This is a genomic window from Myroides fluvii (assembly GCF_009792295.1).
Lineage (GTDB): Bacteria > Bacteroidota > Bacteroidia > Flavobacteriales > Flavobacteriaceae > Flavobacterium > Flavobacterium fluvii_A.
This window is the reverse complement of the sequence record NZ_CP039934.1, coordinates 2,237,990-2,353,332: the sequence shown is the minus strand read 5'-3', so window position 1 is coordinate 2,353,332 and position 115,343 is coordinate 2,237,990. Positions and strand designations below refer to the sequence as shown.

Below are 115,343 nucleotides of genomic sequence, written 5' to 3'. Positions count from 1 at the left end.
ATACAACATCAACCAAAGTTTTTTTACTTTTTCTTTTTTATGCCTTTTTGCTTTTATGTCTTTTTGTTTTTGTGCTTCTTCGCTTTTTTGTTTCAATGTGCTAAAAGAACAATTTTCACATACAAAAGCCTACACTGTCCTTCTTTTAATTAATTAAACAAAAAAACACCTTGCAAAAAAACAAAAAAGCATCCAACTGCTTATTCTCTCTCTACTTTTTTTCCCAATAACTGCTCAGCATAATCGTACATCTCATCGATCGATAATACTAAAAGTTCTGGATGCTGTTTCAACCAATTCGCATTCAAATCAATTAAGTCCTCTTCAATATTGAAAAAAGTATCGTCATTTAAAAGATCACGGGTTGGATTGGTTCCAAAATAGTCGCTCTCAATAAAAGCTTCTAAAACCACCTCATCCATATTTTCTAACACCTCCAAGCGCTTTTTCAATAAAGCCAAATGTTCTACAGATTCTATTTTCTCTAATCCTTCAATAATCCAATCGATCAATTCTAAATCAGCACCTATATTGTACACAAATTGAGAGAAGTTTCCGTTTTCATATTGAGATAAATAATAATCAACATAATAACTTAAAAAAGCATCCTGTGGAATCATTTCATCTACGCGGTCTTCTTCTGGATCCTCTTCCTCTGCTTCTTCGCGGATTAGATTAATAAAGGTGATGTTAGAATAGATGATATCGTAATTATCTTGACTTTGCGCAGCCTCTTGTGATACGACAATTTTCGGTTGACTCATTTTCTTTTAAATTTAGTTCCTTTTTATAAAAACAAAAGTACGATTTAATGCAGGGTGATGAACAAGATTTAGACTTATTTCACAATTCCCTTCTTTTTCTGTTGTATTTTTTAGTACATTTCACCACTATTCACCTTATAACTAACAACATGAGGCAACACATTTGGTTCCGTTTTATGCTTTTAGGCGTTCTCTTTTTTCTTGCTGGTTTGAGCAGTCATGCACAACGACCTTTTATTACTACTTGGAACACCCATAAACTTAGTCTTCATTTGGAAGGAGAATACACCTATACTTGGGAAAGCATTCAATATCCAACGATAAAAGGAGAAGGAAGGGGAAAAGATAGGCTCGAATTAAATTTTCCTAAACGCGGACCTTATCGCCTTAGTTTAACTCCCGTTGGCGACAAACCGTTGCATCGGTTTTACAATCCCGATATCACCGTTTCTCTTTATGAACGTGAACGAGAAGAATATCCCAATCCCTTTGATGAACTTTTATCTGTTGTTCAATGGGGTGATGTACCGTGGAGCAGCATGCAAAATGCTTTTGCGGGTGCAAGCAGAATGGTTATTGTTGCTCAAGATGTCCCTGACCTCAGTAGAGTCACCAATATGTCGGGCATGTTTTTATGTGCACATTACTTAGATTTCCCCATTAATCATTGGGATGTAAGCCAGGTAACAGATATGAGTTATCTCTTTTTTCAGGCTAGAAAATTCAACCACCCCTTAGATCAATGGGAGGTTAGTCAAGTGACTAAAATGGAATCCATGTTTGATCAAGCAGAAAGCTTTAACCAACCGTTAAACAACTGGAATGTCAGTAATGTAAAGGACATGAGCTATCTATTTAGAGGAGCTTCTGCATTCAACCAACCGCTAAAAAAATGGAAGGTTCATCAAGTAACCAAAATGGAATCCATGTTTGATCAAGCAGAAAGCTTTAACCAACCGTTAAACAATTGGAATGTCAGTAATGTAAAGGACATGAGTTATCTATTTAGAGGGGCTTCTGCATTCAACCAACCCTTAAACAAATGGAACGTTCATCAAGTAACCAACATGGCTGGCATGTTTCATGGCGCTCATCAATTTAATCAACGCTTGGATCAATGGGAAGTTTCTTCTATTGTTTTCTTTGCTCACCTATTCGACAACACCAAATTGAATCTCCAACAAATGCAACAAACAATTGCAGCATGGGAGAAACAAAAACAACCCAATTACAAAAAACCTTTTGTAACACTTTGGGATTTGCCAACCCCTTACGGTAACAGAAACAATTTTGAACTCAGCCTGCAAGGTAAATATTTCTATAGGTTAGAAAACACAACAGATTCCTCTTTAATTTATTATGGTATCGGACAAAACGATCTTAGTCTGCTTGTACCAGAAGGTCAATATCGCTTAACCTTAACCCCTACCGAACGAAACCCTTTACATGCAATAGAGTATATGTATGGAGCTTCAAAAAATATTTATTTAAGAGAAAAACACTTAATCGAAATACAACAATGGGGAGATATTGAATGGAGCACAATGGAAAATGCGTTTAGTGGAGCGGAAGAAGTGATAGTAACCGCTTCAGACCTTCCCAATCTACAACAAGTAAAAAGTATGAGTTTTATGTTTGCCCATGCGAAAAAATTAAATCAACCCCTTAATCAGTGGGATGTGAGTCAGGTCACTAATTTCTCTGGCATGTTTTACCAAGCAGAAACATTCAACCAACCATTAGATCAATGGAACATGAGTCAAGCAACGAATCTTTCCCAAATGTTTGATCACGCATCCACATTCAACCAATCTTTACAAACTTGGAATGTCAGTCAAGTAACGAATATGTGGTGTATGTTTAATCATGCATTAGCTTTCAATCAACCTTTGGATACCTGGGATGTGAGTCAAGTTACGAACATGGGAGGGCTATTTTCAAATACTTCATTTAACCAACCTTTATTCAACTGGGATGTTAGTCAAGTTACTACCATGGGAAGTATGTTTTCAAATACCCCATTCAATCAGCCTTTACATACTTGGAATATTAGTCAAGTTTGGAGCATGGCATATATGTTTGCTGAAACTCCATTCAATCAACCTTTAGAACAATGGGATATGAGTCAGGTTAAATCCCTAGAAGGAATGTTTATAGGTACTCAGCAATTTAATCAACCTTTAAACAATTGGGATGTGAGTCAAGTTACCAATATGAGTAAAATGTTTGCAGGAGCACAAGTCTTCAATCAACCTTTAAATGAATGGAACGTGAGTCGAGTCACTAATATGAATCGAATGTTTACGTTAGCCATCTCTTTTAACCAACCGTTAAACCGATGGGATGTGAGTCAAGTCCTTTCTATGGTAGAAATGTTTGCAGAATCACAAGCCTTTAATCAACCTTTAGATCAATGGGACGTGAGTCAAGTTATTTTCATGCAAGAAATGTTTGCAAGAACCCAAACCTTTAATCAACCTATTAATCATTGGACTATTACTCCTAATACAGTAATTACGAAAATTATCGATCAAGCCCAATCATTTAAACAGCCCTTGAACCCTGAAAAATGGAAAGGAATGCACCTGGTATACTATGACCCGATTTTCATTAACCCTAACCCCTAATATAATCAATAAAAATCAACATTAGCCACTACGTGAACCGAACGATACGCTCCAATAGACTCAAAACTCTTTAAGATGCGTCTTACTTGTCCTTTGGTTTGGTTCAACATCACTTGCTGTGGAATCTTGATTAAAATCACGCGAATATACTGATTTCGAATGCGGTTAATCCCAGGTTCTTCTGGTCCTAACACTGGAATACCCAATTGTCCTTTGAGGTTGTTGTACAACCAAAAAGACGATTCCTTGAGCTTTTCAAAGTCGCGGTGCTTTAAGGTTAATCGAATCAAGCGGTAAAAAGGCGGATACTGAAAGTTGTGACGTTCATACATCTGCTCTTTGTACATGGATTTATAATCGTAATTGGTTACTTGTTGAATGATATTGTGATAGGGATTAAATGTCTGAATGATTACCTTTCCCTTTTTGTCAAATCGACCCGAACGTCCTGCAATTTGCGTCATCATTTGAAAGGCGCGTTCATGGGCTCTAAAATCAGGATGATACAAACTATTATCGGCATTCATAATCCCCACTAAGTTTACATTGTCAAAATCAAACCCCTTGGCTAGCATTTGCGTTCCCACCAAGATATCGATTTGTTTGTTTTCAAAGGCTTCGATGAGCTTTTCATAGGCGTACTTTCCCCTTGTGGTATCTTGATCCATTCGGGCAATGCGCTTATTGGGAAATAATTCTCTTAACTCTTCTTCTACTTGTTCGGTTCCGAAACCTTTCGTATTCAAATCTACACTGTGACAACGCCCACATTGTTTGGGCATCGGCAAGGTATAGCCACAATAATGGCAACGCAATTCATTTCTGTATTTGTGATACGTCAAACTCACATCACAATGCGGACATTCAGGAACCGCACCACACGTCATACACTCCACCACAGGAGAGAATCCCCTTCTATTTTGAAAGAGAATCACTTGTTCTTCTAAAGACAACGCTTGATTGATCTCGTCAATCAATTGATCTGAGAAATGCCCTGTCATCTGTTTGCGTTTGTATTTATCTTTACTATCGACCAAGACAATCTCGGGTAGTAATACATTCGTATAACGCTTGGTTAGTTCAACTAATCCATATTTTTTTTGTTCTGCATTGTAATAGCTTTCCAAACTCGGTGTAGCTGATCCCATTAACACCTTCGCTTTGTGCTGCATCGCCAATACCACAGCGGCATCCCGCCCGTGATAACGAGGGGCTGGATCATGTTGTTTGTAATTGGCATCGTGTTCTTCATCAATCACTACGAGGCGCAAATCTTGAAACGGCAAGAAAACAGATAAACGCGTTCCGATTACTACTTTGGCCTTTTCTGATTGCAAAAAGACTTGATTCCAAACTTCCAATCGCTCATTATGAGAGTAACGCGAGTGATACACCGCCACTTGATTGCCAAAATAGGCCGTTAAGCGCTGTACTAATTGCGCACTTATTCCCACTTCAGGCAAGAGAAATAACACCTGTCCTTCTTGGGCTAAGAATTTCTCAATGAGTTTAATATAAACTTCTGTCTTTCCTGAGGCCGTAACCCCGTGTAACAAGACGACTTCTTTTTCTTTGAATTGTTGTTCAATTTCCCAAAGGGCTTTACTTTGCTCATCTGTCAATTGAATCCCCTCTGAAGTTGCATCGTTAAACACCACGCGATCGTGATTGAGGTAATAAGATTCGAAAATGCCCTTTTCTAGTAAGGCATTGACTATGGCTTGACTACTTTCTCCTTCTTCAATCAGTTGCTTAATGCTGATTCCTTTCTTTTGTGTGGCTTGTAACTGGAAATACTTTAGGATTAATTCGCGCTGTTTTGTTGCTCGATTGACTAATTCCATCAACTTGGTCAAGCCGTCTTCTTGTACATACTCTTCAGCTAAACGCACATAGCGAATTTGCTTGGGCTTGTACTTTTCGACCATTTCCTCTTGCAGAAAAATAGCACCTTTGGTCAATAAACTATTGATCACTGGGAAAACTTTCTTGCGATTGAGAATCGCAATCACCTCGTCGAGTTTTAAAATCGATTGAATTTGCATGGCTTCATACAATAAGTATTCTGCATCGTCTAGCTCTTCCGATTTTATATCTGTCTTGTCATTCCATTGAATAATGGTCTCGCTCTCCAATAGCAATTGTGATGGCATCGCTCCTTTGTAAACATCGCCAAGGGTACACATATAGTATTCTGCTAACCACGTCCAAAACTTAATTTGTTCGGTTGTAACGACAGGTTCTATATCGATAATTTCATGAATATCTTTCGCCTCGTATGTCGCAGGTTGTCGGTGGTGTTTTTCCACCACTAAAGCCGTGTACACTTTATTGCGTCCAAAAGGCACAGCTACCCGCATGCCAACTTGAATAAAATCAAATTCGACTTCGTTGATTCGGTACGTAAATGTGGGATCTAAAGCTAAAGGCACAATGACCTCAACAAAATAATGCATGTCAAAAGAGGTTAATCACTTCAAAGGTAGTATCCTTTGAATCAAAATAAAGAATGGAAATCTAATTTTTTGTTTTTTCAGAAACGATGTTCCCTTTTTGATCTATATAAAACCAAGATGGGCTGTCCCAATAGTGATACTCTCCTCGAGATCCTTTTACTTCTCTACTAATTCCTTCAAATGTAGCTTTAGCTACACCATTTTTAAAAGGAAAAACAAAGGCAAATTGAGGTTTAATCACCACTTGTCCTTTGACATTGGCAAATCCCATTTTCCCCTCTTCATCGATAATGCGATACATTCCTTCTACAACAAAATCAGGCCCACTGTCATACATATAAGGCTGATGTGTTGATTTTGACGTCATACACCCCATGGTTGTTACAACGAGTAGAAAACATACCAATACTCTATTCATTTGATTTCAAAATTATAATTAGCTAAATAATAGCCTTTGATTTTTTCAATTCCAAAAATACGGATTTATACCCTATTTCCATAAGGTTTTCTCTACATAGAGAATTCATCCACTATACTTGTTATTCATTTATTTAGCTACAGCAGGAAAAAGATTACAACTAAAGCTTACTTCGTCTAAAAACGCAAAAGAATACTTCCTCTTCTACTGTTTGCAATAAAATAAACCTAACGATCTAACGACCAACACATAGACCCTTCAAAGGTAACTGACCTTTCTCTAATTTCATCTAAATTGACGAGTAAAAATATGTTAAATGAAATGGAAAGGCGAACTTCCTTCTTTTTGCATTCTAATAGAAACAAAAAAGGCTACCGATTCGGATAGCCTTTCTATATTTACATTTTAGTCCAGGTTTGCGTTCGTCCAATTAATGAAATCCCAACGTAGCCACGAACTTCTAATTTTGTTTTTCCGTTCATTTTGATGGAGCATTTATATTCTTTTCCAGATTGAGGGTCGATAATTGTTCCCCCAGTATATTCTTCTCCTTTTTTCGTCAGATTTTTGATAATGACTAAACCTTCAATTGGTTTTCCTTTATCTTCACCCGGACATTTTTCACATTTTGAATCCTTTTTGGCTGGATTTAAAATCTCGATAACTTTTCCTTGGTATTTCCCTCCTTTTTCTGAGATCTCTATAATAGACTTAGCATCACCTGTTTGATCGTCAAACGTTTTCCACTTTCCAAGGATAGATTGAGCCTGAGTGGTAAGCAATCCCCCCATAAAAAACAAAAGTATAAGTATTGAGTTTTTCATAACATTTTTCGGTTTTTAAATTAAACATCACAATCAAATATACTTATTTTTTCAATTTAATTTTACGAATCGCTAAATTTAATTCAAATCCCAACAATAAAATCATGCAGTTAATCCACAAATAAAACATGACCACTAAAAGTGTTCCTATTGACCCATATAATTCGTTATATCGCGCAAATCGAAGCACGTAAACACCGAAGCCATACGAGGTTAAAACATACAGAATAGTAGTAAAAACCGAACCGATGGAAATAAAGGAAACGCCTTTGGTTTCTTTCGCTCCAAACTTATATAGAATAGATGTAGTCAGTAATACGACCATCAACAAATACAAATTACGCAGCCAAACAAACCAATTAGCATCAATAGCTAAACGGTAAATTAACACTTCTAATACCACATAAAAAGCGACTGAAAAAATCAGAACAAAAGACAAAATAAGCGAAAGTGCTAATGCCACGAGATACTGTCTGATAATATTACGTGAAATTGTAATATGATAAGAAGATTCAAATCCGCCAATAATAGCAAAAACCCCATTCGTCATTAAAAAAATGGAGAGTAAAAATCCGGAAGACAACAACGACTTATAACTATTATTCATAATATCGAGAATAATAGATTGAATAGCTTCGTAGGTATTAGGTGGCACAGAATTTTCAATAAACTGCAAAAAGTCAGCCTGAAAATTATCAATGGGGATATAGGGAATTAAATTCAGAATGAACAGTGCAAAGGGAAACAAGGCCATAAAGAAACTAAAGGCGATGGATCCTGCTCGATAGGAAAAGGCCCCTTTTATGATTCCAACCAAATACAATTCGATTAGATCATACAAGGAGTATCCCTCAAGAAAGGAAAACCTTATCCGCTGTAGTCCCCGAACTATTTTATTAATAATAGGTATACGGGCTAACTTATCCTCTACTTCTCTAGACATGCATATTTTTTATACGCTATAAAACTGCTTTCAAACTTAAATCCATATTGTAAACCGAATGCGTTAATGCCCCAGACGAAACGAAGTCAACACCGCAAAGTGCATATTCTCGTACTGTATCTTCATTGATATTTCCTGAAGATTCGGTTTGACATTGATTGCCGATTCGCACAACTGCTTTCTTTGTTGTTTCAAAATCAAAATTATCCAACAAGATGCGATACACATTCTCGCAAGCTAAAATCTGTTCTACCTCGTCTAAATCTCGGGCTTCAACAATGATTTTCAAATCTTTCTTGTTGTTTTTCAAATAATCATTCGTTTTGTCAATGGCTTCTTTTATTCCACCTGCAAAGTCAATGTGATTGTCTTTCAACATAATCATATCATACAAAGCAAAACGGTGATTTTCACCACCAGCAATTTTCACCGCCCATTTTTCAATAGCGCGAATTCCCGGTGTTGTTTTTCTCGTATCCAATATTTTGGTTTTTGTTCCTTCGAGTAAGTCAACAAAAACGCGTGTTTTTGTTGCGATAGCACTCATGCGTTGCATCGCATTCAACATAAAGCGTTCTGCTTTTAAGATCGATTGGGATGATCCTGCCACAGTAAGTACAATATCCCCTATTTTTACAGCTGTTCCATCTGGAATAAAAACTTCAACTTCCAATCTAGGATCAACGTACTGTAAAATCATTTGAGCAAATTCTACTCCGGCAATAACACCCGCCTCTTTCACTAAAACTTGTGCTTTTCCTCGAGCTTCTAAAGGGATACACGCCAATGAACTATGATCGCCATCTCCCACATCTTCGCGTATGGCGTTAACGATAATTTGATTTAATTCAGCCTGAAATTGTTGTTCTGAAATCATATATAAAAAATTTGCGCTGCTAAAATAAGAAATGTTTTACATGTGTTCTTCTTTTAACCTCGCAAACTATCACACCGCTTTTCTCTTCTTAGCCAATTTTGATTCCCAAGAGCTTATAAAATTCACTCAAAATAGCAGGATGTCCTGGCCATGCTGGTGAAGTTGTTAAATTGCCCTCTGTTATTGCTTTATCTGCATCAATTTCCTTGTAAATGCCTCCAGCTACAACAACATCTGGCCCCACTGCTGGATAAGCGGTAAGGGTTCTCCCTTTTAATACATTAGCAGGGGTTAAGACTTGGATACCGTGACAAATCGCCGCAACAGGTAAGTTTTTTTCAAAGAAATACTGCACGATTTTAATCACATTTTTATTTAAGCGAATATACTCTGGTGCGCGACCTCCACATACGTACAAACCAGCATAATCTTCCACTTTTACCTCATCAAAACTCTTGTTGATTACAAAATTATGTCCTCTACTTTCTGCATAAGTTTGAAACCCTACAAAATCGTGAATGGCCGTTGCGATGATATCATTCTTTTTCTTTCCTGGGCAAACTACATCCACCGCTACTCCAACAGACAATAATGCTTGATACGGAACCATTACTTCATAATCTTCTACGAAGTCACCTGCTAACATTAATACTTTTTTTGCCATAATTTTTTACTTTTAGTTTTATTCCTTCTAATGTACAAAATTCTATTTAATTCCCCTTAATTGAATCTTAAATTAAAAGTTAGCTTCCGTATAACAACCCAGCTAAAATATTTTAGATATAAATAGCAATAGGTATCACTATTTTGAGTTAACTTTAAATATTCTTTATTATTAAAACTGTTTTTAAATGAAAAAACTATTCTTTATTCTTTGCGCAACACTAGGATTGGCTAGTTGTAATCAAAAAGTGGCACCTCCTCAAACGGTAACGGTTAAGGATCAATTTACTATGGAAATGCCTTCGACACTAGCGGTTATGACAGATCTTTATCCGAATGCGGATATTCAGTATGGGAATACGTACAAACAAGTGTACATTATTGCAAAAGAATCTCCAAAAACAACAGAAGAAGATTTCAAAGCATTCACTCAAAAAGCACTAGCAGCTTATGCTAGCAGACCTGATTATGAAATTGTAAAAGAAGATGAAGTTCGCATTAATGGTTTACCTGGGAAAATCTACAAACTATCCATGTCACAAGAAGGAAACTTTATGTACATGATTCAAGTGCTGATTGAAGGTAAAAAAGGAAATTACGAAATTATCGGTTGGACAATTGGACAAAACAAAGACTATCAAGGTGATGAATTGATAAATATTATTTCGACTTTCAAAGAGTTATAGCATGTAGTTGCAAATCAGAAATAGGAGGATAACGCTTTCGTTATCCTCCTATTTCTCTTTATTTCCTTTAGACAACGGCTAAAAACTTCATCCTTTTATTGATTTCTTATGTACTTGTTTCCCCGAAATCATTAACAGAAGTTTTCAACAAAAAACCTTTTTTTTGGCCTAAAAGACATCTATTTAAAAACATATTCAACGAAATAAGCGTCATTATTTCACAAAAAACGTTTATTTATAACTTTTTAACACTCAGTAGTTTATTAAACTATTGTATATTCATTTTTGTATTGTACATTTGAGGAAACAAAATAGCGAATTAAGATGAAAAAAATTTTATTATCAGTAGCAGTAGTAGCTGCTCTTTCATTAGCCTCATGTGGAAATAAGAATGCTGATAAAGCAACAACTACAGCAGAGCAAGAAGTTGCAGTAGAACAAGGAGACAAATACACTGTTAACTTAACAGAGAGTAATGTAACTTGGAAAGTAGGACATAAAGGTGGATTAAACCCACGTTTTGGTACCTTAACTTTAACAGCTGGAGATATTGCTATTGATGCAAATGGACTAAACGCTGGTTCATATACTGTGGATATGGCTTCTATCAAAGCTGACCGTGCTTCTGTTGATGCTGATGAGGATTTAGCAAAATTAGAAGGACACTTAAAAAGTCCTGATTTCTTCGACGTAGAGAAAAACCCAACAGTTGATTTCAAAATCACAAAAGTTGAAGATTTCGATGCTGCAAAACACACTAGTACAATTGAAGGTGCAAACAAAATCGTAAGTGGAAACTTAACTATCTTAGGAAAAACTGTAAACATTACTTTCCCAGCTAAAGTAACTGTTGAGAACGGAAAAGCTGTTATGGATGCTGCATTCATGGCTGATCGTACAGAATGGGGATTAGTTTTCGGTACTACAGATAAAGATTCTGGTGCTGCACTTAACCCAGCTGATTGGGCAATTAGCAAAGACATGGAAATTGGAATTCACTTAGTTGCTGACAAAGTAAACGAATAATCCATTCTAAATCATAGTAAAAGGGGATGTCTGTATAGGCATCCCCTTTTTTATACTCCATTGTAAACTTGTGCTTTTCCTTCTCTTAACCAAAATAATTCAATAATTTTGTATACCCCAAAGGCTAATAGCAAACCACGGGTTTATTTACAAGAGAATGAAACATATAGATGTACTAATTATCGGTGGTGGTCCAATCGGAATTGCCTGTGGGATTGAAGCTAAAAAAGCGGGATTATCTTATCTTATTATTGAAAAAGGTTGTTTGGTAAATTCACTCTATCACTATCCCATCAATATGCAGTTCTTCTCCTCTTCTGAGCGATTAGAACTCGATGATATTCCGTTTATTAGTGCAGAAAACAAGCCTAGACGCAAAGAAGCGTTGGAATACTACAGACGTGTAACTCATCTTCACCAATTATCAATTCATTTATTTGAAACCGTACTAGGTGTTCACAAACAAGCGGAAGGCCATTTCGAAATAGAAACCTCAAAAGACAGATATAACGCTACACACGTTATTGTTGCTACAGGTTTTTACGACTTCCCAAACCTCTTGAATATTCCTGGAGAAAACCTACCTAAGGTTTCTCATTATTACAATGATCCTCATTATTATGCCCATATGGAAGTTGTGGTAGTTGGAGCAAGTAACTCGTCCGTGGATGCAGCTTTAGAGTGCTATCGAAAAGGAGCTAAAGTAACGATGATTGTACGAGATAGTGCTATTAGTTCACACGTGAAATATTGGGTAAAACCCGACATTGAAAATCGAATCGCAGAAGGTGCGATTCAAGTTTACTACAACAGTCAACTGACAGCTATCAATCCCGCCACTGTTACCTTAGAGCAGCAAGGTAAATTCATTACGCTATCTAACGATTTTGTTTTAGCCTTGACGGGTTATCGTCCCGATTTTAATTTTTTACGTCAACTGGGAATTACCAATCAAAACGAGGTGGATTTACTACCTACATTCAATGCAGAAACGATGGAAACTAATATTTCGAACTTGTACTTAGCGGGTGTAGTTTGCGGTGGTTTAAATACACATACGTGGTTTATTGAAAATTCAAGAGTTCACGCCCAACTCATCATACGACATATAACACAACGTTAGTCGAGGCAATTACGCCTGACAATGTTCACACACGCCTTTGACAGTCACTTCTATTTCGCTGAGCTGAAATCCCTCCGGTATTTCAATAGGGGGAATAGCGACTTGTGTCAAGCAAATTGTCTTTTTACATTGATTGCAAACAAAGTGTAAATGAGTATCTCTGTGATTGTCTTCAGAACACTTAGCAGAACACAAGGCATATTGCGTTACATTATTCGCCGTAATACTGTGTAACAATCCTTTGCTTTCAAAAGTTTTTACCGTGCGATAAATTGTCACTCGATCCGATTGGTCAAAACTATTTTCTATATCGGCTAAAGACACGGCTCCTAGTTGCTGCTTTAAAAATTTAAGCACTAAAATCCGCATTGCAGTAGGTTTAATGTTTTTGGCTAGTAACTCTTCCTCAATATTCTTCATTTTTCATGCCTTTTGATTGACTCAAAGATAAACATTGTTCTTCAATTCCCTTAGGCTCAAAACGAGGAATTAATTGTTATTCTTATTCATACTAAGTTATTTACTTCTCATGCTAAACTGAGAATCAATCCTTTCTATTTTTTTCACTTGTACTATTCTACAAAAAAAATCTTTTTTTCGATTAAAAACACAATGAACATCTCCTACATTTCCTTTACCATTAGTTTTTACTAATTTTTATCGCAAAAAATATAAATAAAACATATATTTATTTTTTTTAGAATCTTTTCTAATAAAAAAGAAAAAGAACCAATCAGAGGTACGATTCTTGTGTAAATAGTATCCTTGTTCGCTCTCTTTTTTTATAGGTGAATGAAAAAATAACGCAAAAAGTAAAACAAAAATTTTAAACAAAATGCAAAAATTAATCGGAAGTATTCTTATTGTAGCAGGAACTACAATCGGCGCAGGAATGTTAGCAATGCCCATTATATCGGCCAAGGTAGGTTTCTTATTTATGTCATTCACCCTATTCTGTATTTGGTTTGCTATGTTTTATACTTCCGTTCTACTAGTAAATGTCTATCGATACAATCCCACTTCTGCAGGTTTTAATACGCTAACTTTAAAATATTTAGGAAAACCCGGAGCTATTATCACCGGATTGAGTATGTTAACCTTGATGTACGCACTTGTAAGTGCCTATATAGCAGGAGGTGGGGATATTTTGAGATCCAATCTCGAACAATTATTACATTTTGAGGTCTCTCCTCAACTAAGTGCGATTCTCTTTACCCTTATTTTTGGAGGAATCATTGCCTTCGGAACCAGGGCAGTAGATTATAGTACCAAAGTTATATTTACTATAAAAATACTGTGTCTTTGTTTAGTTTTAGGACTCCTACTGCCTCATATTGAGATGGCATATTTGAGTTATGTACCACAAAGTCCTTTTCCTGTGTTAGCAACGATTCCCATTATTTTTACCTCTTTCGGATTTAGCGTGGTTATTCCAAGTTTAGTTAAGTACTTGGATGGAAACTTACGTCAACTCAAATGGGTGTTTTTTATCGGTAGTATTATCCCTTTGCTTCTATATCTAATCTGGGAACTTACCATCTTAGGAAATATTGAAAGCAGTGTATTTAGCGCGATTTTACAAAACAATGCCGGATTAGAAGGTCTACTCCTATCAATCAGAGAAATCAATAGTTCGCCGTTTATCAAAGTGGCATTTACCATTTTTGCAGCGGCCGCAATTCTAACTTCTTTTTGGGGTGTTGCACTTGCTCTAAACGATTACATCAAGGATTTGGCTAAAGATCGTCCCAAAATCAAACACAATGCTAGTGCTTTTATTTTGACGTTTCTTCCTCCAATTCTGTTTGCGTTATTCTATCCTGATGGTTTTGTTATTGCCTTGGGATATGCCTCTATTTCGCTGGTAGTTTTGGCGTTGATTATCCCGATGTTGATGCTCCAAAAAGCAAAGAAAATAGCAGGAGAAAAAACCAGCCTCTTTCAATATATCATTTATGGTTTTTTGTGGATCTTATCTATACTAATTGTGGTATTGCAGATTTTACTAGCACTCGATGCATTACCCTCTTAAATGACATACAAAAAAGGAACTCTACAACGGAGTTCCTTTTTTTGTATGTTATTTAGATAATAAGTAACGTATCACGTTTTCGGCTGCATGCAATCCAAACAAAGCGGGCATCCAACTATTTGTTCCAAAAAACGATTTTTTGAAGTTCGAACCATCCGTCATTTTCAAACTACTTTCGTCTGGTTTCTCTGTTGAGAAAATAGCTTTTACTCCAGATGAGATTCCCTCTTTTTTCAAGCGTTTTCGAATTTGTTTTGCCAACGGGCACACATCTGTTTTACTGATGTCTTTGACCACAATTTTAGAGGCTAACATCTTTCCTCCCGCTCCCATAGCGCTAATAATTTTCACGCGTTTGCGCTTCGCTGCTAAAATTAAATTAATCTTAGGCGTAATACTGTCAATACAATCTAAAACATAGTCATATTCTTCTGTTACTACCTCGTGGGTGCGTTCTGGTGATAAAAACTCTTCCATACGCGTTAAGTTTAATTCGGGATTAATATCCATCAAACGGTCTCCAACGACGTGTACTTTCGGTTTGTCTATGGTCGAATGTAATGCAGGTAATTGTCTATTGATGTTGGTGATATCCACAGTATCTCCATCAACAATCGTCATGTTCCCTACACCTGCACGTGCTAAAAATTCAGCAGCAAATGATCCAACTCCTCCTAATCCAACAACTAATACGTTGGCGTTTTTTAATTTTTCTAGTCCTTCTTCTTTAAAAAGTAAGGCTGCTCTTTCTTGCCAAATAGCCATCTATCTCTTATTATTAATCCCCCTAAAGGTTCCAATTAGTATTCTTTACTCCATATCCGTTTAAAATTCGCTTCTACAAGCTGCGCAATATCAGGACGCAATTCCGTTGCCTTAGCATATACTGCCGCAATCGCAGTGGTGGCATCATCGTCTGTTTCTAAAAACAAAAACGCATTAGGCACCGTACAGAAAGTTTCTTGCAATCGTTCATTGTGCAATAAAGCACTGCCAAACGATAAATAGAATCCATTTTTCCACAAACTTGCTGCCACTTGTTGATGCTTATTAAACCCGTGAACAATAAGTGGAACAGTAATCTTCCATTTCTTCTTTAGCGCTATAACCTCTTGATAAGCGGAAACGACGTGCAAAATTACAGCTTTTTTATTTTTTTCTGCAAGAAGTAATTGTTTTACAAAAACTTCTTCTTGCAGAGCCCACGGAATTTCAATCTTTTTATCTAAGCCACATTCACCTAGCGCCAAACAATTTGGATGATGGAGATTGTCTTCAATAAAAGTTAGTTGTTTATCGATCTCATTTTCATCAATATACCAAGGGTGAATTCCCAAAGAAAACTGAGGAATACTTAAATCCACTTTAGATACGTCTTGATTGACTATTTCTACGGTATCTGCGCTATGCGTTGGATGATGGGTATGGATGTTGTATTTCATGAAAACGAAGATAAAAAAAGGTCTTTGATTAGCATATACTAACCAAAGACCTTTATGATCAATTTGCTAATTTATTATTTTAAACCAGCTAAACTTTGTTCAATTGTAGCAATTTTTGCTAAAGCATCTGCTTCTTTTTTCTTTTCGCTGGCTACGACTTGTTCGGGTGCACCACTTACGAATTTTTCGTTCGATAGTTTACCTTGTACGGATTTCAAGAACCCTTTTAAGTAGTTCAACTCTTCTTCTAATTTGGCAATTTCTTCCTCTACATTGACATTTCCTTCCATTGGAATAAAATACTCATTCGATTTTACTCGGTATGAAAGAGCTCCGCTTACTTGATCTGTCACGTACTCCATACTAGTTACATTCCCAAGCTTTGAAATAACACAGTCAAAATAAGTGGATACTTTTTCCTTATTGATTATTTTCAAATCAATTGTATCCTTGAAAGAAATATTTTTATCTTTTCTAATTGTACGAATACCAGCGATTACTTCCATTGTAAATTCAAACTCTTTGATTACATTTTCATCAAATGCTTTCATTTCTGGCCATGTAGAAATAACCAAGGCTTGTTCTGCTGTACGTTCATTAATAAGTTGCCAAATTTCTTCGGTCAAGAATGGCATAAATGGATGCAACAACTTCAAGTTTTCTTCCAATAGTTCAATTACTTTATTGTAAGTAATTGCATCAATTGGCTGTTGGTAACCGGGTTTAATCATTTCCAAGAACCAAGAACAAAAATCGTCCCATACCAATTTATAGATCGCCATTAACGCATCTGAAATTCTGTATTTAGAGAAGTGATCTTCGATTTCCACTAGTGTTTTTTGAAGTTTCGCTTCATACCAAGCTAAAGAAACTTTTGCTGTTTCTGGTTGTGCTAAAGTTTCTGAAACTTCCCATCCTTTAATTAAACGGAAGGCATTCCAAACCTTATTGGTAAACGCTTTTCCTTGTGCACATAATTCTTCATCAAATAAGATGTCGTTTCCTGCAGAAGCAGACAACAATAACCCTACGCGTACTCCATCAGCCCCAAACTTTTCAATCAATCCTAAAGCATCAGGAGAGTTTCCTAAGGATTTAGACATTTTACGACGTTGTTTATCACGTACAATTCCGGTGAAGTAAACATTCGTAAAGGGTTGTACCCCTGTATATTCATATCCAGCCATAATCATACGCGCTACCCAGAAGAAAATAATATCCGGACCAGTAACAAGGTCATTTGTAGGATAATAGTATTTAAATTCTTCGTTTTCTGGGTCGATTAATCCGTTGAAAACAGCCATCGGCCATAACCAAGAAGAAAACCAGGTATCTAATGCATCTTCATCTTGTCTTAGATCAGTCACTGTCAAATCTGCTTTTCCTGATTTAGCTTTTGCCAATTCAAGAGCCGCATCTTTTGTCTCAGCCACCACAAAATCCTCTTTCCCATCTCCATAGTAGAAAGCGGGGATTTGGTGTCCCCACCACAATTGACGAGAAATATTCCAATCGCGAATATTTTCCAACCAACTTCTATAGGTACTGTTATAACGACTTGGATATAATTTTACATCTTCAGTTGTCATTACCGCATCTAAAGCAGGTTTTGCTAACTCTTCCATTTTCAAGAACCATTGATCCGATAAACGCGGTTCAATTACAGCTTTTGTACGCTCAGACGTTCCTACATTATTCAGGTAGTTTTCTACTTTATCTAACGCACCAATGGCTGCTAATTCCGTTTCAATTTCCTTGCGAACCACAAAGCGATCTTTTCCTTTGTAGTGCAAGCCTAAATCATTTAACGTAGCATCTGCATTGAAAATATCTATAATTTCCAAGTTGTGACGTTCCCCTAACTCTTTATCATTTACATCGTGAGCAGGCGTTACTTTCAAGCATCCTGTTCCGAATTCCATATCTACATACTCATCGAAAATAATAGGCACCACGCGATTACAAATCGGCACGATTGCATTTTTACCTTTTAAATGTTGGTAACGCTCGTCATTTGGATGAATACAAATGGCAGAATCTCCCAAAATTGTTTCTGGACGCGTTGTTGCAATCGTTAAATAATCCGAAGTTCCTTCGATTTGATATTTTACGTGATACAGTTTTCCTTGGCGTTCTTCGTAAATAACCTCTTCATCCGATAAGGTTGTTTTCGCTTCAGGATCCCAGTTCACCATACGGTACCCACGGTAAATCAGTCCTTTATTATACAAATCAACAAACAACTTGATTACTTGTTGTGACATTTCTGGGTCCATTGTAAACTTTGTACGTTCCCAATCACAAGAAGCTCCTAGTTTTTTCAACTGGTCTAAAATCACACCGCCATATTCCTCTTTCCATTCCCATGCGTGTGTTAAGAATTCTTCTCTAGTTAAGTCGTTTTTATTGATTCCCTGCTCTCTCAATTTAGCGACGACTTTGGCTTCAGTTGCAATAGATGCGTGATCCGTTCCAGGGACCCAACATGCGTTTAGCCCTTTTAAACGTGCGCGACGTATTAATACATCTTGAATTGTAACATTCAACATATGCCCCATGTGCAATACTCCCGTTACGTTTGGAGGAGGTATTACAATGGTGTACGGCTGTCTTTCATCTGGTACAGATCGGAAAAAATTATTTTCCATCCAATACTGATACCATTTTTGCTCTACTTGCTTTGCGTCAAATTGTGCAGGAATTACCATTATTCTATAATTTAATTATTAAAAAAAAGAAAAAACATCAGGCCCTTGGACAGAAAAACCACTTTTTCCGTTTTTGTAACCTTAGTTTTATTTATCTTTGTGTTGTACAAAAGTAATTATTACTCGTCAATTATAAAAGTATATCTAAAATCGAATATGCGAAAAAAATTTGCGAGTTTTAGAAAAGTTTCTAATTTTACAAAACAACAAAAATTATAGTAATGAAAAAATTAATAGCAGTATTCGCATTAGTCTTATCTAGTGCCTTATCATTCGCTCAAAGTGGTCCAAAAATTCAGTTCGCTGCTGAGAACAACACCATCGATTACGGAACAGTGATTAGAGGGAATGACGATGGATTACGTACATTCGAATTCACAAACACAGGTGATCAACCGTTGATCATTACAAACGTGCGTTCTACATGTGGATGTACCGTTCCTTCAAAACCAACAGAGCCTATCATGCCAGGTAAAAAAGGAAACATCGATGTAAAATACAACATGAGCATCGGAAGAATCAGCCGTACAATTACTGTTGAATCTAATGCCGTAAACTATGAAAACGGTACAGTGCCTTTGAGAATTAAAGGTGAAGTTGTAGATAAATAATCTTTATCCAAACATAAAAAAAGCCACTCAATGAGTGGCTTTTTTTATGTCGAATTTATTGTATAATCAGCATCTCCTTTATTATCTCCCTTTATAGAATCAATATTTTCATATTCAACCCCTTCATGAAACATCTTGAGGATTTTATCCAACTGTTCTAAATCCATCTGCTCATATGCTGCTCTAAATGCCTTACTATTGCGATTGACATTAGAATCAGGTGTCCATCCATACTGATCAAAGACCTTAGTTGCCTCCTTTATTTTTAAATCTAATAAGGCCTCTTTTACTGTTTGTTCTTCTTTTTCTTTTGTACTATCCTTACTACATCCTGTACTAAAAACAGCTCCAAAAACAAGTAGAATTAATGCTTGTTTCATTGTCTAAAAATTTAAATTACTACTTCTACTAAAGTAAACTTCATCTATAATTCAGACAATAATGCATTCAAGTATTTTTAGTAAAAAACACTACAAATCAAATAGTTACAAAAAAAGGTTATCCTACTTTCTAAACTCTTGATTATTATTAATTGCTTGCGTAAAAAACTCAATGGCTTTTACCTCCACTTTAGCATCAAATCCCTTGATGTGTTTTTCGTGGTGAATATCGGATCCTACAAAATCAATCAATCCGTGTTGCAATAAATAATTTGCGGCTTCTAATACATGTTTGCCATAATATCCAGTTACGGAGAGTAAATTCATTTGAAAAAGACAACCTGCTTTCTTCAATTTTTTGTACATGGCTGTATTTTGGTGATAAAAATTATAGCGTTCTGGGTGAGCTAATACAATATCATATCCGTTGGATTTCAACTGAAACAAGATATCCATGAGTTGAATAGGTGGATTCATATAGGACATTTCAACCAAAACGTAATTGTCCTTTAGCGTTAAAAGTTCTTTGTTTTCGATATAGGGCAATAGACTTTCATCCATCAAATATTCTGAAGCAACACTCAACCCAATTGCTTTGGATTCTTGAGGCAATTGTTCTTGTACTTTTTGATGTTGTACTAAAATACCTTCACGCGTATTTTCCCAAACTAAAGGTGTGGTATGGGGTGTGGCGATTGCTTGTTCAAAGCCGAGGTTTTGCATCGAAGAGATAATGTATTTTGTATCATCAATTGTCTTGGCTCCATCGTCAATACCATAAATTAAATGGGAATGAATATCCACATAACCTTCGGGAATTAAGTTTTTTAAAATCGGTTTAGATTTAAAAAATGAAAACATAGTTTGTTATTTTTCTCTATTCTTTTCTACACTACTTCTAAACTCTAAAAATAAAGTTGTCAGAGTTAAGAGGTACAAAGGTAGCGTTATTATTAATTTTTCTGAGAATAAATTCAAAAAAACATACAGCATTAACATTAATAAAACAATTAATCTTAATATTCTTTTAATTTTACCTTTATTATTAACAAATGGAATAAAAAGTAAGATGGGATTACATAGCAAAATCACATTATTTACTAATACTTCACTATGAAAGGAATAAAATCCTATTAATAGAAAAAATAGTCCAAAAAGCCCCATGGCGATAAAGTAAATGGAGCGAACTACGCGATTGATAGACAAAACCAACACTAAAGCACAAAGTAGAGAGGCAAACCAGTAGGTATTCCACCATACATAAGCATCAATCGGTTTAGCTTGAAAAACGGTAACTTCTTCTTTCACCAAAGGTTGATCTCCATTCATGGTGTGAGCCAATCCTGCTTGAAATTTATCAGGTAAAAACAACGAGGTAGACGGGTAATCTACTTTATTTCCAAAAATCAGATTAATTCCCAATTTTTCGAAATAACGATCTTTTAAATACGTATTTAAGATTGTACGATAATTTGCTGTATTTCCTTCAATCGCAACGTTAATTGGTTCAGTTAACACTTCATTTAAGACATCAACGACTTTAGTCGTGCAATTTTGATCAATAAATTTATACGTATAAAAGCGATTTTCCTCCTTCAACGATTCGTTTAAAAGACTCCAAACGCGTTGTTTCTGTACTTGAGAAAGATTGAGTTCTTGTTCAACCACAGAACGATTATCATAAGCATAGTTAACGACAAAACTTTCATAACTATCGTAATCCACAAAGTAAAGCAAATCGCCTTTCACAAATTTAGGATAGAAGTTCGGTATTCTAAAATCAAACAATCCATAATTGTACACACGATCAATCCCTTCTGTTGGGTCATACACTCGAATGGCTGTATGTCCAAAAAGCGCATAAAGTTGTTCGCCCGTTCCACAGGTTAAAACACTGATTCTTGCTTTCTCTGACAATTGTCTATCTGCTGTTTTTCCAAAGCTTCCTTGCATCATAAACACAGCAAAGAACAGCGCGATTAATTTTTTCATTTTTTATTTTCTAAAAATTCCTAAATCTAATTTCAATGAGAATACGTTGGAGTAAATAGCTGCACTTTGATCCCCTATATCAGTTAAAGCATAATCGACTTGAATTCCTTTGTAGTGGAATCCCACACCAATATTGGGTTGAAATTCCATCTTCTGGCTATTGTCCATTTGTCTGTTATTTTGGAAATTTCCAACTCCACCACGAACGAACACTAAATTAGCATAACCAAACTCAACACCAAGTGAAGGGGTCATACTCATCGATCCACTTGAAATCACGGCATTGGTTTCAGCAAATTCAACGTGAAGCGCAAATGCAGCTAGCAAATTCAAATCACGAGAGAGTTTCACGTTTTTCGATACGCCCATTTGTAATTTAGGCAGGGTGATTTCTGTTGTTTCTGGCAATTCCTGATTCATTCCTTCCACAGCATTTTGCACTTTGCTGTATTCTTTTTTATTGATATTCCACATATTGTACGTGGTTGTAATATCGCGGGCCATCACACCAAACATCCAATCTGAATTGGTTTTATACTGTACACCAGCATCAAATCCAAATCCCCAAGAATTGGCAAACTTTCCGATAACGCGTCGCACTACTTTAGCATTGACACCGTAAGTCAACCCTGGAATGGGCGTATTGCGCGCATAAGAAAGGACAAAGGCATAATCAGCGGCAGAGAACAAACTAATGCGATTGTAATCAATATTTCCGTGTTGATCAATTAATTCGGTTGTATTCATAATATCGTCAACACCAAAACGGATAACTGAAATTCCCAAAGCGCTTCGCTCATCTAACGGCATAGCGAATGCGGCATAATCATATTGAGCAATATTAGCGAAATAACTAGCATGCATCAAAGCGACCTGTTGATCTTCCAATTGCATCAGTCCCGCAGGATTCCAATAGACGGAATTCACATCTCCACTTGAAGAAACTACGCTATTAGCCATTCCCATCGCAACGGCATCTACTCCAATATTCAAAAACTCATTGGAATATTTTCGCGCTTTTTGCGCATGAGCTGCAATTCCTATGCAAAATAATAACGTACACACTGTTAGCTTTTTCACAAACCTTTATTTATTATTCATACTAAGTTGTAAAAATAGTAAAAAACTAAAAGGCTAGGAAGATATTATTATTACTAAGTTTATGATACCTTTGTATAGAAAACAAAGTGCCTTGTTTGAATTATACGAAGACTAAAATTAAGATATACATGAAAAAACACCTTCCAAATTTCATCACTTTATTAAACCTTTCTTCAGGATTAATAGCTTGTATCTATGCATTTGACGACAATATCCACATGGCCTTTTTATGGGTGTGTATTGGTATTTTCTTCGACTATTGGGATGGATTTGTAGCGCGAATTCTCGACGTTAAGAGCGAATTAGGACTTCAATTGGATTCCTTAGCCGATATGGTAACCAGTGGTGTTGTACCTGGGTTAATTATTTACAAACAGTTAGCGAATATTCAAGAAACGCAAGGTTTGTACAATCTTACCCCGGAAACATATTATATGGCTATCGTTCCCTATTTGGGTTTCCTTATAACTTTAGGAGCGGCATATCGCTTAGCGAAATTCAATATTGATACCAGACAAACGGATTCATTTATCGGATTACCTACGCCAGGAAATGCCCTTTTTATTTTGAGCTTACCCTTAATTGTAAGTACAACTGATTCTGAGACGATTATTTCATTCTTGAGTAATCCGTATGTATTGGTTATCATTAGCGTATTGAGTGCCTATATCATGAATGCGGAATTACCGTTGTTTTCATTGAAAATTAATCCTAAAAATTTGGGAGCCTATAAATTGCAATTGGGCTTTGTTCTTGTTTCGGTTATTTTATTAATCGCTTTACATTACTTAGCTATTCCAATAATCATCTTGCTTTACATTTTGCTTTCAGTCGTTAAAAATATGCCAGCAAAAAAAGAAATAGTTTAAATAATAAGGCTCGCAAAATACCAAAGTGGTCAAAAGATATTTTGATCACTTTTTTTATACATTTACGGTAAATGTATTCAATAAAATAAAAAATAAATTTCTTTATTTTAACATTTATTACAGTTTTAATAGCCTTATTGCAAATAAAAAACAACTAATTTTAATTAATTAACCACAATAACTATTTTATGAAAAGATTATTTTTTTTAAGTTTAACACTAGTTTTGCTATCTTGTTCTAATGAAGAACCTACAGCTTCATCTACACTAGTTGGCAAAGATATTCAACAAAGTCATCCTGATATAAATGTAGACACTCCATATAAGTATGATTCAATCAATGGTGGTGGTATGGTAAATAATTATCTTTTTATTATCAGAAATGACACTGATTTTACCTTCAAATTTGCCGCTTATTCTGGACTTGCCGTATACGATGGAGCAGATGACTTAAAATATTGGGGACATAATTTAACTACTACAAATAGTCCCAATCTTACTGCTAATGGACATGAATATGGTAACTATATCAACTATGATTATGTATCCATTAACGCTAGAACAATAGAATCCCATACTTCTCAATATACTAACCCTATATACTACACTCAACCCATATGGAATGCCAACGGAACTTTAGCCAACAATTCTATACTAATTTCGCAAAATGCCACACAAAAAGAATACAATTCCCTCGCTAAATTAGGTAAAATTTACTTCATAAAATTTGAAGTGTATGATGGCAAAACTCCAATTACAGGATCCATTGTAAAATCTAGTTTTGCCCCCAATTATGATGCAAATAATCTCCCTCCAAGCGGAAATTGGGAAAGAATGAATGTTTTAGATAATTATTTCCAAGAAGAATTAATATACAATAAAAACACCAAAGAGATCTTTTTACCAATAGCTAACAGTCCTTTTAAAGACAAAAGTACGTTCAGCTACCAAGGAACAACTTACGAAGTTGGATTTAAAACGACCTCGACTAACGTCGAAATTTATATCGAAGCTATTTAATTTATAATCTGATTATTAACTCATTAATATTAGTTATAAATAATGAAATAAAAAAGGTCAGCAATTGTGCTGACCTTTTTTATTTATTTTTTAAATACAATATCTACAATTATTCCAATCACTGTTACAATGACTTGGAAAGACGCTACTCCGAGCAGGTAACTAAGTAATGCTTTAAAGTAATTGCCTTTGGTTCCTCCATAAAACTTACCAATAGCCCAACCCACGTAAAAAAATAGAACAACGGCTGTAATCAATTCGTTAAGCAGAATAACTTTTGGAAATACAAAATTCAACAACACTTGGAGCGTGTACAGCAGCATTCCTTCAGCCATAATTAAACTCGTCACGACAAAAGTTTCATACGTATTGTATTGGTATTTGTCAAACAAAAGCTTAGTCCAAAAAGTAATAGGCACTAACATCAACAAGTTGGCATATCCATAATGTTGTTGTACCCAAACAGACAGTTCAAAAATATAGGAATCTCCATACATCGATTTCATCATTCCCGTATGAATGAGATCAGACTTGAAATAATGGCTAACAAGGGTATAGATCAACGATGTCAGGATAAGAAAAGTAATGGGTTTTGTAATTCGCTGTCGATCTTCCATCAAATATTGACGAATCACATGACCAGGGCGAATGGCTAATTCTTTAACCGTGTAAATAAAACCTTTTTCATACCCTGTGAGTTTCATCAATTCTTGCAAGGCATATTTACGATCAATCCGCTCAACAACCAGAGATTGCCCACAATTAGAGCAAAAATTACCAGATTCTTTCAAATTACAACTTGAACAATGAGTCATATTATCTTGGGTTTCGTTCTTTAAGTTCCCTTTCAATAACTTTATACTCTTGTCCACTTTTCAATAAGATAAAAACAAAAAACAAGGGAAAGACGGTAAAAAATCCCATGCCCTTTTTATACGTACTGAAAATTGCCACTCCAACAAAAACGCCAATCATAACGGCATTTATTATAGCATAGGTTTTCGCTTTTTTTCCTTTTTCAATTAACGCTTCATCCGTTAATGTTTTTAGTTCTTGTTCTGTCATACGGTTGAGTTATTATTGCACGTTTTCTTTCTTATTCGTCTTAATCCAAACAAAAAAGAAGAATAATATAAAAAAACACATTTGCTTTGCCCAAATGTATAAAAAAACATAAACAGATTAATAATTGAATGAAAAAGGTTTTTAATCAAATTAGCTATCAAAAAAAAAGTAACCTTTCGGTTACTTCTTTTTTACTAAAGGATGATTTAATCCTTTTACATTATTATTAATGACTTCGTAGGTTTTTAGATGTTTAAACATTTCGGTTAAATTTCTAAAACCATAATCACGCGAGTCAAAACTTGGATCTAGTTTTCGCAGGTTATTCCCTACCGTAGAAATATAAGCTTCTACTTCTTCATCCACGGACATATCAAAAGCTTTATCAATGAGTCGCATTTCTTTTTTAGTGATAGTCAAAGTATCATTGTCTTCTTCTTCACCTACGACTGCTTTTTTCTCCTGATTAACATTCTTCTCAGCTTTTACTACTTTGGGCATCAACGTTTCACAATAAGTAAAAATCTCACAGGATTGCACAAAGGCAGTCGGTGTTTTCTTCTCTCCTATTCCCATTACAAAGATTCCTTCTTCTCGAATTCGCTTGGCTAATCCTGTATAATCACTATCACTAGAGACAATACAAAACCCATCGACCATTTTGGCGTGTAAGATATCCATGGCATCAATGATCAAGGAGCTATCAGTCGAGTTTTTCCCCGAAGTATAATTAAATTTTTGAATAGGTGAGAAAGACAAATCATTTAATAAATCCTTCCAACTATTCATTTGAGGAGTAGTCCAATCGCCATAAATACGTCGAATTGTAACTTTTCCATATTTTGAAACCTCTGCTAATATATTTTCTAATAATTTGGCTTGTGCGTTATCTCCATCAACGAGTATCGCTATATTATTATTGTTTTTTTCCATTTTTTTGTCGTATTCAAACTCAAGTAGGGAAAATACGAAAAAAAAAGGCACAAACTTGGTTTTTAAACTTTTTTTAGCATGTTATCCGTTTTCCTTTTTAACTCCCCATTTTCCTACTTTAGGTGCTTCATAGACAACTCCAATTTACTGTTAGGCTAATGCTTTTCCTAAAGCTGTAGCTTGTTGCACATATTCTTCATTATTCCCCGTACTTCAACCGTAAAAAAAAGGTATCTCCTATATTTATATTTTTTCTAAATAAGACCTAACTTATTAAAAATAAGAATATTGCAAAATATAATATTTAATTATTTAATTATTTTCATTTTTCTCTTGTAACAAAAACAAGCTTTCTCAGTCTATTAGAGTAGACAAAAACATAATTCAACTAATCAAATGAATTCAAAACTATCTTTATTGTTCTTCCTATTGTCCTGCTGTGGTGTTTTCGCCCAAGGTTCAGTAAAAATAACAGGGCGTGTACTTGATAAAAACCTCAAGGAGGCGATCCCTTATGCGACAATTACTTTGAAAAAAGGAGATACGGTTATCACTGGTGGAATGACCACAGATAATGGTACCTTCTCTATTACTGCTGCTGCTCATACGTATAACCTGGATATTCAATTTATCGGTTATACCCCTTATCACAAAGAAATAGCCTTGAAAAATGCTACTGATTTAGGTACAATTTATTTAGAGGCTGAATCAACAACTTTAGCAGATGTCAATATTGTGGCTGAACGCTCTACTATCGAACAAAAAATTGACCGAAAAGTAATTACAGTAGGTAAAGATTTAACAACGGTAGGAGCTACAGCATCGGATATCATGAACAATATCCCTTCTGTAAACGTAGACAAGGACGGTAAAATATCTTTGAGAGGAAACGAAAACGTAAGAATCTTATTAGATGGAAGACCAACAAATATGTCTGCCGAGCAATTGTTGAAACAAATTCCATCGACTTCGATTAAAAGTATTGAATTAATTACGAATCCAAGTGCAAAATACAACCCAGAAGGGATGTCAGGAATTATCAACATTGTCTTACACAAGAATACAGCAAATGGATTCAATGGTTCTATAGATAGCGGTGTGACGATTGCAAAAAATATTCAATCGACAACTTCTTTAAACTTAAACTACAGACAAGGAAAATTAAACTTCTTTGGAAATGCGAGTTATTCGGATGGTAAGTCTAAAAATGACGGAGACATGTTCCGTCAAGATATCCTATCTCCCACAACGATTAATATGTTAAGTAAGAATAAGAATATCTTATACAAAGTAGGGGTTGATTACTATATCAATGACAATAATACGTTGTCTTTTTATACGAATCAAAGTACAAACAAAAGTAATTTGAATCTAAAAACAACGACAATCTACCCTGATCAATCGTTTGACGATATTTTTCAAAAGACAAAATACGACAACAAAAACACATTCAGCACGTACAACTTAGCGTATAAGCATTTATTTGAGAAAAAAGGACATACGCTAGATGTTGAAGTAAACCACAACATCAACAAAGCGGATATGGACGGGGATTACTTAACAAAATTAGGTATCGCTAGTGATTTATTGTATCAAGATGGAAACAACGACAAAAACACCTTGTCTACGGTGAATATTGATTACGTAAACCCATTGAACGACCATACAAAATTAGAGTTAGGAGCAGAAGGTAGAATTTCAAGAGCTGATAATAATTTCAGTTCAAATAATCCTTTGATTCCATCGAACCAGGCAGCTATTGCTAATAAATACGATCAAGATATCTTTTCAGCTTATGCTACATTTGGTCAGACTTTAGGAAAATTCAACTACCAAGTTGGAACCAGAGTAGAAAGTTATAAAGTAGATTCTAAGTTAGATGGAACAGCTGCGTTTAAAGATGACTATATCACTCTTTATCCTTCTGTTTATGTAGGATATAACTTAACACAAAACGACATGTTTAACTTGAGCTATAGTCGTCGTGTAGATCGTCCAGGTGTAAGACAAACGAATCCTGTACGTCAATTTTCAACACCATTGATGACAATGGTTGGAAATCCAGAATTAAAACCGCAGTTTACCAATTCAGTAGAGCTAAATTACACGCGATTATTTGCTAAGAGAAGTAGCGTTACTGCTGGGGTTTACTACAGACGTATTAATCACGAAATCAATCACGTAATTTACGATGATCCTGAAAATGACAATCCCAATGCATTATTAATGACTTTTGACAACTACAAATCAAATGACGCTTATGGATTTGAGGTTTCTGCTAATATTATCGTTACTCCTTGGTGGGATATGCAGCCTGCGGTTGATTTCTCAAGCATCAAACAAACGGGATTTGTCTCGCAATTAGATGCAACAGGAACAATGCAAACCGTATTGCGTGATATCACAGCCAATGCATTCAATGCTCGTTTAAACAGTAACTTCAAAGCAACGAAAAACTTGCGTTTCAATTTATTTGGTTTTTACAGAGGAGCAGTGGATGGTATTACTTCAGACGCACAAGAAATGTACAAAATTGATGCAGGAGCCCGTTATGCATTAATGAACAATAAATTAGGCATCAGCGTGAGATTTAATGACATTTTCAATACCATGTCTTACAAGTTCAAAACAAAATATCCGTACCCATCAACAGGCGAATTTAAATGGGAAAGTCAATCGGTATATATCGGTGTAAACTATACCTTCGGGGGTGGAAAAGGACGTTCATTACAAAGAAAACATAGAGATAGCAACACCAAACAAAGTGGAGGATCAGGAGGACTGTTCTAAATTGCTATAATAAAGCTTCAATTATTATTTCTAAAGAGGATACCTGAGAGGGTATCCTTTTTTTTGTGCGCGTTGCGATGTTGTGTAATTGTCATTTAAAGCACTGTGAACGATAAGCGATTTACAGTAAAGGTGATAACAAGCGTAAAAAATTATTTTTCAAACGGTGCCACTTCGAACGCTTATTCCATCGCTCCAATTCCAATTTAATTGAATTTTTACAATCCTCTTCAAACATAACACGCATTTGATTAGCAAGATCCATATCGTATAACACAACATTAACCTCGAAATTCAGATCAAAACTTCGATGATCCAGATTACAAGTTCCAACAGAGCTAATTCCCGTATCTGTCACCCACGTCTTGGCGTGAATAAATCCTTTTTTATACAAATAGATTTCAACACCCGATTCCAATAATTCTTGAAAATAGGACTCTGAAGCTAATTTAACCGTAAGAGAATCTGTAATTCCCGGCAACAATAACTTTACCTTTTTCCCACTGAGCACCGCCATTTTAATCGCTACCTGAAGAGATTCATCCGGTATATAATAAGGCGTTGTAATACAAATTTCGCTATCTGCTGCTTGAATAGCTTGCAAAACGCTAAACAAAATTGAAGGTACGTCAGAATCCGGTCCAGAAGCAATCACTTGTAAAGGCAGTACTTGTTTTTTCCCCATGTGAATTTTCGGAAAATAATCAGCAGAGAAATTAATATTTTCTTTACTACAGAAGTTCCAATCGGTCAAAAAGACGTGTTGGAGCCCATAGGCCCCACTTCCTTCGATTCGAATATGCGTATCCCTCCAAAAATAATCATTCTCAGCCTTTCTGCTGTTATCATAGCGATCTGATATATTAATTCCCCCTGTATAGGCAATTTGTCCATCTATGATCACAATTTTACGGTGATTGCGGTAATTTAAACGATTCGCAAGTGCCAAGAGAATAATTTTATTGAAAGCAAATGCTTGTACTCCATGTAATCGCAAATCTTTCACGATATTTTTTCGAATGCTACGGCTGCCAAAATCATCGTAAATAAAGCGAATCTCTACTCCTTCACTAGCTTTTTCTTTGAGAATTTCAGCAATTTCCTTTCCGATTTCATTATTTTCATAAATATAATACTCAAGGTGAATGTGATGTTTTGCCGCTCGAAGGTCTTCCAATAAACGCGGAAAAAAAGTTTCGCCGTTTTGCAAAAGTTCAACATCATTGTCTACCAATAATGGACCTTCCCCCACAATTGCATTAGACAGCAGTTTTACGAAAGAACGATGCTGATCAATGATAGGATGTCCTTGTTCTTTTAAATCGAGGTGTATTTCGCCCATTCGCTTATAAAAGCGCTCAGCATAGTTGTCATTGGCGATTAATTTCTTAGAATACATCTTTCTTCTTCGATAGTTAATTCCAAAAGAAAAATAGAAGATGATTCCGAATACGGGCACAAAGAACACCAATAAAAGATAGGCCAATGTTTTTGAGATAGAATCTGTATCATAGATAATTCGCAAAGCAACGAGCGTGGCGATAAGGAAGTAAGCAACTTCAATATAGATAACCCATTCTGACTCGAAAAATAATGATACCATGATTTGAATGCTTTAATAGTCGAAGTAGATACTTATTCAACACCTAAATTTACGCATTCTTTTTAAATTCATAAACATTAAATATCAGATGCAACTTCGTGTATTTTATAAAATGTGTTTATTGCGGTTACAACACCTCTTTTTTCCACCTTCACAAGAGGTTTGGAGCTAATCTCTACAACAAAGAAACAGTAGAAAACACCTAGAACGGCATTTTTTATTTACGGTAATTTCTCAAGCTTAAGTATTACCCTTCCTCCAGCTATAAAAGTTTGACTAAAAACAGTACAGGTGATTCTGTACGTTTCGCTTGAACTCAATACCGTTACATGACTTACTAGCATTTGAGTTTTATTTACGTCCAAATTAGGTACTACAGAAACTCTACCCTCCGCATATACATATTCCCAAGTATTTGCTTTTGCTTTTTTAAAATCATTATAATCCCTTTGTGTTATCGCGTTGGGTGATGCCACAATAGTATGAGAAACAATGTACGTATCATCAAGTTGATGTAGCATACACTGAAGATGTATCTTATCCTGTCCAACGGTATTGGGTTTTCTCTCAATTCGAGCACTAAAATTCCCCAACCGTACAACAGAAGTATCCGATAGATAATCGTCTATTTTCGTCGTCTTTTTTCCATAAGTATCTGTATAGTGATACACATCCCAATACAACTCTTTCGTTGCTGTTAAATATAAGTACTGCCCTGGTTGAATAGTAAACTCATTCACATTATTTGGATAATCCCCACCGAATCGAAGAGACTGATTGGATAGTGTCTTTAACGTTAACAATTTTGTACTTGACGCATTTTTAATGTTGTATATTCTACCAAAAGCTCCTCCATCTTTTCTTATATCAGGTAGATTAAATACTCCATCATTAACATTACTGTGATAACTTACATTATAATCATCCTGTTGGATGTTGTAATTACTCTTGTTTATTTCCCGATAATTAGCGGATACAGATCCTTGTACTGTTAAGGTACTCGTTATATCCATTGTGTTAACTCCCACTTGTGCATAGCTGAAACTACAAGTACTCCAAATAGCAATCCATAATTTTTTTTTCATTTCTAATTCATTTAAAGCGCAAATAAATTAACTAAACAAAAAGAAACAGGTTTAAACTGTAAAAAAACAAAAACACTTTTACTTGTACGTTTTTTATCTATGTAAAACGTTTTTTATCCCTGACATTTTGGATTACCTTATAAAGTAATGCTACTGGATTCTATATTTGACCTGAGGTTATGAGAAACAAAATCGAAAAAAACGGGTCAAGTACATTTATTTTTTTACGATTGGATAGAAATAAAAAAAGCTTCCTAAAATTAGGAAGCTTTTGAGCCGATGGAGGGACTCGAACCCACGACCTGCTGATTACAAATCAGCTGCTCTAGCCAACTGAGCTACACCGGCAAAATTGCCTTGCAATATAATTTTCAAAAATTGGAGCCGATGGAGGGACTCGAACCCACGACCTGCTGATTACAAATCAGCTGCTCTAGCCAACTGAGCTACACCGGCAAAATTGCCTTGCAATATAATTTTCAAAAATTGGAGCCGATGGAGGGACTCGAACCCACGACCTGCTGATTACAAATCAGCTGCTCTAGCCAACTGAGCTACACCGGCAAAAATTGCACTGCAATATAATTTTCAAAATTTGAGCCGATAGAGGGACTCGAACCCACGACCTGCTGATTACAAATCAGCTGCTCTAGCCAGCTGAGCTACATCGGCGACTCAAATTGCATTGCAAAATTTAATCTTCAAAAAATTGAGCCGATGGAGGGACTCGAACCCACGACCTGCTGATTACAAATCAGCTGCTCTAGCCAACTGAGCTACACCGGCGACTCATTTTTCGAGTGCAAATATAACACGCTTTTTCAATCTTCCAACTGATTTCGCGTGTTTTTTTTCGCTTTATTTCAATTACAAGTTGTTGATTTTTCCAACTAATTGACCTGCAATGTTCTCCAATTTTACAAAAACGCCTTTAAAGTGAGCTTTTTTATTTTCAACCCCCTTTGCATTGATGTCTACAATCAATTCGTCGAAGCCAGTTAATGCTTCCTCGATTAATGCAGCAGTCTCTTCTGTAGGACCTCCTACTGTCAATTCATGAATATAAATTGCTTCAATGATATCTCCTAATACTTGGTGAACATCTTTTTTAAGTTCTCTTACACTTGCCATAATAATTTATTTAAAATTTAAACAAAAGTACATATTATCTTTGCTATATCGCCGGTCTAATCGATATATATTTCTAACAACGTTGCATGACCAGTTGCAACCAAATTCTTTACTGATGCTGGTATTAACACGGTTTGTCCTTTTTTAATTCCGCACGTTAACGCATTAATTTGAAGCTCACACGCTCCTTCTGTACAAACGTAAAGGTAAAAACGATCTAAGGGCTTCTTTATTTCATATCGCTCCTCCAAAGGGATCAAATTAACCGTAAAAAACGGGCATGATACTAATGGATTCGCTTGATTGATTTTTTTATCATACGAAAGTACTACTTGTTTTTTTTCGTAATTGATTGCTTCTAATGCCAAATCTACGTGCAATTCTCGAGTCTGTCCTTCGCTATCCATTCTATCCCAATCATAGACTCGATACGTAATATCAGATGTTTGTTGAATTTCAGCTAGTAAAACCCCACCACCTATAGCATGAACTGTCCCTGTTTGTATAAAAAAAGCATCTCCTTTTTTTACGGGAATTTCATTTAAAATAGAAGGAAGTGTTTTACGGTGTAGATGTTGTAAGTAATCTTCTTGGGTAACACCTTCTTTAAAGTCAACAACCACTCGTGCTCCAGGGTCTGCTTGCATAACATACCACATTTCTGTTTTTCCCAAAGAGTTATGTCTTTCTCGAGCTAATTTGTCATTGGGATGCAACTGAATGGACAAATCTTCTTTGGCATCTAAAAACTTAAACAACAAAGGAAATTGATACCCAAAAGTGGTTACAATATACGAACCTAAGACATCTTCTGGATACGTCTTAATCAACTCTTCTAAGCTTTGTCCCTTATAACCTCCATTAGAAACGAGGCTGACATTTTCTGGAACATTCGAAATCTCCCAGCTTTCTCCAATTGCATCAAAAATTTGCTGCTTACCTAAAACAGTATGTAATTTCTCACCTCCCCAAATTCTATCTTTCAGGATGGGTTCAAACATCATTGGATATTGAATAAAACTCATAGGCTTAACTTCTTCCTCATTTTGCAATAGCCCACAGAGCGGACACCGCATAAAACAAGACGCAAATGTACAACTTTTAATGAATACTAAGTGTGTTAAATCCCTTCACCTTTAAAACTTACAAAGTTTCTAGAAGTTTCATACAAAACCACTTCTAAATCTTTATCTTTCTCAATAAAAGGCCTTAATTTTTGCCAAATCACTACTGCAATATACTCTGCAGTTGGGATTAAGTTTTTGAATTCTATAACATCTAGGTTTAGGTTTTTGTGATCAAAGACCTCTTCAATCTCTGCTTTTATCAAATCTGACAAGATTTTCAAATCCATCACAAATCCCGTTTCTGGATCAACTTCTCCCGTTACATTGACGATTAATTCGTAATTGTGCCCATGAAAATTAGGGTTATTACACTTACCAAAGACAGCTTGATTTTGCTCATCGGACCAATCGGGGCGATGTAGGCGATGTGCTGCATTAAAATGTGCTTTACGGCTAACTGTTAATCTCATGTTGTCTTAGATTTTATGTGCTTCAATATGGGGATAAAATTTAGCAAAAATAATCTTGAACCAAGCGGTATACCATTGAGGATTTACTTCCATATCTTTTTTCACCTCTTCGATTCCCATCCATTTCCAAGCTTCTACTTCTTCTGGATTGATTGCAGGTTCTCCATTGTAATACCCTACCATCACATGATCAAATTCATGTTCCGTTAGACCATTGTCAAAAGGCGCTTTATAAATGAAGTGAAAAACATCTTTCAACGCTACCTCAAACCCCATTTCTTCTCTCAATCGACGCTTTCCTGCTTCGATATTGGTCTCGCCAACTCTTTGGTGACTACAACAAGTGTTTGCCCATAACAAAGGTGAATGATACTTCTCTGCCGCACGTTGCTGTAACATAATCTCGTTTTTATCATTAAAAATGAACACAGAAAATGCTCTATGCAACAAAGCTTTTTCATGGGCTTCTTGTTTTCCCATGGTACCTACTTGCTCATCTTGCTCATTAACTAAAATCACTTGCTCTTCAATCATACCTAGTTTCAAATTTATTTTACTCCCAAAAGTACAAAAAACAAAAGAGGAAACCAACGACCACTAGGAGTTTAAAAACAACGTTTCTTCTTTTGACACTTTCTCACGATCTTGAAAAATGCTTCCTTACATCCAACACATTTTATCTATCTTTGACTTTTTAGATGTACCATGGAGAGATTAATTAAACTTATTTGGGATTTTCGCGGTCCTGATGCTTTGAAAATAGCCGAACATCACGTCATTCACTTGCGTGAATACGTCGCTTTAGAAAAACTTCCTTTCACACTTATGGATAAAGAAATCATCAATGACTTTCACGCCATTGCTTATTTAGTGGTCAATGACGAACAGATGAAAACCGTGAGAGATGCCTTAAAACCACACCGAGGGGAACTATATGAACAATAAAAAATCCAGAGAAGTAATTTTCTCTGGATTTTTTTATTCTTGCCTTTATTTTTAAAAAAATAAAATTCTATTAATTCGCTTCCTTTGTAATAAACTGAATGCGCATCAATCGCAATTCTTCCGTATCATATTCTCCATCAAACTCCGCCATAGCTGTTTTGATATTATCTGATTCAGAATCCATGAAGTAATCGTAAATTTCTTCTTGTTGATCCTCGTCTAACACTTCATCTAGCCAATAATCGATGTTTAATTTTGTTCCAGAATAGACAATTTGCTCCATTTCTTTCAAAAGTGCATCCATATCTAATCCTTTTGCTTTTGCGATATCATCTAGGGACAATTTGCGATCCACACTTTGGATAATGTACAATTTTAAAGCCGAATTTGCTCCTGTTGATTTCACCACCAAATCATCTGGTCGGATAATATCATTTTCTTCGACATAACTTTGAATAAGGTCCACAAAATCCTTTCCGAATTTTTTAGCCTTCCCATCGCTTACACCGATAATATTAGCCATTTCCTCTAATGTGATTGGATATTTCAAACACATTTCCTCTAATGAGGGATCTTGAAACACAACAAATGGAGGCACCCCTGCTTTCTTTGCTACTTTTTTACGCAAATCTTTAAGCAAACTGATCAAGACCTGATCAATAATCACTTCAGCTCTAGGCAAATCACTTTCAACTACAGCATCTCCTTCTGCATATTCGTGATCTTCTGTCATCATAAACGAAACAGGATTCACAATAAAATGCTCCCCGAGTTCAGTCAACTTCAACACGCCATAAGATTCAATATCTTTCTTTAAATATCCCGCTACATTTGCCTGTCGAATCAAAGCCAACCAAAAGCGTTCATCTTGGTTTTTTCCCGATCCGAAAAAAGGTTGCTGATCTGTTTTATTTACTTTGAGTAACGCATTTAACTTCCCTAACAGTACAAATACTATTTCTTTTGTTTTGTATACTTGTTTTGTTTCCCCAATAATCTTCAACACCTTTTGGAGTTCGTCTTGCGCTTCGCTTTTCTTTTTCGGATTGCGAATATTGTCATCCATATCCGCACCATCACCATGCACTTCGTCAAATTCTTCTCCAAAATAATGCAATAAGAATTTGCGTCTTGACATGGACGTTTCAGCATAAGCGACTACTTCTTGTAACAACGCTATTCCGATTTCCTGTTCAGCAATCGGCTTTCCCGCCATAAATTTTTCAAGCTTCTCAATATCTTTATACGAATAGTAAGCCAAACAATACCCTTCTCCTCCATCTCTTCCTGCTCTACCTGTTTCTTGATAATAACTTTCTAGTGATTTTGGAATATCGTGATGAATAACATAACGTACATCGGGTTTGTCAATACCCATACCAAAAGCGATGGTTGCCACGACAACATCTACATCCTCCATGAGAAACATATCTTGGTGTTTGGCTCTTGTTTTGGCATCTAATCCTGCGTGATATGGAACGGCACTAATTCCATTCACTTGCAACACATTGGCAATTTCTTCTACTTTCTTTCTACTTAAACAATAAATCACACCTGACTTCCCTTTGCGTTGTTTGATAAAGCGAATAATATCACTTTCAATGTTTTTCGTTTTGGGTTTTACTTCATAATATAGATTGGGTCTATTAAATGAAGCTTTAAAAACATTGGCATTGGGGATTTCTAGGTTTTTCAAGATATCTTCTTGTACCTTTGGTGTGGCAGTAGCAGTTAGACCGATAATGGGAATATCTCCTAATTGTCGAATAATGTTTCTCAAATTTCGATATTCTGGTCTAAAATCATGTCCCCATTCAGAGATACAGTGTGCTTCATCAATGGCGACAAAAGACAACTCTACCTCTTGTAAAAAGCTCACATATTCTTCTTTAGTTAATGATTCTGGGGCTACATACAACAATTTTGTTACTCCTTGTTTAATATCTTCTTTTACCTGATTTACTTCCGTTTTGGTCAAAGAGGAATTTAAAACATGGGCAATTCCATGCTCTGTGGACAAACTGCGAATAGCGTCAACTTGATTCTTCATCAGAGCAATCAACGGAGAGACAACAATAGCTGTCCCGTCTAAAACCAATGCAGGTAATTGATAGCAAAGTGATTTACCACCACCTGTAGGCATAATCACAAATGTATTGTGCCCGGAGATAATACTTTTCACCACATCCTCTTGGAGACCTTTAAACTGGGAAAAGCCGAAAAATCTCTTTAACTCTTTGTGCAAGTCAATTTCAATTGATTTCATTATTTTTGTATGGTATTTTACATAAATTTGCAGTACCTAAAGATACAAATTTTCTTTGGTGCAATCCTAATATTTAACATTCTCGTCATTTTGAATACAGCTATAACTATATTAGACCGAGCAAAAAAAACTTTACTATCTGAAAGTGAAAGCATTAAAAAGCTCATTGATTACCTAACAGAAGACTTCTCGGAGGCCGTACAAGCCATTTTAAATTGCCAGGGACGTGTCGTAGTCACGGGGATTGGAAAGAGCGCTTTAATCGGAAGTAAAATTGTCGCTACATTCAACTCTACTGGAACTCCATCTCTATTTATGCATGCTGCAGAAGCAGTACACGGAGATTTGGGTTTACTTCAGCCTAACGACTGTGTCATTTGCATTTCAAACAGTGGAAATAGCCCTGAAATAAAAGTACTTACCCCTTTATTGAAGCGCTTTGGTAACACGCTTATTGCAATAACAGCAAATGAAACTTCCTTTTTGGGTAAAAATGCAGATTTTGTACTCTTATCCAAAGTGGATCGAGAAGCTGATCCAAACAATCTAGCTCCGATGGATAGTACTACAGCGCAGTTGGCTTTAGGGGATGCCTTAGCTGCCTGTTTGATTGAATGTCGAAATTTCACTGCGAATGACTTTGCTCTTTATCACCCTGGAGGAGCATTAGGAAAAAAACTACTTCTATTAGTTAAAGACATTTTAAATGGGCAAAACAAACCCATGGTATCTCCTACTTCTTCAATTAACGATGTAATCGTAGAAATCTCACAAAAAAGACTAGGTGTAACCGCCGTAATTGATAATAATACGTTAATTGGCATTATTACAGACGGAGATTTACGTAGAATGTTGCAAAATAATACTAGTTTTGAAAACATACTAGCGCAGGATATCATGAGTACAAACCCCAAAACAATAGAATCAGATCAATTGGTTTCACGTGCATTATCCGTGCTAGAAGACAATTCAATCACCCAATTAATTGTAACACAAGCAGGAGAATATCAAGGTATTATCCACTTACACGATATTTTAAAAGAAGGAATAGTATAACAAAATGGCAAAACAAAAAAACTCAGAAAAGGCAATGTCCTTTTTAGACCATTTAGAAGAACTAAGATGGCTGTTAATCCGCACCTCCGTATTTATTTTGGGAGGAGGAATTATTGCTTTCTTTTTCAGAGATTTTATATTCAATAAGATCATTTTCGGACCAAAAAACAGCGATTTCGTCACGTATCAATTCTTTTGTAAAATTGCGCAATACTTTGATTTTGACGATAGTTTTTGCCAACAAGAACTTCCCTTTGAAATACAAAACAGAACCATGGATGGACAATTTTCTGTGATGATGTGGACGTGTATTACAGCGGGCTTCATCATTTCAGTACCGTTTATCTTATGGGAAATCTGGAAATTTATTAGTCCAGCGCTCTATTCAAAAGAAAAAAAATACGCTAAGTTATTTATCGTTGTTTCCTCTTTCTTATTCTTCTTAGGGGTACTGTTCGGCTACTATGTAATTACACCTCTATCGGTTAACTTCTTAGTAAATCTACAAGTAAGTGACATTGTAAAAAACGACATTGACATTAATTCGTATATCGGGTTGGTTAAAACCACTTCTCTTGCTTGTGGACTAATTTTCGAACTGCCTATTATCATGTATTTCTTATCGGTTTTAGGGTTAGTAACCCCTCAATTTTTAAGAGAATACAGAAAATATGCGATTGTTTTAATTCTAATTTTAGCAGCGATTATCACTCCTCCGGACGTCATCAGTCAAATTATAGTATCGATTCCTTTATTGATTCTATATGAAATTAGTATTTATATCTCTAAATTTGTTCAAAAGAAACCTAAGACGGAAGTTTTGGCACCAAACAACAAGGACTAATTATGAAATTAAGAGCAGATAATATTGTCAAGATGTACAAGAAAAGAAAGGTTGTAAAAGGCGTTTCTGTCGAAGTAAATCAAGGAGAAATTGTGGGACTATTAGGTCCAAATGGGGCAGGAAAAACAACCTCATTTTACATGATTGTTGGCTTGGTAAAACCCAACTTTGGGCATATTTATTTGGATAATATGGACATCACCAATTTTCCAATGTACAAAAGAGGGCAACACGGAATTGGCTACTTAGCCCAAGAACCTTCCGTCTTTCGAAAATTGAGTATTGAAGACAATATCTTAAGTGTACTTCAACTAACCAAGCTTTCTAAACAAGAGCAAGTGGCTAAAATGGAGTCCCTAATTGCCGAATTCAACCTAGAACACATTCGCACAAACCGCGGGGATTTGTTATCAGGAGGGGAACGCAGAAGAACGGAAATAGCACGTGCATTGGCTACAGATCCAAAATTCATCTTACTAGATGAACCCTTTGCGGGTGTTGACCCCGTTGCAGTGGAGGACATTCAACGTATTGTTGCAAAATTGAAAAATAAAAACATTGGAATCTTAATAACGGATCACAACGTACAAGAAACCTTAGCAATTACAGACAAGACCTATTTGATGTTTGAAGGAGGGATCCTCAAAGCTGGAGTTCCGGAAGAACTCGCAGAAGACGAAATGGTTAGAAAGGTATATTTAGGTCAAAACTTCGAATTACGTAAAAAGAAATTAGACTTCGATTAACCCTAAAACACAAGTATTAATTTCAACTCGCTTTTACAGTAATTTGTAAAATATTGCTATTTTTACTTTTATTCAACTCAACAAAGTTCTACTTTTGCAAAAAAATTAACAATGAAATTAAGAAGCTCATTTGCTGTATTGCTCCTCTTAGCAGCTGTATTTTTCACGTCTTGTGCGTCCAGAAAGACAGTGATATACTATCAAAATGTGGATGATGTATTAGCGAAAAACAATACAGTCACCAACTTTGAAACTCATCTACAACCAGATGATTTACTGATGATTATAGTATCTGCTCAAGATCGAGAAGCCGCTGCTCCGTTCAATTTGGTCAACACCATGACTGCAAATCCCAACAATGCTGCGGGGACGGGTCAAATGCAACAACAATTATATTTAGTTGACAATAAAGGAAATATTGAATTTCCAGTTCTTGGGACAATTAAAATCAGTGGATTAACAAAAAAAGAAGCCATTGATTACCTAACAACTGAAATTAGCAAATATATCATTCGTCCGATCGTCAACATGAGAATTATGAATTTCAAAGTTACGGTTCAAGGAGAAGTTAATCGCCCAGGGATTCACACGGTTGTGAGTGAGCGTTTAACGCTGACAGATGCTATTGCACTTTCAGGAGATATGACCGTTTACGGAAAAAGAAACAATGTATTAGTCATTCGCGAAGTAGAGGGAAAACGCATTCCTTATCGCGTGGATATGACTAAGGCTGATTTTATTACGTCACCCTACTATTACTTAAACCAAAACGATATCGTATATGTCGAGCCAAACAAAACAAGAGTAAACTCTTCTGCTGTTGGTCCAAACCTAACGCTAGGTCTTTCGGCATTATCCTTATTAGTAACTATAATTGCGCTGTCAACTAAATAAAAGAAATGGAAGGAAAATTCGACAATAGTGAAAATACAAATATTAATATCCGAGAAGAATTAGAAAAATACATCATACACTGGAGATGGTTTGTGGTCAGTATTTTTTTAACTCTAGTTTTGGCTTTTATCTACCTTCGCTATACAGAAAAAACGTATAAGGTTAATACAACCATTATCGTAAAAGATGAAAAAAGAGGAGGTGGTATTTCTACAGAACTTTCAGCTTTTGCTGACTTAGGTATGTTATCTGGAGGGAAGAGTAATCTGGAAAACGAAACCCAAATTTTATCTTCTCGCACTTTAGCAGAGCGAACTGTACGTCGTTTACAGTTGAACATTTCTTATATTAATGAAGGTCGCGTCATCAACAGTGAGCTGTACAACAACAGTCCTATTGACTTCAACTTTATCGAACGCGTATTTGACTTTGACCAAATACGTTATACGTTTTATGTAAAGAACATCACAGACACTTCCTTTGTACTTTTAGACAAGCAGAAAAGTAGTTTGGGTACTTTTGAATACAATACGCCAATAGAAACCATTCTAGGGAAGTTAATTGTTACGAGAAACCAACCTAAACCTGTTTCTACCTTGAAAAAAGGAACAGAAAGTGAAACAGATACTAGCGAAGACATCGAAGATGTTAGCGATATTACAGTTGAGATTCAACCTATTGAAAAAGTAACAGATTACTTTGTCAAAAGTGTTCAAATCGCGCCTACGGATAAATTTTCTAGTATTCTAGATTTATCCTTATTAAGCCCTACTCCTGCAAAAGCTGTAGACTATTTAGACAATCTAATTACCTTATACAATGATGCTGCTATTGCGGACAAACGTTACATTTCAGAAAAGACCTCTGAATTTATTGACAGTCGCTTAAAGCTTATCACAGATGAATTAAGTGATGTTGAGAAAACTGTAGAAGGGTATAAATCAAAAAACAGCATTACGGATATTCCTACTGAATTAGGGTTATATCTTCAGAATGCCAATGTGTATGAAAAACAAATCATAGAAAATGAAACGGAATTTAAAGTCGTTTCTTCTGTGATTGAATTCTTAAAACGCAGCAAAGTCAATGAATTATTACCAGGAAATATCATTTCTTCGGATATAGGCTCAAATGCGTTAATTAATCAATACAACACTTTAGTTCTAGAACGCAATAAAATCAGTTCAAGTACAACAGATTTAAACCCTGCAGTAATCAAACTAGATGATCAAATTGCTTCCATGAAAGCATCTGTTTTAGAAAGTCTAATGCGTTTAGAAAGTTCTTTAAAAATCACTCAAAAAGAGCTAAACAATAAAGAAAATGAGTTACGCACTAAACTTGCTCAAGTTCCAAGACAAGAGCGAGAGTTTAGAATTATAGATAGACAACAGAAAGTAAAAGAAGCGATTTACTTGTATCTATTCCAAAAAAGAGAAGAAACAGCGATTACGTTAGCTGCAACAGATCTCAATGCAAAAGTAATCGATACAGCAAAAAGTTCCGATAAACCGGTATCTCCTAAAAAGGCGATTATCTTATTGGCTGCTTTAATTTTAGGGGGACTAATTCCGTTTGCTGTGATCTACTTGCGTTTACTTTTAGATACAAAAGTCAAGAATCGCTTGGATATTGAAAACAACACGGATGTTCCGTTTTTGGGTGATATTCCACATTCGGATGATCACGAAAATATTATCGACTTATCGAGTCGATCAAGTTCAGCTGAGGCTTTGCGTATTATTCGCACAAACTTAGAGTTCATGTTGGGCAACGTAAAAGAAGGAATGGCTAAAACGATTTTCCTTACTTCTACGTTTCCAAAAGAAGGGAAGACCTTTACCTCTGTAAACCTAGCTGCGACGATTGCACTTTCTGGAAAGCGTACGCTTTTGATTGGAATGGATTTGCGTAATCCTCGATTAGAAGATTACTTAACACTCCCTTCTAAAGGAGTTTCGGATTACCTTTTAAGAAAGAATATCGACATTGATCAATTCATCGTTAAGATTGATGGATACGAAAACTTCTTTGCACTACCAGCAGGAACAATTCCTCCAAATCCAGCAGAATTATTAATGGGTAATGCTATCCAGTCGATGTTTGCAAAATTAAAAACAGAATACGATTATATCATCGTAGATACAGCACCTGTAAGCTTAGTAACCGATACATTACTAGTGAGCAAATTTGCTGATACTTTCATCTATGTAACGCGTGCTAATTACTTAGATAAACGCATGTTAAAACTACCGACAGATTTACATCGAGAAGGCAAATTAAAAAACATGTCAATTGTATTAAATGACACAACTACCATGAAAGGGTATGGAGGCTATGGCTATGGCTATGGCTATGGTTACGGCTATGGAAATGATGTTTTAGAAGATAAGCGTCCTTGGTGGAAAAAACTTTTAAATTTAAAATAAGCAAATAAAAACGAAAGGCTGGCATAGAAATATGTCAGCCTTTTTTAGCAATATCTCGTTTTAAAACCGTCAAAAATAACAATAAAGCAATTTTACTTATACATATTATAAACTTAACAATTCTACTGTTATATCGCTGAAATAGCGCGTTTTTTTCAATGCTTATGCTTATATTTGCTTTATAATTTTACTTTTTAGATACAACACGTACAACAATTATATTGTTATCATTTAAATTGAACAAAAATGACACAAAATTCTAAAATCCTTTACACGTTTACAGACGAAGCTCCGATGTTAGCTACGTATTCATTCTTACCGATTGTTCAGGCTTTTGCTCAAACTGCAGGTATTGATGTAGAAACAAGAGATATTTCTTTAGCTGGACGTATTTTAGCAAATTTCCCGGAGTACTTAAAAGAAGAACAACGAATTGGCGATGCTTTAGCTGAATTGGGTGAATTAGCAAAAAGCCCAGAAGCTAATATTATTAAATTGCCTAATATTTCTGCTTCTATTCCTCAATTAAATGCTGCAATAAAAGAACTTCAAGCCAACGGATTTGCTGTTCCTAACTATCCTGCAGAACCAAAAAATGACGAAGAGAAAGAGATCAAGGCTAAATATGCTAAAATTTTAGGATCTGCTGTAAACCCGGTATTACGTGAAGGTAACTCTGACCGTAGAGCACCGAAAGCAGTAAAGAATTACGCTAAAAAGCATCCACATTCAATGGGAGCTTGGGCTGCAGACTCACAAACAAGCGTTGCATCAATGAACGATGGTGATTTTTACGGTTCTGAAAAATCAGTAACAGTTGGACAAAACGGTAAATTCAAAATTGAATTTGTTGGTACAGATGGTACTACAAAATTGTTGAAAGACTACGCTTCTTTGTTACAAGGAGAAGTAATTGACTCGACGGTATTAAACCTAAATAAATTAAAAGCCTTTGTTTCTGAATGTAAAGAAGAGGCAAAAGCGAAAAATATTTTATTCTCTACTCACTTAAAAGCTACGATGATGAAGGTTTCAGACCCTATCATTTTTGGAGCTGTAGTAGAAGGATACTTTACTGATGTTTATGCTAAATACGCAACAGTATTTGCTGAACTAGGTATTAGTCCAAACAATGGTTTAGGTGATTTATACGCTAAGATTGCAGGACATGCTTTAGAAGCTGAAATCAAAGCTGCCATTGATACTGCAATTGCACAAGGACCTGCAATTGCTATGGTAAACTCTGACAAAGGGATTACAAACTTACACGTTCCATCTGATGTGATCGTTGATGCTTCTATGCCAGCAATGATCCGTACTTCAGGTCAAATGTGGAACAAAGAAGGCAAACAACAAGATACCTTAGCTATTATTCCAGATCGTTGCTATGCGGGTGTATACGAAACTGTAATTGACGATTGTAAAGCGAATGGAGCATATAACCCTACAACAATGGGTTCTGTACCCAACGTTGGTTTAATGGCTCAAAAAGCAGAAGAGTACGGTTCTCACGATAAAACATTCCAAGCTGACGCTAAAGGAAGCATTCGCGTTTCTGACGAAAACAATACTGTGTTCTTTGAACAAGCAGTAGAGGCTGGCGATATCTTCAGAATGTGTCAAACGAAAGACGCTCCAATCCAAGACTGGGTTAAATTAGCAGTAAACCGCGCGCGTTTATCTGAAACACCTGCTATTTTTTGGTTGGATGAAAACAGAGCTCACGATAGAGAGTTAATCAAAAAAGTAAACGAATATTTAAAACAATACGATACAACTGGTTTAGATATCCGCATTTTAAGTCCAATAGAAGCAACTAAAGTTACGGTTGAGCGCATCCGTCAAGGATTAGATACAATTTCTGTAACAGGAAACGTATTGCGTGATTACTTAACTGATTTATTTCCTATCCTAGAAGTAGGTACATCAGCAAAAATGCTTTCTATCGTTCCGTTGATGAATGGTGGAGGATTATTCGAAACAGGTGCAGGAGGTTCTGCTCCAAAACACATCGAACAATTCATTGAAGAAGGATATTTACGTTGGGATTCACTAGGAGAATTCTTAGCTCTTGGTGCTTCTTTTGAGCACTTAAGCCAAACACAAAACAACGCTAAAGCATTAGTATTAGCTGAAACACTAGATGAAGCTACTGCTAAATTTTTAGACAACGATAAATCACCTGCTCGTAAAGTAGGTTCAATTGACAACCGTGGATCACATTTCTACTTAGCCATGTATTGGGCAGAAGCATTAGCTGCTCAATCGAAGGATGCAGCATTAAAAGCAAAATTCGCTCCTATTGCTAAAACGATGGCTGAAAACGAAGCTAAAATTAACGAAGAATTAATTGGTGCTCAAGGTAAGGCTCAAGAAATTGGTGGATATTACCAAACAAATGCAGCTGCTACTTCAAAAGCCATGCGTCCAAGTGTTACGTTAAACGCTATTGTTGATGCAATCTAATCAATAGCTTACCTATAAAAAAAAGACTGTCCAAAAAGACAGTCTTTTTTTATGCATACAAACAAAAAGGATCGTTTTTAGAACGATCCTTTTTGTTTATTTTACTCCTAAATAATTACTTGGTGTAATTTGTTTTAGTTCCATTTTTATTTCTTCGCCTACATTCAGCGTTTCAATAAAATTGTGAATTGATTCTTTATTAATCACCGTATTTGTACGCGTTAAATCTTTTAAAGCCTCGTACGGATTTGGGTAACCTTCTCTTCTCAAAATGGTTTGGATTGCTTCAGCTACTACAGCCCAATTGCGATCTAGGTCTTCAGCGAATTTATCCGCATTGAGTAAGAGCTTATTTAACCCTTTCAAGGTCGACTCAAAAGCAATGAGGGTATGTCCCATCGGAACGCCAATATTTCTCAATACCGTACTATCCGTTAAATCGCGTTGCAATCTCGACAAAGGCAATTTCGCAGCCAAATGCTCAAAAATTGCATTGGCAATTCCCAAATTTCCTTCAGAGTTTTCAAAATCGATTGGATTTACTTTATGGGGCATGGCAGAAGATCCAATCTCACCAGCCTTTATTTTTTGTTTGAAATAATCCATGGAAACATACGTCCAAATATCACGGTCTAAATCAATCAAAATCGTATTAATGCGTTTCAACGCGTCAAAGAAAGCTGCGAAATGGTCGTAATGTTCAATCTGCGTGGTTGGAAATGAATATTTCAGTCCTAAACTCAACTCAACAAAATCTTCTCCAAATTGCTTCCAATCATTAGTTGGATAAGCAACATGATGTGCATTAAAGTTTCCCGTTGCACCACCAAATTTTGCTGCGAATGGCACATTGTTCAACAAGCGCAATTGCTCTTCTAAACGTTGTACAAATACACCTATTTCTTTTCCTAAACGCGTCGGAGAAGCTGGTTGTCCGTGGGTTCTTGCCAACATAGGAACATCACTCCACTCTTGACTTAGTTCTTTCAATTTATTAACTACTGAAAGGAATAAAGGCATGTATACTTCGTGAAAAGCTTCTTTTGTCAACAGGGGAATAGAAGTATTATTGATATCTTGAGAAGTTAATCCAAAGTGAATAAATTCTTTATATGCTTCTAATCCCAAACGATCAAAAGCATCTTTGATAAAATACTCAACGGCTTTTACATCGTGATTGGTTACCTTTTCTTTTTCCTTAATCCAAAGCGCATTTTCAGCAGTAAAATCTTTGTATAATTTTCGTAACTCTGGAAATAAATTCGGAGATATTCCACTCAATTGCGGAAGATTATATTCACATAGCGCAATAAAATATTCTACCTCAACTAAAACTCTATATTTGATTAGAGCTTCTTCTGAGAAGTATTGGGCTAGTGATTGGGTTTTACTTCTATAACGCCCATCGATAGGCGATATAGCATTCAATTCTGTCAGCATCATTTAGATTGTGTTGTTAAGAGACAAAGATACTATTTTTTATGCGGTTTGCTTTTTCGCGTTTTTGTTTTTTTTGCATTTCGAAATCAGCTTTAAAGCCCCCTAGTCCTTTGTTTATTCAAGTTATACCTTATATTTCGCCATCCATTAGAAAACTAAATAGTTTTAGACCATTCTTTAATAGCGTCTTTATTCATTTTTACATAATCTAGATTATTTGCTTTTTCGGCTAAATCTAGCGCCATTTTTGCTGTGGCTACGGCTCCAACTTTATCTCCTGCTTTAGCTTGAATTTGAGATTTTAATCGCACAAAATAGTAGGGTACTTTCTCCCCTGATTTATCAATTGCGCTATTAATCCACAATAAAGCCTTGGACAAATCTTTTCCTGTTAAGTAGAAGTATTCCGCAGCAGCATAATAATCTACGATTTTAGGCCCATCAAATGTATCCGTAATGCTTTCCATTGCCAAATGATCCGTTGGCACTTTAAAGCGCACAGGAATTAAAGTACGCTCCCACATAATTTCCAAATCCGCATAGTCAATGTTTACGTTGTTAATTGCCATCGTAAACGTTTCAAATTTTCGATCGAGGTTTTGTACTTTTACTTTCGTAGACAAGGCGATTTTAGATTCTTCCCACTTATCTGGCAATCCCCAGTTATTGGTATCTTTGTAGAAGATTACCTCCCACTCTTCTACTTTGGGAATAGTAAAAATAGCATACGATCCTTTTTTCAGTATTTTTCCATCAATTTCAACATCATTGGCAAAAGTTACAACCGTATTCATATTGGCTCCCGTACGCCATAAACGTCCATAAGGCACTAAATCTCCGAAAACTAGACGTCCACGCATGTTAGGTCTAGAATAATCAATGTTAATATCAGTCAATCCCACCACTTGATGTACTTCTGATTTTGTGCTGGTTGGCGGTGTTTGTACTTGTGCATAGGTAGCGGATACAGCTAATGCAACCAAACTAGTAATAACAAACTTTTTCATCATATCTACTTGTATTAAAGGGGTTTGTTTTTTTGAGTTTTAAAGCTTACAATTTATCAATTAATCCGCGGATTTAGTCTTAAAATAAACAAAAAAAAAGCGACCGAAAATTCGGTCGCTTTTTTACTTATACTTTTTTATTTTCCTTTTTGAATCCCCTCTTCTAACCACGTTTTGTATTCCTCTACATCTGGTGTATAACCTACAGGTTCAGACAATCGCTGTCCCGCTGCATCTAATACGATATAGTATGGTTGTGCGTTAGCATGATAGTGTTTCATCTGGAAATCACTCCATTTATTTCCGATAGTCTTGATTTTTTTTCCTGTTGTTTCTGAAATATATTGCTCATTTTCAGGCAATTCTTTTTTATCATCCACATAAAGTGAGATCAATACAACTTCATTCTTTAACAACGACAAAATAGCAGGATCAGACCAAACATAATCTTCCATTTTACGACAATTCACACAAGCGAATCCGGTAAAATCAAGAAGAACTGGTTTATTGACTGATTTTGCGTAAGCCATTCCTTGTTCATAATCGGTAAAAGCGACGATGTCATGGGCGCCATATTTTGCTCCTTCAGGTAAAACGTCTGTTGTAGAAGTTCCTCCTGCTCCACCTTTACCTCCAACCCCGTACGGGCTTTCTGAATAGGTCATTGGAGGAGGGAATCCTGAGATAATTTTCAAAGGTGCTCCCCACAATCCTGGCACTAAATAAATAGTAAATGTCGTTACAAATAGGGCCATAAACAAACGTCCAACTGAGATACTGTCCATTGGACTATCGTGTGGCAATCGAATCTTACCAAACAAATACAAGGCCCAAGCTCCGAAAATGGTAATCCAAATTGCTAAAAAGACTTCTCTTTCTAACCAATGCGCTTGTAACACAAGATCTGCATTAGACAAGAACTTAAAGGCTAAGGCTAATTCCAAGAATCCTAAAGACACTTTTACGGTATTTAACCATCCACCCGAACGCGGCATTGAGTTTAGCCATCCTGGAAACATCGCAAACAACATAAATGGAAGCGCTAAGGCTAAAGAAAATCCTAGCATTCCTACAATTGGTGCAATTCCTCCTTTAGAAGCTGCTTCTACTAATAGAGTTCCCACGATAGGTCCCGTACAAGAGAATGATACAATAGCTAAGGCCAAAGCCATGAATAAGATTCCAATAATACCTCCTCTATCCGCTTGTGAATCTACTTTATTGGCCCATGAATTTGGCAACATAATTTCAAATGCCCCTAAGAAAGATGTTGCAAAAACAACTAATAATAGGAAGAAAATGATGTTAAAATACACATTAGTAGACAACGCATTTAATGAATCTGCTCCGAAAATTGCGGTTACAATCGTACCTAAAACTACGTAGATCAAGATAATAGACAAACCATAGATAATGGCATTTTTAATTCCTTTTGCGCGTGTTTTACTTTGCTTTGTAAAGAAACTCACTGTCATCGGAATCATCGGGAATACGCAAGGAGTCAACAAAGCGGCAAATCCAGAAAAGAATGCCAAGATAAAAATGGTAAACAACCCTCTTTTTTCTTCCGTCTTAGGTGTCGCTACAGCAGTATCAGCAGGCGTTTTTTCTTCTTTTACGGCTGCTTTACTTTCATAAGCTTCAAAGTTTTCAACTTCTGTTACTTGAAGTGTTTTTAGGTCGTACACAAACAAATTACTTTGACTGATACACACATCTAAACACACCTGATAACCTAACTCTACTTGAATATTTGGTGTAGCTGCATTTGTTAATTTTATTTCTTGCACCAATTGAACTGGACCTACAAAGTAAGTTTCATCCACCTCAAAAACATCATTATAAACGGTTTTGGTTTCACTCTCTTTGGCTGCACCAACGAGTTCGTAGTTTCCGTCTATATTGTTGTAAATAAATTCAGTTGGCAGTGGTCCTCCATCAGCAGTATACTGAGAGTACATATGCCATCCATCTTGAATAATACCATTCCATGTAATGGTGTATTCTGTATCGGATTTCTTTTCAATTTTCGTTGTCCATTTCGCAGGATTTTCCATCATCTGCGCTTGAACTGTGAAAATAGATATAAAGAAAAATAGCAAATAAGCTAATTTTTTCATACGGTTAATTTAATTTTTAAAACATTAGTAGTTGTATTTCTTACCTTAAATCGTTCATCCATTCGATTTCCAATAATCCACACAATGGTATCTCCTGAGCACAATAACCAAATATTTTCTTTTTCTATTTGCGTCATTTTCTCATCTTTCACATATTTGGAAATTCGCTTTGTTCCTTTCATACCAAAAGGCACAAAATAATCTCCTTTTTTGGGTTTTCGAATCAGCAGCGGAAACTGCAATTTATCTCGATCGAGATAGGCGCATAGCGGATCCGTGGTCAATTCAATTTTATTTCTGTCATAATTTGTTGTAGTTAAGTGTATTGGTTGTGTAATAGTTTGGTTCTCTTGTAAATAAACAGTATCCTCTGACTCCTCTACTATTTTGCTTTTCAATCGCAATAAAAGGTATCCCCTATCTTTGATTAAACAGTAGTGTTCTGCCAAGATTTTCTTTCCTGTTTCAGCCTTTTCTAATTCTGCTATATCATTCCATGCTTTAAACCCATACGGTTCTAACCATTTGTACAAATAAGCTTTAGGCAAAGACAATTCGCTTAATTCTTTTAAAGGAAACAACAAATCATCACCTTGCTTAAGAACAACTTTCTCAAACATCATTCGACTAGCATCTTCCCTCATTTGATGGGCTTCTTTCAAAAAACCAATGGTTTGTTGAAAAGTTTGATCAATTTGAGGATTTATTTCTTTAAAAACAGGCAAGATATTTTTTCTAATCTTATTTCGCAAATATTTTGTTTGCGCATTTGTATAATCTTCCCGCCAAACGATTTGATTAGCTTGTGCGTACTGTTCGATTTCCTCACGCGTAAACACTAACAATGGCCGCCGAATATAAGTTGTTTTTTCCGGGATTCCCAACAATCCTTCGAGGCCAGTTCCTCTTGAAAAATTGATAAAAAAAGTTTCCATCGAATCATCGAGGTGATGTGCAGTCAATAAATACGAATACGATTCTAGCTTTAAGATTTCCTCAAACCATTGGTAGCGCTGTTCTCTAGCAGCCACTTGGATGGAGACTTTATTTTCTACAGCATATCGCTGGGTATCAAATTCTTTGACAAAGAAAGGCAGTTTCAATTTCGCACTTAGTTCCGTAACGAATTGTTGATCCAGATTACTATCCTCCGCTCTCAAGTTAAAATTACAATGAGCTACAGCTACATGCAACCCTATTCGATGACATAAATGCAATAGAACAACGCTATCTACTCCTCCACTTACGGCTATCAAAAGAGGATATTGTGTTAATTCAGTAAAATTCGACTCAATGTGCTTTTTAAACTTATTTTCCATGGATTCCTTCAACCTATCTAGTACAATTGATTTGCAAATGTTAATCTTTATTAACAATTGTCTAGCAAACTTCAAAAATACCTTTTTTTTCGCTAAAAACCCTTACTTCCTCTTCATTTCTGCACATAAAAAAACCACAAATTTTACTTTGTGGTTCTATTTTATTCTAGTTCAAGAGAGGAATTTTGCGAATAAATTCTCCATTTTTCAATACAAGCGACCAGGTCCTGAGGTACTTCTGAATCAAAGCGCATGTACTCTTTGGTTACTGGATGTTCAAATCCCAAGGTTTTGGCGTGTAGGGCTTGTCTTGGAAGAAGTTGAAAACAATTTTCAATAAATTGTTTATACTTAGTAAATGTAGTTCCTTTAAGAATAAGGTTTCCTCCGTAGCGCTCATCATTAAACAAGGTATGGCCTATGTATTTCATATGCACTCGAATTTGATGAGTACGTCCTGTTTCTAAACGACAAGACACCAGAGTAACATACCCAAAGCGCTCCAGCACTTTATAATGCGTAACGGCCCATTTCCCTTTTTCTTCGTCATCAAAAGCGGCCATTTGCATGCGATCTTTCACGTGTCTTCCGATATAACTCTCTATCGTTCCTTGATCTTCCACTACATTTCCCCATACCAAAGCGACATACTCTCTTTCTGTTGTCTTCTCAGCAAACTGACGTTGTAATTCAGTCATAGCCCATTCTGTTTTAGCTACGACTAATAACCCACTCGTATCCTTATCAATACGATGTACTAATCCTGGGCGCTCACTGCTATTTAACGGTAAGTTGTCAAAGTGATAAGCCAGCGCATTGACCAAAGTTCCCGTATAATTACCATGTCCTGGATGAACAACCAAGCCGGGTTTTTTGTTGACAATTAATAAAGCATCGTCTTCGTAGACGATATTTAATGGAATATTCTCTGGAATTATGATATTCTCAAAGGGGGGCTGTTTCATTAAAACGCGAACAACGTCTGATGCTTTGACCTTGTGGTTGGATTTTACCGCCACATCATTGACAAAAATATTCCCGTTTGATGCCGCTTGTTGAATTTTATTGCGCGTTGCATTTTCAACCAAGTTCATCAAAAATTTATCTACACGTAAAGGCGCTTGTCCTTTACCTGCTTCGAATCTAAAATGCTCATATAATTCATCTTCTAAATCATCGAACACTTCATTTACATTTTCTTGCATAAATTACTTTTCTTATTCAATATCGGGTGCTACATCCAATTGTTCCGCTGAGAGTCCCGCTTTTCCATCTCCTAAAACGAAATCGATTTTAGAGTTTTTCACTACTAAATCTCCTTTTTTTAATTTTTTGCCATTTTGATAAACTTCCAAAACGACGTCTTTACCAATAAAAGTAGCATACGATTTCGTACCTTCTTTCAACCCCATTGAGGCAATTGTAGCACTTGCTTGTCTAAAAGTTAATTGCTCCAATTCTGGTAAAATAACCTTGCCATATCCAGCGGCATTAATCTTAACGTAGATTTTTCTATTTTCTTTCACGCTAGAACCTGGCATAGGATCTTGTTCTAACACCGTTAATGGAGGAAAATTCTTATTGTAATCTAGTGTATCCAAGACAATCATGCGCAATTCTTTTTGCTCTAATGTTTGCTCTGCTTGAAAGGTATCTAGCTTCAATAAATTTGGCACTTCGATGTGTTGCCCGTGATTTGTCGTTACTTTCAACCATTTCAATAGGCCTAATACACCAACGATAGAAATAACGACGGCTCCTGCTAGAGAAATTAAAAAGCTCTTACTTTTCAAAAATTGAACTAATTTCATAGGGTTAGATTTTTGACAAAGATATAAAATCGAAAAGATTTTTTGTTTCTGTGTTTTATTATAAATTTGTTTGAAACAATTCTTTTATAATTCTAACCTCAACATCCTAGGTATATGAAGCACGTAGCAATAATTATGGGGGGCTATTCTAGTGAATTTGAAATTTCACTAAAAAGTGGTCAAGTCGTATTTGAAACTTTAGATCGCACAAAGTACACGCCGTATAAAATTCATATTTTTCGCGATAAATGGGTATATGTAGACGAGAACAACGATGAATTTCCCGTAGATAAAAACGATTTTTCAGTTGTTTACAAGGGTCATAAACTACTATTTGACGTTGTTTTCAATGCCATTCACGGTACACCTGGAGAAGATGGTTTATTACAAGCTTATTTTGAATTAATCAACATGCCTCATACGTCTTGTCATTCCTATCAAGCGGCGTTGACAATGAATAAAAGAGATATGCTTTCTGTTTTAAAACCCTATGGCATTAAAACGGCTATTTCGTATTATTTGAATGAAGGAGATGACATCAATACAGAAGAAATTATCCAACGTGTTGGTTTACCTTGTTTTGTCAAGCCCAATCGTTCAGGATCGAGCTTTGGTATTTCAAAAGCCCATACAACAGAAGAATTAGTACGAGCCATTGACGTTGCTTACAAAGAGGACCATGAGATATTAATCGAGAGTTTCTTAAAAGGAACTGAAGTTTCTGTGGGGGTTATTAATTACAAAGGAGAAATTATCGTCTTGCCGATTACGGAAATTGTCAGCGAAAACGACTTTTTTGATTATGAAGCTAAATATTTAGGTAAATCGCAAGAAATAACTCCAGCGCGAATTGACGAGGCCATGAAAGCTAAAGTAGAAGACGTTGCAATTAAGATCTATCGCATTTTACAAATGGATGGATTTTCACGCAGTGAATTTATTCTTGTTGGAGATACGCCCTTTTTACTCGAGATGAATACTGTTCCTGGGTTAACCAGAGAAAGTATTTTACCTCAACAAGCGGCAGAGGCTAAAATTTCCTTGCCTGATTTGTTTGACAATGCAATAGTTTTAGCTTTGCAAAAATAAAGACTCCCAAACTATGAGAAGAGCTGTTTTTCCAGGGTCATTTGACCCGATTACAAATGGACATTATGATATCATCAAACGAGCCTTACCTCTTTTTGATGAGATTATCATTGCTATTGGTGTTAATGCTGATAAAAAATACATGTTCACCTTAGAAGAACGCAAAGTTTTTATTGAGAAAACCTTTGCCAACGAACCAAAAATAAAAGTAGAAACCTATCAAGGATTAACCACTGATTTTTGTCACCTAAGAGAAGCACAGTTTATTTTAAGAGGATTGAGAAATCCAGCAGATTTTGAATTTGAGAAGGCTATTGCACATACCAATCGATTCTTAACTAAAATTGAAACTGTATTTTTATTGACTGCTGCCAGCACTTCCTTTATCAGTTCGAGCATTGTTCGAGATGTCATTCGCAATAATGGAGATTACACCAAATTGGTACCTACACCAGTACGGATATAAATATAAAAAAGTCGCTCATGAGCGACTTTTTTATTTATTCATTAAGCAAACCTGCTTCTTCTACTAAAAGCTTAATATTCTCATAGGAATTCGACATCGCTTCTTTGATTTGTCGCTTGTCAAACCACACTACTTCTTCAATTCCTTCCTCGGTCTGTCCCATTAATTCGCCATCATAAGAGGTTGTCATTTCAAACCAACTCGTAATTTTCAATCGATACTTGCCATTTCGTTTAAACACGTGGTAAGTTTTCGGCAATTTTTTAACCACCTTTAATTGGCGTACTCCAGTTTCTTCCTCCACTTCTCTCACTGCAGTTTCCTCAATTTCTTCGTGTTTTTCAATTCCACCTTTAGGTAAATCCCATTTGCCATTGCGCTTTATAAAAAGTACCTTTCCTTCAGCATTATACACTACTCCACCCCCAGCTTTTTGCACTGGAATTTTTTCTTTTAGCCTTTTCATCATGGCTTTTTCGTCTGGATGATATAAAAATGCCTTATCAATTTTATTTTGAAAATATTTAATGATAATTTTGTCAATATCAACACTGTCTAACAAGAACAACTGAAAATCGGTTTCTTTCTCAATTTTATCAGTTAGAAACAACGGTTTATCGTTTACAAAAACTTTATACATTTGTATTATGATTTTTACTAAAGAAACAGCTCAACAAACTGCCGAATTACTTCTGCAAATTAACGCAATTAAATTAAATCCAAAAAATCCTTTTACATGGGCATCAGGATGGAAATCTCCAATTTATTGTGATAATCGTATTACGCTGTCTTATCCGGAGATAAGAAAGTACTTAAAAGAGGAATTCGCCAAACACATTGTGGAGAAATATGGCAAGCCTGAAGTAATTGCTGGTGTAGCAACAGGAGCAATTGGAATTGGTTTATTGGTGGCTGAGGCCTTGGAGTTGCCTTTCGTTTATGTTCGTCCTGAACCAAAAAAACACGGAAGACAAAATCAAATTGAAGGACAACTAGAGCCAGGAAAAAAGGTTGTTGTCATTGAAGATTTGATTAGTACAGGAAAAAGTAGCTTACAAGCTGTAGAAGCTTTAAAGGAGAATGGCGCGACTATTTTGGGTATGGCTGCTATTTTCACCTATGAATTTCAGGTATCAAAAGATAATTTTGCTCAAGCAGGCGTTGAATTGACAACCTTGAGTAATTATACTTCTTTATTGGAAAACGCAGTAAAACAAAACTACATTTCTGCTTCTGATTTAGAAACACTACAAGAATGGAGAGTTAATCCATCAGAATGGAATCAATAATTAAAGAAATAAAAGTATGCAATTAGAAAGTCCAAAAGTAAAAGTAGCGCAATCCGCTGAATATATATTTAACGCATTATCCGACGTAAAAAACTTCGAGAAATTAATGCCTGAATCAATCGCTAAATTTGAAGTAACAGGAGATGACTCTTTCATCTTTGCTTTAAAAGGGATGCCAGAGATTAAATTAAAGAAAAAAGAGGAAGTACCGCATTCTAAAATTGTTTTAGGTGCAGCTAGTGATAAGTTGCCGTTTACCTTAACGGGAAATATCGCAGCAATTGACGCCAACAATACGGAAATTCAACTTCACTTTGAAGGAAATTTCAACCCCATGATGGCGATGATGGTGAAAGGACCCATCGGAAAATTCATCGAAGCTTTAGCTGCAAATATGAATAAATTATAAAAAAAATGCTTGTCTTTCGACAAGCATTTTTTTATTTCAATTCTACTTTATATTCCAATATTTTTGGGTCGTTCATAACATCTGACATCTTGAATTCTTTGATAAAAGACTTTCCATCTTGCGAAATCGTAGCATCTTGATACGAAACAGTTTTTATAGGTTGTTCAAAATTTACTTTAATTCTATACGTAAACATTCCTGCCATTTGCCCAAGTTCACCCAAGCCTTTTTGCAAATCTTCTGATTTAACTGAAATGGTTCGGTGTAGCGTTTTCTTCTTAAAATCAAATTTAGAATTTTTCACAAATTCAGGAGTATCTAATTTCTTTGTTCCCGCTTCTCCTAATGCACTTAATTCCACTAGATTAATCAAAGACGCATTCAAGTCTGATGCATTTTTCGCTCTAATTTTTAATCCTACATTTCCGATAGAATCGTTCATCATTACACGTACGCGAAGGTTTTCCGTTTTCTTTAATAAATCGGGATTTGCCTTCAGGATACTATCTCTTTTTTGTTCTGGATTTTTACTTTCTAACAAACTGATATCCAACAGTTGTTCTACAGACAATTCTTCACCGTTAATCAAATCCAATGCCTTTTTTACGTCTTTAGACATACTATTTGAGTTGGGCATGGCTTGTAGCAATTCCGAAAAATCCATATCCATTGCATAAGTGATTGCTCCTTCTTTTTTTACCGTTACCTCTTCTGTTGTCACACACGATTGAAATAGAAAACCGAAGGCCATCACTAAACCAATTACTTTTTTCATAATCTATATTTTATTTACAAAAATAGACAAATCTATACAATCGCAATGATTTAACTCATCAATTCTCCCTTTGACACCATTCGACCTATTTCTCCTTATTTTTCTTCTAAAAAATAAAAATTCAATTTTCATTGTTTATATCAGAAAGTTTTTGCAAAATTTGCATTCAAATAAGTTTAACACATTAAAACGAAGAAAAAATGTTTGTACAAAATTCTACATCAGCATTGTTCACACCAGCACAGGTTGCTTGGGTGTATCTTCGTGGTACTTCACTCTAATAAAAAAACACTTTTATATATGAAAAGCCCGAAGATGTAAATTCGGGCTTTTTTTGTTTACTCCGGACCCTTTACAAAAACCCGAATTGACGTGTTGGCCAAACACCAACGATTTTTTAAGCCATGGCCTTTACAGCATGGCCATTATTGTCAATTAAACAACAGATCATGGGAAGGAAACTTTCAGGGAAAGACTTAATTCAATTGGGTTTTCCTCAAAACAATACCATCAATATTGCTTTAGGCACCATCAGTCGTTATAAGAAAAAAGAAAACAAAGACGCGGTGCTAAAAGAAGCAAAACAAGTGTTACAAAACCCCGAGGCCTATTTAGGCGATGGCATTTGGGGAAAAGTAGCCGAAAGTATGATTAAACAAGTAGAGGTCAAACGACATGCGTTGACCCATACAAGAGCGCCTTTCTCTATTTTTGGAGAAGATGCGATAGACGAACAAACCAAATATCAATTGTATACCGCTCTAAAATTACCCGTTGCAGTGGCAGGAGCTTTAATGCCCGATGCACATTATGGATATGGATTGCCTATAGGTGGGGTTTTAGCCACACACAATGCGGTAATTCCCTACGGAGTTGGAGTGGATATCGGATGTAGGATGAGTTTATCCGTCTTCAATTTACCCGCTAACTTCCTCAAGGGAAAAGACCATCAATTGTTGAATATTTTATCGAATCACACCAAATTTGGGATGTATGAAACCCATCAAAACAAGGCAGATCACGAAGTATTCTATCGCGATGAGTTTAAAAACATTCCCTTTGTAAAAGGGTTGTTAGACAAGGCGTATAAACAATTGGGAACTTCGGGAAGTGGAAATCACTTCGTCGAAATTGGCGTTGTACGTTTAACGGAAACCAAGCCCGAGTGGAAATTAATTCCCGGTGATTATCTTGCTGTCTTATCACACAGTGGATCCAGGGGGTTAGGAGCGAATATAGCCAAGCACTATACGTATTTAGCGACCAAGCAATGTCCCCTGCCGAGTAATGCGCAGCATTTAGCTTGGTTGGATCTCGATACACACGATGGACAAGAATATTGGTTGGCTATGAATTTAGCAGGGGATTATGCCAAGGCTTGTCACGATGACATTCACCGTCGAATTGCCAAGGCCTTGGGTAAACAGATTGCCTTTACCATTGAGAATCATCACAATTTTGCGTGGAAAGAGACTATCAATGGGGAAGATCTCGTTGTACACCGCAAAGGAGCAACCCCTGCTGCAGTAGGTCAATTGGGTATCATTCCTGGTTCGATGACCACCAATGGATTCATTGTGGAAGGTTTGGGAAATGAGGCAAGTTTAAATTCAGCCTCTCACGGAGCAGGTCGCTTGCATTCGAGAAATGTTTGCAAGAGTAAATTCACGAAGAGCGACATCAAAACGGCACTCAAAACGACAGGTGTTCAACTGATTGGCGGAAGCGTAGACGAAGCACCAATGGCGTATAAAGACATTAACGCCGTGATGCAAGCCCAAGAGGATCTCGTAAAAGTGTTAGGAACCTTTACGCCTAAATTTGTTCGAATGGATAAGTAAGAAGAGCGTGTATACATTACATCTTGAAAAAAAAACAACATTTAAATAAAAAAGGGAGCTATTTGCTCCCTTTTTTACTGTATTTCTGCACTTAACCCTGCGTCTAATAATTGCAGGCATTGTGGTTTTAGTTTTTTAAACTCACCCGTCTTCACCGTACACTTTCCTGTGTAATGCACTAAAACAGCACATTGTTCCGCTTGTTCTGCGGTATGATCGCATACTTTCACTAAGGTATCAATAACGTGATCAAAGGTATTTACATCATCATTGTACAAGATAATTTCACTTTGTCCGTTTAATAACTCTGATACATCAATTTTTTCTTCAACTATTTCCTTTGTACTCATACCAGTAAGATTTTAATATGACTAACGTTTTTTAAATTTCAAAGATACCCAATTATTTTTTTCTAATTGATTTTCAAAGGTTAAACCTTTTTCTTCTGCTGCTTTTTTAATACTTGACACATCTTCTGTATAGAATCCACTGAAGTAAATTTCCGCATTTTCTTTCATTGTTTTGATATAGTGGTCCATATCATTCAACAAGATATTTCGATTAATATTTGCTAAAACAACATCGTATTTAGGTTCCTTTGTCAAAATGGATGCATCCCCTTCAAAAACTGCAACATTCGCACAAGCATTGCGTTCTGCATTTTCGATAGAATTAAGGTAACACCAATTGTCAATATCGATGGCATCTACGTGTTTGGCACCACGCATGGCTGCTAAAATGGCTAAAATTGCCGTTCCACATCCCATATCTAAAACCACCTTATCTTGCATTTCGTTCGTCAAGATTTGGCGCACCATCATATAGGTTGTTTCGTGATGTCCTGTTCCAAAACTCATTTTAGGTTCAATTACGATATCGTACTGCGCTTGTGTTTTTTCGTGAAAAGGCGCTCGAATATAGCACATACCGTCTACATCAATGGGATTGAAATTCTTTTCCCATTCCTCATTCCAATTCACCTGCTCTATTTCCTCTTTTCTATACGTAATAGTAAATTGATCGGATTGAAGAATAAAAATATCTTCTAAAATATCTTCTGTCCATAGGTTTTCTTGCACATAAGCGCTAACCCCTATAGCTGTTTCTTCAAAACTCTCAAATGCTTTTTCACCTAATTCTGCGATAAGAATCTCTACACCAGGCACCAAAGGCTCTACTGTAAAATGATATCCAATATATGACATGCTGTTTTTTCTTTACTATCTTTAGTTAACCATTTAATAACATTGTCCTTACATTTCAATAACAACAATCTAAATGTGGAAACAAAACTAATCTTATTTTTGCAATCTCAACACACGAACACATGAAAAAAATCTATTTATTAATATTGTCGTTACTATCACTTAACGCAATAGCACAAAAGATTGAGACAGCTAATAACGATATTAAGTTAGCTCAACTTCCTTACTACAACTTTGGAAAAGGAGTAGGTATTACTTCATCAGACAGTATTTTTCAGTTAAACTTGCGTTTCCGCATGCAAAACCGTCTGACTTTCATGGAGAATGAAGGAGAAAAAACAAAGTACGAAGGAGAAATTCGACGCTTGCGTTTGCGCTTCGATGGTTATGTTGGAAATCCCAAATTCTTGTATGTTATCCAATTGTCCTTTGCGCCAAAAGACATGGGAAAAACGGTTGAAGGCGAACCGATTAACATCATCCGCGATGCGGCAATGACCTACCGTCCGAATGAAAATTGGAGCTTCATTTTTGGACAGACCAAACTTCCAGGAAATAGACAACGCATTAACTCATCAGGAGCACTTCAATTGACAGACCGTTCAATTAACAACTCTAAATTTAATATCGATCGCGATTTTGGATTACAGGCTTACTATCACCAAGAGCGAAAAGAAAAATTTGGATATGTAATTAAAACGGCCGTTTCAACAGGACGCGGAAGAAACTACCAAGGTTCTGAAAGTGATAGTTATGCTTTAACAGGACGTGTAGAATTATTCCCAATGGGAAGTTTTAAAAACAACGGCGCTTACTTTGAAGGAGATATTGCTAGAGAAACCACTCCTAAGTTAATGTTAGCAGGAACTTTTTCACATAATAACAATGCAGAAAATTCGCAAGGACAAACTGGAAGTAAGTTGTATGAAACAAGAAATCTAAACTCGTTTATGGCAGATGCCATCCTAAAATATAACGGATGGTCGGGAATGGTTTCTTTTATGAATCGAAATGTAGACGATGCCATTACTTACGGCATAGATCCAGATGGCACTAAACGCAGTAGTTATGTCTATGCAGGACACGGTATGGACTATCAATTGAGCTATTTATTTCCAAGCAATTACGAATTAATCGGACGTGTTTCCAATCAAAAAATGAAAACTCAATTGCACGAACAATTAAATTTACCCAATACAACTGAATTTACTTTAGGTGTAACCAAGTATTTATGGGAACATGCCTTTAAACTTCAAGCGGAATTGACCTATGATAAACTAGATTTTTACCAAGGATCAAATCAAAACAACTGGTATTTTAGAATGCAGTTCGAAATTGGCATTTAATTTGTCTTTTTATCACCCGTTTACAAGTTAAGCTTTACTGAATTTAACATTAATGTAAAAAATAATTACAATGCTCTGTTTTTTTTCTCTATATTTATAAGACAACAATCTTAACTAATTAGCTATGAATAGATTATTTTATTATTTGAGTATTGTACTTGTTGGGGTAAGTGTGATAGGCTGTAAAGACAAAGCAACAGCTACAACTCCTTCTGAAGTAGAGACAAGCACGCCAATCGATCAAGCGACAATCAATTCAGCTATTGAAGAGTATGAATTGATTTCGCAAGAAACAGTAGATAAACTGAACGAGGCTATTCAACAGAAAAAAAGTACTTCAGTAGAAGAAATCATGCAATTTTACGCACCTGAAGATAAAGCGGCAGAAGGAAAGTATACCTATAACATCTCCGTTTTACAAATGTCTAACTCTGCACTAACCTTAGTTACTTTGGTTGAAGATGGAATAAATGATGATTCAATACGAGCTAAAAAAGTTGTAATGACTATAAAAGAAAAAGACGGGACAAAACAAGTAACGCAAATCAAACAAAGTTATCAATGCTGGGAAGGACGAGGACATACAAATTGGAATTCTTCCTATTGTAGTTAATATCATAAAAAAAGTCGTGATTTTCATCACGACTTTTTTTATTTCTTATTCCGCTTGAGGCTGTTGTTCATCGTCTCTTTTAGCGATATTCATATTTGGAAATTTCTTTTGAATAGATTGCAAAGCAAATTCATTAATTTCACTCATTGCTTCGGGTGAAGGCAATTTTAATGTTTCTGCATTGTGTTTTAAAACTTCTTCTAATAAGATTTGTGTTCTTAATAATTGAAAGTTTAAATCGATTAATTCTCCTGCTACGTCGATATCTCCTAATTTCATTGTACTGGTGTTAAATTAAAGTTTTGTTTTTATCTCAACCAAATTTAACAAAGTATTTCTAATATCTACTACAAAAGCTGTTATTCTTCAAAATAAAATTGCAGGGGTTTACGCAGGTTGTAACGAGAAGACATCACCTCTCCATAGGCACCCGCAGAGCGAATTGCAATCAAATCTCCTCGAACTAAAACAGGAAGGGATACCTTTTTTCCAAAACAATCACTACTTTCACAAATAGGTCCCACCACATCGTAAATTTCTTTCGCATCACCTTTTGTTTCAGCAGGTGCTATACATTGAATTTTATGATACGCTTGATAAAGTGCTGGTCGTAATAACTCAGTCATTCCCGCATCGAGTATTGCAAAATTTTTAGTTATTCCCTTTTTAATATACAGTACACGACTAATTAAACTACCGCAATTAGCAACCAAGGATCTTCCCAATTCGAAATGCACTTGTTGTTCGCGTTTAGGTTCCAAAAAACGATGAAACAACGCAAAGAAATCGGAAAAATTGACCATAGGTTCTCCATCTGGGTTTTGATAATTAATCCCTACTCCCCCACCAACGTTGAGAATAGGCACCACAATTCCCCTTTCAATAAACCAAGTATTCCATTCATTTACTTTTAGACATAATCGCTTAAACACACTCCAATCTGTAATTTGAGAGCCTATATGAAAATGCAAACCGACCAAAATCAAAGCGCTCTCCCCTGCACAAATTAGAGCTAAACAATCCTCTAATTCATGCATCATAATCCCAAATTTATTTTCATCCAATCCTGTCGTAATATAATGATGGGTATTGGCATCAATATTGGGGTTAATACGCAAAGCAACTGACGCTTGGACGTTCATCATCTTGGCTATTTCATTAATAATCTGCAGTTCTTCTAAAGACTCTACATTAAAAGCCAATATACCTCGATTCAATGCCAATCGAATTTCCTCTTCTGTTTTCCCCACACCCGCAAAGACAATAGAATCTGCTTGAAATCCCTGTGCAATTGCCCTTTCAATTTCCAAACCACTCACACAGTCTGCTCCTAATCCCAGGGCACTAATTTCCTGGAGTATTCTGGGATTATTATTTGCCTTTACAGCGTAGTGAATATGATACCCCCATTGATCAGCTGCCTTCTTTGCAGTAGAGATTGTAGCTCTGAGTAAAGGTAAGTTATAGTAATACAAAGGTGTCTCCACCTGGTGTAATTGTTCTAATATAGTAGTTGAAATCATAGTTTTCAGTATTAAAATAGGCGATGATGTAAAGCACGTAGGGCTTCAATTTTGTATTTAGACGGCAGCAAAAGCGAAATGTTATGTTCACTTCCACCATAGGAAATCATGCGAATTGGCATGTGCTTCACTGCCTCAGAAACGAGAGTCGCATAACCGTTCTTGTTGCGTTTAAAATCGCCAACAATACAAATAATACTCTGTTGATCATCTACTTCAACTTCTCCAAAATGATTTAATTCGGCTATAATCTCACTTAAATAGGTACAATCATCTAAAGTTAACGATACCGCTACTTCAGAAGTAGTAATCATGTCAATAGGAGTTTTATAACGCTCAAAAACTTCGAAAACTCGTCTTAAGAAACCATAAGCCAGCAACATACGAGAAGATTGAATTCGGATAGCAGTAATATTGTCTTTTGCTGCTACTGCGACAATTTCATCTGTATGATCAAACGCAGAAGAGATTAGCGTTCCTGCAGCATCCATGTCTAAAGTGTCTAATAATCGTACTGGGATATTTGCTTTTTGCGCGGGAAATACACTTTGGGGGTGCATTATTTTCGCACCAAAATAGGCTAACTCAGCTGCTTCATTAAAACTGAGTTGTGCAATAGGCTTGGTGTTAGACACATAACGAGGATCATTGTTGTGAAAACCATCAATATCTGTCCAAATTTGAATTTCTTCTACTGCTAATGCAGCACCAAGCAACGAAGCTGTATAGTCAGAACCTCCTCGTCTAAGATTATCTATTTGGCCGTAAGAATTTCGACAAATATACCCTTGTGTAATAAACAAAGTAGTCGTAGGAAATTGGTCGATCATCGCCTGAAGTTGTCGCTGAATATAAGGCATATCAGGTTCTTGATCCGCATTGATTCGCATAAATTCCAAGGCGGGTAGCAGAACAGAATCAATTCCCTTTTCTGCGAGATACAGGTGAAAAATCCCTGTAGACAATAACTCTCCTTGTGCTAAGACCAAACGTTCTTCTGCAGGGGTGAATAAATCGTTGCCTAATTCGTCTAACAGCGTAAAATGACGTGTAATCCAATTTTTCCCCTTTTCTTTTCCTTCTGTAGTTACAAAAAGGTCATCTACAAACACCTGATATGCTTGTTGTAATTCTTGAACAAGTTGTCTTGCCAAAGCAATTTCTCCTTTTGTATATTGTGTAGCAATTGCTACTAAGGCATTTGTTGTTCCTGCTACGGCAGACAAAACCACGAAATGACAATCGCTTTTTTGCGATTGAATAATAGGCCATAACTTTTCAAATCGCTCTGGACTTCCTACAGAAGTTCCTCCAAATTTTAATACTTTCATCTCTTTCTTTTACAAAAAAAGGGTTTGTCGCGATGACAAACCCTTTGTTATTTTACTTCATTATAAAAAATAAGGAGATTGCTCACGATACTTGACGTAAGTTTATCTTCTTCCCCTTTTTTATAACGATTAAATACATTTTTCTATTTTTTATAACACAGCAAATATATTTACTTTTAGGTTACCTTTTGTTTTATTAAATATTTTTTAACTTTCAATTAATTTATTTTTAACAATTAAAAAAGTCTTTTTTATTCGAATTGACGGCATCAAAAAACTTGTGTTGACGGTATATTTTATGTGAAATGCAAGGCTAGCGTGATTAGAAAAAAGAATAATAGTTTATATTTGCATCTCACTTTCTAAAATTTGGAAAAAACGGTTTTATCTCGGTCATTTTCCTTATTTTGCAAGATTAGACAAACAAACTATGCGTGCTCTACAGTCCTTAAATAAATATTTTTTCAACTATAAATATCACTTCCTCACGGGGATCATAATTACGATAGTCGCTCAGATTTTCACGCTTTATACCCCGAAATTGGTTGGTGATTCCATCCGTATTTTAGAACAACTATCGGCCTTTGACAAAGAAAAGGTAACTGAATTATTGTTATCAAACATCTTTTGGATTTTAGTTACCACCTTAATTGCGGGGTTCTTAACGTTTTTAATGCGTCAGACCTTAATTGTAATGTCACGTCATATTGAATTTGACCTTAAAAATGACATTTTTAAGCATTATGAAATTCTCACGCAAAGTTTTTATAAGCAGAATCGAACCGGAGATCTAATGAATCGCATTAGTGAAGATGTAGGAAAAGTAAGGCAATATGTAGGACCTGCTGTCATGTACTCTATTAATACCCTTATCCGATTTGCGGTGGTATTAACTCAGATGTATATTATTTCTCCTCAACTGACTTTTTATTCACTTCTTCCTTTGCCTTTATTGGGTTATTTTATTTTCAAACTCAGTAAACAGATCAATGAGCGCAGTTTAATTTTTCAACAAAACCTATCCCTTTTATCGACGTTTACGCAAGAGATATTTTCAGGTATGCGAGTAATTAAAGCGTATGCCATTGAGAATAAAAAGGTTGCTGAATTTGAAGATTTAACACAGAGCAGCAAAGAGAAATCATTAAAACTTGCAAAAACGGGTGCTTTAATTGGACCGTTGATGATTTTATTAATTGGCCTGAGCAATTTACTAGTTATAACTATTGGGTCGCTGCTTTATTTTAATGGCAAATTGCCAGATATTGGAGTTATTGCACAATTTATCCTCTATATCAACATGTTAACATGGCCAGTCGCTTCTTTAGGATGGATTTCGTCCATGATTCAAGAGGCAGAAGCGTCGCAGAAGCGCATCAATGAATTTCTAGATGTGCAACCTGAGATTTACAATACTAATCCAAATCCAACGGAAATTAAGGGCAATATCACGTTTGAAAATGTTTCATTTACTTATTCGGACACAGGAATACAGGCCTTACGCGGGGTAAGTTTCCACTTAAACCAAGGCGACACGTTGGCGATATTAGGAAAAACGGGATCAGGAAAAAGTACCTTACTCTCGTTGATTAGCAGAATGTACACCATCGATTCGGGTCGTATTTTATTTGATGGTCAACCTATTGAGGATTGTAACTTAACAGATCTCCGAAAAAGTGTTGCTGTAGTTCCTCAGGATTCCTTTTTATTTTCGGACACTATCAGCAACAACATCCGCTTTGGGAAAGAAGACGCTACAATAGACGAAATTGAAGATGCCGCTAAAAAAGCAGTTGTACACCACAATATAGAACAATTTGAAAAGGGCTATGACACCGTATTAGGAGAGCGTGGACTAACCCTGTCCGGCGGGCAAAAACAGCGTGTTTCAATAGCCAGAGCCTTAATCAAAGACGCGCCTATCCTTTTGTTAGACGACGCATTATCTGCAGTAGATACCGAAACAGAAGAACGCATCCTGAAGCACCTAGAACAACACAGCAAACACATAACCACGTTGATTGTGACGCATCGCGTGTCTTCAGCAAAAAACGCAGATCAAATTATTGTATTGGATCAGGGGGCGATTATTCAGGCAGGAACACATGAGACTTTGATCGCTCAACACGGATACTATGCAGAGTTACACGAAAAACAATTGAAAGAAAAAGAAATAGTGTAAAAAGTTGGTTTATTAGGATTTTTTTTAGACTTTTGAAAGCTATATATACAAATCAATTAATTGATAGAAGGATTATGAGAGATAACGAAATGTTAGAAAAAGAAGAGATTTTCTCGAAAGTATTGAGAGCGGGTAGAAGAACTTATTTCTTTGATGTAAGAGCTACAAAAGCTGATGATTACTACATAACCGTAACTGAAAGTAAAAAATTCACCGAAGACGATGGTTCATTCCACTTTAAAAAACACAAAATCTATTTATATAAAGAAGATTTTGCTGCATTTAAAGAGATCTTAGATGAGATGACAGAATACGTAGTAAATCATAAAGGTGAAGAAGTTATTTCTGAAAGACACCAAAAAGATTTCAAAAAAGAATATCAAAAAGAAGAAGGTGATTCATTAAACAATTTTACAGACGTAGAATTTGATGATATTTAATCACTTATCATACAAAAAATTAAAAAGTTCAACTCATTGGGTTGAACTTTTTTTTTATCTTTGTATTATCATAATAGGCAATGATGTCTGCCTCGAACCGCCTTGGAGCTGATGACGTCTAGTATATATAGTTTTTATAATCTATACAATGCCGTTATGAATGCAATTAAAAAAACAAAAGATTTTCTTTTCTATTCTTTTAGCACAACTTTTCGTTGGATACTGATCAGTTTACTACTCGGTGGGCTTATAGGTACTGCCTCTGCCCTATTCTTGTTTGTTCTCGACTATGTTACATCCCTTCGGTCAGCTAACCCCGTCTTGTTAGTTGGATTACCCTTAGGCGGATTTCTTATCGGTTGTTTATATTATTATTGTGGTGGTTCTGTAAACAAGGGGAATAACTTGTTAATCCAAGAATATCATCATCCCACGGCTAAAATCCCCTTTAAAATGGTGCCCTTTGTATTAGTAGGTACTTGGATTACACATCTCTTTGGAGGATCAGCGGGTAGAGAGGGAACAGCCGTTCAACTTGGTGGAGCACTAGCGGATCAATGTAGCAAACTGTTCAAAGGCTCTCCTTTAGATAGACAAGCGCTCTTGCTAATGGGAATTGCGGGGGGCTTCGCTTCTGTTTTTGGAACACCTTTGGCTGGAACTTTGTTTGCGATAGAACTCATGGTTGTTGGTAGAAACAAATACAATCACATCCTCCCTTTACTTCTTACAGCTATCGTTTCACATTACATTTGTCTTCTGTGGGGAATTTCACACACTACTTATCCAGCAGCTGTAATTCCGCCTTTAGATGTCAATACTGTATTAAAAATAAGTGTCGCTGGTATCGCGTTTGGCTTAACGGCTATTCTATTTGTCAAATCAACGGATACAGTCTCTCAGTTGGCCTCAAAATACATCAGTTATCCACCTTTACGCCCCTTTTTTGGAGGCCTTATTATTATTCTACTTTACTATTGCATCCAAGATGCACAATTTTTGGGCTTGGGTATAGAAACTATAGTAGATTCATTTGCTGTATCGCAGCCCTCGACCGTTTTTTTACTCAAAATACTATTCACGGCTATTACATTGGGAATGGGTTTTAAAGGAGGAGAAGTAACCCCTTTATTTTTTATAGGAGCAACTTTGGGTAGTTTTCTAGCTGTCTCTTTACAGTTACCTATTGGCTTTGTAGCAAGCCTCGGTTTTGTGGCCGTTTTCGCAGGTGCAACCAAAACACCTTTAGCTTGTATCTTTATGTCTGTTGAATTATTTGGTAGTGAAACACTTATCTATACCGCTCTTTGCTGTATAATCGCTTATTTAGTTAGTGGTAAACACAGTATTTATAAATTTCAATTATACCTATAAAACACTGCTTCCAAACGATTTTATACCAAAAAAAAAGAACAAAGATTACATTTTAATCACGCTTCAACAAAAAAACATAAAAAATACTTATTCATTCCATATAAAATTATCATATTAGCATTTTTACAGCCGAATCTTGGCAAAATAATAATTATAAAAATCTTTTAAATTCAAAATCTTTACTACCTTTGCTTTCGATAGAAGTGATTTTATTTTCTGTTTATTTTGAAATAGAAAAATGCCAAAATCCGCCCTATTCACCCTATTTTTTAAACTATTAACATTACAAACTAGACAACAAAAAGATTGCACTAAATTTTAGATTTATGTTTCACAAAAAGTTTTTTAATCGATTCACATTTGGACAATTGACCATTGCTTCAGTTTTGATATACGTATTGTACTCTATTACTACTGTTGTTCTTTACCAATCAGCAGCTAGCATTGTTAATCTTGTACTCTCCGGAATTCTAACATACTTAACAATCTATGATTTACTTCAAAACAGACATACGATTCGAAGAAACTACCCGTTATTCGCTCGTTTTAGATATATGTTTGAATCTATTCGTCCAGAGATGCGTCAGTATTTTTGGGAGGGAGAACTAGATGGGAAACCGTTTAACCGTCGTGAGCGTTCGATTGTTTACCAAAGGGCTAAAAACGAAAAACAAACTGTTTCTTTTGGTATGCAAGATGATCCGAACCGCATTGGTTATGAATGGGCGGCTCACTCTGTATATCCGAAACACGTTACGGACACTAATTTCAGAACGTTAATTGGTGGAGAGGAATGTAAACAACCTTATAGTGCAAGTATTTACAATATTAGTGCAATGAGTTATGGTGCATTGAGCAAAAAGGCAATTACGGCTTTAAATGAAGGAGCTAAAATTGGTGGTTTTGCACACAACACTGGTGAAGGGGGTATTAGTCAATACCACCGTTCAGGAGGAGATTTAATTTGGCAAATTGGTACAGGATACTTTGGATGTCGCGATGAAAAAGGATTCTTTAGTGAGCCTTTATTTGAGGAGCGCTCAAACTACCCTGAGGTAAAAATGATTGAGTTAAAACTTTCTCAAGGAGCTAAACCTGGACACGGGGGATTGTTACCTGCAGAAAAAAACACAGTAGAAATTGCTGCAATTAGAAGTATTACTCCACATACAACCGTTCACTCACCATCTGGACACACTGCATTCAGCAATCCAGTTGAATTAATACACTTTATAGCTAAACTTAGAAAGTTATCTAATGGAAAACCTGTTGGGTTTAAGATTTGTATTGGTCGTAAAGATGAGTTCTTGGCTATTATAGATGCAATGAAACAAACGGGGATCACACCAGATTTCATCACGATTGATGGTGCTGAAGGAGGAACAGGAGCTGCTCCATTAGAATTTATTGACTATATGGGAATGGCATTGAACGATGCTTTAGTATTCGCTAACAAAACATTAATTGAAAACGGCTTAAGAGGAAAAATTAGACTTTTAGCTTCAGGAAGAATCATTTCTGCCTTTGATATTGCTAAAACGATCGCACTTGGTGCTGATGCATGTTATAGTGCCAGAGGTATGATGTTTGCCTTAGGTTGTATCCAGGCTTTACAATGTGATAGCGGACATTGTCCTGTAGGTATTGCTACACAAGATGAAACGTTGTACAAAGCACTAGATATTACAGATAAGAGAATGCGCGTAGCCAATTTCCACAAAAATACAATGAAAGCTTTAGGAGAATTCATTAGCGCAGTAGGTTATGAAAAACCAAGCGAAATTGATCCTAGAACGTTCCATAAACGCGTGGATCACGGTGTAAACAAAAGTTTCCAAGAAATGTATTTTGGAGAATTAGACACCCGTAAAAAAGCATAGTTTATCCAACGATAAATCAAAAGGCCGTCTCTAAGAGACGGCCTTTTTTTATGCATTAAATGCATGTACTAGTATTAATAATGCAAGCTAATATAAAGGAGAACGTTCCCCTTATTAAAAAACAATGCTTGACTCAACATCTACAATAAGAAAGGGCGACTTTCTCAAGTCGCCCTTATCTTTCCCTAAAAAAGCACTCAATTTTTATCATTGAGTGCTAAACAATTAAAACAAAAAATCAATTATAGACCAAAACCATATTTTACTTTAATTCCGATAGCATACGTTTTTAATTTATACGTTGCATTATCATAGGCTGCATTGTAATCCAATTTAGCTTCTTTCTCCCCTTTAATTGGTTGATAACCAAGAAGAGAAGAAGTAGCAGTATCGCTATTCGATTTCTTTATATCATTTAATCCTAAATCAAAATACAAGCCAAAATACAAATTCTGTCTTTCGGCTAATTCATACTTATATCCTACTTCTCCTACCCAAGCAATTCTCGTATTAACGTCCACATCTTTCGTATGCTTCTGAGTTCCGAAAGAGCCAAATCCATTCGGTATCGGAAAAGGCAAAGTCAAGTTATACTGCGGAAAATAACCTTCTGTTTCTAAATGATTAAACGTAGTTTCCACTTCACTTGTCATACTCAATCCTATTTGAACTCCTGTTCTGAAGTACAAATTATTGTCCATGGTATAGGCAACCGTAATTGGAATATTCAATTGATTTAGTGTCATCTTCTCATTCACAGCACTTGTTTTGTACTTAAAGATAAAATTAGCACCTTCTGAATCTACTGTAGGCATACTTCCCTCATAGCGATTCGCTTCGTATTTGGCATTACTCATAGTATAAACTCCGCCAATTCCCACGCTAAATTTGCGAGACAAATGGTAATCATAGTGAAGTCCAGCCCCAAAAGACATCCCCCCATCCGATTTAAAACCATAAGGCATGCTGTTTTGTAATCCCAAATATCCTCCTTGTACACTTACTCCAACTTCGTGTTTATTGTAATAGTAAGGATTGAATTGAGCTGCTGCCGTTTGAGAAATCAAACACAAGCCAAACAGACTTAATACATATATAACTTTTCTCATAAAATTCGTTTTAAAAAATCAGGCGGTCGCGGTGCTCCCGCCTGACAACTATTTAAAATTAATAAATCTACGTTATCTTTTATTCTTTTACGATGAACTGAACAGATTGGTGTTTACCTCCTGATTTCAACACTAAGAAATAAGATCCAGTAGTTATTGTACTTGGTAAATTCAACTCTTTTCTATTTCCGTTGAATACACCTTTTGCCACTGCTTGTCCTAATACATTATAAATAATGTATGAGTTTTCATAATCTGATTTAGAATCTAATACAACATTCAATGCCTCTGTTTTTCGAACAGGGTTTGGATAAACTTGTAACTCATCTGCTGCTTCAAATTCTAATACAATTGGACAAGTTGTAAACGTCGTTCCGTTTTTCAACTTAAGAACAGCGTAATAAACTGCAGTTGGATCTAACTTATCTCCATATTTATCACCTGCAGAATAAGCTTGTTGTGTACCCACTAACTCGTCGTTTTTATACCACTCAAATTTCACAAAGTTATAGCCTCCATTTGTTGCTGGATCATTGTTTACTAACAATACGTTTTCGTATTTCTCGTAAACTACATTCGCTGTAGCTAAACGCTTATCGATAATTACAGTGTACTTTTTACTCTTCGTACCATCTTCTGAAAGTACTTCGATTTCTTGTTTGTGTAATCCTACTGATTTAACATCTACTACAATGTGATTGCTTGGCTTCACTGTTGTTCCAAAAGGAACAATAACATCCAATGTAACTGTATCTTTATTTGTTTCACAGTCTAACAACACATAAGTTTCATCTTGAATTTTACCATAAGAAACACCATCTACTATTAAGTCAGTAATTTCTGTTCCATTGCTCTTAATGATTAAAGTTCTAGAAACTGGCTTAGCAGGTAAATAATTTTCGTTGCCATCTTGGTACGCTGTAATCGTTGCTGTACCCACTTGTAACGGCGTTACTAATCCTGATGGTGTCAATGTTAATATTGGTTGATCTTCAAACGTCACTTCATAGCGAATTGGCAATCTAGAGCTTGCTCTAGCTTGTAATTGGAATGATGGTGTCTCATCTAAAATCACGGTACCTAATTCATCAAACGTAATCACTTGTTCTGCTTTGACAATTCTCAATATCGCATCAAGCTCTTTTATTTCGAAATTCGGTCCATAATCAATAATTGCTTTCACATTATAAACACCAACTTCCGTTTGATTATTATTGACATAAGTCACCACTGCATTAGGAGCTAAATCTCCTGTTACCGCAAGACTTTTCACAGTACCATCGTACGTAAATGTTTTTGAAGGTAGCGTTACATTTCCTACTTCGTTCTGTACGATTTCGAACGTTGAAGGGATGAATGAATCAATATAGTAATTTGCTCTCGCTACAAGTGTCCCTTGATTGATTGCATAAACACCCACTGCTTCTCCTACTACTCTTCCTAAATTTCCAATAATTGCATTTACATTTCGGTCATTAAACTGTAATCCTTGAAGTCTATATGTAAAGACTGGATCCGCTGAACCAAATGTCTTGCGTTGATTTGCATCAACAACAATAGTAAGAGGTGCTGGTTTAATCTCAAATGTATTTGTCTGATCAAGAACAATGCTATAATTATTGTGAAGTGTAGTTAAACTACCTATCTCATAACGATAAACACGTACTATTTCACCAACTGCTCTTGTTAGTAAACCGCTAATTACAGCTGTTGTATCGGTGAATTTGAATCCAATTGCTGTATAGTTCAATACAGAATCATCTTGTCCGTATATTTTCGATTGTCCTGCGATTGGTACAATCATTAAGTCTGCTGGCGTAATTGTCAAATTACCTAATTCAAACTGCAAGCGGTAGTTAGATGTAGTTGCAATTGTTCCTTGTTGGTATGCATATGTTCCTACATTTTCTCCCGGTTGACGTGTTAACGTTCCAGTAATAACAGCATTGGTATCCCCATTTGCTAGCCCTTGTACACGGTAATTTAAAGCAGGATCAGCATCTCCATATACTTTTGTTTGATTTCCGAAGATGATTTTCAATTCTGCTGCCACAATTGTAAACGTATTCCCTGTAAAAGAAATCGTATAGTTTGGCGATGTTAGCGTACCTTGTGTAATTGCGTAAGTTCCTATATTCTCTCCCGCTTCTCTATCTAATGCTCCTAATAAAGAACTATTGCCATCGTTGAATTTATACCCTGTACCGAAAAACGTTAAAGCAGGTTCTACTTGGCCATAAGCTTTAGTCATCGCATTAGCATTCACGCGTAATGGAGCTGGTGTAATTGTAAAGGTTGCTGCTGTAAAATCAAACGTATAATTCGCAGCACTTAAACTACCAATACCAATTGCATAATCTCCAACATTTTCTCCAACTACTCTAGCTAGTCTACCTGTTACTACACTTTCATTATCTGTTAATTTAAATCCTGTTATAGTATAGGTCAATGTTGGATCTGTTGGACCGTATACTTTGGTTAAATCATTAGCTACAACAGTTAACACCGCTGGAGCTACATGTACTTTAACTTCTGTACGCGCACTTTCACATCCATTGATAATGCGTTGGCTCACCCAATATGTTGTTGTTCCAACTGCAGCTGTTGAAGGCGTTGGTGCAGTTGTACTTCCCGTTGTTGCATCACCTACATACCACACTAATTCATCTCCACTTGTAAGCGAAGCATCCAGAACTACTGGTGAATCACCATAGGTATAATAAACATCTGTTGCAGAAACTATTGGTGCAGGTAAAATATCCTCAACTAAAGTACGTACGGCTGTTCTAACATCACTCTCACAATTGTTTAACTTTTGTGAAGCATAGTATGTGTTTCCGTCTTGTAATGCTGTTGCATTGGTTAACAATGTTCCTCCTACTGGAGCGTCATACCATTTTACTGCCGTTCCTTCTACCTCTAAATCGGCGATAGTTGGTGCATTAACTAAACAGAATTTTTGCTCATTTGGAGCCACTGGAGCTGGAGTACGTGATAAATGAACCGTTACCGCAACTCTTTCAGATTCACATCCAACTTGAGGGAAATAACTAGCTACATAATACGTTGTTCCATCCGTTAAAACTGTTGTATCAGGTAAAACTTCAGTTGCTGTTTCAGAAGCATACCATTTACTTTCATATCGATTAGCCAGTGTAACCACTAAATCAGCTAATGTTGTATCCTCACATAAAGATTGATCTGCAGCTGCAACTGGAAGAATAGGTCTAACAATTTCTATTTCCACAGCTTCGCGTACACCATGACAGGTACCAAGTACTAATTCAACATAATACGTTCCTGTTTGTGTAATTGAAGTCAATGCTTCTGTACTCGTCATTGAACCGTACCATTTCGCCGTTGCTGTTCCTGTGATCGTCAATGGAATATCAGCTGTATTAACCGTTTGACAGAATACTGTTTGATCAAGTTCAAAACTTCCAACGTCTATAATATTTACTGAAACTTCTTTTGTTATTTCGCATGAAGATTCAGTATCTTTTGCTGTTAAAGTATAAATCTGTGGAGTTGTAGTTTTTACATATACTACTCTACGTGAATCCCCTGTATAAGGCGTAGTTCCCTCTGGATTTGTATATAGTCCAGTTAATGGAGCCCATGCATACTGATGTGTAGAAGAGAATCCTAATTTAATGTTTGGTCTGTTTTTTGAAACCCCATTTGAAGTAAATGAGGTACGAGCATCCATTCCACCTATTCCTCCAGCAACACTATCAGATGCTCCATAAGCAACACTATCAAATGTAGTAGTAGTATAACGATGTGTTGTTCCGGAGCCATTTCCACCATTTCCGGCATTGTGTACCGTTTCAATAATTAAATTACTCGTACCATCCCAAGTAAATGGAGTATTTAATGTAAATGTTACGAAACCTGAAGCTGATGGAGTAAAAGATTGGCTATACACTGAAGTCAATGTTGACGATGTAGCTAAATCTGCCAAGGTCATCACTGTATTCGTTGTATGCCCCATGCGAATGGTAAAATCTTTACATTGATTAGCTGCAAAAGCATTTAATTCAAAAGCCAATGTCTGAATCACACTTCCGGCACTTAATCCTTTCGCTAATAATTCATCTTTGGTATACAACATTTGCGTTTTCACTCCACCATAATAAGCAGACAATGGATTCGGATAAGATGTTGTTCCTGTCGCTGAGGTTCCTGTTCCAAAAATTGCAGTAGTACTTCTACCGGCACCTGCATTCATTTCACTTACCGCTCCAGGACATAACTCTATTGCTGTTAGCATACCGTTTACTTCTGGTGTTGGTTTTACAACAACCTGTACAGTTTTTTTAACTTTACAAACACCCTCCGATTGAGATACAGTTAACACATACTCCGTCGTTTCTGTTGGTGAGAAAACCCATCCTATTGTAGCATTACCCGTTACACCAGTAGCAGGTAGCCACTCATAGGTATCATAATTCGCAGCACCAGCTGTAATCGTTACTGCATTGCTGTCTTGTTCTCTACAAATTTCTAACTCTGCTGTTGATAATGTAAAGGTTGGTGCTGGAGTTACCGTAGCCACTACTTCTGTACGAGGAGACATACACCCCACTTCATATCCAATATTATAAAAATAATAATACGTAGAACTTGCTCCTGAGAGATAACCACCTGTAAGTGTAACTGTATTATCTTCACCTACATAAGGAAACGAAGCACTATATTCTCTAATCAAGCTCACTCCTGAATAGGCTTTAATCAACATACGATACCCCGTACCTGGTTGTACCTCGAAATTCATAGGTACTCTAGTAGGCGTAGTTAAACCGTTTGCCTGAATAGTTACATTACCTGTTGAATACAATTCTACCCCAGCACTATTCGTGATTTTAACATTAATAGTTCCTCCTCGTGTAGCATAAATATCGGCACCTGTTATTTTTATTGTTTCAGCAACTGTAAATACAATTCCTGTATCTGTGCCTTCATAAGTAGAATTTTCAATTGGTGCAACTTTTCCAACATTTTTCAATACAACATCAGCTGATGCACTTACCCAGAATGAAGTTGTTTGTGAAAGTTCTGGAGTAGTAAATGTATTCCCCGTACCTAGAAGAGTGGTACTTGTAGCAGTTTCATACCATCGAACTAAACTATTTGGATTATTATAAGTCGCTTGTAGATCTGTTTCCCCTACTCCACAAATTGTTCCACCTACCGTTGATACTAGCAAAGGAGGTAAACATTTTGTTTTAAAATTTTGAGCCAGAGACCATACACTTCTGTCTGTTCCTGCACATACGGATCTAATGTAAATTTTATAGTCTGTCAAAGGTAATAAACCATTGGCTGTAGCCGTTAATACACCCGCGGCGGTCGTTCCTGTCGCTACACGTCCCGTTGCTTCTCCAGGATTACCCGAAGTGCGAATTTCATATTCGTATCCATTAGCAGGTGCTTGTTCAGGCACTGCCCAGGTAAAGGTAACCGTATCATACGTCAATGTTGCATCATTCACCGTAATCACTTCTGGAACAAAACAGGTAGGTGTTTTATCTAACTCAACATCTCCTACGTATAGCGTAAGTTTATTCTGATCAGAAAAAGACTGAAAACCAATATAGTACACTCCGCTTGTTGCTGGTGTAAAGTCAATCACTTTCTCAACGGTAGTACTACTTGAACCAGTAGTTACCGTGAATAATTCAGTCGTCATTCCTGTATTCACAGCAGTAGTGCCATAGCTTACGCGTAATTTCTCGACCCAATTACCATGTGAATATTTAAATTTCAATCGATAACTTTGCCCTGCTACTAAATTAATCGCATTCGTAAAAAACCAATCGTTTGCTGCATTACTTGTATGATGTGGGCATCCCATTACTTTTGTAGCCCTAAACTGAGACCCAGATGGTTTATCATGTGAGGTCCATGTTTTATTATCAGCATTTACATCTTGAACAGTCAAACAGAACGGAACATTGGGTGTAGTTACATAATTGATATCCATTACATACGGTACATTTTCAACTGTACATAACGTTCTAAAATCGAGTACTGCTGACCAAACACTGCTCTCTGTCGCGGAACACACTGCTTTTACATAAAATTTATAAGCCGTATTAGCCGTCAATCCATTTACTGTTGCTGTAACTACGCCTGCTGCTGTAGTTCCAGATGCTACACGTCCAGTAGCATCACCTGGGTTACCTTCCGTACGAACTTCATATGCATATCCATTGGCTGGTGTACTTCCAGACGCTAGCCAGCTAAAAATAGCTGTATTCGCTGTCACATTCGTTAAACTTGCTCCTGCAGGTTCTATACAACTCGGTGACAGTTCAACTTTAACATCTCCTAAAAACCAAGACCCCTTATTGGCGTCTGAATACGATTGAAAGCCAATATAAAACACGCCGCTTGTTGCTGGTACAAAATCAATAAATTTAGCAACCGTAGCATTTGTTGTTCCTGTATCTGTGATAAACAACTCCTGTGTCATGGCAGTATTTACTGCTCCTGTTCCATAACTTACGCGCAAGCGATCTACTTGCCCCGCATCTCTATACTTAAATAGAACTCGGTAACTTTGTCCAGCTACTAAATTCAGCCCTTGAGTATAAAACCAATCATTGGCAGCATTCGTAGTATGCATATTGTATTTCATAACATTTGCATCTACAAATCCTGATCCCGAAGGTTTACTCGAAGCCGTCCAGGTTTTACTGTCATTATTTACATCTTGCACCGTAATACAACTTGGTAGTACAGAAGATGAAGAAAGCGTCATGACATAAGGAATATTAGTCGCTCCACATAGGGTTTTGAAACTAATCATTGCCCAAGACGACGAAACATCATCCTCACAGTTGGTTCTGATATAAAAATAGTAGAGCGTGTCCGGCGTCAACGTAGTCAAATCCACTTGTTCTTCCGCATTGGAAACAGACCCAGTACTCACCCTGCCTGTTGCTGTTCCAACAGCCGTATTGGTACGCACCTCATACTCTTGCGTCAAAGCACCAGCAGAGTTATTGACCCAATTCACAGTAGCTGTAGTCGATGTAAGTCCTGAAATCCTTAAATTTTCTGGCTTTTGACAGGGATTTAATGCCCCTACAATTTGTATTTGAGCCACTGTACTCGTTCTAGTTTTATTTGCACTAGAATTTAAATTTGCTACATTAATAGGTCCTGAATCCTGAGAAGCATACAAACCTCTATTTGTTGCTGAATAACTTCTAAAAAAAGGTCGACCCTCAAAAGATGAAAATCCCGCCTGTTTCTCAATTACAGTAACTAATATATTATCTACTCCGTTATAATCAAAAGGTGTAGTTAAGGTCAATTCCATCCATTCTCCTGCTACAGGATTAATAGTCCCACTAAATAAAGGGGTCAAACCCGTCAAAGGCACAAAATCCGAACTTCCTGTAAAAGAGGTTTTAGTTGTATGACTGATATACACATCCCATAAATTCCACTCCGCACTATTCGGGGAAAAGGAATCTACAAACCACTTTATTTTAGAGATATTCCCTGCCATCCCATCCTGATCTGAATATTCCGTATTCAAAACGATTTGTTGACTAACATTATAGCCATCCCTTCCATAAATCGGCATACGATCAGTAGTTGATGTACCGGAGCCAATTTGGATCTGGGAGAACATCGATAACGAAAAGCTGAGTAAGAACAGCCACGTTAAGAGTAATTTCTGCTTCATAAAATTAATAGAGTAAATAATGATTAATAATTGTTTTAATTGTTTCTTGTTTTTGAAGCCTAAAGGTGTCTATACAAAAACTTAAGCAAAATATAACATTTTGTTAAAAAAAACAGTATATTTGGGGTGGACATCGAGGTGGACAAAGGGGGAGACATTGTAAAATTTAACTTTTCAGTCCCCTTCACTTTATTAAATTAGGTATTTATGAAAAAAATAATGTGCTTTATTATTTTATTGTGTTTTTACAGTTGTAGTAATACAAAAGAAAATACCGCTTTACATATTAATCAATTACTCACAGCGTTACACAAAGTAGAGGATATCACTAAACTGGAAGAACTTATTCAAGCGCAATCAACAAACCAACATTCAATTAACAAGGACGTCCTGAACATCATCTTCAAGGTAAAAAAAGCACAAATTAAAGCCGAAGAATTAGGTGCTTTTAATGAGCAGACGACCTTGTTATTAAAAGAAGTTGAGACACAAATAGAAAACTTAAATTTCCCAAACCTCACCCATTGGTTTAACACGCAGATTGGCTTCTATTACTATACGTATAATCATTATATAGAAGCTGCTAATTACTATAGTGAAGTTGCCTATGTTTTAGATTATCATCCGGAGGAAATTACGATACAACCTACTGACATTTATCGAAAAATTGGTTATTTCTATGGCACTATAGGTAAATACAAACAGGGAATCACTTATCTAACCAAAGCGCTTCAGTTTACCTCCAAAGACAATATCAATTACACCAGCCTATTAAATGCGATTGGCAATTTTGCCATTAAAGACAAACAAGAGGCCTTGGCTTATCCTTACTTAATACAAGCCAAAAACCTTGCGGAAAGTCAGGGAGATCTTTTGCGCTATGCTAAAATTCTAGGTGATCTGGCTATTATCGAAAACAATAAACAAAATTGGGAGAAAGCGATTGCTTATTTGGAAGAGGATGTTGCCCTTTCTAAAAAAGTGGATGATAAAAAAAATACGATGTTTGCCTTGTTATCCCTAGCACAGGTTTATTGGGATAAGAATGATGTTGCAAACACAAAGAAAACAGCTTTAGAGGCTTTTTCTTATACCCAAAATTTAAATTACGTCAAAGGGTTTGAATACGACATCATGAAGTTGCTTTTAGAGGTATCTATAGCTGAAAAAGATGAAAAACGCGAATTGCTCTATAGAAGAAATCTAACAACCCTCAATGAATACATCAGCGAAACAGAAGGACAAAAAGCCATCGACCAGATTAATTGGGATGCAGAAATAGAGCTCATCAATTTACATCTACAATCAGAGCGCTATCACTATGAAAAAATAAATTATCAACGTTTACTCTTCTTGTCACTTTCATTTTCACTGGTTTGTGTATTGATTTTTGTGTATAAAATATACCGAAAACAATTGACTAAACAAGCATCGATGTACGAATCGAATATTCAAAAGATTGAGCAAGAAATGGCTGAATCCGAAAAGAGATGGCAAGATACTAATCACTCCTTAGACTCCTACAAAGAGTATTTGGCAGAAAAGACAAAACAGATTAATATTTTAGAGGTTGAATTAAATAAAATTAAAGATTCAACCAGTGTCAAGTCACAAACGGAACGCATGAAGTTAGAGCAAACTATTTCTTCTCACTTGATGACTGATGAGAGTTGGTTGGTATTCAAAAAGACCTTTCAAACGGAACAACCGGAATACTATGCGAATTTAATCGAGACATTTCCGGACTTAACGGACTCTAATTTACGTGTAATCTTACTACAGCGATTAAATCTCACCAATCAGGAAACTGCTAATATTTTGGGAATTACCATTGACGCAGTTAAAAAGACCAAACAGCGTTTGAGAAAGAAATACAGCAACACCTACCAACAATTATTTAATTAATGGCACAAAAAAGGGTTTAGTCCTAAAACTAAACCGCTTTAAAACGGTAAATTATCTAAATCTACATTTCCGCCAGATAAAATAATACCCACTTTTTTACCTTCAAACAGTGGTCGTTCTTTTATCAACACAGCTAAAGCCACGGCACTACTGGGTTCTACAATAATTTTCATGCGTTGCCATATTAATCGCATCGCACTGACAATTTCATTCTCGCGAACGCGAATAATTCCTTTGACTCCCTTTTGAATAATAGGAAAATTGACATCCCCCAACTGAGTGCGCAAACCATCTGCAATGGTATCAACCGATAAATTAGATTCTATCGTACCACTTGCTAACGAGCGAAAAGCGTCGTCAACTTCATACGGTTCACCAGCATAGACTTCGATTCCTTCTTTTCCAAAAGCTTGCGCAGCCAAAATTGTTCCTGCTAAGAGTCCACCACCTCCAACGGGTACAATTACGACATCTAAATCAGGTTCATTTTCTAACAATTCTTTGGTGGCCGTACTATTTCCAATGATAACATGCATTTCATTTGAAGGGTGAATAAAAGTAGCACCTGTTTCATCGATCACTTGATTACACACGCGTTCTCTTGACTCCATCGTAGGGGCGCATTCTACAATTTCGCCTCCATACATGACTACAGCATCCTTTTTTACATTAGGTGCATTAAAAGGCATGACAATATAGCATTTAACATCAAAAATACGAGCGGCTAAAGCCAAGGCTTGTGCAAAATTCCCAGAAGAGTGAGTCACCACTCCTTTTTCTTTTTGCTCTGTTGTTAAATGCAAAATAGCATGCGTGGCCCCTCTCATCTTGAAGGCTCCTGCTCGTTGAAAGTTTTCACATTTAAAATACAAATCGCTTCCCAAAAAATTTTCAATATGTCCCGATTCCATAATGGGAGTGTAGTGCACATAGGGTTTTATCTTCTCGTAACACGTATTAATTTCCTCTTTCATAAAAAAATTAGCGTTTGATAAAAAACTCCCAAACTTAAAAAAAGATTGGGAGTCTGTTGTTGTATTATTTTACGTCCATTAATTCTACATCGAAAACTAGGATTGCATTTGGAGGAATAACTCCACCTGCACCTCTTTCTCCATATCCTAAATAAGGCGGAATAACGAAACGAGCTTTATCCCCTACTTTTAACAGGGCAATTCCCTCATCCCATCCTTCGATTACATGTCCCATCCCCAAAGGAAATTCGATTGGTTTTTTGCGTTTGTATGAATTGTCAAACTCTGTACCATTATCCAAAGCTCCTTTATAGTGAACTGCTACTGTTTTTCCTTTTTCAGCTTGTTTACCTGATCCGTTCACAATCATTTGGTAACGCAATCCACTTTCAGTGCGTTCAAAACCAGCAGCTACTTTTTCTAAAGCTTCTTCTGCTGCATTCTTTTGATCAGCTACTCGTTTCTCTCTTGCTCCTTCAAATGTACGGAAAGCCTCAACTGCATTCCATTTTTGAGCTGCTTCACCTTCTCTTACAATTTCGATTGACTCAAGTACGTCATCTTGTGCAATTGCATCAACGATATCTTGTCCTTTAACAACATGACCAAAAACAGTATGTTTACCATCTAACCAAGGAGTAGCTACATGTGTAATAAAGAATTGCGATCCATTTGTGCCAGGACCTGCATTTGCCATAGACAATACACCTGGTTTGTCATGTTTTAAACTTGCGTCAAATTCATCATCAAATGTATAACCTGGTCCACCTGATCCAATTCCTTGTGGACAACCTCCTTGAATCATAAAATCAGGTATAACTCTATGAAACTTTAATCCATCATAATACGGTTTTCCTTGCTGACGTGCTGAATTTTCTAATTTACCTTCTGCTAAAGCAACAAAGTTCCCTACAGTTCCAGGTGTTTTATCTTCAGTCAATTTCACGACTATCTCGCCTTTTGACGTATTAAATTTTGCGTAAATACCGTTTTCCATTCTTCTTATGTTATTAATTTTACTTATTTTTTTTCTTTGTGCGCAAGTAAATGACAAATGACAAAAAGGCTAAAACCATGCCACCTATACATACACCTACCCATCCAAAATACTTCCACAAATATAAACCAAAAGCCGAGCCAAAAGCTGTTCCCAAGAAACTAAATGACATATAGACAGTATTCAGTCGATTACGCGCTTCGGGCAATAAAGCGTAAATCCGCGTTTGATTCGATACGTGAATCGTTTGTAATCCTAAATCTATTAGGATTATTCCAATAATAATTCCCACAATAGATGTGGCAGATAGGGCAAAAACGACAAAGCTCAAAAATGTCATGCTTATGCCATATAGAATCAATTTTCTAGCTCCTCCTGCCCCTCCTATTTTCCCAACCAGAGGTGCTGCAAAAGCTCCACAGGCCCCAATTAATCCAAAAGAACCAATCAAGGCACTGTCATAACCAAAAGGCTGATTATGCAACAACAAAACCATCGTTGTCCAGAAAGCGCCAAATTGAGCAAATGCCAAGCTCGTGATCCATGTAGCTTCTCGAAGTATAGGTTGTTCCTTAATTAATACAAAAAGAGAGCGATATAAACTCGACAGCGACCCTTGATACGTTGGTTTATTAATAGGAAGGCGAAATTGAATGAGTATGACAAGCAAAACACAAATTGCTGTGGCAATCCAAAACATGCCTCGCCAACCGAGCCAAATTCCAACGAATCCACTCAAAGTACGCGAAAACAAAATACCAATCAACAGGCCACTTACTACGGTGCCGATTACTTTTCCCCTTTGCTCTTCCGAAGCTAAACTCGCCGCCATAGGCAATACCAATTGAGGAACAATAGAAGTTGCCCCTAACACAAAACTAATTACCTGAAGCCAAAAGAAATTTGTTACAGTAGCAGTTAACCCTAATGCTGCGATTGCAAAGATTGTTGTCACTGTAATTTGCTTTTTTCGTTCTAGCCGATCACCCAACGGAATCATGAGAAACATCCCAATAGCGTATCCTGCTTGTGTTAAATAAGTTAGTGTGCCCGCAGATGCCTCTGACACACCAAATTCGTCCGCAATCAGAGGAATTAAAGGTTGACAATAATATAAATTAGCAACAATTAACCCCGTAACTGCTGCCATAAACAATACATTTGCTTTTGATAAACTCATACGTACAAAGGTAACTTATCCACTATTTTAAACGAAATAAAGGGATAATTTCTACAAGAAATAAATAATACACACCCAAACTTATCAGATAAAATGTAACATTTAACTTGGTATGGATACAACATAAGCATTGGATTGTACAAAATAGCATTGTACCTTTGTATAAATTTATACCCCATGCGCATAGATATCATTTCTGTTGTTCCTGAATTAATTGAAAGCCCTTTTCAAGCTTCTATTTTAAAACGAGCGATAGCTAAAGGACTCGTAGAAGTACACTTCCATAACTTACGCGATTATAGCACCAACAAACACAAAAATGTTGATGACTATCAATTCGGAGGTGGAGCGGGAATGGTCATGAGTATTGAGCCTATTGACCGTTGCATTACTAAATTAAAGGAAGAACGCGAATACGATGAGATTATTTATATGTCTCCTGATGGAGAAACTTTGAATCAATCCATGGCGAATTCGATGTCGCTTTTAAAGAACATCATTATTTTATGTGGCCATTATAAAGGAGTAGATCAACGCGTGCGCGATCACTTCATTACCAAAGAAATATCCATTGGCGATTATGTGCTATCTGGTGGTGAATTAGGAGCAGTAATTCTCTGTGATGCTTTAATTCGCCTAATTCCAGGTGTATTAAACGACGAAACTTCTGCTTTGACAGATAGTTTTCAAGACAACTTACTTGCCCCACCTATTTACACAAGACCTGCTGAATACAAAGGTTGGAAAGTACCAGATGTGTTATTAAGTGGCAATTTTGCTGTTATTGATAAATGGAGAGAGGATATGGCTTATGAACATACCAAAAACAGAAGACCCGATCTTTTAGAAGATAAAAAATAAAAAAGAGTCAACACATAATCTAAAAAGATTACGGTGTTGACTCTTACTATAAACAACAATCTATTTCTTCTTAATACACACCAATATAATATTGATCTACACCAGAAGTAATAATTGCTCCTTTTACTCCTTTTGAAGATGTAGAGGTTATATCATAAATATAGATATTTCCTTTTCCTGAAACAGGTGCTAAAGCAATATAGAATTTCCCATCGCGTACTGCTGCTGTTTGGTATTGTGTCAACCATAAATTAGCAGGTACCTCTAAGTCTATTGCTGTATTATTGTTCAAATCAATGCGCGCCAATCCCCATGCATGAGTAGTTGTAGGTTTTCCATCTTTATCTACCCCCATTTCAATTTCTGTCTCATCCATTTTTTCATACGGTACATAACCTATTCCATTTCCTACATAAAACCAGCCATTACTTGATACTTTTTTACCACCTAAGGCTTGCCCTAAATCAAAAGTATTCGTTTTATTATATTGACCATTTGCAATTCTTGCGATATAAGTTTTGTCATTTCCATTGACTAATTGCAACACCTCGTTTTGTTCATTAGCATAAGCAGCTGGTGTGCGATAGCCATTCGTTGACCCTATAACATGCTCTGTCGTAATCACTTCTGCTTTACTTAAATCATTTCTATCCACTACTAAGGTAAATGTTTGATCTACTGGTTTTGTTTTTCCTGTTGATGCATCAAACAACGCGATTCTAGTTCCGTAATACAATTTATTATTAACTAACACTGGCGCATCAATTCGATTGATAAAATACCCCTTTCTAGTTAATTCGGCATCTAACTGTACGTTTATTTCCTTTTTAGCTCCTGGTAAAAAAGACCACTGTTCTAAATCAATTAATGCAATACTAGCCGTAATTTTATGGCCTAGATATGCTCCTGACCCATCAGCACCTTCATATTGAGGCTTTGCTTCAGCATGGTGGATAGATCCTAACTTCTCATTGACTTTTGTAAATCTACCTCTGGATGTCCCAATTACTGGTGAAGAATCAATATTGCCAATTTCTTTATAATCTTGTCCTCCTAAGTGCTCGTACTTACGCAAATCACCAACAGTATAATTCAAATTATACACGTATTTTCCATCTTCCGAAACAAAGATACGCGAAGTTCTCGATGAGGGCATTTGGTATCCTGAATTGGCGAAACTCACTTCTCCTTCATTTAAACTAGCTACTCCTTGTAAGTAAGTAGCAGACTGAGAACCAGAACCACTAGCATAAGCCAATTGGAATTGTTTATTTACCTCATTTCCTCCACCAGGAGGATTTGAATCAGGAGCTGCATTGTCATCTGAAGAACAACCTATAGACAATAAGGCTAAAGAAGCTACTAAAACTGACGTTTTAAAAAATTGAATTTTCATTTTACTTTATAAATTAAAAAATTGAATATGTTACTTTTCCATAAAAAGCGCGTCCTGGCTTTTGTAGCCCGAAATTGTCATAAATACGCTGATTAAAAATATTTTTTGCGTTTAAACTCAAACTCATCTTACCCCCTGAGAATTCATATGATAATCCAATATCATGGGGAGATTGAGTTGGGATTTCATCTAAATTTTTCCCTCCAACATTAGACCAGTTACGCAAAAATTTCTCAACGTAATACACATTGTAATTTACACCTAGCCTATCCCCTTTATCTATCACATTTTTAAACACATAGCTCAAATTTGCATTATACTTAAAAGAAGGTTCATTGCGTATTTGAGTTTTATAATAATTATAGACTGCTCCATCCTTATTATATTTCTTATTAAACAATACATCAAACTTAGACACTGATAAGCTTACGTTTAATCGTTCCTTATAAGAGTAGTTGAATTCAACATCAACTCCTTTACTCAGCACGTCATCTAAATTTTCATATTGTGTAAATACACCTCTGGAATCAAGAGCTTCTCGAATCATTCCTTTTACATCGCGCTGAAAGAAAGTAGCATTTAAACTAATCCCATGGTCACGGAAGTAAAAAACACCGGAATTAAATCCAATATTGAAATTTGTACTTTCCTCAGGGTTCAGTCCAAATGAAGGCAAAAGATTATCCGCATTACTTCCGAATAATTCTGTTTCATCTGGCAGGCGAATTGCTTTTTCTACCGATCCTAAAAAATAAAACTGATCAAACAAACGATATGACATGCTGATACCATATCCATTAAAACTTGTTCTCTTTGTAATTCGATTCACTTTATACAAATCGCCTACCAAGGGCTTCTGTTCATCTTTATACGGTTCATTAGAAATTGCCTTTTGATGATACATTTTATAGAACAAAGTGGTACGCAATTTTTGATTCAATGCCCTATTCTCATAACTAAAAGACACAATATCTTTTTCTAAATCACGAGTATTAACCAGTTTTTGTAGGGATACAGGTTGTAATTCATCGCTAATATCTCGTTTAAACTTATTGAAAAAATAATTGACACTTAGCACGTTATTTTCTACAAATTCATAAGCTATATTGGCACGTAAGGCAGCTATTTTATCTCTATTTTTTTCCAGTGTCTTTTGAGCCGCTACTTCTGCGCCTGTATTATATTTGGCTATATTGCCTTCTGAATCTCTAATTGGTTTTCCGCTCCAATCATACATTGTGGCAACTGTATCAATTACTTGGCGAGTTAAATCGCTATAAGAAGCATCTATATTAACCGCTAAACCACTAATTCCAACATTCTTTTTTGCATACGTAAGCGTTGAAATATAAGAATCTCTTTTCGCAAGGCGATTTCCATATACTTTTTCCATTGTACTGCCATGTTGAATTTCTTTCGTATATCCAGAGATTACTCCACCAATTAAAAATTTATCGGCCCATTTGACATCTGTGAAGCCAAAATCCACTTTACCTCCATAGGATTTATAAGCATCGTGAAAGCGTCTCGCTCCATTCTTCGGATTGGTTACTTTTGCATTCTCATCAACCATTCGTATATGTTTACCATATACGCGATAATCATTATCACTGTAGTTAAAGAAACCATTGGCATTTACTGTAAAACCATTATCTTCTCGAAAACTACCATTTACATTATACTGATGTGTATTAAAAGAACCATACGAGCCACTTAGGTTTAGTGAATTTTTTATTTTCTGTTTTAAAACTACATTAATTGCACCACCAAGTGCATCTTGAGATAGATAAATAGGCACTACGCCTTTGTATACTTCAATGCGTTCAATTAAAGCAGGAGGAATGCTATTTAAAGAAAAAGAACTACCATAATTTTCTGCAGGAATGCCATCAATAAATATTTTAATAGAACGCCCTGACAGTCCATTGATGTTGTAATTAACGCGCGAACCTAACCCTCCGTCTTGCCTAATTTTTACACCAGCAGTACGATCTAACAATTCATTGGTTTGTATGGATTGCATTGCTAGATGCTGGGGTTCAATTACCTGCACAGCATAACCACCAGTCTCTATCTTGCGCTTTTCATTTTGAACCCGAATAATCATTTCGTCTAAATGAGTTGCTGCTGAAGATTCCGCAGTTAACACAAAGAAATCTCGACCAGATTTATAATCCACAAAAACCCCAAAACTCTTAATTTCCATTGAATTAACTTCCAATTGATAGCGTCCGTACGCGACTTCTTGAAATTGAAATTCTCCTTGCTCATTCGTTAAAACTTGCTTGTTCAATGCTGTCAACTTGACTATAGCATAGGAGATAGGGTGTTTTTTATCGTTTCGAATTACCCCTGATAGAGTTCGTTCATTTGCTTGTAGCGCATTTGTCCCCAAAAGAAGAAAAGCAAGCATAAAATAAAAAAAGAAGGATTTTTGTTTCATTGTATTCAGATTACTACGCATCAACACAAAGTATTTTTTTTTGAATCTCATGCCTTTTATTAAAGAAAACTTACAAATAAGTAAATCACGAGCCTCTGTTACTAAATTTTTCACAAAAATACTGGTCTCCTCTTGTACATTATCTTTCAGATTGGGATTAACATGTTCAAAAAAAGTATTATTTTTACTTTGTCTAAATAGAAATTAGCTTACTTCTTATATTATGCGACTAACTACTACCATCAAAAAGGTCAATTTTAAATTAGCTGATCATGCGTTCTTTTCTTCCTCGACACCCCTCACGGTTTCTGAAGAACAAACTCAGGTATTCACAGATGATCAGTATGGAACCATCCAAAATACGTATTCAATTGTAGACCCCTTTTGCATCAACACATATACTACCCGCACAAAACAAGTCCTCGACATTGAGTTTGTTACCAATCAAGAGGGCGTACAAATGTTGTTTATTATGGATGATGCCTTTACTTACAATCACCATCTCTTGCGACTAGTACCTCAAGGAACGAGACACTTTCAACTTCCTCCTTCTGACTTTACGATGTATTATATCTCCATTTTTATTCCCTTAGATCCTTATATGGCTCTCTTACAAAAATTAAATATCCAATACACTTCCCCCCCACTACAAGATTTAGATACACTAGAGAATTTACTCCACAAGAGTCAATTCATTAAACCTGAGATGCTGGATATTATACACATCATCACGCAATGCAAGCGAAAGGGGATTTTTAGAAAATTTTACCTGCAAAATAAAATAGAAGAACTATTGTTCTTGCAACTCGAACAATGTACCTATCCAGTACCGATCGACATTAAGATTTCTAAAGAAGACAGGGAGAAAATGCACTTAGCTAAGCAACTAATTACAAAAAAATTATGTACCCCCTATACTTTAAAAGAATTAGCTAAACAAATTGGCACCAATGAGTTCAAGCTTAAAACGTATTTTAAGCTTTTATTTGGCACAACAGTCTATGGTTATGTAACGCAATTCAAGATGATACAAGCCAAACAACTACTCCTTGAAACGGATCTATCCATTGCTGCTATTGCAGATAAGCTAGGTTATAAAACGCAGAACCACTTTAGCACGGCCTTTAAAAAGCACTTCAGTTACTCTCCTAGTGAAGTAAAAAACCAGCAAGTCACCAGGAAAAAAGGCGGGTTAATTCCTTTGGTTTCAGTACTTTTATCAAATTTTAATCTAGTAAAAGACTGCGTTTTCTTTAGCCTAATACTGAAGGTATTTCTATAACTAAAGTACATTGCACCAATAATTTAGCAAAAAAAATTAGGATTATTTTATTGAATTTACCTATATTTGCACTCGCTTTTAAACTAACCTCTGGCGAGGTCCGTGTATGTTGGTTTAAATTAATTAATTATTTTTTTCAGAAATGGCAGATTTAATGAAATTCGTTCAAGACGAATTAGTTGCAAAAAAAGACTTCCCAGCATTTAAAGCTGGAGACACAATTACTGTGTACTACGAAATTAAAGAGGGTGACAAAAAAAGAACTCAGTTCTTTAAAGGAGTAGTAATCCAAAGAAGAGGTACAGGTGCTACTGAGACTTTTACTATCCGTAAAATGTCTGGTAACGTTGGTGTAGAGCGTATCTTCCCAATCAACATGCCTGCTTTAGAAAAAATCGAATTAAATCAAAGAGGTAAAGTTCGTAGAGCTCGTATTTTCTACTTCAGAGAACTTACTGGTAAAAAAGCAAGAATCAAAGAAAGAAGAGGATAATCTTATTTCTGAGACAAATAAAAAAGGGAAAGCACGTGTGCTTTCCCTTTTTTATTTCCTCTATGTGATGCATCACGTTTTTATAAAACCCAAAAAAGGATCCTTTCGGATCCTTTTTTTATATCGCTTTTCTATTGTCAAACGAACGCGTATCAATCAACTTGTAATAAGGATCAATTCCTACCTCAACCGGTTGTTCATCTACAATAATCGTAAATTCATTTTCGATAGCGGTTACTTTTACTTTTTGTAAATACAATACTTTATCTTTGTTTTTAGCTGTTTTATCTTTCATAAAAATTCCCACCTCAACATAATCAGCTAAAGGAAGTGATTCTATTTTCAAATTCTTATCCCCTGTAAAAACAAGTGGAGTTTCTCCCTTATCCGCATATAGTTTCTCTCCCTTATCTCCTGCCCTATATTTACTTACATAAGCTTTAATTTTCACTTCGTACTTTCCATTATCTAGTTTTTTCACTTCTACTTTATCTACATAATTGTCATAGAGTGTAATGGTTTCAAACATATCTTTCACCATATAGCGCAGCGAATCAGGAGTGGCTTGTTTAATGTCATTCACTAATTCAGTAGAAATCGTATAAGGAGCTTCTTGGAAGGCTACTTTTTTCACATATTCCTTTAATACTCCGTTTAAAACCGCATCCCCTAAATAATCACTCATCGTATAAAATACCAAAGACCCTTTGTTGTAATGAATATACTGCTGGTTCTCATTATACATCAACGGTTTTTCTTTTTTATCTTCATATGATCGACCGCCTAAATAGCCATCTAATGCATCTTTTAGAAAACGCTGCATTTGTCCTTTTCCATACTCTTTTTCCAATACTTTTAAAGAACTGTATTCGGATAGACTTTCAGAAAGCATCGTCGCTCCTTGTACGTTTGCACCAATCACCTGATGTGCCCACCATTGATGTGCTACTTCATGCGCCGTTACTGAGAAAGGATAATCCACAGCATTTTCATCCGCATCATCTACCTGAGCTACAAATCCAATTGTTTCTGAAAAGGGGATGGTGTTGGCAAAAGATTGTGCGAATGTTCCCATCGTTAAAGGAAATTCAACAATGCGCACTTGTTTATGTTGGTATGGACTAAATGCCGTCGAATAATAATCTAAGGATTTTCTCACTCCTGATAGCATGCGATCTAAGTTGTACTCATGCCCTTTGTGATAATAAATCTCAATATTAATATCGTTCCATTTATCGCGTTTTACTTCATAGCGTGCGGAGTTATAAGCATAGAAATTCAACATCTTTTGATCCATCTTGTAATGGAAATAACGGCGGTTGCCTTCTGTCCATTCTTTTTGTAAATACCCCGGAGCAATAGCGATTTGATCTATAGACGTACTAACCGTCGTCTCAAAGTGAATCCAATCTGCATCGTTACTAATATAGGTATTCTGCAAAGCCCGTTTATCCGTTTGTTCTGCCATGCGTTCTTTAGGCGCTAATCCATACTTTTTGCGGATTTCATCATCTGTCAACTCACTTCGATCACTATACCCCAAAGAAGGAAAATAACTATTATTCAAAAATGTTCCGTTATTTAAAACCGGTGATTCCGAACGAATAAATGTATTAGGATTATTCTCTACCACAAACTCCATCGTTCTAGTTTCACCTGCTTGCATCGGTCGATCAAAACGATAAAAACTAAAACCTTGAACTGTATCTGTTGATAGCAAGCTTGCTCCTTCTACCACAATCTTATTGTTTAAATCTTGATAAAAAGCAACCAATAGCGTATCGATGACTTGATTCGATTTATTTTCAATTACATAAGTTCCTCTGGCTTGGAAATCATTTCTTTCTGGATATAAATCAAGGTCAACCTTTACATCTACAATGCGAGGTTGTGCCATCCATTCATACTTTTTGTATTTTTTTTCATATTCTACTTGTAACAGCTCTGTTTCTTTAGACGAGCGAAACACGTGTAAAACTGTATTTTCGTAATATAAATAAGCTCCTAAACTCACAAAAGCAACGAAGAAAAGCACAGTTGGTACGACAACCACCGCCTTTGCTCGTTTCTTAGCATAGTAAAAACGTTCTTTCAATCCACTAAATACCCCTCTTCTCCAAAACAATAAGGTTAAGCCACTCAATCCTGCCACAAACAAACTCCAATATAGGGCATAAGTAATAAACTTCCCAAAATCTGCACTTGAACCGAAGCCGTTCATATCTGAATACGAAGGTGTTGGTATAGAGTTAAAAAAGAAAATCGGTTGTTCAATTCCAATTTTACTAATAGCGGGCCACCCCATTTGAAGCACAAGTAAAACGAAGAATCCAACGATATAATTTTTAAAGAACGTTTGAACAGCAATCGCCATTAGTGCCCAAATAATAAATTCAATCCAATCAAATCCAATTAAACTTTGTAAATACAAATCTATTTCGAACTGATAAAATCCATTATACGCTTGAATTCCCATACTCGTTACCATAATAACCATTAACAACAGCAGTTGCAATCCAATCAACGCAAAAAACTTAGAAAGGAACAAGACCCAATTGGGAACTGCAGTTGAATCTACCAGTAAATTCATGCGCGTATTTTCTCCTCGATGCACCAATAACCCAGCGCCTAAGAATGTAATCATCAAGATAAAGAAATGGAAGGTAGCCCCCGGAATCATCAGCATTTGTCGAGTTAATGGATAGGTCGCAGTACCATACATCGTCATGGCGAAACTGGCTACTAAAATCATAAACAACAAGCCAACGCCTATTAGGATTAAGAATACGCGATTGCGTGCTAAGAACTTAAAATCAACCTTTGCAAAGGCAAATACATTATTCCAGTTCGCCTTTAACGAATAATCGTAACGAACTTTAGGTAATTCTATTTTAAAAATTCCACCAAAATTATTCTTCACTACACGATCTCCTTTTACCTTTCTCTTCCAAGAGAATGTAGCCGGCTGTTGGGAGAACTTGAATACCTTACCTAGAATCACCAAAGACAACAAACTAACTCCCAACCAAATTAATCGATTTAAAAGATAGTATTTCTCTAGCGGTAAATCATTAATATTCAATTCATCTACACTCCAATAACGGGTATAATAGCTTAGTGCCTGTCCTCCATAAGGATCCAACAAAGCCCCTAATTCTCTATAATTCACATCTGCGGCAATACTATTAATCATTCCCTGCAAAATCATAATGATGATAATGGTTATGAATCCACTGTAAATACTACGCGTTAACGTTACTACAGCAAAAACAATCACTCCAATAAACAGCATATTGGGAATTAAATTAATGAGATACACTTGCACATAGTTCCACAGTACATTGGGTCCTAATAATTCAGGCGAAGCCCAAGGAATAAGGGTTGCAAGAAATGCACCTATTCCCATCATGATACTAATTAAAAGCGTAATTATAAAAGAGCTACTAAATTTACCCAGTAGATATTCCCATTTAGAAAAGGGATATGAATACAAAATATGATGTACATTGTATTTGTAATCCCTATAGATTGCCATTCCAATAATAGAAGGGAATAAAAAGTACAGCAACATATTGAATGAATCCAACATTACATTTAATAAATAGGCGGAATTCATGTGTAATAAAGAGGCTGATGTATTTTTCACAGCATCAAAAACACCAATAGTTGACATCATCGACAAGAAACTTATCGCAAAAAAAATAGCTAGGTATAAGTAAAACACCCAGCTCTTAAACCAACGTTTAAGTTCAAAAGAAAAAACTGTTTTAAACATCCCTTACTCGTTTTTTAATGCCACAAAATAAACATCTTCTAAGGTTGGCTTTACCAACTCAAAACCTTCACCAGCAAGCGAATCCTCTGCGTACACGCGAATTTTCAAGCGGTTTTCTTGATTGTATTTTCCCGAAAGTATATTGAATTGACTGTATTGATCAATCTCTTCTCTATTGATTTCTTTTAACCAAATACGTCCAGTTAATTTTTGTTCTGCCTCTTTGGGCGTACTTCTCTCTAACAAATGTCCTCCATTTAGAATAGCCATTTCATGACACAATTCATTTACATCATCTACGATGTGTGTAGAGAAAATCACGATATTGTTGGTTCCAATTTCGCGTAAAACATTTAAGAAGCGATGGCGTTCTGCAGGATCTAGCCCAGCTGTTGGCTCATCAACAATGATTAACTTTGGATCGTTTAGCAACAATTGAGCGATACCAAAACGCTGTTTCATTCCTCCCGAATACCCGCTTACACTTTTGCGTCTTACTTCGTATAAATTGGTTACTTCTAAAACGCGATTCACAATTTCACGTCGTTCTACTGCATTTGAAATTCCTTTCAATCGCGCAAAATAATCCAACAAATCAACCGCAGACATATTCGGATAAACACCGAAATCCTGAGGCAGATACCCCAATACTTTGCGAAATTCATTTTGTTGTTCCAAAACATTAATATCGCCAAAGCGAATACTACCTGTATCTGGTTTTTGTAATGTAGCTATTGTTCGCATCAAAGAAGATTTTCCAGCTCCATTTGGTCCTAATAAACCAAACATACCTGGTCCAATCTCAATCGACAAGTCATCTAATGCTTTTACCCCGTTTTTATAGGTCTTACTTAAATTTTCAATAACTAATTTCATATTACTAATTTTTGGTTTATCTTATAAGTATCATCCTTTACTCTTTTGTTACACAACTCAATAAGATATTCTCCTTTTATAGGATACAACTGTTGTATCTCCTTGTAATCCACTGCTGTTTTTTGTGATTTAGTTGGATTAAAATTTTAATTTTGCTCCCATATTCAAATACTCTATGACGAATCCATTCTTGTCTGTTCCTGCTCTAAAGAACATCAATATCAAAAATGAAATTCTTGCTGGCTTAACCGTAGCGATGACCATGATTCCCGAATCCTTGTCTTTCGCTATCCTTGCTGGTTTAACTCCATTAACTGGATTGTATGCCGCTTTTTTAATGGGAATTATTACAGCCATTTTCGGAGGAAGGCCAGGAATGGTTTCGGGTGGAGCTGGAGCAACAGTGGTTGTCTTAATTGCCTTAGCTTCGCTTCATGGGGTAGCGTATTTATTCGCCGCCGTTGTACTGGCAGGCATTTTGCAATTCGTCGTTGGTGCATGCAAACTCGGTCGATTTATTCGACTCATCCCTCAACCGGTCATGTATGGATTTTTAAATGGGTTAGCCGTTATTATTTTCATGGCTCAGGTGGCACAATTTAAAACCTCAACAGCTGATGATGCTCCTTGGTTAACAGGAAATGTTCTTTATCTTATGTTGGGATTGACAATCTTAACTATTGGAATTGTTTGGCTACTTCCCAAGTTCACTAAAAAAATCCCCGCTTCTTTAGTTGCTATTGTAACCCTTACATTACTTGTATTCTTTTTCCAAATTGATACAAAAAAAGTAATCGATATTGCAACGGTCAGTGGTTCCTTACCTAGTTTTCACTTTCCTTTAGTTCCTCTTACTTGGAAAACAGTAGAAATTATACTGCCTTTCTCTGTGGTTATGGCTGGTGTTGGATTGATTGAGTCGCTTTTAACCCTCAATATTGTTGACGAAATAACCAATACCAAAGGCAATAGCAATAGAGAAGCTATGGCCCAAGGTGGCGCAAATATCGTCAATGGATTTTTTGGTGGTATGGGTGGTTGTGCCATGATTGCACAAACCTTGGTGAATATAGGAGCGGGTGCGAGAACGAGAATTGCTGCAATTATCGGTGCTTTAACCATTCTTTTTATTATTCTTATCGGCGGTCCTATCATTGAACAAATTCCCATGGCTGCCTTGGTTGGCGTAATGATGGTTGTGGCCATCACTACCTTTGAATGGGTTTCCTTTCGCCTGATTACCCAAATGCCTAAAGCTGATATCTTCACCCTTTTTCTCGTAACCGCCATCATTATATTTTCTCACAATTTAGCCTTAGCTGTATTTGTTGGCGTTATTATTTCCGCCTTAATCTTTGCTTGGGACAATGCCAAACGCATTCGCGCTAGAAAATCATTTGATGCAGAAGGAAACAAAATCTACGAAATTTACGGTCCTCTATTTTTTGGAAGTACCACCTCCTTTGCAGAAAAGTTTACTCCTCAAGTAGATCCAACTAAAATTATTATCGATTTCAAAGAATCCCATATCGCCGATATGTCCGCTATTGAAATTCTTAAAAAAACAACTACTAAATACCAGGATGTAAACAAACAAGTAGTGTTGCGCAACCTGCGCGCAGATAGCATTCGCTTACTTAAAAACAGTAAATCTTTTGAAGAGATTACAATTGAACAAGAAGAAAATCAAAAAGACACACTTTAATCCTTCGCATAGAAAAAGTTCTTTATTTTAGTTAAATACAACTAAATACAATTCCCTAATTAAGGAATAAAAAATAATAACCAAATTATTTAACAAAAATATTTACAATAAGATCATTTATTATCATTTTTTTATATACATTTGTTCAGCATTGTTTCATTAACAACTAAAAATCAAGTGTATATCTGTATTTTTTCGATATCACACAGAAAATAAAAAGTCCAACTAGATATAGACTACTAAGGCTTCTTTCTGATAACCCCTTAATCCGAAAGTAAAAAAGGCTGTTTTGATTTAAAACAGCCTTTTCATTTATTACTTGATGTAGTTAATTTCATTTTTAGGTTCACTTTCATCGAGAAACCCTTGCTGACGCATCCAATCATCGCTATAAATTTTGCTCATATAACGAGATCCATGATCAGGGAATAGCATAACAACTACACTATTTTCGTCGAACATTCCTTGTTCAGCATATAAGCGAGTAGCTTGTAATACAGCTCCAGAAGTATACCCTAAGAATAGACCTTCTGTACGCGCTAATGCTCTCGCTACTAAAGCTGCGTCTTTATCCGTTACTTTGACAAAGTGGTCAATCACGGAGAAATCTGTAGCTGATGGAATCAAGTTTTTTCCTAATCCTTCAATTTTATACGGGGCAATTTCATTGGGATCCAATTCGCCTGTTTCATGATATTTCTTTAGTACAGATCCATAAGCATCAACACCTAGAATTTGAATGGCTGGATTTTTTTCTTTCAGATAACGAGCTGTTCCAGAAATCGTTCCTCCAGTTCCAGAACAACAAACGAAATGCGTAATTTTTCCTTTTGTTTGTTCCCAAATTTCCGGTCCTGTAGATAAATAATGAGCTTCTGTATTTAGTTCATTAAAATATTGATTAATATAGATGGATCCAGGTGTTTCCTCATGCACTCTTTTCGCTACTTCATAATATGATCTTGGATCATCAGCAGCCACGTTAGCTGGGCAAACATATACTTTTGCCCCCATAGCACGTAGCATATCGATCTTATCTGGAGATGATTTATCACTGACAGAAAGGATACATTTATACCCTTTAATTGCACTAATCATCGCAATACTAAATCCTGTATTTCCAGAAGTAGTTTCTACAATTGTTCCTCCTGGCTTTAAGATTCCCTGTTTTTCTGCTGTTTCAATAATGTGTAATGCAATTCTATCTTTTGCTGATTGTCCTGCATTAAAGGCTTCAACTTTTCCGTAAAAATGTCCTTTTAATGAAGCGGTAACGTTGTCCAATTTCACTAAAGGCGTATCTCCTACTAAGGAAATCACATTATCAAAAGCTTGGATTTCTTCTTTCATCTTTTCATTTATTTATATTGCATTCACACTTAGGATAAGCATGAATAACAATACTAAGTTAATTCTTTTTTACTGTTTAATTCCCACTAAATCGAACATAAACGCAAATTCCTTGGCTACTTCTTTTAATGATTCGAATCGACCGGAAGCACCTCCATGTCCTGTATCCATATTGATATCAAAATACAATTGCTTGTCGTTTGTTTTAATATCTCTTAATTTGGCCACCCATTTCGCAGGCTCCCAATACTGTACTTGAGAATCGTGTAATCCTGTTGAGATATACATATTCGGATACGCTTGTGCTTTGACATTGTCATAAGGAGAATAAGACAACATATAGTCATAGTATTCTTCTTCATTGGGATTTCCCCATTCGTCGTATTCTCCTGTGGTTAGTGGAATACTATCATCTAACATCGTTGTTACTACATCGACAAAGGGAACTTGAGCGATTACTCCTTGGTATAAATCAGGACGCTCATTCGCAATTACCCCCATCAACATTCCTCCAGCAGAACCTCCTTCGGCAAATAAATAATCCGAAGAAGTATATCCTTGTTCCATTACATATTCAGAACAAGCGATAAAGTCTGTAAAGGTATTTTTCTTCACTAATAACTTTCCATCTTCATACCAATCGCGTCCCATATCTTCTCCGCCACGCACATGTGCAATCGCATATACAAAACCGCGATCCAACAAACTCAAACGCGTTGTTGAAAAATAAGGTTCCATCGTAATTCCATAGGATCCATAGGCATATAATAAAAATGGATTTTTACCGTTTCGCTCAATTCCCTTTCTATAAATCATAGAAATAGGCACTTTTACACCGTCTTTTGCTGTAGCCCAAATGCGTTCTTCAGCATAATCATTCTTGTCAAAATCACCTAATACTTCCTGCTCTTTCAAGATTTCTTTTTCTTGAGTACGCATATTAAAATCAATGACAGAAGAAGGGGTATTCAACGATTGATAGACAAAACGGAATTTCTCCGTTTCAAAATCAGCATTAATCTGAGCTTGTGCATTATAAGTCTCACTTTCAAAAGGCAAGTAATACGCTTTTTCTCCTTCTCTCCAGGGTTGAATCTTAATATGAGCTAATCCATTAGATCGCTCTGAAATCACCAAATAATCTTTAAAAATATCAACTCCTTCCAAAAGCACATCCTCGCGATGTGGAATAAGTTCTTCCCAATCTGCGCTTGTTGTACGTGTTTCCGAACAAGACATTAACTTAAAGTTATCCGCCTCATCTTTATTCGTCAAAATATAAAAGCGATTGTCATAATGAGAAATTCCATATTCTACCCCTCTTTCTCTTTTTTGAAAGATTCGAAACTCACCTTGTGGGTTATTTGCTTCTAAAATACGGTACTCACTAGTTAAAGTACTCTCGCTTCCAATTACCAAGAACTTTCTCGATTTCTCTTTGTAGATAAACGTATCGAAGGTGTCATCTGTTTCGTGATAAACTAAAGCATCCTCTTCCAAAGGAGTGCCAATCACGTGTTTGTAGATTTTATCTGAACGCAAGGTTACTGCATCTTTACGAGAATAAAATAGTGTTTTATTATCGCTTGCCCAAGTAGAAGCTCCTGTTGTATTGCTAATAGCAAAATCCAAAATTTCTCCGGTGGCTAAGTTCTTCACATAAAGCGTATATTCTCTTCGAGAAACGGTATCTACACCATAGGCTACCCATTGGTTATCCTCAGAAACCGTAATTCCTCTCAGGTGAAAATAAGCATAAGGTTCCGCCATTTCATTACAGTCAAACAAAACTTCCTCTATCGCCTCTAGACTTCCTTTTTTACGCGAGTGAATCGGGTAATCTTTCCCTTGCTCAAAACGAGTAATATAATAGTAGCCATTGTAAAAATAAGGTACTGATGAATCGTCTTCTTTGATTCTATTTTTCATTTCAGTAAACAAAGACTCTTGCAGTACTTTAGTATGCGCTGTTGACGCTTGATAGTATGCTTTTTCAGCTTCTAAATAGGCCAATACTTCTTTGTCTTCTCTGTCATTCAACCAAAAGTAATTATCGATACGCATCTGGTTATGCGCTTTTAGTTCATGTGGTATTTTTTTAGCTATAGGAGCTAGAATAGATTCGTTCATTTCTTTTATTTAAAATACAAAAATACGGGTTTTTCATGGGGAAGACCAAGATTTAGCCCTTTAGTTTGAGGAGTTTAATCTAGGGAATGGATTACAGTTTTGCCTGTAGTCTTTCTTTAGCAGAAATGAGCCATTCCTCTCGCAATAGACCAAAAACTGCACTATCTCGACGTGTGCCATCTGTTCTAATTTTATTTTTTCGCAAAACACCTTCTTGCTTGCAACCTAAACTGAGAATAGCCGCTATACTGCGGTGATTTTCACTGTCTGCTTCAAATTCTACACGCTCAAAGCCAAGCTTCTCAAATAAAAACTCAAACAACAAGTATTTACAATTCTTATTCACTCCTGTTCCTTGAGCCGATTTACTATACCATGTATACCCAATTGTACTTACCTTATTGCGAACATCTACGCGATAGTAACGCGTAGACCCAACAAATTTCTGTTGTTGCTTATCCCATATCACAAAAGCATACCCTTGCTTTTCCATGCGCATCGCTAAAGCGGCCTTCACATACTTAATCATATTTTCATTGTCCGTTGGCTTATCAGAAGAAAAAAACCAAATATCAGATTCATTTAATGCGTAATACAGTAAATCAGCGAGGTGCTTTTCGCTTAGGGGAATGAGTTTTACACGGTCATTTTCTAAGACATACTCTTTAGTAAAGTCAAAGATAACAGGAATTTCAGGGGTTTGAGACATAGATTATAACGTTGAATTTTACATGTATTTCACTCAAAGATATTCATACTTTTTGGGCTATGTATGAACTTTTAACAGCTTACTAACAAAAAAAAGAGATAGTTATTTCTCTATCTCTTTTTTGTACCAATTTTATTTGTTTAGTTGATTTTTAAATTCCTCAACCTGATTTTTAAAATCCGCTAATACTACTTCATTTTGAATTCCGTGTATACGATCATAGTTCTCATGAAATTTGGGCAACGCAAATGTGGTTAAAACATTTCCTCCAAAAGCGGGAAAAATAGTCTTAGCGATATTCATGGAGTTTTGAGCACCATAACCGCCTGGCGAAGTAGACAAAAGCAACATGGGTTTATTTTGAAGTAATTTCAAATCCAACCGCGAACACCAATCGAATAAGTTTTTAAAACCAACCGTCCAATTTCTATTGTGTTCTGCCATAGAGCAAACAAGTACATCCGCTTCTTGTAATTTAGCTAAAAAAGCTTTGGCTCTTTCTGGGCAGTTCTCTCTTTCACAATCCACAGAAAAAACGGGTACTTCATAGTCGTTTAAGTCTACTAATTCAACTTCATACTCTGGAAAAAAGCCCAACGCATATGCCGCAAATTCTTTGTTAATTGAGGTAGTTGAAATACTAGCTCCAAATCCAATTATTTTCTTTTTCATTTCTTCTTGAATTACAATTTATTATAAGCAGGAAAACTAAGATCTACTAACCTCTTCCATGCTGGATGTTTTTTTATATAAGCAAACACTAATGGACAAAAAGGCATCACTGTTTTCTTGTGTTCTTCAATATATAAAAGTGCTTTTTCAATTAAGGCAGTTGCCACCCCACGACCAGCAAGTTCCTCTGGACTTTCGGTATGAAGCAAGTGAATGCGTTGACTATCTTCTTTGTAATCAATAAAAGCAGTATATCCATCAACAGTTAATTCAAATCTGTGATTGGTTGTATTTTGATGCACAGCTAAGGCTAAAAATTCTTCTTTCATCTTTTTCAGTATTAACGAATATTATACAGTCAAAAATACGGATTATAAATCCGCTAATTCTTAATGTAAATTAATTTCAATGGGAATATAGAACAAAATTAGTTAAGGTCTTTATCGACATCATGAACAAAACTTGAAAAGAATATGCTATTTTTGTCACACTAAATTTTAATGTATACTAGTATGTTTGGCGACTTAATGGGAATGATGGGTAAATTACAAGAAACCCAAGCTAAAATTGAAGAAACAAAAAAGAGATTGGACACCATTCTAATTGATGAAAAAAGTAGTGATGAACTACTACAAGTGACTTTGACGGCAAACAGAACGATTCGTTCTATATCCATTGCAGATGAGTTAATGGACGATAAAGAGCAATTGGAAGACTATCTTGTTATGGTAGTAAACAGAGCAATTGAAAAAGCAACTGCTATTCACGAAGCTGAATTAGCTGCGGCAGCCAAAGATGGCATGCCAAATATCCCAGGGTTAGATTTATTTAAATAAAATAATAGAATGAAAAAATATATTGGTCTTGCCTTTATCTTAGGCGCTTCGCTTCTTACTTCTTGTGACAAAGATGCAAAAAGAACTGATAATTTAACCATTACAGGAAAAATTGACGGTTTAAAACAAGGAAAAGTATATCTCTACCATGTTCAAGATACTACTTTTGTTGCCCTTGATTCTGTTATTTTTGATGGTAAATCAGCAGATTTTACCTTTAAACACCATTTAGAGTCACCCGAAATGCTTTTCCTTTCTTTGGATCGCGGACACAGTAATTCTATTGATAATCAATTGGCTTTCTTTGCTGAACCAGGCGTAATGACCATTGAAACTACCTTGAAAAACTTTTACAAAGACGCAAAAGTAAAAGGATCTCAAAACAATGAACTCTACAAAGAGTACCTAAAATCAAGAGCGCTGATTACAGATCGCCAAAACGATTTGTACGTTGCTTTATTTGAAGCTCAAAAAAGCAATAATCAAGCGAAATTAGATAGCTTACAGGAGGTAAATAAAAAACTGACTGGTCGTTTGTACTTAAATGCAATCAACTTTGCTTTAAACAACAAAAATGCTGACATTGCTCCTTATATTGCATTGACTGAGCTCTATGACCGCAACATCAAATACTTGGATACCATCTATAGTTCATTAACACCAGAAGTGCTCAATCACAAGTACGCCAAAAATCTGAATGATTTTATTCAAGAGAGAAAAAAAGAAGAAGCGAAAGCAACTGAATAATCGTAAATTGTCCTTTTAATCAAAAGGACAATTTTTTTTTATGTCATTAGAAACCTCGCTACAGTTCATTCTTCAATTAACTGATATTGAAGCCAAAGAAGCAGTCAATCATTTCGTTCCACACACCTACAAGAAAAACACTTCTTTACTCGAAGCAGGAAAAGAAGCAAATCAGCTTTTTTTTCTTACTGAAGGTTGCGTCCGCATTCACGCTGACTTTGAAGGGAAAGAAATTACCCAATGGATTAGTTCTCCTGGATCTTTCATTACTGATCTATCTTCTTGGTTGTTTCATCAACCCGCAACATGGAATTTAACTACCTTAACGGAGGTATCCTTAGTTGCGGTGTCCAAAGAAGACTATCCGCATTTACAACGTAAAATAACGAATTGGCACGCCAAAGAAAAAAACTTCATCGCTCATTGTTTCAACCAAATGGAACAACGCATCTTTCAATTCTTAGCTCAAAACAGCGAAGAACGTTACCGTACTTTTTGTAGAGATTACGCTTTTTTATTCAATCAAGTACCACATCAATACATTGCCTCTTTACTCGGCATGACCCCCGAAACACTGAGTAGACTGAGACGAAAACAGTTCTAATTCACTTTCTTGATGTATATCAAGAGTCTTTCCATAGAAAGCGATGATATTTGTGAAAAATAAGATGATATGAAACTAGTTACACAAATAGAAATTAACGCCAATGCGGAAACCATTTGGAATGCATTAATCGATTTTGAAAATTACAAAAAATGGAATCCCTTTATTACTAAGATTAAAGGTACCGCGGCTCCTGGACACAAACTAAAAGTACATATTCAAAATATGCATTTTTCTCCAATTATTCAAGTATACAAACCCCATCAAAAATTAACTTGGCTAGGGAAATTGGGAATTAAAGGGCTTTTTGATGGTTATCACTATTTTGAAATCGTCCCTATCGATGAACATAAATGCCTCTTTATTCAAGGTGAAAATTTTAGTGGACTCTTAGTTCCTCTCCTCAAGAAAAAATTAAAAAAAGAAACATTACCAGGTTTTATCTTAATGAACTGCTCACTTAAAGAATATGTAGAATAGTTTACAGTTTACGGTGGACAGTTTACGGTTAACTGTAAACCGTCAACCGTAAACTGTCCCCCCCCCACTACATCCAATGCTTGTTTTGACTTTCAATTTCAAACAGCCACTGGTCTCTTAATTGTTTCATTTTTTGATAGTTTGACGTGCTAAAATGTACAACTCCACCTGCCGTATACAAAGCTAAACTACCGACATTTGCTGATTTTTGCCAAGCGAGTTGAGACAAAACAATTTTTTGAATTTTATGTGATTCTAGAATCGTATGTGTAATATCCCATGCTCCTGTTTTTACGATAATAAAATCAGAAGTAATGATGAATCGCCCTACTTTAAAATAACGCCAAATCAATAACGTCACGAGTATAAAATAAACTCCCGCACTACTCCATTGCCAATGCACGGGTAGATTTTCTTGCGTAAGGCTAATAAATAAGCCAACGGGAACAAGTACCAAGAAAAAAAAGCGAAAACCAAAAAAACGATAATTATACTTTAGCTCCACACCATTGAAATCCAACGGTTTTTTATAAATCATATCAAAGAACTCTTGGGTTTCCTTGTTTGAGCAACCTGGAATTTCCAGAGCTGTTTTTTGATTAAATGATTCTTTTCCGAAAACTTGGTGAATTTTAAAACTAGAAATACCCCATATTTTTTGAAAGTAATTGCGGACAATTTTAACTAACTGAACACGAGAAGGCCGGATAATTGTACTTTTCGTTTGAAGCAATCCGTAGGAGAGAAACAAATTATCGTGTTGAACCACAACCTTATAGTTATAAAATTTAATAATAGTTCGAATAATATTCGCAATAAAGATAACAGCTAAAAAGAAAACCATTAAAATCAATCCTACATATAGCGTAATACGCTCTTCGATGAAGGTATCGATGGCCTCATCATCAATGGAATCCCCAAAAAACTTAGATCCCTCATAAATCAAAGAATTTGCAAAGAACAACACAATTCCCATGGTACAGAGGTAGTTTGTTGTTACCCCAACCTTTAACAAGGTTAAGACGCTAATATGTCGAACATCTTGAGAGACCGTACTTCTTTGCTTTACATTTTGATAAGTTGCAACCTCTTCTTCCTCCAACAATTCCTCGCGATATGTCAATAGTGTTTCTTTCAACGCTTGTGCTACCTCGTGAGAAACGGATTTAATCATTCCCTCTTTGGTTCCGCTTCCGGCAGAATCGACTTCAATGGAATAAATATTTAGCAACTTATTGATAAACGATTGATTGATGTTTACTTGTTGAATCTTTCGAAGTTGAATCGTCGTTTTCGTTTTATTAAAGATTCCCTTTTGCAAGACAAAAGCATCTGTTTCTTTTTCAATGTGAAAGGTAAAATTGCGATAACTAAAATAAGCCGCAACAAAAACTAAGACAAGTCCTATCGCAACACTCCATATCATCCAATCCCATCTACCTGTCCATTCTCCTTTATTAATTCGCAAAGCAACTAAAATAAGAACAGGAAAAAAGGCGCGAACGAACTTTTGTAATCCGTAAATAAAATGAACAACAATACCGATAGGGGCTTGTCGATTGGGTACATAGAAATTCATTATTTCGCTGTATTTAAAGGATCCTGCTTATTTATTTCAGCTTCTTCTTTCTTTTGTGGCAATACCTGTTCGATTACATAAGCCTTTATTTTATTGGCTTCCGCAATAAGTAAACCTGGAATTTTCAGATCGCCAAAACTGCCACCTGCTGTAAAAAACTCAATTCTACACAATCCAAAAATACGCAATAAAGCTCCTTCATAAATCTCTACATGCTGTACGCGATTAAAGGGAATTGTCGTTTCTTTTTGGTTTAACAAACCTGATTTAAAAATGATATCATGTTCGCGTACGGCATAACCTTTTTTGCGAACACCTGCCCTATTCAGAATTACTAACAGAACAGCAAAAACGATACTCGTACACAATACCATTTCCTTATAGATTCTCAAGTGCGCATTATCTTCTGATAAAGGAAGGTAATACCCACTTGCTCCAAGAACTAAAATAAAGAGTGCTACCATAATAGAACGAAGCAACACTACGCGTTTATACTTCACATGCAAAGGTTGAAAGTTTACCGCCTCTACACTAGGGAGCGCTATTATATTGATTTGCTGATTAGAAAAGGTTGAATTCATATCAAAAATAAGCATTTAAAGAAACAAATATATCCTTTTCACCCTGATGAAGCTAGTCCTTATTCAATAAAAAAATAGCCATCACATAGATGATGACTATTTTCCCAATTGATTTATAGATATAGAATTAAAACTGCTTTACGAGACCTATATAATAAGGATTCTCCGTAGCGTTTGAACCAATAAGAATTAGAGAAAAATACCTTCCTTTTTCGAGTACAACGTTTTCGCGTTTAGCGATTTCTTTTCCGCTTTTATCTTGCACACTAACCGAATAGGTCTTACTTATTTGTGCAATAAACGCTTCATTTTCTTTTGCTGACACTGCTGTTTCTGTATTTCGATCACTAAAGATTGGGTTATCGTCTAATTTAACCGTTACAGCTAAATCTTCTCCTGTTAAATTAAAGAAACGAAGACCTGAATGCGTGAGATTATTGCCGTCTTCCCCTAATTTAATACGCTGATCTTCGGTTATAAAATGAATGAGATTCTCCTTTGATTTTCCACCAATAAAAGAAGTATACAGGTGATTATCTTCTACTTGTAACTTTGCATCCGTCACAATTTTTTCATTTTGCTTGTTGATAATATCCAATGAGCGGTTTCCGGTATATAATCCTACATAATCATATCCTTTGTAAAGTAATCCTCGATTAGGGGGTTGTACAAAACGTCCATTCGCCATATACCATATTGCATCTGAACCAGCATAACCATTTACCATCGTCAAGCCCCCCGCTGGAGAAGACTCCCAATTATTATCATCTGTGTTACAACTTGTTATCAAAAACAAGCTAAAAACTAATCCCAATAATGCTAATACTCTTTTCATATTGTTTTTGTTTTTATTTTACTCTAAATTAATAATCAAAATTCATACCAAAGACCTTTTGTTTTTTATTTTTCTCGATAATTGCTAAATTCAAACCAAGATATACCCGCTCCTTGTCCATTTTCTCTTTATCATTCGCTATTTTCATACCTAAAAACAAAAAAAACTTTGTATTTAATTTTGAAATACTCTATGTTTGTCACTCTATGAGTATAAATACGTTACATATCATACAACAAAAAACGCGCAAAGTCTTGACTTTATTTTGTGCGATATGGCTTATTTTCTCTACTTGCTCTATGCAAACCAGCCTCAGTCACTTATTCAATGATTCAGCAACTGCCATAGAACAAACCACCAAAACAAATAAAAGTAAAAAACACACTACAGTAACAGAAAGAAGTTGCAGTCAGAATTTCCTAACGGATGATCAAAGTCAACTGTTACAAAAAGCAGGATGGGATCTTTCAAATCCTTTTATAGCCTTAGTTGTATCTACCTTTTTTATTTTTTTCTTTGGATTTCGCATCAAAGGCGAATCAGACAGACATCCTTTATACCAGGATACCTCCCAATTACTGGGCAAACTCCCTTTATTTATAGCCTTACAGAATTTGAGAATTTGATTTTTCAACGTTTCTCTGTCGGTTTATCGTATTAGCGTGTGCTAACCTACGATGTAACTGCTATTGTTCGTTCAAAAATTCAATAATATGCGATCTATTTTATATAGGTCCCCAATATTCTCTTTCTAATGAAAACGATTTTTCGTTCGGCTACATCACTGTGGTTGATCTGTTTAAGCGTGACACTATCCGCACAAGAGCCAGGGCAAAATACGCTTGGCAACTTATGGGAAAAAGTGGCACAACATTATCCAGGATTACAAGCACAAACAGCCTTAGTAGCCTCTACAGCAAACAAACAACAAGCCGTAAAAAGTCAGGCTTTGCCTCAATTTAAAATTCAAGCTCAAAACTCCTATAGCACCTTTGAGGGGAGTAATGGGGCATTTTTTCCACAAGCTGGTTTTTTTAACGTCAGTGGAAATCCAGACCTGCTAGAAGGAAGTGACCAAACATTCAACACCTTCGGCTCTGCTACGGTGGAATGGGAAGTGTTTGCCTTTGGAAAACAAAACCAAGAAAACAAAGCGGCCCATGCACAACATCAGCAACAAATAGCACAAAAAGAGGTATACACGCTTCAACTCAAAAAGGAATTAGCACTCAGACATATCCGAAATTTATATGCTACAGCCAATTTCGATTGGATGAATAAAAATGCAGATCGTCTAAAAAGTATCGAATTAATAGCCAATGGTCTGGCGGTATCAGGTCTAAAGCCTGCTGCGGATAATTTATTAGCGCATTCTTCTTACTTGCAAGCAGCAGGGCAACAGCACTATTGGAAGGGAAATAAACAAGCCACCCATATTGCCTTAACTGAGTTAGTAGGGGAGCCTATAGATACACTTGATACCATACACATACGCCATTTTCTCACGTATCCACTTCACAACATCAACACAGCTGATACGGATAATCTAGTAGAACACCCCGTTTTAACGCAATACAAGCAAGAAGCTTCCTACTTTGAACACAGTGGTAAATCTATGACAAGAGCGGCCCTACCCCGTGTCAAAGTACTAGGTGGTTATGCCATTCGAGGAGCAGGAATTCAAACGAACCTCGCTACCGATAAATGGAAAGATGGTTTTTCTAACTCCGTTGATAATTATCTTGTAGGTGTGGGTATTACTTGGAATTTCTCCTCTTTATTCACCAATCAATATAAAAAACAAGCCCTAAATAAACAGGCAGAAAGTGCATCCAACAAATACAGTGCGTATGAACAAGCTCTTCAGTCCAATATAGCAGCTAGTCAAGTTCAAATTAAAGAACAAACTCAGCAATTACAACAAACCCATCAAGCGATTGTGCATGCAACTCAGGCCTATACGATGTACATGGCTCGTTACAAAAGCGGATTAATTTCGTTGAGCGAACTATTGCAAATTCAACAGTTGCTAGAACAAGCGGAAAAAACACACATTGATGCCTCACAACAGTATTGGATGCAATTGGTCTCTGAGGCGAGTTTAACTGCTAATTTTGATTTTTTATTTACTAACTTATAATATAGACTACTTATGAATCTAATCCGATTTGCCTTAAGAAAGCCTATTGCCATTCTAATCATTGTATTAGCTTTGGGCTTCTTATCGATTAATTCGATTAAGAAAATCAACGTCGATATTTTCCCCGAAATAGAACTCCCTTCCATTTACATTGCCATGCCTTATGGCGGACTTTCTCCTGCTTATATGGATGGATTTATGGCCAATGAATTTCAAAAGGTATTGCTCTTTGTAGGCGGTGTAGAAAATATTGATTTTAAAAGTGTTCAAGGTTTAACCTTGATGAAATTATCTTTTTATCCGGGAACGGATATGGCTCAAGCGGCAGGAGAAGTTTCTACCCAAGTGTCACGTGCAATGGGGTTCTTACCTCCCGGGGCTGTTCCGCCTATGGTTGTTCGATTTGACGGTAGTTCACTTCCTGTTGGGCAACTCGTTTTTGAAAGTCCACAGCGCACGATTACCGAATTGCAAACCATGGTACAAACAAGGATTAGACCAATGTTTGTTGAGATTCCCGGTGTGACAGCTCCTGCTCCATTTGGAGGAAATGTAAGGTCTATCATTGTCAATATTGATCCCCATGCGATGCAGGCCAATGGGTTAACACCGGAAGAAATAACCTTGGCAATCACCAAAAACAGTCATCCTTCTCCAGCGGGAAATATTCGCATAGGCGAACAAAATTTAATGGCTCCGATTAACTCTATTGCGACAAACCCCGAAGTTTTTCTACAAACTCCGATTCGAACTACAGAAAATAGAACCATCTATGTAAAAGATGTCGCGCAAGTAATTGATGCCGCCGATCAAACAACGGGATATGCTCTGATTAACGGCACGCGTTCGGTGTATTTGCCTATTATTAAAAAAGCGGATGCTTCGACCATTGACGTAGTAAAAAATTTAAAAGCCTCGTTGCCAATGCTAGAGAACACCCTTCCAGAAGATGTCTCCATTCGCTATGAATTTGACCAATCTAAATACATCGAGCGTTCCTTGAGCAATTTAATTCACGAAGGAATTCTAGGGGCTTTATTTACAGGCTTGATGATTTTCTTATTTTTAGGAGATACTCGCGGAGCTATTATTGTGATTTTAACCATACCTGTAGCTATTCTATCAGCTGTTGCTGCGTTGTATTTTATGGGTCAAACCATTAATATCATGACATTAAGTGGTCTAGCTTTATCTATTGGTATTCTCGTCGATGAAGCCACCGTTACCATTGAAAATATTCACCAGCACTTCGAGATGGGTAAATCAAAAGCCCAAGCCATTTTAGATGCACTCTTGGAAATTTCAATTCCCAAATTACTTATTCTCCTTTGTATTTTAGCGGTACTAACGCCTGCTTTTATCATGACGGGAATTCCCAAAGATATGTTTATGCCTTTGTCTATGGCAGTAGCCTTTGCGATGATATTTTCTTTCTTAGCTTCTCAAACCTTTGTTCCGATTTTAGCTAATTGGTTGATGAAAAACAAGCACTTGGAGATTTACGACAAAAAAACAAAGAGACAGCGCAAATTCTTTGAAAAATTCCGCTTGCGTTATACTCAAGTTATTCGCAATTGGCATAAAAGATCGAAAGCTCTTTTCTTTGGATATGTAATCGTTGCTGTTGGTTGTATCGCCGTTTTACTTCAATTCATTGGAACAGACATTATGCCTGCTTCAAATAGTGGCGATTTTCAAATTCGAATTGAAGCGCCTCAAGGTAGTCGAATTGAAAAAACAGAAGAAATCGTAAAAGAGATCATTAGCGATATCACAGCCGTACTACCAGAAAACGGTATATCAATTACCTCTTCTTTTGTAGGTATGCATCCATCAGGAACACCGATTAACCCTATTTTCTTATTTACCAATGCCTCACATGAAGCAGTGTTACAAGTTGCTATTGATCAAAGTATTTACACCGGATCAATTGCAGCACTCAAAGAACAGATTCGAGCTAAAGTGAGTAAAAATCGCCCAGAGGTGCTCATTAATTTCGAACCGATGGAGTTGGTTGAAAAAATCATGGGGCAAGGAGCCATGACTCCGATAGAAGTCAAGGTTGCGGCAAGGCAAATTAAAATGGCGGAAAATCACGCAAAAAAAATCGAACAGGAACTGAGAGCAATTCCTTACTTACGCGATATTCGAATTGCCGAGCCTTTGAATTATCCAACCATGCAAATTGAGGTAAACCGCGATTTATTAGGTCAATTCGGTTTAACCATGAGTGATGTTACTCGAAGTTTAGCTACTGCAACTTCCTCTACGCGTTATACGGATAAAAATTTATGGGTTGATCCCAATTCAGGATTAGTTTTCCAGGTACAAGTTCAAATCCCGGAAGGAACCATTGACAGTGCGGAGAAACTAAAAGCGATTCCCTTAAAAAAGGGAAGTTTACGTCCAATTTTGGAAGATGTTGCCCATATTAAGCTAGTAAATGAAGCAGCACAAGTCAATCGAAAAGGCCCCAATCGATATGTTACCGTTATTGCAAACATTCACGATAAGGATTTAGGGACGGCTTCGAAAGCAGTCAAAAAAGCAATTGCCAATGTGGGAGAGCCCCCAAGAGGAACAATTGTATGGACAGAGGGCACATTAAATCTACTAGATGAAACACTAGGTAATTTGTTGATTGGACTAGGGGTAGCTGTCATTACAATCTACTTGATGTTATCAGCCTACTATCAATCCTTCCGATTACCTTTAGTAATTCTATCTGTCTTACCTGCAGTAATTGCAGGAAGTTTAATTTTACTTTTCATCAGCGGTAGCACCTTAAATCTACAATCGTATATGGGTATTATCATGTCTATTGGAGTTTCGGTTTCCAACGCTGTCCTCTTAATTAATCAAGCGGAGTACTATCGAAAAGAAATGCAGTTGCGCACAGTTAATGCGGCTCGCTTAGCGGCTTCTTCACGTCTGCGCCCGGTATTAATGACGGCAGCAGCCATGGTAGCAGGAATGTTGCCCATGTCTTTAGGTTTAGGTGATGGTGGAGAACAAGTAGCTCCATTAGGTCAAGCTGTAATTGGAGGTCTTTTGGCTTCGACTGTTACCATCTTATTACTTCTCCCTCATTTATTTACCTCAACGATGCAAAAAGCAACCTTAATTGGTCCTTCTTTAGATCCAGATGATCCTAAAAGTAAATTTCACACCGCTGACCCCCTTTAATATTTATTTTTAATAGTACAAATATGAAACGATATACCACTTTATCCCTTGCACTACTGAGTTGCGCCTTATTTTTTACCGCTTGCAAGGATAATAATCCAACAGAAAAAACGCAGACCAAACAAACCGTTGCACTAGACTTAAGCACAGTAGCCTTACAAGAACTAAACCCCACCTACTCCATTACAGTGCCTGGTGAAATCAAACCATACGAACAAGTAGCTTTATACGCTAAAGTTTCAGGTTTCATCAAACACCTATACGTCGATCGCGGTGATTACGTCAAAAAAGGACAATTACTTGCGCTATTGGAAGCTCCTGAGATGAATCAACGTGCACTTTCTGATCAATCTATTCAAGATAAAGTACATAGCGACTATCTATTAGCTAAACAAGTATACGAGCGTTTACTAGAAGCATCACACACAACAGGAGCAGTCGCTCAAGTAGAGCTCGAGCGTGCTCAAAGTATGATGAATAGTGCAAAATCCGCTTATGAATCAGCCAAAGCAAGTACTGCCCAAGCCAAGCAATTACAAGACTATTTGCGCATTGTAGCTCCTTTTGATGGCATTATCACCCAACGCAATGTATCCAATGGTTCATTGGTTGGTCATAATGGAAGTTCTCCTATTTTTGAGCTGGCCCAAAACAATCAATTGCGCTTAACTATCGCTATTCCCGAAAAACACGCGGGCTCTATTCCACAAGGAACAACAGCTACCTTTAGTATTAGTGCTTATCCCGGTGAGCAATTCACTGCTCAACTTTCAAGAACTTCCGGTGTACTCAATCAACGCGATAGATCTTTAACCTTAGAATTTGATCTAGACAATAGCAAAGGAAAATTACAAGGAGGAGATTACGCACAAGTAAAATTAGAGTTACAACGCAAACAACCTTCCTTGTGGATTGAGACCAAAAGTATTCTCACTACTCAATCTGGAAATTTTGTACTCACCCAAAACGGCGACCAATTATCGAG

At 36.2% G+C, this 115,343-nt stretch carries 95 protein-coding genes, 5 tRNA genes and 1 riboswitch (1 of these 101 cut by a window edge); of the genes, 40 read left to right on the top strand and 60 right to left on the bottom strand.

Going from position 1 to position 115,343, the window contains the following annotated elements; all coding sequences use genetic code 11:
• Positions 1–200 precede the first annotated feature (200 nt).
• Complete coding sequence (locus FBR08_RS10770) at positions 201–764, bottom strand: DMP19 family protein (RefSeq protein WP_158962714.1); 564 nt, start codon at positions 762–764, stop codon at positions 201–203.
• A 149-nt stretch (positions 765–913) separates the two neighbouring features.
• Here FBR08_RS10770 and FBR08_RS10765 point away from each other — a divergent pair, with 149 nt between their 5' ends.
• Complete coding sequence (locus FBR08_RS10765; protein WP_158962713.1) at positions 914–3,391, top strand: BspA family leucine-rich repeat surface protein; 2,478 nt, start codon at positions 914–916, stop codon at positions 3,389–3,391.
• Between the two features lie 5 nt (positions 3,392–3,396).
• On the opposite strand, the gene priA is transcribed toward FBR08_RS10765, so the two are convergent.
• The 6 genes from priA to FBR08_RS10735 form a co-directional block, all read right to left on the bottom strand.
• Entirely contained in the window at positions 3,397–5,847 is a 2,451-nt protein-coding gene (priA, locus tag FBR08_RS10760) for a replication restart helicase PriA (protein ID WP_158962712.1), read from the bottom strand.
• Positions 5,848–5,908: 61 nt separating this feature from the next.
• Positions 5,909–6,265, bottom strand: coding sequence for a WG repeat-containing protein (locus FBR08_RS10755; protein ID WP_158962711.1), 357 nt, complete (start codon positions 6,263–6,265; stop codon positions 5,909–5,911).
• A gap of 398 nt (positions 6,266–6,663) precedes the next feature.
• Positions 6,664–7,089 carry a DUF2147 domain-containing protein gene (locus FBR08_RS10750; RefSeq protein WP_158962710.1) on the bottom strand — a complete coding sequence of 142 codons (426 nt, stop codon included), beginning with the start codon at positions 7,087–7,089 and terminating at the stop codon, positions 6,664–6,666.
• Between the two features lie 43 nt (positions 7,090–7,132).
• Positions 7,133–8,032 carry a YihY/virulence factor BrkB family protein gene (locus FBR08_RS10745; protein WP_158962709.1) on the bottom strand — a complete coding sequence of 300 codons (900 nt, stop codon included), beginning with the start codon at positions 8,030–8,032 and terminating at the stop codon, positions 7,133–7,135.
• 16 nt (positions 8,033–8,048) lie between these two features.
• Positions 8,049–8,909, bottom strand: a complete 861-nt coding sequence (gene nadC / locus FBR08_RS10740; RefSeq protein ID WP_158962708.1) for a carboxylating nicotinate-nucleotide diphosphorylase — start codon at positions 8,907–8,909, stop codon at positions 8,049–8,051.
• 88 nt (positions 8,910–8,997) lie between these two features.
• Positions 8,998–9,573, bottom strand: coding sequence for a DJ-1/PfpI family protein (locus tag FBR08_RS10735; protein WP_158962707.1), 576 nt, complete (start codon positions 9,571–9,573; stop codon positions 8,998–9,000).
• A 187-nt stretch (positions 9,574–9,760) separates the two neighbouring features.
• Between FBR08_RS10735 and FBR08_RS10730 the strand changes: the two genes are divergently transcribed.
• From FBR08_RS10730 to FBR08_RS10720, 3 genes are all read left to right on the top strand, one after another.
• A complete protein-coding gene (locus tag FBR08_RS10730) occupies positions 9,761–10,258 on the top strand; it encodes a lipoprotein (protein WP_158962706.1) in 498 nt (165 codons plus the stop codon).
• A gap of 324 nt (positions 10,259–10,582) precedes the next feature.
• Positions 10,583–11,284, top strand: coding sequence for a YceI family protein (locus tag FBR08_RS10725; RefSeq protein WP_158962705.1), 702 nt, complete (start codon positions 10,583–10,585; stop codon positions 11,282–11,284).
• A 157-nt stretch (positions 11,285–11,441) separates the two neighbouring features.
• Entirely contained in the window at positions 11,442–12,407 is a 966-nt protein-coding gene (locus FBR08_RS10720) for a YpdA family putative bacillithiol disulfide reductase (protein WP_158962704.1), read from the top strand.
• A gap of 9 nt (positions 12,408–12,416) precedes the next feature.
• On the opposite strand, the gene FBR08_RS10715 is transcribed toward FBR08_RS10720, so the two are convergent.
• The gene (locus FBR08_RS10715) at positions 12,417–12,827 is read right to left on the bottom strand and encodes a Fur family transcriptional regulator (RefSeq protein ID WP_158962703.1); all 411 of its coding nucleotides are present in this window, start codon (positions 12,825–12,827) and stop codon (positions 12,417–12,419) included.
• Between the two features lie 415 nt (positions 12,828–13,242).
• Here FBR08_RS10715 and FBR08_RS10710 point away from each other — a divergent pair, with 415 nt between their 5' ends.
• On the top strand, positions 13,243–14,439 hold the full coding sequence (locus FBR08_RS10710; RefSeq protein ID WP_158962702.1) for an aromatic amino acid transport family protein: 1,197 nt from the start codon (positions 13,243–13,245) through the stop codon (positions 14,437–14,439).
• Between the two features lie 48 nt (positions 14,440–14,487).
• Here the strand turns inward: FBR08_RS10710 and FBR08_RS10705 are convergent, their stop codons facing one another.
• From FBR08_RS10705 to FBR08_RS10695, 3 genes are all read right to left on the bottom strand, one after another.
• Positions 14,488–15,204 (bottom strand): tRNA threonylcarbamoyladenosine dehydratase, encoded by a 717-nt coding sequence (locus FBR08_RS10705; RefSeq protein ID WP_158962701.1) that lies wholly within the window; start codon positions 15,202–15,204, stop codon positions 14,488–14,490.
• Positions 15,205–15,239: 35 nt separating this feature from the next.
• Complete coding sequence (locus FBR08_RS10700; RefSeq protein WP_158962700.1) at positions 15,240–15,881, bottom strand: TatD family hydrolase; 642 nt, start codon at positions 15,879–15,881, stop codon at positions 15,240–15,242.
• 74 nt (positions 15,882–15,955) lie between these two features.
• Positions 15,956–18,589, bottom strand: a complete 2,634-nt coding sequence (locus FBR08_RS10695; RefSeq protein ID WP_158962699.1) for a valine--tRNA ligase — start codon at positions 18,587–18,589, stop codon at positions 15,956–15,958.
• 221 nt (positions 18,590–18,810) lie between these two features.
• On the opposite strand from FBR08_RS10695, the gene FBR08_RS10690 reads away from it, so the two are divergent.
• Positions 18,811–19,200, top strand: a complete 390-nt coding sequence (locus FBR08_RS10690; protein ID WP_158962698.1) for a DUF1573 domain-containing protein — start codon at positions 18,811–18,813, stop codon at positions 19,198–19,200.
• A gap of 44 nt (positions 19,201–19,244) precedes the next feature.
• Here FBR08_RS10690 and FBR08_RS10685 read toward each other — a convergent pair whose 3' ends face one another.
• The 4 genes from FBR08_RS10685 to FBR08_RS10670 all read right to left on the bottom strand — a co-directional run bounded on the left by FBR08_RS10685 (position 19,245) and on the right by FBR08_RS10670 (position 22,652).
• Positions 19,245–19,580, bottom strand: a complete 336-nt coding sequence (locus FBR08_RS10685) for a hypothetical protein (protein WP_233266095.1) — start codon at positions 19,578–19,580, stop codon at positions 19,245–19,247.
• Between the two features lie 123 nt (positions 19,581–19,703).
• Positions 19,704–20,441: a tyrosine-protein phosphatase gene (locus tag FBR08_RS10680; protein ID WP_158962697.1), complete on the bottom strand. Its 738-nt coding sequence runs from the start codon at positions 20,439–20,441 to the stop codon at positions 19,704–19,706.
• 6 nt (positions 20,442–20,447) lie between these two features.
• Positions 20,448–21,572, bottom strand: coding sequence for a lipoprotein N-acyltransferase Lnb domain-containing protein (locus FBR08_RS10675; RefSeq protein ID WP_158962696.1), 1,125 nt, complete (start codon positions 21,570–21,572; stop codon positions 20,448–20,450).
• A gap of 3 nt (positions 21,573–21,575) precedes the next feature.
• On the bottom strand, positions 21,576–22,652 hold the full coding sequence (locus FBR08_RS10670; protein ID WP_158962695.1) for a putative type IX sorting system protein PorV2: 1,077 nt from the start codon (positions 22,650–22,652) through the stop codon (positions 21,576–21,578).
• Between the two features lie 149 nt (positions 22,653–22,801).
• Here FBR08_RS10670 and FBR08_RS10665 point away from each other — a divergent pair, with 149 nt between their 5' ends.
• Positions 22,802–23,542, top strand: a complete 741-nt coding sequence (locus FBR08_RS10665) for a CDP-alcohol phosphatidyltransferase family protein (RefSeq protein WP_158962694.1) — start codon at positions 22,802–22,804, stop codon at positions 23,540–23,542.
• Positions 23,543–23,766: 224 nt separating this feature from the next.
• A complete protein-coding gene (locus tag FBR08_RS10660) occupies positions 23,767–24,561 on the top strand; it encodes a hypothetical protein (RefSeq protein WP_158962693.1) in 795 nt (264 codons plus the stop codon).
• A gap of 83 nt (positions 24,562–24,644) precedes the next feature.
• Here the strand turns inward: FBR08_RS10660 and FBR08_RS10655 are convergent, their stop codons facing one another.
• The 3 genes from FBR08_RS10655 to FBR08_RS10645 form a co-directional block, all read right to left on the bottom strand.
• Positions 24,645–25,376, bottom strand: a complete 732-nt coding sequence (locus tag FBR08_RS10655) for a DUF3667 domain-containing protein (RefSeq protein WP_158962692.1) — start codon at positions 25,374–25,376, stop codon at positions 24,645–24,647.
• A gap of 1 nt (position 25,377) precedes the next feature.
• Complete coding sequence (locus FBR08_RS10650) at positions 25,378–25,626, bottom strand: hypothetical protein (RefSeq protein ID WP_158962691.1); 249 nt, start codon at positions 25,624–25,626, stop codon at positions 25,378–25,380.
• A 180-nt stretch (positions 25,627–25,806) separates the two neighbouring features.
• Positions 25,807–26,559 carry an NYN domain-containing protein gene (locus FBR08_RS10645; protein WP_158962690.1) on the bottom strand — a complete coding sequence of 251 codons (753 nt, stop codon included), beginning with the start codon at positions 26,557–26,559 and terminating at the stop codon, positions 25,807–25,809.
• Positions 26,560–26,955: 396 nt separating this feature from the next.
• On the opposite strand from FBR08_RS10645, the gene FBR08_RS10640 reads away from it, so the two are divergent.
• Positions 26,956–29,349: an outer membrane beta-barrel family protein gene (locus FBR08_RS10640; RefSeq protein WP_158962689.1), complete on the top strand. Its 2,394-nt coding sequence runs from the start codon at positions 26,956–26,958 to the stop codon at positions 29,347–29,349.
• A gap of 121 nt (positions 29,350–29,470) precedes the next feature.
• On the opposite strand, the gene cls is transcribed toward FBR08_RS10640, so the two are convergent.
• From cls to idi, 11 genes are all read right to left on the bottom strand, one after another.
• Positions 29,471–30,952 carry a cardiolipin synthase gene (gene cls, locus FBR08_RS10635; RefSeq protein ID WP_158962688.1) on the bottom strand — a complete coding sequence of 494 codons (1,482 nt, stop codon included), beginning with the start codon at positions 30,950–30,952 and terminating at the stop codon, positions 29,471–29,473.
• A gap of 221 nt (positions 30,953–31,173) precedes the next feature.
• A complete protein-coding gene (locus FBR08_RS10630) occupies positions 31,174–32,037 on the bottom strand; it encodes a hypothetical protein (RefSeq protein WP_158962687.1) in 864 nt (287 codons plus the stop codon).
• A gap of 274 nt (positions 32,038–32,311) precedes the next feature.
• Positions 32,312–32,385 (bottom strand) — tRNA-Thr (locus FBR08_RS10625).
• A 31-nt stretch (positions 32,386–32,416) separates the two neighbouring features.
• Positions 32,417–32,493: transfer RNA gene (locus FBR08_RS10620), tRNA-Thr, on the bottom strand.
• A 31-nt stretch (positions 32,494–32,524) separates the two neighbouring features.
• A tRNA-Thr gene (locus tag FBR08_RS10615) sits at positions 32,525–32,601 on the bottom strand.
• Positions 32,602–32,635: 34 nt separating this feature from the next.
• A tRNA-Thr gene (locus FBR08_RS10610) sits at positions 32,636–32,709 on the bottom strand.
• 40 nt (positions 32,710–32,749) lie between these two features.
• A tRNA-Thr gene (locus FBR08_RS10605) sits at positions 32,750–32,823 on the bottom strand.
• An 81-nt stretch (positions 32,824–32,904) separates the two neighbouring features.
• The gene (locus FBR08_RS10600; RefSeq protein ID WP_158962686.1) at positions 32,905–33,168 is read right to left on the bottom strand and encodes a hypothetical protein; all 264 of its coding nucleotides are present in this window, start codon (positions 33,166–33,168) and stop codon (positions 32,905–32,907) included.
• Between the two features lie 56 nt (positions 33,169–33,224).
• Positions 33,225–34,193: a type I phosphomannose isomerase catalytic subunit gene (locus FBR08_RS10595; RefSeq protein WP_199268591.1), complete on the bottom strand. Its 969-nt coding sequence runs from the start codon at positions 34,191–34,193 to the stop codon at positions 33,225–33,227.
• A 95-nt stretch (positions 34,194–34,288) separates the two neighbouring features.
• On the bottom strand, positions 34,289–34,705 hold the full coding sequence (locus tag FBR08_RS10590) for a 6-carboxytetrahydropterin synthase (RefSeq protein WP_158962684.1): 417 nt from the start codon (positions 34,703–34,705) through the stop codon (positions 34,289–34,291).
• Positions 34,706–34,711: 6 nt separating this feature from the next.
• Positions 34,712–35,239 (bottom strand): isopentenyl-diphosphate Delta-isomerase, encoded by a 528-nt coding sequence (gene idi, locus FBR08_RS10585; RefSeq protein ID WP_158962683.1) that lies wholly within the window; start codon positions 35,237–35,239, stop codon positions 34,712–34,714.
• A gap of 171 nt (positions 35,240–35,410) precedes the next feature.
• Here idi and FBR08_RS10580 point away from each other — a divergent pair, with 171 nt between their 5' ends.
• Positions 35,411–35,650 carry a hypothetical protein gene (locus FBR08_RS10580; protein ID WP_158962682.1) on the top strand — a complete coding sequence of 80 codons (240 nt, stop codon included), beginning with the start codon at positions 35,411–35,413 and terminating at the stop codon, positions 35,648–35,650.
• Positions 35,651–35,720: 70 nt separating this feature from the next.
• Here FBR08_RS10580 and FBR08_RS10575 read toward each other — a convergent pair whose 3' ends face one another.
• Positions 35,721–37,916 (bottom strand): ATP-dependent DNA helicase RecQ, encoded by a 2,196-nt coding sequence (locus tag FBR08_RS10575; RefSeq protein ID WP_158962681.1) that lies wholly within the window; start codon positions 37,914–37,916, stop codon positions 35,721–35,723.
• A 90-nt stretch (positions 37,917–38,006) separates the two neighbouring features.
• Between FBR08_RS10575 and FBR08_RS10570 the strand changes: the two genes are divergently transcribed.
• The 6 genes from FBR08_RS10570 (at position 38,007) to FBR08_RS10545 (ending at position 46,351) form a co-directional block, all read left to right on the top strand.
• Positions 38,007–38,972: a KpsF/GutQ family sugar-phosphate isomerase gene (locus FBR08_RS10570; RefSeq protein ID WP_158962680.1), complete on the top strand. Its 966-nt coding sequence runs from the start codon at positions 38,007–38,009 to the stop codon at positions 38,970–38,972.
• Between the two features lie 4 nt (positions 38,973–38,976).
• The gene (tatC, locus tag FBR08_RS10565) at positions 38,977–39,816 is read left to right on the top strand and encodes a twin-arginine translocase subunit TatC (protein WP_158962679.1); all 840 of its coding nucleotides are present in this window, start codon (positions 38,977–38,979) and stop codon (positions 39,814–39,816) included.
• Positions 39,817–39,818: 2 nt separating this feature from the next.
• Positions 39,819–40,562, top strand: a complete 744-nt coding sequence (lptB, locus tag FBR08_RS10560) for an LPS export ABC transporter ATP-binding protein (RefSeq protein ID WP_158962678.1) — start codon at positions 39,819–39,821, stop codon at positions 40,560–40,562.
• 111 nt (positions 40,563–40,673) lie between these two features.
• Positions 40,674–41,456 carry a polysaccharide biosynthesis/export family protein gene (locus FBR08_RS10555; RefSeq protein WP_158962677.1) on the top strand — a complete coding sequence of 261 codons (783 nt, stop codon included), beginning with the start codon at positions 40,674–40,676 and terminating at the stop codon, positions 41,454–41,456.
• A gap of 5 nt (positions 41,457–41,461) precedes the next feature.
• A complete protein-coding gene (locus FBR08_RS10550) occupies positions 41,462–43,885 on the top strand; it encodes a GumC family protein (RefSeq protein ID WP_158962676.1) in 2,424 nt (807 codons plus the stop codon).
• A gap of 246 nt (positions 43,886–44,131) precedes the next feature.
• Positions 44,132–46,351, top strand: a complete 2,220-nt coding sequence (locus tag FBR08_RS10545) for an NADP-dependent isocitrate dehydrogenase (RefSeq protein ID WP_158962675.1) — start codon at positions 44,132–44,134, stop codon at positions 46,349–46,351.
• 96 nt (positions 46,352–46,447) lie between these two features.
• On the opposite strand, the gene purB is transcribed toward FBR08_RS10545, so the two are convergent.
• From purB to FBR08_RS10515, 6 genes are all read right to left on the bottom strand, one after another.
• Complete coding sequence (gene purB, locus FBR08_RS10540) at positions 46,448–47,791, bottom strand: adenylosuccinate lyase (RefSeq protein WP_199268667.1); 1,344 nt, start codon at positions 47,789–47,791, stop codon at positions 46,448–46,450.
• A gap of 155 nt (positions 47,792–47,946) precedes the next feature.
• On the bottom strand, positions 47,947–48,801 hold the full coding sequence (locus tag FBR08_RS10535) for a DUF2911 domain-containing protein (RefSeq protein WP_158962673.1): 855 nt from the start codon (positions 48,799–48,801) through the stop codon (positions 47,947–47,949).
• A 134-nt stretch (positions 48,802–48,935) separates the two neighbouring features.
• Entirely contained in the window at positions 48,936–50,918 is a 1,983-nt protein-coding gene (locus tag FBR08_RS10530; RefSeq protein WP_158962672.1) for a protein-disulfide reductase DsbD family protein, read from the bottom strand.
• Positions 50,915–52,237, bottom strand: a complete 1,323-nt coding sequence (tilS, locus tag FBR08_RS10525) for a tRNA lysidine(34) synthetase TilS (RefSeq protein ID WP_158962671.1) — start codon at positions 52,235–52,237, stop codon at positions 50,915–50,917. The genes FBR08_RS10530 and tilS overlap by 4 nt, the downstream gene beginning before the upstream one ends.
• A gap of 161 nt (positions 52,238–52,398) precedes the next feature.
• A complete protein-coding gene (locus tag FBR08_RS10520; protein ID WP_158962670.1) occupies positions 52,399–53,442 on the bottom strand; it encodes an RluA family pseudouridine synthase in 1,044 nt (347 codons plus the stop codon).
• Positions 53,443–53,454: 12 nt separating this feature from the next.
• Entirely contained in the window at positions 53,455–54,048 is a 594-nt protein-coding gene (locus FBR08_RS10515) for a PASTA domain-containing protein (protein WP_158962669.1), read from the bottom strand.
• A 114-nt stretch (positions 54,049–54,162) separates the two neighbouring features.
• Here FBR08_RS10515 and FBR08_RS10510 point away from each other — a divergent pair, with 114 nt between their 5' ends.
• Positions 54,163–55,137: a D-alanine--D-alanine ligase gene (locus tag FBR08_RS10510; protein ID WP_158962668.1), complete on the top strand. Its 975-nt coding sequence runs from the start codon at positions 54,163–54,165 to the stop codon at positions 55,135–55,137.
• A 13-nt stretch (positions 55,138–55,150) separates the two neighbouring features.
• Complete coding sequence (coaD, locus tag FBR08_RS10505) at positions 55,151–55,603, top strand: pantetheine-phosphate adenylyltransferase (protein WP_158962667.1); 453 nt, start codon at positions 55,151–55,153, stop codon at positions 55,601–55,603.
• Positions 55,604–55,637: 34 nt separating this feature from the next.
• Here coaD and FBR08_RS10500 read toward each other — a convergent pair whose 3' ends face one another.
• Positions 55,638–56,243 carry an NUDIX hydrolase gene (locus tag FBR08_RS10500; protein WP_158962666.1) on the bottom strand — a complete coding sequence of 202 codons (606 nt, stop codon included), beginning with the start codon at positions 56,241–56,243 and terminating at the stop codon, positions 55,638–55,640.
• A gap of 7 nt (positions 56,244–56,250) precedes the next feature.
• Here FBR08_RS10500 and pyrE point away from each other — a divergent pair, with 7 nt between their 5' ends.
• Both pyrE and FBR08_RS10490 read left to right on the top strand, forming a co-directional pair.
• On the top strand, positions 56,251–56,892 hold the full coding sequence (gene pyrE, locus FBR08_RS10495) for an orotate phosphoribosyltransferase (protein WP_158962665.1): 642 nt from the start codon (positions 56,251–56,253) through the stop codon (positions 56,890–56,892).
• A gap of 16 nt (positions 56,893–56,908) precedes the next feature.
• Positions 56,909–57,301 (top strand): SRPBCC family protein, encoded by a 393-nt coding sequence (locus FBR08_RS10490; protein ID WP_158962664.1) that lies wholly within the window; start codon positions 56,909–56,911, stop codon positions 57,299–57,301.
• A gap of 31 nt (positions 57,302–57,332) precedes the next feature.
• On the opposite strand, the gene FBR08_RS10485 is transcribed toward FBR08_RS10490, so the two are convergent.
• Positions 57,333–58,076: a hypothetical protein gene (locus FBR08_RS10485; RefSeq protein WP_158962663.1), complete on the bottom strand. Its 744-nt coding sequence runs from the start codon at positions 58,074–58,076 to the stop codon at positions 57,333–57,335.
• Between the two features lie 449 nt (positions 58,077–58,525).
• Here FBR08_RS10485 and FBR08_RS10480 point away from each other — a divergent pair, with 449 nt between their 5' ends.
• Positions 58,526–59,917 carry an RtcB family protein gene (locus tag FBR08_RS10480; RefSeq protein WP_158962662.1) on the top strand — a complete coding sequence of 464 codons (1,392 nt, stop codon included), beginning with the start codon at positions 58,526–58,528 and terminating at the stop codon, positions 59,915–59,917.
• A 74-nt stretch (positions 59,918–59,991) separates the two neighbouring features.
• On the opposite strand, the gene FBR08_RS10475 is transcribed toward FBR08_RS10480, so the two are convergent.
• Together FBR08_RS10475 and prmA are read right to left on the bottom strand one after the other, a co-directional pair.
• Positions 59,992–60,267, bottom strand: coding sequence for an ATP-dependent Clp protease adaptor ClpS (locus FBR08_RS10475; RefSeq protein WP_158962661.1), 276 nt, complete (start codon positions 60,265–60,267; stop codon positions 59,992–59,994).
• A 21-nt stretch (positions 60,268–60,288) separates the two neighbouring features.
• Entirely contained in the window at positions 60,289–61,122 is an 834-nt protein-coding gene (gene prmA, locus FBR08_RS10470) for a 50S ribosomal protein L11 methyltransferase (protein WP_158962660.1), read from the bottom strand.
• Positions 61,123–61,244: 122 nt separating this feature from the next.
• Here prmA and FBR08_RS10465 point away from each other — a divergent pair, with 122 nt between their 5' ends.
• Both FBR08_RS10465 and FBR08_RS10460 read left to right on the top strand, forming a co-directional pair.
• Complete coding sequence (locus FBR08_RS10465) at positions 61,245–62,468, top strand: porin (protein WP_158962659.1); 1,224 nt, start codon at positions 61,245–61,247, stop codon at positions 62,466–62,468.
• 124 nt (positions 62,469–62,592) lie between these two features.
• A complete protein-coding gene (locus FBR08_RS10460) occupies positions 62,593–63,081 on the top strand; it encodes a hypothetical protein (RefSeq protein WP_158962658.1) in 489 nt (162 codons plus the stop codon).
• Positions 63,082–63,126: 45 nt separating this feature from the next.
• On the opposite strand, the gene FBR08_RS10455 is transcribed toward FBR08_RS10460, so the two are convergent.
• From FBR08_RS10455 to FBR08_RS10445, 3 genes are all read right to left on the bottom strand, one after another.
• On the bottom strand, positions 63,127–63,360 hold the full coding sequence (locus FBR08_RS10455) for a hypothetical protein (RefSeq protein ID WP_158962657.1): 234 nt from the start codon (positions 63,358–63,360) through the stop codon (positions 63,127–63,129).
• Between the two features lie 80 nt (positions 63,361–63,440).
• A complete protein-coding gene (gene lysA, locus FBR08_RS10450; RefSeq protein WP_158962656.1) occupies positions 63,441–64,604 on the bottom strand; it encodes a diaminopimelate decarboxylase in 1,164 nt (387 codons plus the stop codon).
• 11 nt (positions 64,605–64,615) lie between these two features.
• On the bottom strand, positions 64,616–65,935 hold the full coding sequence (locus FBR08_RS10445) for an aspartate kinase (protein ID WP_158962655.1): 1,320 nt from the start codon (positions 65,933–65,935) through the stop codon (positions 64,616–64,618).
• 430 nt (positions 65,936–66,365) lie between these two features.
• Between FBR08_RS10445 and FBR08_RS10440 the strand changes: the two genes are divergently transcribed.
• From FBR08_RS10440 to FBR08_RS10425, 4 genes are all read left to right on the top strand, one after another.
• Positions 66,366–68,117, top strand: coding sequence for an ABC transporter ATP-binding protein (locus FBR08_RS10440; protein ID WP_158962654.1), 1,752 nt, complete (start codon positions 66,366–66,368; stop codon positions 68,115–68,117).
• A gap of 74 nt (positions 68,118–68,191) precedes the next feature.
• Positions 68,192–68,557, top strand: a complete 366-nt coding sequence (locus FBR08_RS10435; protein WP_158962653.1) for a PUR family DNA/RNA-binding protein — start codon at positions 68,192–68,194, stop codon at positions 68,555–68,557.
• Between the two features lie 67 nt (positions 68,558–68,624).
• A riboswitch (Fluoride riboswitch) is annotated at positions 68,625–68,685 on the top strand.
• Positions 68,686–68,713: 28 nt separating this feature from the next.
• A complete protein-coding gene (locus FBR08_RS10430; protein ID WP_158962652.1) occupies positions 68,714–69,931 on the top strand; it encodes a chloride channel protein in 1,218 nt (405 codons plus the stop codon).
• Between the two features lie 326 nt (positions 69,932–70,257).
• On the top strand, positions 70,258–71,811 hold the full coding sequence (locus FBR08_RS10425) for an FMN-binding glutamate synthase family protein (RefSeq protein WP_158962651.1): 1,554 nt from the start codon (positions 70,258–70,260) through the stop codon (positions 71,809–71,811).
• A 242-nt stretch (positions 71,812–72,053) separates the two neighbouring features.
• On the opposite strand, the gene FBR08_RS10420 is transcribed toward FBR08_RS10425, so the two are convergent.
• Positions 72,054–72,920, bottom strand: coding sequence for an outer membrane beta-barrel protein (locus FBR08_RS10420; protein ID WP_158962650.1), 867 nt, complete (start codon positions 72,918–72,920; stop codon positions 72,054–72,056).
• 79 nt (positions 72,921–72,999) lie between these two features.
• Positions 73,000–80,622, bottom strand: coding sequence for an MBG domain-containing protein (locus FBR08_RS10415; RefSeq protein WP_233266094.1), 7,623 nt, complete (start codon positions 80,620–80,622; stop codon positions 73,000–73,002).
• Positions 80,623–80,829: 207 nt separating this feature from the next.
• On the opposite strand from FBR08_RS10415, the gene FBR08_RS10410 reads away from it, so the two are divergent.
• Positions 80,830–82,527: a hypothetical protein gene (locus FBR08_RS10410; protein WP_158962649.1), complete on the top strand. Its 1,698-nt coding sequence runs from the start codon at positions 80,830–80,832 to the stop codon at positions 82,525–82,527.
• Between the two features lie 38 nt (positions 82,528–82,565).
• Here the strand turns inward: FBR08_RS10410 and FBR08_RS10405 are convergent, their stop codons facing one another.
• The 3 genes from FBR08_RS10405 to FBR08_RS10395 all read right to left on the bottom strand — a co-directional run bounded on the left by FBR08_RS10405 (position 82,566) and on the right by FBR08_RS10395 (position 85,678).
• Positions 82,566–83,501, bottom strand: coding sequence for a pyridoxal-phosphate dependent enzyme (locus tag FBR08_RS10405; protein WP_158962648.1), 936 nt, complete (start codon positions 83,499–83,501; stop codon positions 82,566–82,568).
• 64 nt (positions 83,502–83,565) lie between these two features.
• Entirely contained in the window at positions 83,566–84,498 is a 933-nt protein-coding gene (locus tag FBR08_RS10400) for a peptidylprolyl isomerase (protein ID WP_158962647.1), read from the bottom strand.
• 19 nt (positions 84,499–84,517) lie between these two features.
• A complete protein-coding gene (locus FBR08_RS10395; protein ID WP_158962646.1) occupies positions 84,518–85,678 on the bottom strand; it encodes an MFS transporter in 1,161 nt (386 codons plus the stop codon).
• A 177-nt stretch (positions 85,679–85,855) separates the two neighbouring features.
• Between FBR08_RS10395 and trmD the strand changes: the two genes are divergently transcribed.
• Positions 85,856–86,539: a tRNA (guanosine(37)-N1)-methyltransferase TrmD gene (gene trmD / locus FBR08_RS10390; RefSeq protein ID WP_158962645.1), complete on the top strand. Its 684-nt coding sequence runs from the start codon at positions 85,856–85,858 to the stop codon at positions 86,537–86,539.
• Positions 86,540–86,609: 70 nt separating this feature from the next.
• On the opposite strand, the gene FBR08_RS10385 is transcribed toward trmD, so the two are convergent.
• Together FBR08_RS10385 and FBR08_RS10380 are read right to left on the bottom strand one after the other, a co-directional pair.
• The gene (locus tag FBR08_RS10385; RefSeq protein WP_158962644.1) at positions 86,610–87,935 is read right to left on the bottom strand and encodes a DUF4374 domain-containing protein; all 1,326 of its coding nucleotides are present in this window, start codon (positions 87,933–87,935) and stop codon (positions 86,610–86,612) included.
• A gap of 13 nt (positions 87,936–87,948) precedes the next feature.
• Positions 87,949–90,429 carry a TonB-dependent receptor gene (locus FBR08_RS10380; RefSeq protein WP_158962643.1) on the bottom strand — a complete coding sequence of 827 codons (2,481 nt, stop codon included), beginning with the start codon at positions 90,427–90,429 and terminating at the stop codon, positions 87,949–87,951.
• Between the two features lie 172 nt (positions 90,430–90,601).
• On the opposite strand from FBR08_RS10380, the gene FBR08_RS10375 reads away from it, so the two are divergent.
• Positions 90,602–91,660: a helix-turn-helix domain-containing protein gene (locus tag FBR08_RS10375; RefSeq protein WP_158962642.1), complete on the top strand. Its 1,059-nt coding sequence runs from the start codon at positions 90,602–90,604 to the stop codon at positions 91,658–91,660.
• Positions 91,661–91,802: 142 nt separating this feature from the next.
• Complete coding sequence (rplS, locus tag FBR08_RS10370) at positions 91,803–92,153, top strand: 50S ribosomal protein L19 (RefSeq protein WP_158962641.1); 351 nt, start codon at positions 91,803–91,805, stop codon at positions 92,151–92,153.
• Between the two features lie 118 nt (positions 92,154–92,271).
• On the opposite strand, the gene FBR08_RS10365 is transcribed toward rplS, so the two are convergent.
• Together FBR08_RS10365 and FBR08_RS10360 are read right to left on the bottom strand one after the other, a co-directional pair.
• Complete coding sequence (locus FBR08_RS10365; RefSeq protein ID WP_158962640.1) at positions 92,272–95,928, bottom strand: ABC transporter permease/M1 family aminopeptidase; 3,657 nt, start codon at positions 95,926–95,928, stop codon at positions 92,272–92,274.
• Positions 95,929–95,931: 3 nt separating this feature from the next.
• The gene (locus tag FBR08_RS10360) at positions 95,932–96,804 is read right to left on the bottom strand and encodes an ABC transporter ATP-binding protein (RefSeq protein ID WP_158962639.1); all 873 of its coding nucleotides are present in this window, start codon (positions 96,802–96,804) and stop codon (positions 95,932–95,934) included.
• A gap of 175 nt (positions 96,805–96,979) precedes the next feature.
• On the opposite strand from FBR08_RS10360, the gene FBR08_RS10355 reads away from it, so the two are divergent.
• Positions 96,980–98,509 (top strand): SulP family inorganic anion transporter, encoded by a 1,530-nt coding sequence (locus tag FBR08_RS10355; RefSeq protein WP_158962638.1) that lies wholly within the window; start codon positions 96,980–96,982, stop codon positions 98,507–98,509.
• 315 nt (positions 98,510–98,824) lie between these two features.
• On the opposite strand, the gene FBR08_RS10350 is transcribed toward FBR08_RS10355, so the two are convergent.
• From FBR08_RS10350 to FBR08_RS10330, 5 genes are all read right to left on the bottom strand, one after another.
• Entirely contained in the window at positions 98,825–99,859 is a 1,035-nt protein-coding gene (locus tag FBR08_RS10350) for a PLP-dependent cysteine synthase family protein (protein ID WP_158962637.1), read from the bottom strand.
• Between the two features lie 69 nt (positions 99,860–99,928).
• Positions 99,929–101,989, bottom strand: coding sequence for a S9 family peptidase (locus FBR08_RS10345; RefSeq protein ID WP_158962636.1), 2,061 nt, complete (start codon positions 101,987–101,989; stop codon positions 99,929–99,931).
• A 91-nt stretch (positions 101,990–102,080) separates the two neighbouring features.
• Positions 102,081–102,698: a GNAT family N-acetyltransferase gene (locus tag FBR08_RS10340; protein ID WP_158962635.1), complete on the bottom strand. Its 618-nt coding sequence runs from the start codon at positions 102,696–102,698 to the stop codon at positions 102,081–102,083.
• Positions 102,699–102,830: 132 nt separating this feature from the next.
• Positions 102,831–103,370, bottom strand: coding sequence for an NADPH-dependent FMN reductase (locus FBR08_RS10335; RefSeq protein WP_158962634.1), 540 nt, complete (start codon positions 103,368–103,370; stop codon positions 102,831–102,833).
• 11 nt (positions 103,371–103,381) lie between these two features.
• On the bottom strand, positions 103,382–103,699 hold the full coding sequence (locus FBR08_RS10330; protein ID WP_158962633.1) for a GNAT family N-acetyltransferase: 318 nt from the start codon (positions 103,697–103,699) through the stop codon (positions 103,382–103,384).
• Positions 103,700–103,882: 183 nt separating this feature from the next.
• Between FBR08_RS10330 and FBR08_RS10325 the strand changes: the two genes are divergently transcribed.
• The 4 genes from FBR08_RS10325 to FBR08_RS10310 all read left to right on the top strand — a co-directional run bounded on the left by FBR08_RS10325 (position 103,883) and on the right by FBR08_RS10310 (position 106,037).
• Positions 103,883–104,206 carry a YbaB/EbfC family nucleoid-associated protein gene (locus FBR08_RS10325; protein ID WP_158964247.1) on the top strand — a complete coding sequence of 108 codons (324 nt, stop codon included), beginning with the start codon at positions 103,883–103,885 and terminating at the stop codon, positions 104,204–104,206.
• Between the two features lie 9 nt (positions 104,207–104,215).
• The gene (locus FBR08_RS10320) at positions 104,216–104,953 is read left to right on the top strand and encodes a DUF4369 domain-containing protein (RefSeq protein WP_158962632.1); all 738 of its coding nucleotides are present in this window, start codon (positions 104,216–104,218) and stop codon (positions 104,951–104,953) included.
• Positions 104,954–104,993: 40 nt separating this feature from the next.
• Positions 104,994–105,557, top strand: coding sequence for a Crp/Fnr family transcriptional regulator (locus FBR08_RS10315; RefSeq protein WP_158962631.1), 564 nt, complete (start codon positions 104,994–104,996; stop codon positions 105,555–105,557).
• 69 nt (positions 105,558–105,626) lie between these two features.
• On the top strand, positions 105,627–106,037 hold the full coding sequence (locus FBR08_RS10310; RefSeq protein ID WP_158962630.1) for an SRPBCC domain-containing protein: 411 nt from the start codon (positions 105,627–105,629) through the stop codon (positions 106,035–106,037).
• Positions 106,038–106,104: 67 nt separating this feature from the next.
• On the opposite strand, the gene FBR08_RS10305 is transcribed toward FBR08_RS10310, so the two are convergent.
• The 3 genes from FBR08_RS10305 to FBR08_RS10295 form a co-directional block, all read right to left on the bottom strand.
• Positions 106,105–107,616, bottom strand: a complete 1,512-nt coding sequence (locus FBR08_RS10305; protein WP_158962629.1) for a PH domain-containing protein — start codon at positions 107,614–107,616, stop codon at positions 106,105–106,107.
• Positions 107,616–108,197: a PH domain-containing protein gene (locus FBR08_RS10300; protein WP_233266092.1), complete on the bottom strand. Its 582-nt coding sequence runs from the start codon at positions 108,195–108,197 to the stop codon at positions 107,616–107,618. Before FBR08_RS10300 ends, FBR08_RS10305 begins: the two co-directional genes overlap by 1 nt.
• A gap of 127 nt (positions 108,198–108,324) precedes the next feature.
• Positions 108,325–109,032: a hypothetical protein gene (locus tag FBR08_RS10295; RefSeq protein ID WP_158962627.1), complete on the bottom strand. Its 708-nt coding sequence runs from the start codon at positions 109,030–109,032 to the stop codon at positions 108,325–108,327.
• A 206-nt stretch (positions 109,033–109,238) separates the two neighbouring features.
• Here FBR08_RS10295 and FBR08_RS10290 point away from each other — a divergent pair, with 206 nt between their 5' ends.
• From FBR08_RS10290 to FBR08_RS10275, 4 genes are all read left to right on the top strand, one after another.
• Positions 109,239–109,658, top strand: a complete 420-nt coding sequence (locus tag FBR08_RS10290) for a hypothetical protein (protein ID WP_233266091.1) — start codon at positions 109,239–109,241, stop codon at positions 109,656–109,658.
• 128 nt (positions 109,659–109,786) lie between these two features.
• Complete coding sequence (locus tag FBR08_RS10285; protein WP_158962626.1) at positions 109,787–111,172, top strand: TolC family protein; 1,386 nt, start codon at positions 109,787–109,789, stop codon at positions 111,170–111,172.
• 12 nt (positions 111,173–111,184) lie between these two features.
• Positions 111,185–114,358, top strand: coding sequence for an efflux RND transporter permease subunit (locus FBR08_RS10280; protein ID WP_158962625.1), 3,174 nt, complete (start codon positions 111,185–111,187; stop codon positions 114,356–114,358).
• Between the two features lie 23 nt (positions 114,359–114,381).
• Positions 114,382–115,343, top strand: partial view of an efflux RND transporter periplasmic adaptor subunit gene (locus FBR08_RS10275; protein WP_158962624.1) — the 5' portion only. The gene runs 118 nt beyond the window's last position; only the first 962 of its 1,080 coding nucleotides appear in the window; its start codon is at positions 114,382–114,384; its stop codon lies beyond the right edge, outside the window.

Excerpts from the sequence above, each read along its gene's own strand:
- FBR08_RS10480 (WP_158962662.1), top strand. The coding sequence starts at position 58,526 with ATGGGAAGGAAACTTTCAGGGAAAGACTTAATTCAATTGGGTTTTCCT.
- FBR08_RS10705 (WP_158962701.1), bottom strand. The coding sequence starts at position 15,204 with ATGGCTATTTGGCAAGAAAGAGCAGCCTTACTTTTTAAAGAAGAAGGA.
- FBR08_RS10280 (WP_158962625.1), top strand. The coding sequence starts at position 111,185 with ATGAATCTAATCCGATTTGCCTTAAGAAAGCCTATTGCCATTCTAATC.
- FBR08_RS10290 (WP_233266091.1), top strand. The coding sequence starts at position 109,239 with ATGAGTATAAATACGTTACATATCATACAACAAAAAACGCGCAAAGTC.
- FBR08_RS10375 (WP_158962642.1), top strand. The coding sequence starts at position 90,602 with ATGCGACTAACTACTACCATCAAAAAGGTCAATTTTAAATTAGCTGAT.
- FBR08_RS10465 (WP_158962659.1), top strand. The coding sequence starts at position 61,245 with ATGAAAAAAATCTATTTATTAATATTGTCGTTACTATCACTTAACGCA.
- FBR08_RS10520 (WP_158962670.1), bottom strand. The coding sequence starts at position 53,442 with ATGCAAGAAAATGTAAATGAAGTGTTCGATGATTTAGAAGATGAATTA.
- FBR08_RS10360 (WP_158962639.1), bottom strand. The coding sequence starts at position 96,804 with ATGAAATTAGTTATTGAAAATTTAAGTAAGACCTATAAAAACGGGGTA.
- FBR08_RS10295 (WP_158962627.1), bottom strand. The coding sequence starts at position 109,032 with ATGAAAAGAGTATTAGCATTATTGGGATTAGTTTTTAGCTTGTTTTTG.
- FBR08_RS10555 (WP_158962677.1), top strand. The coding sequence starts at position 40,674 with ATGAAATTAAGAAGCTCATTTGCTGTATTGCTCCTCTTAGCAGCTGTA.
- purB (WP_199268667.1), bottom strand. The coding sequence starts at position 47,791 with ATGCTGACAGAATTGAATGCTATATCGCCTATCGATGGGCGTTATAGA.
- FBR08_RS10300 (WP_233266092.1), bottom strand. The coding sequence starts at position 108,197 with ATGAATTCAACCTTTTCTAATCAGCAAATCAATATAATAGCGCTCCCT.
- pyrE (WP_158962665.1), top strand. The coding sequence starts at position 56,251 with ATGATTTTTACTAAAGAAACAGCTCAACAAACTGCCGAATTACTTCTG.
- FBR08_RS10690 (WP_158962698.1), top strand. The coding sequence starts at position 18,811 with ATGAAAAAATTAATAGCAGTATTCGCATTAGTCTTATCTAGTGCCTTA.
- FBR08_RS10420 (WP_158962650.1), bottom strand. The coding sequence starts at position 72,920 with ATGAGAAAAGTTATATATGTATTAAGTCTGTTTGGCTTGTGTTTGATT.
- FBR08_RS10305 (WP_158962629.1), bottom strand. The coding sequence starts at position 107,616 with ATGAATTTCTATGTACCCAATCGACAAGCCCCTATCGGTATTGTTGTT.
- FBR08_RS10630 (WP_158962687.1), bottom strand. The coding sequence starts at position 32,037 with ATGAAAAAAAAATTATGGATTGCTATTTGGAGTACTTGTAGTTTCAGC.
- FBR08_RS10545 (WP_158962675.1), top strand. The coding sequence starts at position 44,132 with ATGACACAAAATTCTAAAATCCTTTACACGTTTACAGACGAAGCTCCG.
- FBR08_RS10680 (WP_158962697.1), bottom strand. The coding sequence starts at position 20,441 with ATGTTTTCATTTTTTAAATCTAAACCGATTTTAAAAAACTTAATTCCC.
- FBR08_RS10490 (WP_158962664.1), top strand. The coding sequence starts at position 56,909 with ATGCAATTAGAAAGTCCAAAAGTAAAAGTAGCGCAATCCGCTGAATAT.
- FBR08_RS10315 (WP_158962631.1), top strand. The coding sequence starts at position 104,994 with ATGTCATTAGAAACCTCGCTACAGTTCATTCTTCAATTAACTGATATT.
- FBR08_RS10750 (WP_158962710.1), bottom strand. The coding sequence starts at position 7,089 with ATGAAAAACTCAATACTTATACTTTTGTTTTTTATGGGGGGATTGCTT.
- FBR08_RS10755 (WP_158962711.1), bottom strand. The coding sequence starts at position 6,265 with ATGAATAGAGTATTGGTATGTTTTCTACTCGTTGTAACAACCATGGGG.
- FBR08_RS10395 (WP_158962646.1), bottom strand. The coding sequence starts at position 85,678 with ATGAGTTTATCAAAAGCAAATGTATTGTTTATGGCAGCAGTTACGGGG.
- FBR08_RS10720 (WP_158962704.1), top strand. The coding sequence starts at position 11,442 with ATGAAACATATAGATGTACTAATTATCGGTGGTGGTCCAATCGGAATT.
- FBR08_RS10345 (WP_158962636.1), bottom strand. The coding sequence starts at position 101,989 with ATGAACGAATCTATTCTAGCTCCTATAGCTAAAAAAATACCACATGAA.
- FBR08_RS10440 (WP_158962654.1), top strand. The coding sequence starts at position 66,366 with ATGCGTGCTCTACAGTCCTTAAATAAATATTTTTTCAACTATAAATAT.
- priA (WP_158962712.1), bottom strand. The coding sequence starts at position 5,847 with ATGCATTATTTTGTTGAGGTCATTGTGCCTTTAGCTTTAGATCCCACA.
- lptB (WP_158962678.1), top strand. The coding sequence starts at position 39,819 with ATGAAATTAAGAGCAGATAATATTGTCAAGATGTACAAGAAAAGAAAG.
- FBR08_RS10715 (WP_158962703.1), bottom strand. The coding sequence starts at position 12,827 with ATGAAGAATATTGAGGAAGAGTTACTAGCCAAAAACATTAAACCTACT.
- FBR08_RS10730 (WP_158962706.1), top strand. The coding sequence starts at position 9,761 with ATGAAAAAACTATTCTTTATTCTTTGCGCAACACTAGGATTGGCTAGT.
- FBR08_RS10580 (WP_158962682.1), top strand. The coding sequence starts at position 35,411 with ATGGAGAGATTAATTAAACTTATTTGGGATTTTCGCGGTCCTGATGCT.
- trmD (WP_158962645.1), top strand. The coding sequence starts at position 85,856 with ATGCGCATAGATATCATTTCTGTTGTTCCTGAATTAATTGAAAGCCCT.
- FBR08_RS10380 (WP_158962643.1), bottom strand. The coding sequence starts at position 90,429 with ATGAGATTCAAAAAAAAATACTTTGTGTTGATGCGTAGTAATCTGAAT.
- FBR08_RS10575 (WP_158962681.1), bottom strand. The coding sequence starts at position 37,916 with ATGAAATCAATTGAAATTGACTTGCACAAAGAGTTAAAGAGATTTTTC.
- FBR08_RS10770 (WP_158962714.1), bottom strand. The coding sequence starts at position 764 with ATGAGTCAACCGAAAATTGTCGTATCACAAGAGGCTGCGCAAAGTCAA.
- FBR08_RS10725 (WP_158962705.1), top strand. The coding sequence starts at position 10,583 with ATGAAAAAAATTTTATTATCAGTAGCAGTAGTAGCTGCTCTTTCATTA.
- FBR08_RS10435 (WP_158962653.1), top strand. The coding sequence starts at position 68,192 with ATGAGAGATAACGAAATGTTAGAAAAAGAAGAGATTTTCTCGAAAGTA.
- idi (WP_158962683.1), bottom strand. The coding sequence starts at position 35,239 with ATGATTGAAGAGCAAGTGATTTTAGTTAATGAGCAAGATGAGCAAGTA.
- FBR08_RS10340 (WP_158962635.1), bottom strand. The coding sequence starts at position 102,698 with ATGTCTCAAACCCCTGAAATTCCTGTTATCTTTGACTTTACTAAAGAG.
- FBR08_RS10365 (WP_158962640.1), bottom strand. The coding sequence starts at position 95,928 with ATGTTTAAAACAGTTTTTTCTTTTGAACTTAAACGTTGGTTTAAGAGC.
- FBR08_RS10355 (WP_158962638.1), top strand. The coding sequence starts at position 96,980 with ATGACGAATCCATTCTTGTCTGTTCCTGCTCTAAAGAACATCAATATC.
- FBR08_RS10285 (WP_158962626.1), top strand. The coding sequence starts at position 109,787 with ATGAAAACGATTTTTCGTTCGGCTACATCACTGTGGTTGATCTGTTTA.
- FBR08_RS10675 (WP_158962696.1), bottom strand. The coding sequence starts at position 21,572 with ATGAAAAAATTAATCGCGCTGTTCTTTGCTGTGTTTATGATGCAAGGA.
- FBR08_RS10310 (WP_158962630.1), top strand. The coding sequence starts at position 105,627 with ATGAAACTAGTTACACAAATAGAAATTAACGCCAATGCGGAAACCATT.
- lysA (WP_158962656.1), bottom strand. The coding sequence starts at position 64,604 with ATGATTTCAACTACTATATTAGAACAATTACACCAGGTGGAGACACCT.
- FBR08_RS10335 (WP_158962634.1), bottom strand. The coding sequence starts at position 103,370 with ATGAAAAAGAAAATAATTGGATTTGGAGCTAGTATTTCAACTACCTCA.
- cls (WP_158962688.1), bottom strand. The coding sequence starts at position 30,952 with ATGGTATCATTATTTTTCGAGTCAGAATGGGTTATCTATATTGAAGTT.
- FBR08_RS10655 (WP_158962692.1), bottom strand. The coding sequence starts at position 25,376 with ATGACTCATTGTTCAAGTTGTAATTTGAAAGAATCTGGTAATTTTTGC.
- FBR08_RS10530 (WP_158962672.1), bottom strand. The coding sequence starts at position 50,918 with ATGAAAAAATTAGCTTATTTGCTATTTTTCTTTATATCTATTTTCACA.
- FBR08_RS10350 (WP_158962637.1), bottom strand. The coding sequence starts at position 99,859 with ATGAAAGAAGAAATCCAAGCTTTTGATAATGTGATTTCCTTAGTAGGA.
- FBR08_RS10485 (WP_158962663.1), bottom strand. The coding sequence starts at position 58,076 with ATGAAAAAAGTAATTGGTTTAGTGATGGCCTTCGGTTTTCTATTTCAA.
- FBR08_RS10430 (WP_158962652.1), top strand. The coding sequence starts at position 68,714 with ATGAATGCAATTAAAAAAACAAAAGATTTTCTTTTCTATTCTTTTAGC.
- FBR08_RS10385 (WP_158962644.1), bottom strand. The coding sequence starts at position 87,935 with ATGAAAATTCAATTTTTTAAAACGTCAGTTTTAGTAGCTTCTTTAGCC.
- FBR08_RS10550 (WP_158962676.1), top strand. The coding sequence starts at position 41,462 with ATGGAAGGAAAATTCGACAATAGTGAAAATACAAATATTAATATCCGA.
- FBR08_RS10500 (WP_158962666.1), bottom strand. The coding sequence starts at position 56,243 with ATGTATAAAGTTTTTGTAAACGATAAACCGTTGTTTCTAACTGATAAA.
- FBR08_RS10745 (WP_158962709.1), bottom strand. The coding sequence starts at position 8,032 with ATGTCTAGAGAAGTAGAGGATAAGTTAGCCCGTATACCTATTATTAAT.
- FBR08_RS10475 (WP_158962661.1), bottom strand. The coding sequence starts at position 60,267 with ATGAGTACAAAGGAAATAGTTGAAGAAAAAATTGATGTATCAGAGTTA.
- nadC (WP_158962708.1), bottom strand. The coding sequence starts at position 8,909 with ATGATTTCAGAACAACAATTTCAGGCTGAATTAAATCAAATTATCGTT.
- FBR08_RS10460 (WP_158962658.1), top strand. The coding sequence starts at position 62,593 with ATGAATAGATTATTTTATTATTTGAGTATTGTACTTGTTGGGGTAAGT.
- FBR08_RS10445 (WP_158962655.1), bottom strand. The coding sequence starts at position 65,935 with ATGAAAGTATTAAAATTTGGAGGAACTTCTGTAGGAAGTCCAGAGCGA.
- FBR08_RS10600 (WP_158962686.1), bottom strand. The coding sequence starts at position 33,168 with ATGGCAAGTGTAAGAGAACTTAAAAAAGATGTTCACCAAGTATTAGGA.
- FBR08_RS10590 (WP_158962684.1), bottom strand. The coding sequence starts at position 34,705 with ATGAGATTAACAGTTAGCCGTAAAGCACATTTTAATGCAGCACATCGC.
- FBR08_RS10320 (WP_158962632.1), top strand. The coding sequence starts at position 104,216 with ATGAAAAAATATATTGGTCTTGCCTTTATCTTAGGCGCTTCGCTTCTT.
- FBR08_RS10330 (WP_158962633.1), bottom strand. The coding sequence starts at position 103,699 with ATGAAAGAAGAATTTTTAGCCTTAGCTGTGCATCAAAATACAACCAAT.
- FBR08_RS10765 (WP_158962713.1), top strand. The coding sequence starts at position 914 with ATGAGGCAACACATTTGGTTCCGTTTTATGCTTTTAGGCGTTCTCTTT.
- FBR08_RS10510 (WP_158962668.1), top strand. The coding sequence starts at position 54,163 with ATGAAGCACGTAGCAATAATTATGGGGGGCTATTCTAGTGAATTTGAA.
- FBR08_RS10405 (WP_158962648.1), bottom strand. The coding sequence starts at position 83,501 with ATGAAAGAGGAAATTAATACGTGTTACGAGAAGATAAAACCCTATGTG.
- FBR08_RS10735 (WP_158962707.1), bottom strand. The coding sequence starts at position 9,573 with ATGGCAAAAAAAGTATTAATGTTAGCAGGTGACTTCGTAGAAGATTAT.
- FBR08_RS10535 (WP_158962673.1), bottom strand. The coding sequence starts at position 48,801 with ATGATGAAAAAGTTTGTTATTACTAGTTTGGTTGCATTAGCTGTATCC.
- rplS (WP_158962641.1), top strand. The coding sequence starts at position 91,803 with ATGGCAGATTTAATGAAATTCGTTCAAGACGAATTAGTTGCAAAAAAA.
- prmA (WP_158962660.1), bottom strand. The coding sequence starts at position 61,122 with ATGTCATATATTGGATATCATTTTACAGTAGAGCCTTTGGTGCCTGGT.
- FBR08_RS10645 (WP_158962690.1), bottom strand. The coding sequence starts at position 26,559 with ATGGAAAAAAACAATAATAATATAGCGATACTCGTTGATGGAGATAAC.
- FBR08_RS10685 (WP_233266095.1), bottom strand. The coding sequence starts at position 19,580 with ATGAAACAAGCATTAATTCTACTTGTTTTTGGAGCTGTTTTTAGTACA.
- FBR08_RS10650 (WP_158962691.1), bottom strand. The coding sequence starts at position 25,626 with ATGACAGAACAAGAACTAAAAACATTAACGGATGAAGCGTTAATTGAA.
- FBR08_RS10425 (WP_158962651.1), top strand. The coding sequence starts at position 70,258 with ATGTTTCACAAAAAGTTTTTTAATCGATTCACATTTGGACAATTGACC.
- FBR08_RS10640 (WP_158962689.1), top strand. The coding sequence starts at position 26,956 with ATGAATTCAAAACTATCTTTATTGTTCTTCCTATTGTCCTGCTGTGGT.
- FBR08_RS10515 (WP_158962669.1), bottom strand. The coding sequence starts at position 54,048 with ATGAAATTAGTTCAATTTTTGAAAAGTAAGAGCTTTTTAATTTCTCTA.
- FBR08_RS10665 (WP_158962694.1), top strand. The coding sequence starts at position 22,802 with ATGAAAAAACACCTTCCAAATTTCATCACTTTATTAAACCTTTCTTCA.
- coaD (WP_158962667.1), top strand. The coding sequence starts at position 55,151 with ATGAGAAGAGCTGTTTTTCCAGGGTCATTTGACCCGATTACAAATGGA.
- FBR08_RS10410 (WP_158962649.1), top strand. The coding sequence starts at position 80,830 with ATGAAAAAAATAATGTGCTTTATTATTTTATTGTGTTTTTACAGTTGT.
- tatC (WP_158962679.1), top strand. The coding sequence starts at position 38,977 with ATGGCAAAACAAAAAAACTCAGAAAAGGCAATGTCCTTTTTAGACCAT.
- FBR08_RS10400 (WP_158962647.1), bottom strand. The coding sequence starts at position 84,498 with ATGGAAAACGGTATTTACGCAAAATTTAATACGTCAAAAGGCGAGATA.
- FBR08_RS10325 (WP_158964247.1), top strand. The coding sequence starts at position 103,883 with ATGTTTGGCGACTTAATGGGAATGATGGGTAAATTACAAGAAACCCAA.
- FBR08_RS10710 (WP_158962702.1), top strand. The coding sequence starts at position 13,243 with ATGCAAAAATTAATCGGAAGTATTCTTATTGTAGCAGGAACTACAATC.
- FBR08_RS10455 (WP_158962657.1), bottom strand. The coding sequence starts at position 63,360 with ATGAAATTAGGAGATATCGACGTAGCAGGAGAATTAATCGATTTAAAC.
- FBR08_RS10700 (WP_158962700.1), bottom strand. The coding sequence starts at position 15,881 with ATGAAATACAACATCCATACCCATCATCCAACGCATAGCGCAGATACC.
- FBR08_RS10595 (WP_199268591.1), bottom strand. The coding sequence starts at position 34,193 with ATGAGTTTTATTCAATATCCAATGATGTTTGAACCCATCCTGAAAGAT.
- FBR08_RS10415 (WP_233266094.1), bottom strand. The coding sequence starts at position 80,622 with ATGAAGCAGAAATTACTCTTAACGTGGCTGTTCTTACTCAGCTTTTCG.
- FBR08_RS10695 (WP_158962699.1), bottom strand. The coding sequence starts at position 18,589 with ATGGTAATTCCTGCACAATTTGACGCAAAGCAAGTAGAGCAAAAATGG.
- tilS (WP_158962671.1), bottom strand. The coding sequence starts at position 52,237 with ATGGAAAATAAGTTTAAAAAGCACATTGAGTCGAATTTTACTGAATTA.